Raw genomic sequence first — 111,313 nt, 5'->3', positions numbered from 1 at the left:
CGGGCGCGGTGCTTCAACCCGCGCTCGTCACGACGTCGCCTGCTGTCGCTCCATTCCGCCCCGGTCGTCGGAGCTGAGCCGGGGAGAAACAGCTCTCCCCAACCCTCGGCGGGGATGTGCAGCGCCGATGCCGGGAGGTGCGCGGCCTCACCGGGTCGCAGGGCGGCGTAGTACATCAGCCCGAAGAATGCGACGAGTCGCTTGCCCGACTCGCCCTGGCGGCTCACTGCGGCGAGCAGCCGGCCGGCTTGTTCCGGATTGACGACCACGCGACGGTCGACCTCCTCAACAGCACGGCCATGGTGTAGTAGATCTCGCTACCGATGAAGGCGTCGACCCTGCCCGCTTTGAGGGCCGAGTAGTCCGCGCCATCACTCACCAGTGCCGAAAAGAATGGTGCAAAAGACCTCGCAGACCTGTCGGACTACCATATTCCGATCGCGGGCTCCGGCATCAACGCGGAGACCGGGTGGTATAAGAGGAACAGGGACACTGCGGTGCGCTTCCTCAAGGCGACGATCGAGTCGTACGCCCTCATGAGGAAGAATCCGGACGTCGTCTACGGCGCGTTGGCCAAGTGGTACGGCGTCACTGATCCTCAGCAGCAGCAGGACATGTATCGCCAAGTCGCCCGGTTCCCGGAGAAGCCCTACCCCGGTGTCGATGGCATCAAGCTGGTCATGCAGCTGTTCCCCGGCCGGGGGCTGCAGCGCCATACCGCAGAGGACTTCTACGACAGCAGCGTGGTCAGCGAGCTCGACCGAAGCGGCTTCATAGACAAGGCGAACGCGACCTAGTGTCCTGCGTCAGAAGATGGGTTGATCGGTGCTCTGGTCCTTGCCTGGCTTCTGATCTTGTGGAGGTAGTCGGCGAGGGAGGTGAGGATCTCGTCGGCTGTCTCGATCCAGGCGAAGGGTCGTGGGTTGGTGTTCCAGGTCTTGGCGGGCCATGACGGCGGTGAGAACGACGACAGGCTGGCAAGTGAGCAGGGCCAGGGCGTCGATGGACGCGGTAGACGGTGGGCTGGGAGTTCATCGGCCGGGGCGGCACGTCGACACCTGCCGACACGACACCCCTCGGGGTCTGACGGATGGAGATAGGCCAGTACAACTGAGTCCGCCCGAACCGGCGCTACACGAGCGTGATCATGCTCGACGCGCCTCTCGGTGCGGGCGTGGTGGCGTGGAGCGCAGGGGCCCGCGCGACTGGGAGTGGTAAGCCGAGCTGCTCACGCGTGGCCGGGGCCGTCGTCGTACACCCGCCACTCGGTCACTCGACCTCCATCGACGCGGGCGGTCCAGATTGCGGGTCCGTCGAAGCCGGGATGCTCCGAGCAGACGGACCTTCCGGTGATGGCTGCGACGCCACCTCAGCCCCGTCGTCATCCTCCGTCGTCGCTTTGCGGCGGCCATGGTCGGCACCAGCCCGCCCAGTCGACCACGTCGTATCCCTCGGCCCCGCCGCTATCCAGGCCGGACCGTTCAGATCAGGGGTTCATGAGCAACATCCACTTCAGGTTTCGCGACGCACAACCGCTTGTCGCAAAACGGTCAAAATGCGCAAATGCGGATATATGCGGGTGGAGTCTCGACTCGGGTGTGATGTCCGATCGCGGCTGCCAGGAAATTGCACTAATGACCAAGGCGGGAGGGCTTACGACCATGGAGGTCCAGCGAGATACTCGCCGTCCCCTCGAGAGGTGAAGGAGGCCGTTATGCACCTCGGAGTGGTACACGAAATCCGCGACCCCGCAGGGTGGGACAGCGTGATGAGTGGAGACCTCAACCTTCCGCCCGGTTATGTGCTCCTCGCGAGCGTCACGCAAGAGGACGCCAGCCGGGGGATGTGTATCTGGGAGGCGCCTAGTCTTGACGATCTCCAGCGCCTGCTGGACGGGGCGTTTGGTGAGGCAGTCGTGAACGACTGCTTCGTCGCGGACTCAGCCCGGTCGGTCAACCTGCCGGCACCGCAGACGGCGGCTGCAAAGACCTGAGCGTCCAGAGGAAGGCATTTAGTCACGCGGCAGTCCCGCAGAGTCCCGGGTGGGACGTTGGGCTGGCCAGGACGACACGGCAGGCATGGACGCCCATGAGCGCCCGCGTCCGTCGGGTGTGGCGGCCCGGGGACGCCCCGCCAGGGCACTCTGCCGTCGATCGCGCCCGCCGGTTGACCCGCGACTACGAGCGGGACCGCGTCAGACACTCCGTGGCGCACCTCGGGCGTGCCGGGCCGGCGGCGTCTCACTCTCTGCGCCGCCGATCACTGTCCTCCCGTCATTTGCACCCCGTCCCACGGCCTTACAGAGCCTCTGGGGCACTGACGCACGGCGTCGGCCGGCCGTGCCCGGGGGTTGTGGCAAATGCGTGGTCAGGTCGAGTTCTCTTGTGGTGCAGCCCGAGCGCCAGGGCGGCGCGGTGCCGGGCGGCCTCTTCCTGGCCGGCGATGCACTTGGCGTAGACCCGCAGCAGGCCGGCCACGCTGTGGCCGGCCCGGAAGCTCGCGATCGCCATCTCTGTGACGGTGACCGAGGCGGCCGATCCGTACCGCAACTATTCGACCGACATCCGTCGGATCTCGCTAAAGAACTCGTTCCGGAAGCTCCGTCCGCAGGTATGGCTCTATGAACTCGATCTGGTCGATCGGTTGCCCGGAGGTGAATCAGGATCAACTGACAGGAACTGTCGCTTGATGACAGAGGCTATGGACCAGCGTGGCAGTCAAGTGGTCATAGTTTGATCATGAGCCAGCCGTGCACCCCGCCACAGGAGTGCGGTCAGCTCCGGTGGGGACGGGACGATGCGGACCTCCTCGGTACCGCGGTGCTTGAGCTGACGGGGGCTCGCGCTGGGTGCCCGATTGGCTCCATGAGCGACCGGCGGACGGTGCCAGAGGTGGTCAGGTACAGCTCGCCCCAACCCTTCGCCGTCAGCGACGGGGCCTCCTTGCGTAGGTCCGGAGCGCGAGGGCATCGAGAGCAGGTCAAAGGACCGCAGTCTCAGCGAGGTCGGCTGATGGCCGCGTGTTGGCTGAGATCCGCCGCTCTGCACGGACCAACTCGTCCGGTGGCGGGCCCGCCGAACGGGTACGCGCGTTGAACGACCACGTGTAAAGCATGGATCGAAGCGTCGCGCCTGCCGGCCGGCATTGCGGGCCCGTCGGCCCGCGCCTATACCTCCGGCCGGCGCGGCCGGCGGGCCTCAGCCGGCCGATCCTTCCTCGGCGAAGGTGCTCACCGATCCCACCAGAGTGTTCTGGAAGGTGTCACCGCCTCCGTGTCCGGCGTCGTTGATGACGTGCAGTTCGCTCGTTCTCCACCGCTCGTGCAGCCGCCAGGCTGTCTCCAGTGGGCCGCTCACGTCGTACCGGCCGTGGATCAGTACCCCAGGTATCCCGTCCAACGACGCTGTCTCCCGGACGAGCTGGTCGTCGGGTAGGAACGCTGCGTTGCGCCAGTAGTGCGTCACCAGGCGAGCGAACAGGAAGCGAAAGTCGGGGTCCTCGTAACGCGGGTTGGGTCGGTGACCTGGCGTAAGGGAGACGTGCGCGTCCTCCCACAGGCACCACTCGCGGGCCGCGTGCTCGCGAACCAAGGGGTCCGGATCGGTCAGCAGCGTGGCGTAGGCATCCACCAGGCGCTGATCCCGAAGCTGGGCGGGGACCGCGGCGGCGAACCGGCCCCACTCCCTGGGGAAGATGCGCCCGACGTCCTCGGTGATCCACTGGACCTCTCGGGTTGAGGTGGTGGTCACCCCGGCGAGTACCAAGCCGCTCACGCGCTCGGGGTGGGCCTGGGCGTAAGCAAGACCGAGCGTCGTGCCCCAGGAGACACCCAGGACGACCCAGGCCTCGATCTTGTGCAGCTCCCGGAGCTTCTCGATGTCCTCGAGTAGGTGGTGCGTGGTGTTCACGCGGAGGTCGGTACGGGGATCAGCGGCGGAGGGTCGGCTTCTACCGCACCCCCGCTGGTCGAACAGGACGACCCGGAACCGCTCGGGGTCGAAGTAGCGTCGTGCGCCGGGCCGGCTTCCGCCCCCCGGGCCTCCGTGGAGGTACAGCGCGGGCTTCCCGTGGGGGTTGCCGCAGCACTCCCAGTACACGGATTGGCCGTCGCCCACGTCGAGCATCCCCGAGGCGTACGGCTCGATCGACGGGAACAAGGACATGGCTGCTCCAAGGTCGTCGGGAGCTGCAGAAAGCGCCGGAAACAGTAGGCGCCGATCCGCCAAAGAGATCATCCGGGCTCCTCCCGGACCCGGCGCCACTTCGGAGATCAGGAGAGTGCGGCGGCGGGGTGGCGATCTCCTCACGACGCGCCGAGACGGCAGCCAGGCCGAGGGTGGGGAAGCGCAGGCTGAACGACGCGTGCGCGACGGTGGGCTCCGATGACAGCGTCGACACGATCACTGTCCATTTTTCTGACCCTCGATCACGATGCATCAAGCTGAGCTGCAGGCTCACGTCACGTACATGTTCGTGTGGTAGTCGTACCACTTGTCGTGCTGCGCTCCGTCCACGTTCGCCCGGAACCCGGTCGGCCTCGGCCCGCGCAGGCGCCGTCGTAGCGAGGTAGCGGGCCGACGAGGCCGACGTTGGCAATTTTATGCCGAATTGTCTCAGCCTGGATCCGCGGTCGAGATTGTGAGGTTCTTGTCGACGAGAGAATCTTGTTGATCGGCGGCGATTTGAGCTGGAGGCAGGGTGAGCTAGCCGGTCTGTTCGGCTTTCCAGGTTCGTCGGGTTGGGGGTGGGCAGAACGACTGGGCGATCAACATCGCATGGGTACGCGGTGATCGTGTTGAGCGCTGTCAGGAACGCGGTCTCCTCGCGGCCGGTAGATGAAGGGACTGAAAGCATGCGCAAATCCCGTTTGCGCCGAGCCCGGCTTGGTGTCTGGTTGTGGCTGGCCGTGGTGCTCGTCTGCTCAGCGTGCGCCGCGATCGGGCCGGGCCCCACGCCCGGAGTCGCGCAGAATCTGACGCCACTCAGCGTCTCGCTCGGCGACGTCTCCCTGAACAAGGTCGCCTTCCTGGTAGCCGCCGACAACGGCATCTACCAGAAATACGGGCTGGACGTGCACGAGTTCATCACGGCGGGCGCAGCCGACCGCATCCGGCGCAGCGGCATCACCGTGCCCGACGAATTCGTCAGCAGGAGCGGCGGGGACGACGCCCAGATCTCGGTCGGCGGTGGTAGTCCGTTGATCTACTCGATGACGACGGACGCTCGCGTAGGACAGAGCGTCATTCTCGCCACCACCGACAGCGAGGCGGGCTTCCACGTCGTCAGCAACACGGCCGTGGCGTCCATCGACGACCTCAAGGGTAAACGCCTCGGCTTCACCGCCCCTGGTTCGGTGAGCAACCTGATCGCGCTTGCACTGTTGCGGCAGAAGGGCTGGATCCCGGGCCGCGATATCTCACTGGTGAGTGGGGGTGCGGACTACTCGGCCCTCAAAGCGGGAAAGGTCGACGCATTCATCGCAAGCGAGATCTACTACACCATGGCCGTCAAGAACGGTGCAAAAGACCTCGCAGACCTGTCGGACTATCACATTCCGATCGCGGGCTCCGGCATCAACGCGGAGACCGGGTGGTTCAAGGGCAACAGGGATACTGCGGTGCGCTTCCTCAAGGCGACGATCGAGTCGTACGCCCTCATGAGGAAGAATCCGGACGTCGTCTACGGCGCGTTGGCAAAGTGGTACGGCGTCACCGATCCTCAGCAGCAGCAGGACATGTATCGCCAAGTCGCCCGGTTCCCGGAGAAGCCATACCCCGGCGTCGATGGCATCAAGCTGGTCATGCAGCTGTTCCCCGGCCGGGAGCTGCAGCGCCATACCGCACAGGACTTCTACGACAGCAGCGTGGTCAGCGAGCTCGACCGAAGCGGCTTCATAGACAAGGCGAACGCGGCCTAGTGTCCTGGGTCGAAAGTTCGAGGGTTGATCGGTGCTCTGGTCCTTGCCTGGCTTCTGAATCTCCCCGTACTCACCGCAACGAGAGCTAGCCGATGCCGAGGAGGAACAGCAGCCCCGCAGCAATGAGACCGACCTCGACGAGGGCGACGAACACCCGGTCGCTGATGCGTCCGACCAGCTTCTTCCCGGTCCAAGCGCCCAGGAGCGTGGCGGGTGTGAGGGTCAGCCCGAGCAGGAGCACACGAGGATTGAGCAGGTCGGTCGCGCCGTAGGCCGCCGTCTTGGTCAAGTGCATCGCCAGCGCGCACGCTGCTTCGGTGCCGATGTAGGTGGAGCGTCGCAGACCCTTGGCCAGGAAGAAGGGCGCGGTGAGCGGTCCGACCGAGCCGAGGAGGGCGGATCCGAGCCCAGATGCTGCACCGACGGCTACGAACGCCGCATCACCCGGAGGGCGGGGCTGTGGCTTCACTCGCCGCCACACGACCACAGCGATCAAGAAGACCCCCAGGGCGCGTTGCAGCGGAGCGAGGGGCGCCGAGGAGAGCAACAGAGCGCCAACAATGGCGAAGGGGATCGCGCCGATGCAGAACCGGCCGATCAGACGCCATTGCAGGTCGGCACGGTTGAACACCACGCGGCTGGCGTTGCTGCTGATCTGAGCCAGGGTCAGCACCGGGACAGCGACGCGCAGCCCGAACAGGGCCGTGAACACCGGCAGCAGCAGCACCCCGCCGCCGAAACCCGCCACCGCCGACAGCAACGCAAGGACGTAGGCCGCGCCCGAGGCGACGAGCAGCGTCACGACCAGGCTCGTAGTCACTGCCTGGATTATGCATAGGGCCGTTGGTTCCCTAGCGCACTACATGACTGCGAGCATCCCGGGACCGCGCACCGACGAACCGCGACACGAACGGAGTCCGCCCGCGCCCGGTACCGCTTCGGAGATCGGGGGAGTGCGGCGGGGTGGTGATCTCCTCACGGCGCGCCGAGACGGCAGGGACGAGCCCCCGCCGCGCGGAGATCCCCACCAGGACCCGGCGTGCGAGGGCAAGAACGAACTGCGTGGACCATGCACGGACCGCGTCATCCTGGCCGGCCCCGCCGACTCGCTCCCTCCACCTTCGGCCCGATCGCGGCCGCCGACGCCGGCCATCCGGCCCACGGCCGGCGGAGGAACCGCGCTGCCAGCGCCGCCCGCGGGATCACGCAGATGGCCAGACTCGGCGAATAATGATCAACGATGTCTGCTGCTGACCCGGTCGCCACTGAGCGCACCACGCCTCGCCTGCGTCTACGCCCGATCACCGCCGCCCTGGTCGATGATCTCTGGGAACTCCATCAGGATCCCGGGATCGCGGCCTGGTACGGCGGCGCCCGGTCCGTCGAGCACACCGCCGCTGCCGCTGCCGCCATGCAGCGATCCTGGATATCTGGCGGCCTGGGGAAATGGCTCGCCTACGACGGGGTCACGGGGGAGTTGATCGGTCGCGGCGGACCGTCCCGAACCGAGGTCCTGGACCGCGAGGACGTCGAGATCGGTTGGGCGGTACGCCAGAGGTTCTGGCGACGCGGCTACGCGACCGAGATCGGCCGGGCGAGCCTCGATTTCATCGACCAGACGACCGACGCAGACACCGTCATCGCATTCACCGAGGTCCACAACCGCGGATCGCGTGCAGTCATGGAACGCCTCGGGATGGTCTACGACCGAGAGATCCGCCGGCCAGGGTTGGTCGAGGGCGTCGAGGGCGTCCGGGACGACGCGAGATTCGCCGTGTACTCCAGCAAACGAGCGTCGCGCCGGCTCAACCAAGCCGAGTGATGATTGCGGGCTCCGCCCGTGCCCGGCGACGCTTCGGAGATCACCACCGCTCCCAGCGCTGGTTCGTGGGGAGTCGAGATCGGCGAGCAGGGCGCGGAGGACGACGTCGGAAAGTTGGCTTTGGGACGCGGATGGACTCGGTCTTGGTATCGCCATGAGATCGGCGGCGCTGTAGGAACTCACCATTCAGGGGACGCTGAGAGCTAGCTTTCTGTTTCGCTCACGACCTCCGTGGAATCGCCGAGCAGCGTGGTGCCTTGACCGCCGCCGCCGTGTTCCTTCCGGATCGCAACGAACTTGATCACCAGGCTCTCTCCGACAACCTTATAGCGGAAGTAGCCGCGCATCTGGGTCCCTGCGCCGCGATCCTCCGCGTCGAGATAGACCTTGATGAAGTTCTGCGAGTCGCCCTGCTGCCAGTGCGCCCTGACCGAGAGGCCGGCCAGCTGTGGCTTGAAGTCCGGCCCGAGCGTCACGCGGCCGGCCAGCATCTCTCCGATCACCCGCTCGACCACGTGGCCGTACTCCCCCCATCCCGCGGCGTCCGAACCGATGGTGCCGTACTGGATTACGACGGGTCGCTGGCCCTCATCGTTGGTTACAGCGGGCTCTGTCGAGCTCTCGCCCGCTTCGGGTTGAGAAGAGGACGCCTTCTCGATCGCACGGTATATGTTGTCGATTTCGTGCTCGAGCTTTTTAAGCTTGTCCACCGTGAGGTCTGCTCCCGGTTTCAGTAGCGGCTCGATCTCCTCGGAGAGCTTGTCGACGCGTGCCCGCAGCTTGACGCCCTTCTTCTCGTCGACCTCGTCCGACAGCTTGCGAAACTTGGTGCGCAGCTCGACGCGCTCGTACGGCGAGATCACCGGCTGTTCCTTGGCGGTAACCACCGGCGCCGTGGTTGGTGGCGGGGCCTCCTCGGCGAGGGCCTTCGGCGCGGCGACCGGCGGCGGGGTCGGCTCGGCGACGGGCTGAGCCTCCACCGCGACCGGCGCCTGTCGCTGTGCATTGCGCGTGAGCCACGCGAACCACGCGAACAACCACACGAGCCAGCCGTGGAGATAGCCGCCGGTACCGCCACCACCACCCTGCTGCTGCGGCGTCTCCTGCTGCTGTGGCTGTGGCTTGCGAGCAACCACGACAGTCGCCGCCTGGTTGCCGACCGTCCGTTGCAGCGTTGGCATGCCTTGTGGCGTGAGCGGAGCGTGCGCGCGAACAGTCAGCGGGGTGGCGTTCACCGCCCGAGCCGGCGCCTCCCGCACGTCGTGGACGGTGGAGCGCTGCACCGCGGGCTGCTGGGGTGGTGCGGTCTGTTGGTGGCCGCATCCGGCGCTATGTTGGTGCTGCTCCTGGGTCCAGGGGTGGCCGGCCTGGCGGAGCATCTGGACGACTGCGGCGTTGCCCGCGCTGGCCTGCAGGCCGAGCAGGCCACGAAGCTGTGTGGATGAGGCGGATTCGGGCTTGCGGGCTGGAGTACGGCCGCCGTCGGCCCCGGTGTGTCTGGCCTTCTCGTGAGCGTGCACGGGGGTCTCTCTTCTCCCGCGAGATCATCAATCCCCTGGATACTCGGTGGGGACTGCCGATGCCAGGTGCTGGCGGGCAGCATGAACTGACCGGGCGGGCAGCATCTGACGGCGAATGACCGCGCACGGGACAACTTCCCCTCCCACGTAAGCCGCGGTACTCCCACTGCGGCCGTGTGCCATTGGATCGGCCGAGGAGCTCTAAGAGTTCGAGGCGCGCTGGTCACGGCCTTCTAATCCGCAAGACCGGTTGCCTGCCATTCCGGTCCTGGCCGGCGACGCACTTGGCACCGGCCCAGAGCTGCGGACGGCGAGGAGATCACCACCTCGAGCCCGCCGGGGCGGGGTGGACGCGAGCGCAAAGTTGACTCTCGACCTCCACAAGGCTTGATCCTTGAATGGATCGACACCCGTCAGATGGGGGCGCAGATGAACGACGATGTGATGGCTCGCCTGACCGCTGCTGTTGAGCGTGGGCGCGCGGGTGACAGGGCAGAGGCCCGGGCTGCACTTGAGGCGCTCTGGACCGAGATCGGGGAGGACGACGGCGATGCCTTCCACCGGTGCGTGATCGCGCACTTCACGGCGGATCTCCAGGAAGACGACCATAGCGAGCTGATGTGGGACGAACGAGCGTTGGCTGCCGTTGCCGCGGTCACCGACGAACGCGCGCAGAAGTTCGACGAGTCGCTGCAGGTCCGTAGCTTTATGCCGTCGCTCTACCTGAGTCTTGCCGACGACCACCGGCGCCTCGGCGACGCGGAGCAGGCCGCCGATTTCCTTGCTCGGGCCCGGTCTGTAAGTGACGCACTCGGTGATGATCAGTACGGGGCGATGGTCACGAACATCATGGAGAACATCGCGGCTGCGCTCGCCGCGGGGTCGACAGAACGCCTTTCCTAGTCATCGGCAGCGGATGTCGGTGAGTGCCTAGCCGGGTCCGTCGGATTCAGCGAAAGAGTTGTTCGAACGCCGCGTCCACACTGGGGCCGAGCAGGGCGGGATCGCCGGCTGCGATCAGTCGGCCCGCGGTGTAGCAGGCGAGCGCGATCTGCGGGGCGAGTGCCGACGTCGAGGCCGAGGCGCCCTGTTCGCGCAGGATCTCGGTGATCGCGGAGGTGAACAGTCGCTGTTTGCGCGCCGACCGGTCCTCGAGCTCGGGGTTTTCCGCGATGAGTTGCTCTCGCCGCAGGTAGTGTCCGGGATTCCGGGTCGCGGAAGCGCAGATCGCCGCCACGGTGTCGCGCAGCATTGCGATCGCTTCCGTCAGCGTCGGCGGGCCGGTGTGTTCGTGGGCGCGATGCCGTGTGGTGACGTCGTCGAGCCAGTCCTGCTCGCCGGCGAAGACGACTTCCTGCTTGTCGCCGAAGTACCGGAAGAACGTCGTGCGACCGACCTCGGCCCGCTCTGCGATGTCGGCGACGGTCACGTTCGCGTAGCCGCGTTCAGCGAACAGGTCGAAGGCCGCCTCGATGATCTCCTCGCGGGCTCGCTGTTGCTTGCGCTCTCGCAGTGACACCGCAGCAGTCTAGCCTTCGCGACCGACGTTCCATATGGTACTGAGTACCAGTAGGTATCAAGTATCGGAGCGTTGTCATGCGTGCTGTGCAGATCAGGGAGCTGGGCGGGCCGGAGGTCGTGATCGTGCGCGAACTCCCGGAGCCGGAGCCGGGGCCCGGGCAGGTGCTCATCGACGTGGCGCGGTGCGGGGTGAACTTCGCCGACACGCTGATGCGCGAGAACGGTTACCTTGCGGCCGCCACGTTGCCGCTGGTGCCGGGACTCGAGGTGGTCGGCTGTACCGCTGAGGGTCTGCGGCTCGCTGCGCTCATCGACAACGGTGGGTACGCCGAGAAGGCTGTCATCTCCGGCGATCACGCTTTCGCGGTGCCGGACGGGGTCGACGACACCGAGGCGGTCGCGCTCCTGGCGCAGGGGTTGACCGCATGGTGGTTGGTGAACCACACGGCGTGCGTGCGGCCCGGGGACAGCGTCGTCGTGCATGCGGCGGCGGGCGGAGTCGGCTCGCTGGCCGTCCAGCTGGCGAAGATGCGTGGCGCCGGGCGGGTCATTGCCACCGCCAGTACGCCGGCCAAACGCGCATTGGCGATGGAGCTCGGCGCGGACGTTGCCGTCGACACCGCCGAGGAGGATCTCACTACGGCGTTGTGTGCCGCGAACGGCGGCGCGCAGGTCGACGTGGTCCTGGAGATGACCGGCGGCCGGGTCACCGACCAGAGCCTCGCCGCGCTCGCGCCGTTCGGCCGGCTCGCGTTCTACGGCATGGCCAGCCGGGTCGAGCCGGCGATGATCTCGCCGCGTGCGCTGCAGGGCCGCTCGGCGTCCGTGAGCGGCTTCTGGCTGATGCACGCATTCGACCGGCCCGATGTGCTCGGCAAAGCCTACTCGGAGCTGGCCGCACAGGTCGCCGCCGGTGAGTTGCGGGTGGTGCATGGCGGTGATCACCCGATGTCGGAGGTCCAGCGCGTGCACGCCGAGCTACGGGGGCGCCGGACGACAGGCAAGCTCGTCATCGACCCCAGCCGGTAGCGCACGACCAGTTCTCGACGCGCAGCTGCCGTGCACGGGGCCCGTTTCGGAGCGAAAACGGCATAAGCGTTGATTGCGTGTGATCCAGTTAGCAGGCCACATTAGGCAAGGTAAGGCTAACTTCACCGCATGGTTGTCGTTTCAACGTTCGCGGTCGCAGCGCCTGCGCCCGCCGCCCCGCCGGTCTGGCGGGTGCTGCCGGAGTTCCTCTACTTCGCCGCACTGAGTGGGGCCACCGGCGGCGCCGGGACGTACGCACTCACCGTCGGTCCTGCGCTGCGGCACGGTCCGGCTGCCGCGCCGACGATCACCCGGAAGGCGGCGGCCGGGCTCGGTGCGCTGGGCTTGGTGCTCGTCGTGGCGCTGTGGCTGCAGCTCGCGGCGACCGTCGCAGGCAGCGCGAAGGGGATGCCGTTCGGGCCGGCGCTCTCGCCCGCGGCGATCGCGACGTACGTCGGCAAGCCCGCCGCCGACGGCGAGTGGCTGGCATCGGGTGTGCTGACGGCCGTGCAGTTCGCGATCTACCTGGCGGCGGCGCTCGTGCTCGCCGCGCTGCTCGTTCCGGCCACCCGGGCGCGGGTGCGGGGACTCGCCGGCAGCGCCGCCGTCCTCGCCGTCGTCGGCACGGCGGTCGGCGCGGTCCCGACGAGCGGAAGCGGCGTCGCGAAGGTGCTCGGTGGCGTCTTCACCCAGCTGCACGTGCTGGGCGGGACGACCTGGCTCGGCGGGCTCGGGATGCTGGCCGGGCTTGCCGTGGCCGCCCGGCACGCCCCCGGCGCCGGGGACGTCTGGGCCGTGGTCTGGGCATGGTTCAGCACGCTGGCGATGGCCGCCGTCGGGCTGGTGCTCGTATCCGGGCTCTGGTTGCTGTGGATGCACGTCGGCACCCCGGCCGAGCTGCTCACCACCACCTACGGCCGGTTCCTGCTGATCAAGCTGGTGCTGGTGCTCGCGATGCTGATCGCAGGCGCGCTCAACCAGCTCTCGCTGCTGCCCCGCATCGCGCGGGTGCGCCGGATCGATCCCGACGGCACATCGCTGCTCCGCCTCACACTGCGGCACTTCCCACGGGTCGTCGCCCTGGAGGTGCTGCTCGGGCTCGCGGTCCTCGTCATCGTGCCGTTCCTCAGCGGCTCGGCCCGTAAGCAGGCCGGCGAGACGGGCAGCCCCGAGGTGGACGTCAGCGTGCTGCTGATCGGGGTGCTCTTCGCCGCGATGCTCGTCGTGTCGTTCGTCGCGGCAGCTCGGCTGGGCGACCGGCTCGGGCGGCGGGTTCCGGCGGAGTCCGCGATCTGACGGTGCAGTTCGGCTAGGAGTCGGCTGGTGCGTTCCCTGCTGGTGTTGTGGATCTGCTCGGCTTGGCGGGACGGTGTCGGCTGACAAGGGCGTCGATCGCCCGTGGTGTTCATCTTCGAGACGTCAGGAATGACGCTCCCCGGAGCTCCTGCCCTTGTTGAGGTGGGACTGCGCGTTGCGCACGGTGGGCAGCTCCCCGCCGACCGTGTGGTAGCGCCGACCGGCCACCAGCAGCTCCTCGGCCGGGAACTTGGTGATCACCTCACACCCGTCGGCGGTGACCACCAGTTCCTCCTCGATCCGGGCCGCACCCAGCCCGTCAGCGGAGGGCCAGTAGGTCTCCAACGCGAAGACCATGCCCTCTTCGAGCACCTCCGGGTGTTGGGCCGGCTTGTCCATCGCGAGCAGCCGTGGCACGAAGGCCCTCAGACCGTTGACGACACCGGCCACGTTCACCGCGAACACGCGGTCCCATTCCTCGGCGGGCACCTCCCATGGCGCACCGAGCGACGGGCCGACGATGCCTGCGTTGAGGCAGATCAGCCGGGCCTGCGGCGCGCGGTCCGCGAGGGCCTGCATTGCCACAGGATCGGCGACATCGCTGGTAACGGCGGTCGCACCGAGCCGCGTCGCGGCCGCAGCGACTCCGGCCGCGTCGACATCGACCAGGACAAGCTCGGCCCCCTTGGCATGCAACGCCTCCGCCAAAGCCAGCCCGATGCCGCCAGCGGCTCCAGTGACTACCGCTTCGAGAGGACCATCTCCCAACCTCTTCATCCCGCGGGTGCTCTCAAGATCGCCAGCAGAAGTCATCGGCGAGACACTAGAGACCTCGGCTCGAGGCCTGCACGCCGAACCGTGGGATTCGACGGCGGACGGGCGTTGCGGGCATGCTGGTCGCAGCGCGCGACTGGCGGGACGAGGATGGAGCACCATCGGGAAGCCTGATCGCGGGAGCCGACCGCCTGGGCTCTCGCCGAGGCGGTTCCATGTCGATCGCACAGACCTCCACCGCTCGCCTGCTCCCAGGAGCACCTGTCGCGGAGGCAGTCCTGAACGACGTCCGGTCCCGGGCGCAGGCGCTCCGCGACCGTGGGGTGACGCCCTCGCTCGCGACCATCCTCGTCGGTGACGACGATGCGAGCGCCGGCTACATCAGGATCAAGCAGCGCCAGGCGGCCGAGCTGGGGTTCGAGTCCCCGCATGCCCATCTTCCAGCCGATGCGACTCAGCAGCAGCTTCACGACGTGATCCGCGCCTTCAACGGCGATCCTGCGGTGCACGGGCTGCTCATCCAGTACCCGATCCCGGGGCACCTCGACTACGGCGAGGCGCTGATGCTGGTCGACCCGGACAAGGACGTCGACGGCATGCACCCCATGAACCTCGGTCGTCTGGCCGCAGGCGTTCCCGCGCCCGTTCCGTGCACCCCGGCAGGGATCGAAGCCCTGCTCGACCACTACGAGATCCCCGTCCAGGGTCGTCACGTCGTCGTCCTCGGCCGTGGTGCCACCCTGGGACGACCGTTGTCGATCCTGCTCTCGCAGAAGCGCAGCACCGCTGACGCCGCGGTCACCGTCGTGCACACCGGAGTTCCGAACTGGGCCGATTACACGCGAAACGCCGACGTCCTCATCGCCGCAGCCGGGGTGCCCGGCATCGTCCGCCCCGAGCACGTCCGCCCGGGCAGCGTGGTGATCGGCGGCGGGGTGCGCTACCAGGGGCGGCGCCTGCTGCCCGACGTCGAGGAGTCCTGCGACCAGGTCGCAGGCGCCATCACCCCACGAGTCGGCGGAGTGGGGCCCACAACCGTGGCGATGCTGTTCAGGAACGCTGTTGCCGCCGCGGAGCGGGCAGCGGCACCGCTGGGGAGATCAGGAACGCACCGAGCGCGATGAGCCGGGGAGCCCGCCGGTGACGGTGCGACCTGTGACAACTGTGGCCAGTACGCGGGTGTCAGGCAGGTCGTCGAGGGCGCAGGTGACCGGATCACGGTCCAGGAGGACCAGGTCGGCGTGGCTCCCCGGTCGCAGGTCGCCGACCCCGCGCCAGCCGAGCACCTCAGCTGCCCGGCGGCCCCACATCGCGTAGGTCTCCCGCCTGCTCACCACCTGCGCGGGGCCGTCGTTGTGTGACGGCCCCGCGCCGATCCGGTGCGTGGTCGCGAGCGCGATGCATTCGAATGGGTTCTTAGGGCCCCAATAGCTGCTCCCCGCTACGGTGAGGCCGGAGTCGATCATTCGACGGAACGCGTTTAGATGGCCCATGACCTGCTCGCCCATGCGTTGCTGGATTCGCGCTCCCTTGCCGTTGGTGAATCCGATGCTGACCGTTATCTGCAGGCCGTGCTCGGCATAGCGCGTCGCCTGGCGTTCGTCGAGGAAATAGGCATGCTGGAGAATCCAGCGCTCGCTCCGTCGATGCTGCCTTCGGCCCCGGTGGTAGTCGGTCTGGTCCGACAGCCGCCACCCCGTGATCGGGTGGTGAAGCGAGAAGACGAGCGCGCCGCCCGGGACGAGACACCGATCCAGCTCCGACAGAAGCGGGCGCCAGTCGGCGATGTAGTGCAGGACGAGCGAGGCGATCACGAGATCGACCGATGCGGTCGGAACCATATCGAGCGGTTCTTCCAGGTCGGCTACCACAGCTCGGCCGCGTTGCCCGATCCGCCGCTGTGCCGACTCCACCAGCCGTGGCTCACGGTCCACGGCCGTCACATCGGCTCCACGGTCGATGAGCATCTCGGTCAGTACGCCCGCCGCACAGCCCAGTTCCAGAACCCGCAGGCCCGCCAGCTCTCCGGCCAGCCGCAGGATCGCCGGGCGCTCGTAGTAGGCGTTCGGGCCGCTGTGGGTGGAGTGCTCGGCGTAGATCTCCGCGTGGTCGCTGAAGAGCGAGTTGCTCGACACCGCACGCACGCTACGACACCGCGGGGGCTGCGCATCTGGCGCTGGAACCGCCCGTCGTGCTCATCGCGAGTCGTCGGCGAGCAGGCCCATGACGAGCTCGTCGTGCCACTCGCCTTCCCAATACAGGGCGTCGCGTAGTCGGCCCTCCAGCACGAACCCGCACTTCTCGTACACCCGCCGCGCGCGGGGGTTGAAGTCGTACACACTCAGGCTCAGCCTGTGCAGGCCCGTGCCCAGGGCGTAGTCCACAACGAGGCGCGTGATCTCGGTGCCGTAGCCCTGGTTCAGGTGTGGGCCGCCGAGGAGGATCCGGTAGTTGGCCGAGGCGTTGTGGGCGTCCAACTGGTTGATCACGGCCTCGCCGAGGAACACGCCGTCGGTGATGCGGATGGCAGCCCAGTCGGCCCGGTCGTGGTGATCTCGTCGGGTGGCGAGCCACTGCGCGATGCGGTCCGGGTCGTGACGCTCGTGGCTGCCGGTGAGCCGCTGCACCTCGCGGTCGTCCACTGTGGCGAGATAGTCGATCAGGACGGCGGGTGTCAGCGGCTCGAGTCGGACGCGCTCGCCGGTGAGTGTCGGCTGGTTGTGGAAGACGTCCGCGTCGATCATCGGATCAGGATGGCCGATCGATGAGCGGCACCGTCGTTCTCAGGGGTGCGCCGAACCAGCTGGAGAGTGCTTCTCGCAGCGCGGACGCAGCGGTGTCGGCGGATTCGTCGACGGTTGCGGCCCAGGCGATGTGGCCGTCGGGGCGGATCAGTAGGGCGTCGGCTGGGCGGTGATCGGTTTCGGCGGTGTGGATGTCGATGCGATGTTGCCAATCTCGGGCGGTCTCGCGGAGGTCCAGGCGGTCGGCGAGGTCGAGGAGGATGGGCCGTGCGGTGTGCAGGAGTGCGGCGGCGCTGGTTGTGCCCTGGTCGGTGTGCAGGGTGAAGTCGGGTGCGAAGGTGCCGATCAAGGCGTGTCGGTCGGCACCGGGCATCGGGTAGCGGATGTCGGCGCCGGCGACAAGGGATCCCAGGCGGCGCAACGGCTGCTCGTCGACGAGCAGTTCCCGGAAGACCTCCCGGAGTGCTTCGGCGGCTGGGTCCTGCCCGCGCCTCAGCGCCACCTGAGCTTGAGTGTGCAGCAGCGTACGTGCGCCGGCGAGGTGGCGTTCGTCGTGATACGTGTCCAGCAGGCCGGCCGGCGCCCAGCCGTGGATGGCGGCGGCCACCTTCCAGGCAAGGTTGACCGCGTCGAGCATGCCGGCGTTGAGCGCCACGCCCGTGGCGGGGAACAGATGGGCCGCATCGCCGGCCAGCAGGATCCGCCCGTCTCGGTATCGCTCGGCGTGGCGAGCCGTGAAGGTGAAGCGCGAGAGCCGACGCGGTTCTCCCAACGGCAGATCCGCGCCGAGCACGCGGCGAATGCTGCCCTGGAGCTCGGTCAGGGTCATCGGCTCGTCGTCGTCGTACTCGATGGACTCGTCTTCGGTGGTGAAGAGCATCAGAACCTCGGGAGTGAGCGACCCGAACGCGAACACTCCGCGGTCTGTCCGTGTGAAACCGGCACGGATCCTGCCCATGCCGGGGACGTCGAGGTCGCCGTTGTCGAGCCTGGTCACCGAATCGGGCATCGTGACCTGGGCGAGCCGGTTGACCTCTGGATATGTGGTGCCCGGGAACGGGATGCCGACCATGTCGCGGATCCGGCTGCGCCCACCGTCGCAGCCCACCAGGTATCGAGCGCTCACCTGGTACGACCCGTCCGGGCCGTGTACGTCCGCGGTCACCGTGGCGTCGTCCTGGGTCAGCCCGACCACCTCGTGTCCGCGGCGTATGTCGGCGCCGAGTTCGTGGGCGCGTTCGTCGAGCACGCGCTCGAGTCGCGGTTGTGGGATCTGCAGCGCGTGAAGCGGAGGATCCGCCAGGTGTGTCAAGTCCAGATCCACACCGCCGAAAGGGAATCCGGGGGCCGGGTCGGGATCGGTGCTGGCAGCTCTGAATCGTTCTAAGAGACCTCGACAGCGCAGTAGTTCCAGGATCTGCCCACTGAGACCGTTGGCCTTCGAGGCTTCTCCGGGCTGCGGGCGCCGCTCCAGCACCAGTGGCCGCACTCCGGCCAAGCGCAGTTCACCGGCCAGCATCAGGCCGGTGGGGCCGGCGCCCACGATGATCACGTCGGCGTCCACGCGCGACCCGGTCGTCGACAACGACACTCGCACTTCACTACTCCCATTTCCGCAGGTCCTGGCTTCGGCGGAGGATCTTGCTGCACGACCCGGGTCTTGCCACAAGCCCCCCGGTGCGCTATAGGTTGAATACGGGAGGGGAGTAGGCGCTCTGTTCTCGTGCCGTCCGCTGTGGACGGACCACCTCTTCGGGAAGCTTCGGCGCGTGCCCTCTGGGGGGCGAAATCCCAGCTCTCGGAACGATCATGGACAGGCCGCCGGACCCAGGGACCGAGCACGATGATCACCGCTCTTCAGGGCCCGAAGGGCCCGTTACGGTGGCGACCGTGGCAGAGACGCAGCGTCAACCCGTCCCGCGTAACGACGCGGGTGAGCTCGATACGGCAGTCGCCTTCCTGACGTTCGTACGCCAGTGCGTCATGAAGAAGACCGATGATTTGAGTGATGAGCAGCTTCGCCGTGTGCTGGTGCCCTCAGGCACCTCGCTCCTCGGACTTGTCCACCATCTGACGGTCGCGGAAAGATATTGGTTCGGCCACTATCTCATCGGGTCGTTCAACGACGAGGAGTGGGACTTCGGCATGACGATCCCGGCCGGACGAACCACCAGTCAGATCATGGACGACTATGTCGCGGCAATCGCTGAGAGCGATAAGGCCATCGAGGCTGTGGGTGATCCGAGCGCGCTCGCTGTCGGGTCTTTCGACGGCGAGAGTCGCACGCTGAGGTGGGTGCTCGCTCACATGACCGGAGAGACGGCGCGCCATGCGGGGCACGCAGACATTCTCAGAGAGCAGATCGACGGAACTACCGGTCGCTAGACGCTGGCTTCTACGTCTCGTCGTGTTCGACGAAATGCCGAGGGCTTCGCCATCGGCGACCGCCAGGGAAGCGACGCCCTCGACAGCAGAGGCGACCGGCTGAGCCGGGACGGGCCGGCGAACGGCGGCCTCCGCCGTCGGAGTCGAGCCGACGTTCAGGCGAACCTACTTCGTGCCGCTCAGGAGCTTGGCGAGCATTTCTTGCAGGCTGCCCGTGTCCGGCAGCTCGCCCTGCGGTGTGACCTTGTCGACGACCTTCGGGAGGGCTTCGGCCATCCCCTCCTTGGCCTCGTCGTGGAATACGCCGGCCTTCTGCGCCAGCTCGTCGACCTTGTCGCTACCGAGGGCCTGCTCCACCTCGTCGCCGCTGATCGCTTCGTTCTTGCCGGTGCCCACCCACGAGTCGGCCTTTTCCCCGAGGCCTGCGTTCATGAATTGATCGAGCAGGCCCGCGAGGCCGCCCTGTTTCGCGGCACCTTCCTGGAACATCTGCAGCGCAGACTTGATGAGGGCGCCGCCCTTGCCGCCGAGCAAGCCGCTCAGCATGCCACTCAGTCCTTCGGTCATGATTCCTCCTTAGGTCGAGGGGCGCCCATCATCGGCGTCTGAGCGCCAATTGACCGTAGCTACCCAAGCGTAAGGTCACCAGGACAAACTGCTGAGATGTGCTCGGCTATTCGGGTTGGTGACACTCGGCTTACGGCTGAGTGAGGTGACGGTGGTCGCGTGTTGTAGCTCGATCCGAAAGACCGAGCCCGCATTCCTCGTTGCAAAGGAAGATCCGTTTTGTGGGCACAGTCCGTCAGCTGCCGCACTAGGCAGCACGCTCGACCTCGACATCCGCGGGCAACCGGGTTCGGCTCTGGCTTCGCGTCATGCCCGAGAGGACGATCGCGATCGTCGACGTCACGCAGAACGCGATCAGCGTGGCCTGCACGGAAAGGCTGGGCAGCAGCGATACGGCGGCATTGCCGGCGAAATGCAGTGCCACCGCGGCGGCGACACCACCAGCCAGCCGCTCGGAGACGAACCACGCCGTGTAGCTCAGCGGCACGAGCGTGAGGAAGAACAACAGCGCCTGCCAACTGAACAGCCCGAGCCGGGCCTGCGAGGTGCCACCCAGCAGAAACAGCGGGACGTGCCACAGCGCCCACGCGCTACCCAGCAACCCCGCGGTGGCGATCGGAGAGAGCGTCCGGCGCAGGCGCGGCTGGGCGTAGCCGCGCCAACCGAACTCCTCCGCCAGCGGCCCGGCGACCAGGAACAACGCCACGAAACCGAGTGGTCCGCCCATCGACTCCACGAGCCGCTGGGCCGCGGCGGGATCGTGGGAGCCCTCGATGAGCGCCGCGACGACGAACGGCGCGGCGCCGAGCACCAGCGCCGGCAGCAGCCACCGGTGCACCGTCCGCAACGGGTTGGTGCGGGGTGCGCCGCGGCGCCGGAGCGCCCACAGGATGCCTGCCACGAGCGACGGGCCGAACGTCCCGACGACGAAAAGCACGCGGGTCGAACCCTGCGTCGTGTCACCCCCGAGCAGCAGCGCGACGGCCCATGGGATCCAGGAGACGGCGAAGGTGCCCCCGAAGAACAGCAGCAGATCTGATCGGCGGTTTCTCACGGACCGCGACGCTAGGGACGGCGGTGGGCGCGGGCGCTGGAGCGGACCCCCGATCATGGAGTGGGGCGCGCCCCACCCACGAACGAGCCTGCGTCAGCGCCTCCGGAGGGTGGACGTCTCTCGCGCTCGATCGGGTTCGCCTACGGCACCGCGGCGAGCCGCGCCGCCAGCCCGTCAAGATGCCGGGCGAGACCGTGCTCGAACAGCCCGTCGAGGTCGTCGACGACCCCGGGAGCCATGGTGGCGAGGTGCGGGAACCGCCCGGAGCCGAGTTGCTCCTGCACCTCGTGGTCGATGGCGAGCCACCATTGCAGGTTGGTCATCCCGCTCTCGCGTTCGGCCTCCGCCTCGGCGCTCATCGTGAGCGCGGTGCCCCGAACGAACGCGGGCAGCGTGATGGCCTCCCGGGCCATTTCCTCGGGTGAGAGCCCGAGCCCGTCGAGGGCACCCAGGACCCACTCCGAGTGCGCCATCGCCTCCGGGAGGAGCAGCGGGCGGGTCATCGACATCACACCGGCCAGCCAGTGGTGGGTCCGGTAGAGATCCCATTGCAGCCGGCACACCAACTCGAGCGCGGCTCGCCAGTGCCCCGGCCCGGACGCGGGCAGCGGGCGGGCGGCCATCAGCTCCCGCACCATCCCGTGCACCAGTTCGTCCTTGCTCGCGAAATACCGGTAGAGCGTCATCGGCCCGACTCCCAGCTCCGCGGAGAGGTGGCGCATGGACAGCGCCTCGATGCCCTCGGCGTCGGCTATCGCGATCGCCGCGGCGACGATCCGGTTCCGGGTGAGGGCCGGCGGGCGTCCGCCGGGGCGGTGCGGTGTCCGGGTCTGCTCGCTTGCCCGCACCACCGTGCCCATGCCCGGCCGGGCCTCCACGAGCCCCTCTTGCTGCAGCACGCCGAGCGCCTTGGCGGCGGTCACCATCGCCACACCCCACTCCTGCACGATCGCCCGTGTGGAGGGCACCCGATCGCCCGGCCGCAGCTCCCCGGCGCGGATGCGCTCCCGGATCGCGGTGGCGATGCGCTGGTAGGGCGGTTCGGCAGCGGGAGGCACGACCTCAGCGTACTAGTACGCATCCGGCGGTAGGACCGATGTGCCCGATGGGCGAAGGTGGGGAATTCCCCCGTAACGCACGAATTTTCTTGCCTGCTCGGCTCATGATCCCTAGCTTGGGGGCATGACAGTCGTACATCGTTCCGAAACTGATCGGGCGGTCGAGATCCTCACGGAGGCCTTCGCGGACGACCCGGTGGGGCGCTGGCTCGTGCCTGGTGACGGAGCAGGGATCTTCTATCCGCTGGCAGCGGAGTCGGCGGCCGCGGGTGAGCTGGCGTTCGCCGGGAACGACGCCGTGGCGGTCTGGCTCCCGGTATCGGCCGAAGAGCACGTGGTCGAGGAGTTCGACCAGCCCGAGGCCGTCCCGGAAAGGGTGCGGATCTTCGTCGAGCTGATCGCGGCCCGCCATCCGTCCGACCGGGCGCACCTCTACCTGCCGTTCCTCGGCGTGCGTCCAGAGCGGCAAGGCCGCGGCCTCGGCGGGCGGCTGCTGGCCGACCGGCTTGCCCGTGCCGACGCCGACGGCCTGCCCGCGTACCTGGAGGCCAGCTCGCCGCGCAACGCGCCGCTCTACGAACGTCACGGGTTCCGCCCCACCGGCGACCCGATCCACCTCCCCGACGGCCCATCGGTCCTGCCGATGTGGCGTGAACCCAACCCCTCACGAGGAGAACTCCGATGACGACAACCACCGGTTCCGTCCGCAGCGAGATCGTGGCCGGGAGCACCGCCGACTTCATGCTCGTGCGCCACGTCATCGCCAGTGGTTCGCAGGCCGAGATCGGGCGGGTGCTGGCCGAGGAAGCCCGCTCGACCTACGGCTGGACGCCTGTGCCCACAAGCGACCGGGTGCTGGCCAGGGCGCGCAGGCGGTGGTTCGAGCGGAACTGGCCGCAGCAACACGCACGGCTGCAGGGCGTGGCGGAGGCGGTGGGTGTCGACTACGAGGCCGACGCGTTCCACCTCGACGGGCTCACCGGCGTGCCGGACGGCTCGGCCTGCTCGGCGGCCTACTGTCCGCCCGGCTCCACCGCCGAGGGCCACGCGCTGCTCGGGCGCAACTACGACTTCTTCACCACCAGCCAGGCTGCGCTCTTCGCGATGCTTGCCGGCCGGCAGGTGGAGGACTCGGGGCCGCCGATGGCCGCCCGGCCGTACGTGCTCGCGAGTGTGCCGGACGACGGTCCGGCCACCACCCTGATCACGATGAACGAGCTGGACGGGTGCATGGAGGGCGTCAACGAGCACGGCCTGGCCGTCGCCCTGCTCATCGCCGACAGCGAGAACGTGAGCGCGCCGATCGACGCCTGGCCGCAGGTCGGTTTGGCCAGCGCTCAGCTACCGCGGTTCCTGCTCGACACGTGTGCCTCCGTCGAGGACGCCAAGGCCGCGCTGCTCGACGCCAAGCAGTACGACCTCGGCACCCCGCTGCACTACCTGGTCGGTGACGCGAGCGGCGCGGCGTTCGTCTGGGAGCGCGGACCGGGCGGCGACGAGCACATCACCGAGTCGGACGGGGCGCTCTGCGTGACGAACCATCTGCTGCACCGCAACCCGGACGTGGCCGCGCTGCCGGAGGACAACGCGGAGTCGATGCTCTCCTACCAGCGCTACCGCGCCCTGCACGGGAGCACCGGCGGCGCGATGTCGGCCGCGCGGCTGCGGGAGTCGCTCGACGAGATCCGCTTCGACGCGGCCACCGCCGAGTCGTACCCGGTGCGCACGCTCTGGCGCACCGTGTTCGATCTGCAGGAACGCTCGATGTCCACGCACTTCTTCCTGGGCGAGGACGAGACGGGCCTGCGCTACAGCGAGGAAATGGTGTTCACGGCCGTCCACTGAGGCCGGACGGGCAGCGTAAGCGCTTCGACAAGGTCCACGAGACCGAGTAGCTTGCGCGAGGTGATCACCGGGACGGCCTCGAGCCACGCACGGATCGGCGACCCGGTGGAGGGCTGATCGCACCGCGGGTGCCGACAGGGCGCCCGTCAGGTTCGACGCGGGGACCCCCGGGCGTGCGCGAACACCGCACACCCACCCCCACGTACGAACGCGAGGACAGCCGAATGAGCGTCACCTTCAACCACACCATCATTGCCGCCAAGGACCGGAACGAGTCCGCTCGGTTCTTCCGCGAGCTGTTGGAACTCTCGGAAGCCCCGTCCTGGGGGCCGTTCACCAACGTCCAGCTCGACGGCGGGGTGCTGCTGCAGTTCGCGGAGCCGCCCGTCGAGATTCAGATGCAGCATTACGCGTTCCTGCTCGACGACGACCTCTTCGACCGGGCGTACCGGCGGCTGCATGAGGGCGGAGTCGAGCATTGGGCCGATCCGCAGATGACCCGCCCTGGCGAGACCAACACGGAGCACGGCGGCAGGGGCGTGTATTTCAAGGATCCCGCTGGTCACGCCATCGAGCTGATCACCCGGCCGTACCTCTAGCCGCCATCCCAGATACGGCCCCTGAACTGTGGAAACGCAGGACAGGGGTCGTATCGCCGTTGGCCGGCTCGCAGCGGCTGTCGACGGGGTTCGCGTTGCTCGATGATGACCGTCATGCCGCGTCTCGTCGGTCCCGCCATCCCACCCGGTCGCCTCGCGCGACTGGCTCAACCGGTTCTCGACCTCACGGACATGGCCTTGCGGCCCTGGCAATCGTCAGACGTGTCTGCTGTGGCGGCTGCCTACTCGGACCCTGACATCCGGTACTGGCACGCCCGGTCGATGACGGAGGCCGAGGCTCGAGTATGGATCGACTCGTGGCCTGTCCGCTGGGCGCAGGAGAGTGGGGCGGGGTGGGCGATTGCCGACGAGGCAGGGTTGCTCGGTCAAATCAGCCTGCGGAGGTTGTATCTGTCGGACGGAATTGCGGAAGTTTCTTATTGGGTGGTGCCAGCAGCGCGTGGCCGCCGAGTCGCCACGAGAGCCTTGTCGGCGCTCACTTCCTGGGCTTTTCACCGCCTCGGTCTACATCGGTTGGAAGTCAATCACTCCACGATGAATTCGGCCTCGTGCCGCGTGGCAGAAAGCGCCGGCTACGCGATGGAGGGAACGAAACGAGGTGAGGCACTGCACCCCGACGGATGGCACGACATGCACCTGCACGCCCGCCTGAGCAGCGATCCGCCTCACGAGGGCAGGTCGTCCAACTGAGTGGACGGCGCGGCTCGATCTCGGGGAGCGTCCAACCTCATGGACGACGTGAAGATCCGGAAGTTGCGCGGGATGGCGGGGTTGGCGACGCCGATGGCGTTGCGGGTCGCCGTCACATTGCGCCTGGCTGACCGCCTGAGCAGCGACGGTGCCACCGCCGCGGACCTCGCTGCGCAGACCGGGACCAACCGGACAGCCATGGCCCGGCTGCTGGACCACCTCGTGACGGTGGGCGTCCTCGATCTCACGGACGATCGCTACCGGACCACGGCACTCGGCGACGAACTGCGGGAAGACGCCGACAACGGGCTGCTCGACGAACTCGACATCACCTCCGCCATCGGACGCGCAGAACTGGCGTTCGTTGAACTCCGGCACACCGTCGAGACCGGGCGGGCCGGCTACCCGCAGCGCTACGGCAAGGACTTCTGGGCCGACGCCGCGACGACCCCCGCCCTGCAGCGGTCCTTCGACGCCAAGATGACCCGCCGATTCCGGGAGCATGCCCCGGCGATCGCCCGCCGATTCGACTGGAGCCGCTTCGGCACCATCGTCGACGTCGGCGGCGGACAGGGCACCGTGCTCAGCGCCATCCTCCGTGCACACCCGGCCGTTCACGGCCGGCTGGTCGACCTCGCTCCCACCGCAGCGCAGGCCACGCGGGAGTTCAGCGCCGCTGGGCTCGATGGTCGTGCTCAGGCGATCGCCGGCAACTTCTTCGAGCCCCTTCCCGAGGGCGCCGACGCCTACATTCTCTCGGACATCCTCCACGACTGGGACGACGAGCACGCTCACCAGATCTTGGCTCGTTGCACCCACGCCGCAGGATCCGACGGGGTCATCCTGGTCATCGAGCCCGTCCGCGGGCACGGCGCTGATACAGCCATCGATCTGTCGATGCTCGTCTTCTTCGGCGGCCGTGAACGGAGCATCGACGAACTCTGCGAGCTGGCCGCCGGTCATGACCTGGGGCTCGTGTCGACGTCGCCGGTCGCAGACGGACGCACCCTGCTCGAGTTCGCTGCCACGACATGACGGACAGCCAGGAGTCGAAGCCGCCGGCTGGAGCCGCTGACGTGTCGAGCGAACCGAAGGAGATCGTCCGTCGGGGATACGACGCCGTCTCCGAGCGCTACCGGGCGGATGACGACGAGCCGGCCGCGTACACGGCCTGGCTCGCCGACCTCCGTGCCTGGTTGCCGCCCGTCGCGTCCGTCCTCGATCTCGGGTGCGGCTGCGGCGTGCCCATCTCGCGGACGCTCGCCGAACTCGGGCACGACGTCGTCGGGGTCGACATCAGCGCGGTCCAGGTCGGACGCGCCCGACGGCTCGTCCCCGCCGCACGGTTCATCCGGGCCGATGCAGCGAGCCTCTCCTTCATCCCGGGCTCCTTCGAGGCGATCGTCTGTCTGTACATGCTGATCCACCTGCCACACGGTGAGCAGGAAGCGCTGATCAGGAATCTCGGCTCATGGCTGAGGCCCGGCGGTGTCCTTCTCGCGACCGTCGGCGCCACAGCCTGGACCGGCGAGGAGGAGGACTGGCTCGGGGGAGGCGAGCGCATGTGGTGGAGCCATCCAGGGGTGGAGACCTACCACCACTGGCTGACCTCGGCGGGACTGATCATCGAGCGTGACGAGTTCGTTCCCGAAGGGAGCGGCGGCCACCAGCTGCTGATCGCTCGCAGAGAGTGACGCGGCCCCGCGTCAGGTGCTCGGGCTCTCATCGACGGTGCCGGCCTGGACCCAGTTCTGGAGGGTGCGGGTCGCAGCGCCGGAGTCGATTGATCGAGCTGCGAGGCCGAGAGCTTCCGGGAGGGCGTCAAGGATCGCGGCGGGCGACAGAGGACGGTTCGCCACGTCGTGGGCGACGATCGCGGCGGCGGCGTTGATCAGCACCGCATTCCGGACCGGTCCGCGCTTCCCGTTGAGGACGTCGCGGACGACCGAGGCGTTGTGGACCCGGTCGCCTCCACGAAGCGCGCCGACGGGAGCGGGGGGAATGCCCAGCGCTCTCGGGTCGATGTGTAGCTGCTCCACTCGCGAGCCGCCGGCGATCCACATCGTCGACGTGGTTGTCGTCGTGAGCTCGTCGAGGCCGTCGTCGCCACGCACGACCAGCGCGGTGACGCCGCGGTCGGCGAACACCTGCGCCAGCAGCGGGGCTTTCGCGAGATCGGCGCAGCCGACCAGAGACGCGGGTGGGCGAGCTGGGTTGATCAACGGCCCGAGGAGGTTGAACACCGTGGGGACACCGATCTGACGGCGCGGCACGGCCGTGTGGCGAAGCCCGGGCTGAAAGACCGGGGCGAAGCAGAAGCCGATCCCGCAGGCCGCGACCGTCCTGGCCACTCCGTCCGCCCGCAGATCGATCCGAACCCCCAGCTCGTCGAGGACGTCGGCGGCACCGCATGCGGACGAGGAACCGCGTGCCCCGTGCTTGATCACGCGTCGTCCGGTGCCGGCGACCACCAGCGCCGCCATCGTCGAGATGTTCACGGTGTCGGCTCCGTCGCCACCGGTGCCCACGATGTCCACCGCCGCTCCCGGAAGCGGTACCGGGGAAGCGTTGCGCATCAGCGAGGCCACCAGCCCGGCGATCTCGTCGGCCGTCTCTCCCTTGGCCCGCAGCAGCACCGCGAAGGCGGCGATCTGGGCCGGTGTAGCCGTGTCGGAGACGATCTCGTCCATCACCTGTTCCGTGAGCGGCGCCGGTAGATCCTCGCCGCGGAGCAGGGCAGCGAGCACCGTCGGCCACAAGCCCGTGACCCGGGCGGGACGAGGAATCTGCGGTGCGGGCGGTGCGGTGCGGGACATCGGGGTGGTCCTTCCGGATCTTCTGGATACCGGCCGCCTCGCGTGGAGCGCCGGGACCCGCGATCAGGAAGGCGGGATGTCGTTCTGCTCGGCCGCTCGTGCGGGCGGCCGAGAACGGTGCAGGCTCACGGTCGCCAGGAAGGCGACCACCACCAGAGCTGCACGGACGACATCACCCGCACATCAGAGCACCCTCACCGCCGGCACGGCAACGGCTTAGATCGTGAGGCCCGGGTTCACCGCGGGCTCGGTCACGGCCGATCCAACTACGTCCGGCCTCCCGCGGGACAGCCGAACGTCCACAGGCTGATCGTCTCGCGAGACCTGATCGCCGCGAGCGGATCACGTCGGCGAATGGTGCTCCGAGTGGCGCTCGCCGCGGCACACCGGCCGCGGATGACCAACCCGGCCGCGGTGGCGGTGCTGCGGAGCAGGTCCGGATCTCGCAGCCCGAGCAGCTCCGGAAGGTCGGAAAGCAGGAGCCAGCCTTCTCCGTGCGGCGTGAGGTGGTCAGGCAACTGCCGAAGGAACCCGGTCAGCATCGCATTTCCCCGGTCGAACACCCCGGCATCGAGGGCCGAGGTCGCAGTGCCCGGCATCCAGGGTGGGTTGCACACGACCAGGTCAGCGCGACCGGCCGGAAACAGGTCGTGGCGGATGACCGTTGCCCGCTCGGCGTATCCCAGCCGATCGAGATTGTCACGGGCGCACGTCACCGCGCGGTCCTCGATATCCGTCGCGACCACCCGGGGGATTCCCCGACTCAGCAGAATCGCGGCGAGCACGCCGGTGCCGGTTCCGACGTCGAACGCCGTCCGCGCTGGTGGGAGTGGGATGCGAGCGACAAGATCCAGATAGTCCGTGCGCGTCGGAGCGAAGACCCCGTAATGCGGATGAATGCGGGCGTCGAGAGCAGGGATCACGATGCCTGTGCGGCGCCATTCGTGCGCCCCGAGGACGCCTGCCAGTCCCTGCAGCGACACCACCGCCTCCGACGCCAGGTCGCCGTAGACCTGCTGACATGCCCGGTCGATCGACGGGGCCCGCCGCAGATCGAGCACAAAGCCGGGGTTCAGCTGAACGAGCACCGCTCCCAGCAGCCGGGACCGCTTCGCCCGGTCCTGGCGTTGACGGTGGAACTCTTCGGCCGGGGCCAGCTCGCGTCTTTGCGGGAAGCGATCGATACGGCGTCGCATCGCGGCGAGCAACTGACGGGCGTTGTGGTAATCGCCTCGCCACAGAAGGCCAATTCCGTCCGCCGCCATCCGACAGGCCTTGTCGGCGCTGAGATCGTCGCCGACGACGATCACGCGGCGTGGCGGCCGATGGCCGTCGGCAGTGAGCCAGCGGGCACGCACATTCGTGCCGTGCTCTCGCCAGCTCAGGATCTGATCGCGTGACGACGTATCGAGCATGGGAGGACTCCCGGGAGTCCAAGCGGACCAGCATCGTATCGGGCGGTTCCTGAATTGACGGCGCATCGCCGATCAGAAGACCCGGAAGGGGAATCCCCGTCAACGGAGATTGCGAACGCCGATCTCCCTCACGACACCAGTGCGCGCGCGGCCCACCAGGCCAGCGTCGCCATGCCCAGCCCGGCGACGACGCTGCCTGCCACGTAGGCGACGGCGACCGCCCGGGCGCGGCTCTCCAGCAGGGCGAACGCTTCGTAGCTGAAGGTGCTGTAGGTGGTCAGCGCACCGCAGAAGCCGACCGCGGCTGCTGTCTCGACCGCTGGTGGGAGCGCGCTGCTGGCTCCGACCAGTCCGCCCAGTACGAATGAGCCGATCATGTTGACGGCGAAGGTGCCCCATGGGAACCGTGTCCGGTGCCGGGCCTGCACCGTGCGGTCGATGATGTAGCGCATGGGCGCGCCGACCGCCGCGCCGAGTGCCACCCACAGCACCTCCATCGCTGTCACCTCCCGCTTGTGGGGCGTCGAACGCCGGTGAGGCGGGCGGCCAGGCGGGTGGTGCCTGCGCCGAGTGCGCAGGCGAGCACGGCGAGGATCGGGGTGAGGACGAGGTAGGCCGCGGCCAGGCCGGGTCGGGCGCCGTCGGCCAGTGAGATGGCGTCGACGGTGTAGGTGGAGAAGGTGGTGTAGCCGCCCAGGATCCCGACGCCGAGGAACGGGCGAGCGAGGCGATGCGGCTCGACGAACTCGGTGATGACGACCATGAGCACGCCGATCAGCAGGCAGCCGGAGAGGTTGATCAGCAGGGTCGCCCACGGCCATCCGCTGGGTGCGTGCGGCCACGCCAGCCCGATTCCGTAGCGCGCCTCGGCACCGATCACCCCGCCGACGGCGATCGCACCCAACACGTCCAGCGGATGCCCGGCCAGCTCGCGTCGCTGCGCCGGGACGCCCATATCGACGTCCGGGTCGATGCCGCTCGCAGGCTCAGGGTCGTGGGGAACGTCGGCGCTCATCGCACCTCAATCCCGTAGCCGGCGAGCCATGTACTGGTCGTGGGAGGTGACCCGGAACGCCGCCGCCAGAACGAGGATCAGCGGCGGGAACACGGCGAGCAGCAACGTCGCACCCCTCAGCAGGCTGGTGTCGTCGAGCGCGAGGCCGGAGGCCATGATTGTGATCGACACCGCGAAGTAGGTCCAGGCGATCCGGTCGAGCACCGTGGCGGGCGCAGCAGGTGCCCCGCGGTGCAGTCGCCGGGCCAGCGATGGGTCCTCCTGGGCGAGTTTCCGCGCGATCGCGCGCAGCGCGCGCCGTTCCCGCCGGTTCATCGACGTCGCCGATCATGAGGACTCCACCCGCGCGGATGGAGTTGACGACAGCCGCAACTCATAGCGGCAGTAGAAACGGATAGGGCTGACATCACCACCTCCTACCCACAGAACAGCCCTGTCGGTAGGAGCCATCAGCCCAGCCGGGCGGTTGTAGGCGAGCCCCATCACCTGTGTGCGATCCCAGACTACCCGTTGGCTCGACAGCGCGTAGAGAGCGGCGAGGAGCGGGCCGTCCGTCCCTGTCCGGAATGCGTTCGCCGTTCAGCCGGCAAGCATCTCCCGCGAGACGTCCCAGAGGCGGCCGGCGACGTCGAGGTCGAGTGCGTAGGACGAGACACCGACGGTGTCAGGGTTCTCGGCGGCTCGCGACGGGTCGTAGGGAAGGGCCTCGTTGCAGTCCTCGAAGTACCGTCCCCCGACGCCCTCCACGAGAGGGGAGGCGGCCAGGAGCACGGAGGTGGCCGCGCCCTGTTCGACCGTCCGCCACGGGTAGGTGTCGAGGGTCTCCCGGACCTCGGGGGTTACGTCGGGGCCGTCCACGTGGCGCTGGAGGTTGGTGTGGATGCCTCCGGGGTGCAGCGCGTTCGCGGTGATCCCGTCGCCTGCCCATCGCATCGTCGCCTCGACGGCGAAGAGCACGTCGGCGACCTTCGACTGGCTGTACGCCCCCCAGGGGTCGTAGGCGCGGCGTTCGAAGTTGATGTCGTCGAAGTCGATCGAGCCGTGGACGTGCCCGTTCGAGCTGACCGAGACGACGCGGGCCGCACCCGCGGCGGCAAGAGCGAAGTGCAGCCCGAGGGTCAGGCCGAAGTGCCCGAGGTAGTTCGTGGCGAACTGGTACTCCCATCCCTCGGGCGTCCGCCGCAGCTCCGGCACGGCCATCAGTCCGGCGTTGTTCACCAGGATGTGCAGCGGGCCCTGCCATTCAGCTGCGAACGCGGCCACCGAGGAGGGGCGGGCGAGGTCGAGAGGGGCCACTGCGACGCCGGCGTTGCCGGTACCGGCGACGATCTCGGCGGCTACGCTTTCGCCTGCTTCGATGTTGCGTACGGCGAGAGTCACCTCGGCCCCGGCCGCGGCCAGCACACGGGCGGTCTCTCTGCCGACCCCGGACGCGCCGCCCGTGACCACGGCCCGCTTGCCGGTGAGGTCGACCCCGCGGAGGACGTCCTGTGCGGTGGTTTCGCGGCCGAACGGGGTGGTGATCCGGGTCGTAACAGTCATGATTGTCCTGTTCTGAAGCGCGGCGACGGCCGGCGCGCTAACCTGAAAGTGGAGGACGCTCCGGTCTTCGACTTAACCGGATCATCCTCCGATTGGCAACGAGTGTGTGCGGCCTCACCCCGGCAGGCTGCAGGAGGAGGAGCACGTGGACGACACCGCCGGACGGCCCCTTCGCGCGGACGCCCGACGCAATCGCGACCTGCTGCTCGCGTCCGCGGTGCGCGCGTTCTCCGAGAAGGGCCTCGACGCGTCGCTGGACGCGATCGCCAAGGACGCCGGAGTGGGGATCGGCACGCTCTACCGCCATTTCCCCACGCGGGAAGCGCTCATCGAAGCCGCCTACCGCAACGAGCTGGCTGCCGTCTGCGACGCGGCGTCCGACCTGCTGGAATCGCTCCCGCCGGTGGAGGCCACTCGCGCCTGGATGGACCGCTTCATCGACTACATGACGGCGAAGATCGGCATGGCCGATGCGCTCCGCGCGGTGATCGCCTCGGGCGCCAACCCCTATGCCCATAGCCGCGAGCGTCTGAACGCGGTGATCGAGCAGTTGCTGTCCGCCGCAGCCGCCACCGGTGAGATCCGATCCTACGTGAAGCCGGACGACGTGCTGATCAGCGTCGGGGGCGTTGCCCTCGCCGCCGGTGATCCCGCTCGGCGTGAGCAGGCCGGGCGTCTGCTCGACCTGCTCATGGACGGTTTGCGCTACGGAGCGCCGGCGGCCCGAGCCGTACAGCCGGACCAGACCGCCGGCGCCGCGCGCTGAACATCCCTCGGGGTCCTCGCCATCAGAGTCCGTGGCGGCGAGCCCCGAGAACGCGTTCACTCACCGCGGCCTCCATGAGCGCGGAGAACGGCGCCGCCGTCGTTGCTCGCACACCGCGGTCGTCGACCCCCTCGTGAGCGTGGCCCGACATGGCGAGGCGGACGTCGTCGGCGACGAGGTCGGCGTTGATCGCAACGGCTGCGATGTAGCCGGCCGCGGCGGCGTTGATCACTCCCGCCTGCAGGTCGGTGACGTTGCCGGCCACCCACACCCCGTCCTTTGTCGTGGCACCGGTGCGGTCGGCCGGCACCACGGTGCCCAGGACGTGGTCGCCCAGCTTCTGCTCCACGGTCTGCAGACCGAGGGCGGTGAGCAGTTCGGCGCGGGCGACGAAGCGTGGGGCGACGACGACGGCCTGACAGGGAACGACCCGGCCGGTGTGCAGGCGCAGGCCAGTGATCCGGTCGTCGGCGACCTCCACCGCGGTGACCTCGCCGTCCACCACGCCTATGCCGCGGGCGGCGAGCCTGGTCCACTGCTCGCTGTCGAGATCGGGCGCGGTGTGCAGGAATAGCGTCACGTCCGGGCTCCACTGCCGGAGCAGCTCAGCCTGGTGTGGCCCTGCCAGACCTGTCGCCAGCACGCCGATCGCCTGGTCGCGAACCTCCCAGCCGTGGCAGTAGGGGCAGTGCAGTACGTCGCGCCCCCAGCGCTGCGCGAGCCCCGGAACGTCGGGCAGTTCGTCGACGAGGCCGGTGGTCACCAGCAGCCGTCGTGATGTCACCTGCGTGCCGTTGTCGAGAGTGAGCTCGAAGCCCGCGCCATCGGACGGCCGGTGGGCGGCGATCACGCGACCCTGGAGGACCGTCCCGCCGTACCCGGCCACCTCCGCCCGCCCGGCGGCGGTCAGGTCGGCGGGCGGTGTGCCCTCGCGGCCGAGATAGTTGTGCACGCCCTCGGCCGGGGCGTTGCGTGGCGTGCCCTCGTCGACCACCAGTACCGAGCGCCGGGCCCGTGCCAGGGTCAGCGCGCCGTTGAGTCCCGCGGCGCCGCCCCCGACCACCACGACGTCATAGTTCGTGTCCACCTGCGATCCCTTTCCTACGTCCGGGCGGCCGACAGTGACCACCTCGCCGGAACTCTGTGGCGGGGATGCGGTTTCGACAAGTTCCTTTGCGGTCATGGCAAACTGGCCGGGTGAGCGAGGACACCGCTGGGTTGGACCACGTCCTGCACGCCGTCGGACCGCGGCTGCGGACCTTGCGTCAGCAGCGCGGGGCCACGCTGACCGAGCTGTCGGAGTCCACCGGCATCTCGATCAGCACGCTGTCACGGCTGGAGTCCGGGCAGCGCCGTCCGACACTGGAGTTGTTGCTGCCCCTGGCCAGGGCCCATCAGGTGTCGCTGGACGAGCTCGTGGACGCGCCGCCCACCGGAGACCCCCGTGTGCAGCTGCGCTCGTTCCAGCGGTGGGGCTCCACCTTCATCCCGCTCAGCAGGCGCCCGGGCGGCCTGCAGGCGTTCAAGCAGGTCATGCCGCCGAGCTGGCCCGACTGCGAGCCCGACCCGCGGGTCCACGAGGGCTACGAGTGGCTCTACGTCCTGTCCGGGCGGTTACGCCTGATCCTCGGCGAGCACGACGTGATCCTCACGCCGGGCGAGGTCGCCGAGTTCGATACCCACATCCCGCACTGGTTCGGCAACCCCGGTCCGGAGCCGGTGGAGCTGCTCAGCCTCTTCGGCCCGCAGGGGGAACGTCTTCACATCCGGGCGCGACCGACCGGCCGGTGAGACGTGGCGTCAGGCCGTGGCCGAGGCGACCTCGTCGCGCAGAATCGATGCCACGTCTGCGGGTCGGGACAGGAACGGTGAATGCGAGGTCGGCAGCCGCAGCACCCGTCCGGACCGCTGCGCCATCGCCTCCTGGGCGGGCAGCGGGATGGCGACGTCGTTCTCGCACAGCACGTAGGTGCTCGGGATCGTCTGCCACGCCGCGCGCGTGAGGGGTTGGGTGATCGCCGGCCAGGACTGGTGGCCCAGCCGTGCAACAGCCGCCTGTGTCGCTGCCTCGTCGACGTCACCGAAGAACACCTCCTCGGGACGCAGCGCGTCGAAGTAGCCCTCGGCCTCGTGCACGTCCCACCAGTCGACGTGCTTGCCGCCGGCGGCACTGAGGAGCGAGTCGCCGACGTCGAGTTGGAACGAGGCCAGGTAGACCAGGCGGGAGACCTGCGAGAGACCGGCGAGGCCCTCGGTCGTCGGGACGCCGCCGTAGGAGTGCGCCACGACCAGGACCGGACCCTCGATCGCCGTGACCGCCTCCCGGATCGCCGCCGCGTCGGTGTACATGTCGCCGAGCGTGGCGGGGTCGTGGCCTGACGACGGAAGTGCCACCGTCCTCGTCGTCAGATCGGGCAGCTCACGGATCACCGCGTCCCAGGCCCAGGGCCCGTGGAAGGCTCCGTGGACGAAGACGATCGTGGGTTGGGGCATCCGCGGAGCATATGTAGGCGCCGGGAATTCGGCCGTGACGCTCCTCACCGCGCTCGTAGGGTGGGTTCGTGTCCATCTCCCGACAAGCCTGTCTCGATCTCCTCGCGCGGTTCCGGCCGCGGAATCCGGCTGAGGCCGCCGACGTGGCCAGGACTCGTGAGCTGCTGGAGACGGCGGAGGATCCCTGGCTGCGGTCGATCCCCCTGCACGTCACCGCGTCGGCCATGATCGTGCACCCGAAGAGCCGCCGGGTCCTGTTGCGCTGGCACCAGCGGCAGCGCGCATGGTTGCAGGTCGGCGGCCACGGGGATCCGGGGGAGATCGATCCGGTGCAGGTCGCTCTGCGCGAGGGCGGCGAGGAGACGGGCCTCCACGACCTGGTTCCGTGGCCGGACGCGAGCCTCGTGCAGGTGGCGATCGTTCCGGTCAACGCCAAGGGCGACGAACCGGCGCACGAGCATGCCGACCTGCGCTTCGTGCTGGCCACCGCGGAACCCGGTGCGGTTCGCCCGGAGAAGCCGAACGCCCCGCTGCGCTGGCTCACCGTGGCGCAGGCACACGAGGCCACCGAGCCGAACGTCCGGGAGATGCTTGCGCGCGTCCAGGGGCTGCTCGCCGGCTGACCCGGGGCCGGACGGGCGACCCGGGGCGGCGCCGCACCGCGAAACGTTCACGCACTGTGGCCGGAATCCGGAATTGATCTTCCCTCTAACGGGTATTTATGAACGCTCGGGTGAAACCCAAGTAATCGTTGCTCTACGGCGTTTCTTCATGCCGTCGGGTTCGTTGTAACTCGCTGAGGAGCCAACTCAGTTTCCCGGCATGTCCGAGCCTTTCGGGTGGAGTCCGGGCGTTCACCGAATGGGAGAAACTCGTGGCATCGGCACACAGGTCGGCTCGTACGAAGGCCTTGCGGCCCTGGCTCGGGGCGGCGCTCGCAGCGGGGGCCGCCACCGCCATGGTGGTGATGGTGGGAGCGGCGACAGCTTCTACGTCGACGGTCACCGCGTCCCCGGCGGCGGTCGCGCAGCAGGCCGCGCCCGCGCCACCTGGTGGGGACGCTCCGCCCGCCGCGCCCGCGCCGCTCGGCCCGCTGGGTGCCCTCGTGCCGCAGCTCCCGGTGCCCGAGCTCCCGCTGCCGCAGGTCAACCTGGGCCCCGTGGCTCCGATCGTCGGTCTGCCGATCTCCTACGTGGACGACGAGGCGAAGGCTGACGACAAGGGCAGCGTCAAGGTCCACAACGCGGCCCTCACGAACGACGACGAGGACAAGAACTCCGAGGACAACAGGGATTACGACAAGTCGTTCGGCGACAACGAGGCCAACAAGGACGCCGACAACGAGGAATTCAGCAAGGACTACAAGAAGGACTACAACAAGGACGACGGCGGCGACCCCAACGACAACGGCGGGAACGACGACAACAACCCTGGCCCGGCCCCGCAGGTGTTGAGCACCCCGGTCGGCGGTGTCGCGGCCGGTGACGGGACCACGTCGCCCGCCGGTTATGTGATCGGTGCCCTCGCGCTGGCCGGAATGGGTGGAGCGGCCGCCGTGACCGCGCGCCGCTCGTCCCGCCGGCGCATGGGACGTCACGAGGCCTGATGCGCCACCGTCTCGTACGCCGTCGCCCCCGTCGGATCCTGGTCAGGGTCCTGACGGGGGTGGCAACGGTCTGCGCCGTGTTCAGCCTCGGTCTGGTCGCGTGCGGGCTGGAGCCGGAGCTGAATCAACCGCCGTTGAGTCTTCCTGCGCCCGGGGCCCCCGCTCCTGCCGGAGGGTCCACGGTTGCGCCCCTGGCGCGCTCCGAGCCGGTGCGGATCGAGATCCCCATCCTCGGTGTGAAGTCGGATCTGATGGATCTCGGTCTGAACCGCGACGGGACGATGGAGACGCCACCGGAGGCCTATCCCGCCGGCTGGTACACGGGAGCGCCGACGCCCGGCGAGCTCGGTCCGGCGATCATCGCGGGGCACGTCAACTGGGCCGGTGATGCCGGCGTGTTCGCGAAGCTGCACGAGCTCGAGCCCGGTGACCAGGTCGCCGTTGTACGGCGTGACGGTGCGACGGTGCTGTTCCGCGTGGACCGGGTGGACAGGTATCCGAAGGACCAGTTCCCGTCCGAAGCGGTGTACGGGAACATCCCCTACTCCGGCCTGCGGCTGATCACGTGCGGCGGCGACTTCGACCGCGCCGCGCACAGCTATCTCGACAACATCGTCGTCTACGCCAGCATGGTCGGCTCCGCGAAGGTCTAGCCGCCCTCGTCGCGATCCGATTATCTGAAGTCGTGGCTTGACATCGTGACCCGGTGACCCCAATCTGAAGCCCTTCCTTCAGATTGGGGTCACCGTGCCCGACCTGCCCTCCCGTGCCGTGGTGAGCAACGCGGCCCTTGCGGCCCTCGCTGTTCCGGCCCGGTTCGCGTTGCTCAACCACCTGCTGGCGGCGGGGCCCCGCACCGCCAGCCAGTGCGCAGAGGTCATCGGCGAGACGCCGTCGAACTGTTCCTGGCACCTGCGCGCACTCGCGAAGGTCGGGCTCGTCGAGCCGGCGCCGGAGAAGGGCGCGGACGGACGTACGCGCCCCTGGCGAGCCACCGCGGTCGGCTTCGACTTCTCGGGCGAGCCGGGGCCGGCGGGAGCGATCGCCAGGAACGCGCTGGCGGTCATGTCCGCGGAGTACGGCGACGATCTCTACCGCCGTTATCTCGCGCGTCAGGAGCTACTGCCCGAGGAGTGGACCGAGGTCTCCGGCACCAGCAGCTACTCGCTCGAGCTCACGCCCGAAGAGTTGCGGGCTCTCGCTGCGGCCCTCGACCAGCTGATCCGGCCCTACGTGCGGTCGATCCGCGACGATGCCCCTGCGGGGAGCGCTGTCGTCCACGTCTCGCTGCGCGCATTCCTCAACCCCGACGCCCAGGAGCCGCAGCCGTGAGCGCGGTCGCCGTGCTGCGCTCGCCGGGTGTTGCCAGGCTCGGTGGTGCCGGTCTGCTGTCCGAGGCAGGCGACTGGATGCTCTTCATCGCCCTGCCGGTGTTCGTCCTGCAGCTCAGTGGCTCACCGCTGATCACGGCCGGCGTGTTCGCCCTCGAACTCCTGCCCACCGTGCTGGTCGGTCCACTCGCGGGAGTGCTCATCGACCGCGTCGATCCCTGGCGACTGATGTCCGGCGTGGCCGTGCTGCAGGCTCTTCTTCTGCTGCCGCTGCTCCTGGTCGACTCGGCCGCCGACCTGTGGTTGGTCTACGTCGTCGTGGTTGCCGAGTCGGTGCTCGGGACGATCATCGAGCCGTGCCGCACGGCGACCGCCGCCTCGCTCGTGCCCGCCGGAGACCTCATGGCCGTCAACCAGCTGATGGCCGTTCTCTCCAGCGCCGCACGGCTCGTCGGTGGGCCGGTCGGTGGGCTCGTGCTCGCGCTGGGTGGCATCGACCTGGTGCTTCTCGCCGACGCGGCGACCTTCATCGCCGCCGCCGCATTGTTCGTGCCCGGCCGCCGGGGCCTCGGCCGCCCTGCAGCGTCTGCTCGGGTGCGGCTCTTCCGCGACTGGGCGGACGGCATCGCGGTCGTGGCGAGGGTGCCCACCTTGCGACGGGCGATGGGCGTCACCGCTTGCATGGCGCTCGCACAGGGCGCGTTCGTCGTGCTGTTCGTGCTCTTCGTGTTCCGGGACCTGCACGGCACGGAGACCGATGTCGGAGTGCTTCGCGGGGTGCAGGCCGTCGGTGCGATCGCGGGTGGTGCGCTACTCGGGCTCGTGAGCAGGAGGTCGGGCGTTCCCCGCCTCGTCGCGATCTCCCTGGCAGCGTTCGGTCTCGTCTCACTCCTGACGTGGAACGCGCCTGCGGTGACCACAGCCCTCGGCGTCTATGTCGGCCTCTTCATCGCAGCCGGGATACCCGGCCTGGCGGCGATGACCGGCCTGATCGCACTCCTTCAGGCGCACTCCCCGGAAGAAGCCAGGGGCCGGGTGATGAGCACCTTCTTCGCCGTCTTCGGCGGGGTGCAGGCCCTCGGGATGCTCCTTGCAGGACTTGCAGGCACCGGAATCGGCCTGACCGTCGCCCTGCAGGTTCAGGCTGCGCTGTACCTGCTGGCGGCCGCGCTGGCCACGCGTCTCGGCGCCGGCGCGCCACAGGTCACCGGCGACGGCGGGAGTCCGGCGCGCCCACGATCCACAGCAGCGTCGACCGGCTGAGCGCACAGGCGACGATCACCGCCTGCAGCGCGACGAGGCCCGCGCCGGTCACGACGTCGACGAGCAGGCCGGACATCGGTGGCTTCAGCACCAGCAGGACGACCAGGCCGACCGCGACGACGACGGCCGCGACCGACAGGAGCACCCGGCCGATCGGCACCCTCCGGGTCATCTCCACGGCGCCCCAGAGCAGCACCAGCCCGCTGAGCAGGGCGATCGCCGACGGAGCCAGGACGTCTGCACCGCCTTGCAACATGGCCGCGGCGGCGAACCCGATCAGCAGCAACCCCTCGCCCGCACCCAGTGCGGCTGCCGTGAGCGGAACGACACGTCCGGGCCGCTTCCGGAGCGAACGATCGCTCATGCCTGTCCCTGTCGTCGGCGCCGCCACACCAGGGTGGTCGACGAGGCGCCTGCAATCGCTACGCGGCTCGCGATGATCACGGGCAGGGGTAGCTTAGGCGCGCCGAGCGGTGATCACGGACTGCACGCGCTCACGCCCGGAGCGCCCCGCGGTCAACCGGTCGAGATCGCGGCCGCACGACCGGCCTGGCGGCCCGAGAACAGGCACCCGCCGAGGAACGTTCCCTCCAGCGACCGGTAGCCGTGCACCCCGCCGCCGCCGAACCCGGCGACCTCGCCCGCGGCGTACAGACCGGGGACGGGCTCGCCGCCGGTGCCCAGCACCCGGCCTGCCAGATCCGTCTGCACCCCGCCCAGCGTCTTACGGGTGAGGATCGAGAGGCGCACGGCGATCAGCGGACCGTTCGCTGGATCGAGGATCTTGTGCGGCGTCGCGATCCGGGACAGCCGGTCGCCGCGGTAGCGGCGGGCGGCATGGATGGCGGCGAGTTGCATGTCCTTCGTGAAGGGGTTGTCGATCTCCCGGTCTCGGGCGACGATCTGCCGTTGCAGGTCGGCGAGGTCGATCAGCGGCCCACCGGTGTCGAGGTCAGCGGATTCGGCCTCTCCAGGGTCGCGGATCGCTCCGAGCTTGTTCATCCCCGCAACGAGCTCGGCGAGCGTGTCGGCGACGACGAAGTCGACACCCTTGTTCTTGAACGCCTCGACCGGCGCCGGGGCCCCCGGCCGGATCCGGCCCAGCGTCGCCCTGATGTCCTTCGCGGTCAGGTCGGGGTTCTGCTCCGAGCCCGAGAGGGCGAACTCCTTCTCGATGATCTTCTGGGTGAGCACCAGCCAGGAGTGGTCGTAACCGGTGTCGGTGATCGCCTTGAGCGTGCCGAGGGTGTCGAAGCTGGGGAAGTTCGGGGCGGGGAAGCGCCGGCCCCGCGCGTCGAACCAGAGCGACGAGGGCCCCGCGAGGATGCGGATCCCGTGGCGCGCCCAGATCGGGTCCCAGTTGTGGACGCCTTCCGTGTAGTGCCACATCCGGTCGCGGTTCACGAGCCGGGCGCCCGCGCGCTCGCTGATCGCGAGCATCCGGCCGTCGACGTGCTCGGGCACGCCGGAGATCATGTGTCGCGGCGCCGGGCCCAGCCGGGACGGCCAGTAGGCGCGCACGAGGTCGTGGTCGGCGCCGATCCCGCCCGAGGTCACGATCACGGCCTGTGCGTGCAGCTCGAACTCGCCGACCTCGGTGCGTGAGCTCGCCGTTCCCCGTGCGGCGGCGCTCGGTTCGAGGACGGCGCCGCGCACTCCGTCGACCACGCCGTCGGTGACGGTCAGGCCGTCCACCCGGTGCCGGAAGCGCAGCTCGACGAGCCCCTTCGCCACCGCCTCGCGCACCCGGCGTTCGAACGGGGCCACCACGCCTGGTCCGGTGCCCCAGGTGATGTGGAAGCGCGGCACGGAGTTGCCGTGCCCGTCGGCCAGGTATCCGCCCCGCTCCGCCCAGCCGACGATGGGGAACCAGCGCACCCCCTGCGCGTGCAGCCAGGACCGCTTCTCCCCGGCCGCGAAGTCCACGTAGGCGGTGGCCCACTGGCGGGCCCAGAAGTCCTCGCCCGCAGGGTCGTCGACGCCGCGGTCGAAACCCGCTGTGCCGAGCCAGTCCTGCATGGCGAGGTCGAAGGAGTCGTTGATGCCCATCCGGCGCTGCTCGGGGGAGTCGACGAGGAACAGGCCACCGAACGACCAGAACGCCTGCCCGCCGAGCCCCGTGTCGGGTTCCTGGTCGAGCAGCACCACCCGCTTACCCGCATCGGCCAGTTCGGCTGTGGCGACGAGACCCGTGAGGCCCGCTCCGACCACGATGACATCAGCGACATCCGCGTCCACGCGGCAACACTCCTGGCGCAGGCGGATCGGGTCAAGATTGCCGCAACGAACGCCCGCTCAGGATCTCTGGGCGGGTATCCGTATCCGGGCCAGGGCCGCGGCGACCGTTGCGTACCCGGCCGCGGCCGCCCCCGCCACCCGCGGCGCGTCGATCGTGAGCCCGTGGACGTCGAGGTCGTGCTCCGGGGTCAGCGTCAGCAGGTGCGCGTCGCCGCGCGAGGGATGGGTGACGTCGTCGAGGACGGCGAGGGCCGGGCCGTGGCGCAGGCTCTCCTGGGTGATCAGCCCGAGGCCAGGCGCGAGCCGGTCCAGCGTGCGGGCCCACCGGCCCGATCCCGTACCGGGGTCGGGCCGGCGCAGCTCGGTGCCGGTGCGGTTGAGCAGCACGAGCACATGGGTGGCGCCGTCCCGTAGCGCGCGGAGCACGGGCACAGGCTCCGCGACCGAGCCGTCCATCCACCGGCGCCCGTGGAATTCGACGGGCGGCCCGGCGAGCAGAGGAATCGCCGCCGTCGCCCGCAGCGCCACCTTCCACTCCTGTGCTGTCGCGGGATTGAGCGTGTACGGCCGCAGTTCGTCGGCTGCGGTGGCCACCACCCGCAGCGGTACGGGGGAGGCGGCGAGCCGCTCCCAGTCCATCGGTTTGGAGTGCACGAGGACGTGGTCGATCAGGTGGTTCAGCGACACCACCGGACGGCGGGTGCCGAGCCGGCGGGGGTCGATGAACGCGCGGCAGGCCAGGTCCTCGAAGAAGATGTGTCCCGCACCGTGGCCGCAACCCAGCAGCAGCGAGGCACCGATGTAGGCGCCGGCCGAGCTGCCGTAGATGACGTCGAAGCAGTCCCCGAGCCCCGCGTCCTCGAGCGCGTGAGCCATACCGCCGGCGTAGGCGGCCCGCATGCCGCCGCCACTGATGACGAGCGCGACCCTGTTCCCGTCAGCCCGGCTGCCCCTGGCAGCGCGGCGCTGAAGCACGCGGAGTACCTCGCCGTCCCCGCGGGGCGAGGGCGGGGCGCCGAGGATCGGTATCGGGTGTGTGGTCACTCTTCGAGCATTCACCGTTACCGTCCGTACGCAGATACTTACGAGCGGGTACCGCACGAGAGTGGGACGTCGTTCCCACGGCAGGGTGACAACCGTTGACCGCTCCGGCGTCCCGGGTCAGAGAAAGAAGCCTCGGCACGGAGAGATCACGCGCATGTAGTGTCGGCCACGTGGCGCAGCTCAAGGTGGACACGGAGCCGGGCGAGGTCGGAATCGACGGGACGCGCCTGGAGCGTGTCGACTCGCACTTTCGGCGTTATGTCGATGACGGACGACTCGCGGGCTGGACGATCGCCTTCGCGCGGCGTGGCCGGGTGGTGCATCTGAGTCATTACGGTCTGGCCGACATCGAGGCGCAGCGGCCCGTCGCCGACGACACGATGTGGCGCATCTACTCGATGACCAAACCCATCACGTCCGTCGCGGCGCTGATGTTGGTGGAGCGGGGCGCGCTCGAGCTGACCGATCCCGTCTCGCGCTACATCCCGGCCTTCGCCGATGCGCGCGTCTACGTGAGCGGCTCGGCTGCCAAGCCCGGCACGGTGGCGGCCACCGAGCCGGTTCGGGTCTGGCACCTGCTCACCCACACCGCCGGGCTGACCTACGGCTGGCACCACGCGCACGCCGTCGACGAGATGTACCGGGCGAAGGGCTTCGAGTTCGGAGCCCCGCGCGGGATGGACCTCGCCGGTGCGTGCGAGGTGTGGGCAGGGCTGCCGCTGCTGTTCCAGCCCGGCACGGAGTGGAACTACTCGGTGGCCACCGACGTGCTCGGCCGTGTGGTCGAGGTGGCCTCGGGGCAGTCGCTGGACGCGTTCTTCGCCGAGGAGATCTTCGCTCCGCTCGGAATGCAGGACACGGCATTCTCGGTCGCCTCGGATGACATCGACCGGCTCGCCGCCCTGTACGTGCCGAACCCCGAGGGTGGGCTGACACGCAACTCCGCGATGGGCGACAACGCAACGCGGACGCCGACGTTCCTCTCCGGGGGAGGCGGGCTCGTCTCCACCGCCGCCGACTACCACCGCTTCACCCAGATGTTGGCGCGCGGCGGCGAGCTCGACGGCAACCGGTTGCTCGGCCCGCACACCGTGGCGTACATGACGCGCAACCACCTGCCCGGCGGCGCCGACCTCGACCAGGTGGGACGGCCGATGTTCTCGGAGTCGCCCTACCGAGGCGTCGGCTTCGGCCTCGGTTTCTCCGTGGTCGTCGACGCGGCGCAGGGCAAGGCGATCACGCACGATGGCGAGTACGCGTGGGGCGGCCTGGCGAGCACGGCCTTCTGGGTCGACCCCGCCGCCGAGGTCACGGCGTTGTTCTTCACCCAGCTCATGCCTTCGAGCACCTACCCGATCCGCCCTCAGCTCCGCACGCTGATCAACCAGGCCCTTCTGGACTGATTGCCCATGTCGAATGCGCTAGCACTCACGATCCGCGTGATCGTGATCGCGGTCAGCTTGTGGGTGGCCACCCTGATCGTGCCGGGGATCGACAACACCGCCGGCACCAGCAGCAACCGGGCCGGCACCCTGATTGTCGTCGCCCTGATCTTCGGGATCATCAACGCGGTGCTGAAGCCCCTGATCAAGGTGGTCGGCTGCCCGTTCTACGTGCTGACCCTCGGGCTGATCGGGCTCGTGGTCAACGCGTTGCTCTTCATGCTGGTCGGCTACATCGCCGAGGGGCTCGGGGTGCCGTTCCGCGTCGAGGGGTTCGGCCCCGCATTCGTCGGTGCCATCGTGGTGGCGGTGGTCGGGTTCGTCCTGCACTTCCTCATTCCCGACCGCCTCGATCACCGGTAGAGCGCTACACCGGCCAGGTCTCGCGGCGGTAGCCGGCGTCCCAGAACATCCACTCGTAGCGCGACGTCGTGTGGAAATGCCGGCGCATCAGGTTGCGCTCGCCCTCGGACATCCTCTCCCCGATGCGGTCGGTGAGCGCGAGCACCGAGTCGACGACGGCCTGGAAGTCGTCGCTGCCGTACATCGCTATCCAGCGGGCGTACAGGGGGTCGGGCGAGCTGCGCGCCAGCAGTTCCTCTCCGACACGCGCGTAGATCCAGTAGCAGGGCAGGACCGCGCCCACCGCTTCGGCGAACGACCCGCCGAGGGCCGACGCCATCATGTAGCTCACGTACGCCTGCGTCGTGGGGGCGATCGGCTCGAGCGCCGCCTCCTCCGCAGTGCTGCCCATCTCGCCCATGAGGGACGCGTGAAGGTCCCGCTCGGCGGCGATCGCGGCGGCGGCGTGCGAGGCGAACATCACGGTGCCGTCCTCGTCGGGCGCCTTGGCCGCGCACACCGCGAGGGCCTTCGCGTAGCCACGCAGGTAGTGCGCGTCCTGCACGATGTAGTGCCGGAACGACTCCCGGGGAAGGGTGCCGTCCGTCAGCCCGGCGATGAACGGGTGAGCGAGGATCGCGGCGTAGATGTCCTCGATGTCGGACCAGAGCACGTCGCGAGTGCGCTCGGCGGAACGGGTCGGGGTCATGCGGATCACGCTACGGGCGTAGACGAGTGGTGCGGAACAACTCGTTTCGACGCCGCGCCACGGGGGAGTCCTCCACCTCAGGCTTCGACGCCCGGATGTGGCACATGCCACGGGACGCCGAGTCACCTACCGGACACCCGAGGTTCGTCGCGACGTGAGATGTCAGTCACTCTTCAGTTTCGATCGACCGGGCGGGTTTCACCATGGATGCCTTACCGGGTGGCGACTCAGCGCTGAGAGCGCGCGCCGGACCGCAATTACCCCGGAGGAGAGCACAAGCATGGTCCCCGTTCCGATGGATCACCACGACAAGATGCGGCTGCGGGCTGCCGCATTCCGTGCCACCCGGCTCTACCCCGGCCCGGTCGGCGAGCTGCTCTCGCGCGAGCTGCTCACGTGGGAGGAGTTCGGGTACCGGCTAGGTGGTGGCCAGCTCGTGATGCGCCTGGTCGACCATGTGCTCCAGTCCCCGATCACCCAGACCGAGGCGGCCTGAGCAAGGTCAGGGCCCGCTCCGGTCGTACGTGGCCGTGACGGTCGCGTTCGCCCCGGCCGGGACTCCGTCGACCAGCGAGCCGGCGGCGGCCGCCACCACGAGCAACGCAGTGAGCATCACGAGCGTGCCCACGCGACCGATCACGTCCAGGGCACACGCCAGTGGCGTGAGCTTCCGGCGGTGCCTGCCGCCCGGCTCGCCCGGGCGGGGGCGCGGCCGAACGGTGGCGCCGCCGTCGTCGGAGGATGCAGCGGGCATGCGACCACCGGCTTCGTGAGCAGGGACGGGTGACGACCGCCGTGCCGCTGTTGCGGTGGCGGTCGGGTGTCCGGTCCGGTGCGCGCATGCCGGGTGTCCGTACGAACGGGACATCGCTGCTGGCAGGCCGTCCGTTAACGCCGGGTCACCCGTCAGTGGCACTGCGCTGCAACCCACACCGGGTTGCAGCAGTGACGATCTGCTGCAACCACAGTGGGTGAGAGTGGCTCTGCTGCACTCGCGAGTGCCTCAGCGGAGCCGGTCGCGCAGCTCCCGCTTGAGCACCTTGCCTGCCGCCGACACCGGGATCTCGTCCACGAGGTGCACCTCGCGGAGCCGCTTGTACGGCAGCACCTGCTCGTTGACCGCCGCCATCAGCGCTGCCGCGTCGTCGGCACCGAGCCCGGGCGCAACCACGAACGCGACCGGCAGCTCACCGACCAGCGGGTCGGGTCGCCCGACCACCGCGGCGCCCACCACGCCGTTCTGCATGAAGAGGAGCTCCTCCAGCTCCCGCGGGTACACGTTGTAGCCCTTGTAGAGCAGCATGTCCTTCTTGCGGTCGACGATCGACAGGTAGCCGTCCTCGTCGAGGACACCGACGTCGCCGGTGCGCAGCCAGCCGTCCACCAGCGCGGCAGCGTTCTCCTCCGGCCTGTCCTTGTAGCCGATCATCACCTGCGGGCCGCGGATGCACACCTCACCCGCCTCGCCCGTGGGAAGCGGTGCGACGTCGTCGCCCGCGGGGTCGACGATGCGGATCTCGGTGTCGGCCACCGGCGTGCCGACGGTGCCGACCTTGCGCACGCCGGACCGCCAGCCGGGCCCGATCGTGGCGCCCATCGTCACCTCGGTGAGCCCGTAGCCCTCGCAGATCACGACGTCGTCGCCGAACCGGCGTTGCAACGCCTGGATCATCTCGACCGGGAGCGGCGCGGCTCCGGAGGAGATGCCGCGGACGGAGGACAGGTCGCGCGTGGCGAATTCCGGATGGCGCAGCAGGGCGCCGAAAAGCGGCGGAGCGCCGCCCATGCCCGTGACGCGGAACCGCTCGGCGTCGGCGAGGTAGGCGCCCGGGTCGAACCGCTCGTGCAGCACGGTGGTGCTGCCGCTCAGCAGCGGGACGTTGAGACCGCCGATCGTGCCCATGGCGTGGAACCAGGGCGTGAGGTTGATACCGGTGCCGGTGCCCAGGCGCACCGGGTACTCCTCGGCGGGCGCTTGCTGGTCGAGCACGAGGCCGCCGAGCTCGTCCACGGCGGGTAGCGAGCCGCTGCCGCGGCAGGCGTACTGCAGCGAGTTGACCACCACGTTGCGGTGCGGCAGCTGCACGCCCTTCGACCGGCCCGTGGTGCCGCCCGTGTAGGCGATGTGGGCCAGATCGTGGTGGATGTCGATCGTTACGCCGGGATCGGTGGGGGGCGCGTCGGCGTGGAAGGCCTCGAAGTCCTGCGCACCGGCGACGGCGTCGAGCGCCACGCGGTGGGTGGGGTCGATCGCCTGTTCGCGATCGGTGACGAGGACGAGGCGCACCGCGGTGTTCGCCTGTACCGCGGCCAGCGCCGGAGCGGCAGGCGCCCACGTCACCGCTGCCACCGCGCCGCAGTCGGCCAGCTGGGCCGCGAGGTCCGCCGGCGGGAGCAGCGGGTTGGTGGGCGAGAACGTGGCCCCGGCCAGCAGGATGCCGTAGTAGGCGATCGGGTACTGCGGGCAGTTCGGGAGATGGATGGCGACCACGTCGCCCCGGCCCACCCCGGCCGCGCGCAGCGCGTTGGCGAAGGCGCAGGCCCGCTCGTGGAGCTGGGCGAACGACAGCTCGCGGCCGACGAAATGCACGGCGGTGCGATCACCGAAGCGCCGCGCGGAGCCGGCGAGCACCGCCCCGACCGGCACCTCCGGGTAGTCCAGCGTGGCGGGGGTGGGGTCGAGAGTGGCTTCCGTCATCGGGCGCCACCGGGCGTGAACGCGACCGGCAGCCGCTTGATGCCGTTGATGAACATCGACTGCAGGCGGTCGGGTGGCGCGGTGGCGTGGATGTCGGGAACCCGGGTGAGCAGCTCGCGGAACATCACCGACATCTCCCGGCGTGCCAGGTGGGCACCCAGGCAGAAGTGCGGGCCGGGGCCGCCGAACCCGACGTGCGGGTTGGGCGAGCGGCGGACGTCGAACACGTCAGGGTCGGCGAAGTGCGCGGGGTCGCGGTTGGCCGCCCAGTAGAAGAGCACCACCTTGTCACCCTCGCTCATCGCCTGGCCGCCGAGAACCGTGTCGGAGGCCACGGTGCGGCGCATGAAGATCACCGGAGACGCCCACCGCACGATCTCCTCCACCGCCGTGGGGGTGACACCGTCGATGTCGGCGAGCCAGGCGGCGCGCTGGTCGGGATTCTCCGTGAGCAGGTGCAGGCCCCAGCTGATGGCGTTGCGGGTGGTCTCGTTTCCGGCGACGACCAGCAGGATGAAGAAGGACGCGAGCTCGTCGGGCGTGAGTCGCTCGCCGTCGATCTCGGCGTTGACCAGCGCGGACGTGACGTCGTCGGTGGGCTTCTCGGTGCGCAGCCTGCCCAGGTCACGCATCAGTTCGGCCAGCTCTCCGCCGGCCGTCAGGATCGCGGTGACGATGTTGTCGGCGTCGGGGACGTAATCGGGGTCGCCGGCACCCAGGATGATGTTCGACCGGTGGTAGACGAACTCGTACTGGCTCTCCGGCACCCCCATCATGTCGCAGACGATCTTCAGGGGCAGCCGAGCGGAGATCGCCGTGACGGCGTCGCACTCGCCGGCGTCGATCACGTCGTCGACGATGGTGCGCGCCGTGCGCTGCACATCGTCGGTGAGCGCGCCGAGCCGCTTGGGGGTGAACCCGCGGGAGACGATCCGCCGCAGTCGGGCGTGGCGGGGGTCGTCCATCCCGATCATCGACCCGAAGAACTCGATGAACTCGGGCGGGAAGTCGGCGATCGACGTGGACCCCTTACCCGAGGTGAACAGGGCCGGGGTACGGCTGGCCGTCAGGAGGTCGTCGAGCCGCGTGACGGCCCAGAATCCTGCTCCGCGGGGAAGGTAGGCCTGCTGTGGCTCCTGGTAGAACGCGATCGGCTCCTGCTCACGGAGCGCGGCGAAGGCCGCGGCCCGCTCCGCGACCGGCAATGTCCAGAAGCCCGAGATGTCGGACAGGTCGGGACGGCCGGTCCAGGTGCTGCCCTCGGCGGCAGTGCTCGTGGGTGCCAACGCTGAGCCTCCTCACGGATGGGTGAGCGCGATCACCCACACCCTAGAGATCATCAAGATCGGCTCAAGGGTCCACCCGCGCCATCTCGCGGTCTGCGGGTGCCAGCAGGCCACGCGCGTACGCGACGCTGACCGCCTCCGTGCGACTGCTCGCTCCGAGCTTGGCCATCACGCGGGACAGGTGGACGCTCACCGTCTTCTCACTGATGAAGAGCTCGGCACCGGCCTGCCGGTTGGTGCGCCCGGCCGCGACCAGCCCGAGTACGGCCCGCTCCCGCGGCGTGAGGGGATCGGGCCCGACGGACACGGGACGGGCGTCGGGGGCGTCCAGCCGGACCCCGGCGCGGGCGGCGAGTTCGCGGACGGCCATGGCCAGCGGCCTGGCGGCGAGCCGTTCGGCGGCAGCCAGCGCGGCGCGCAGGTCGGGCGCCACCTCGCCGTGCGGTGCCCCCGTGGCGAGGGTGGCCTCCGCCCGGCGCAGCAGCGCGTATGCCTGCCGGTAGCCGTGGACCTCGTCGGCGGAGGGCTCGCCGTGCGGCGTGCACGTCTCGTAGGCGAAGGCGCTGACGAGGCTGCTCCACGCCGAAGGGTCGGGTGGCCCGATGACCCTGGTGAACTCGGCCCGCGCCCGCCACAGCCACGCCCTGCCTTCGGGGCCGAGGGTGCCGGCCCGCGGCAGACCGGAGGCCGCCGCGTGCTCGGCGGTGGCGAGCAGCGCGCGTGCGGCCGCGGCCACTTCATCGGCGGGGATCTGACCGGAGGCGGCGATCTCGGCCTGCGCGGCCACTCCGAGCGCGGCCAGCATGATGCCGCCGAGGTGCGGGGCGAGCTCGGCGGACGGACCGCTCTCGAGCCCGGCGAGCGCCTCCGTGACGAGCTCGGCCGCCTCTGCGGGCCGACCCTGCCAGAGCGCGGCTTCCGCCCCGGTCTGGCCGACGAGCATGATCACCTGCTCGTCGACCGGAGAGGAGTCGCGCAGCTCCGCCAGCCTTCTGCCGGCGGACTCGAAGCGCCCCCGGGCCACGGCGGTGAGCAGCCCCGCAGCAGCGAGCCTGCTCGCGACCGTGGCCGACACCGACTCGCCGGCGAGCTCCGCTGCGGCCTCCGCCGCATCCCAGTCGCCGCGCTGGAACCGGGCGATGACGTGGGCCACCCGCAGCTCCAACCCGTAGCCGCCCCACGTGGTGCCGGTGGCGGCGGCACGCTCCTCGCCCGCGGCGAACTCGTCGCCGGCTTCGGCGAGCCGCCCCTCGTCGAGCAACGAGATGCCCAGGGCGTAGTACGCGCGCAGCTCCACCCCGAGGTTGGCGGAACGCCGGGCGAGCGGTATCGCCTCGCCGAGCAGCCGGCGGGCCCGCTCCGGGTCGCCGCCGTACTCCGCGCACACCGCGAGCGTGACGAGCGCGTCGGCGGTGGCACCGGCGGCCATGACGTCATCAGAGGGTCTCCCGCGGGCGACCTCAAGGGCCGCTTCCGCCTGCTCGCGGGCCTCCGCGAGGTGGTCGAGCCTGCCCAGCACCCTTGCCAGCACAGCGTGTGCCCAGGCCAGCGTGCTGGACGGCGGCAGGTCGGCCACGAGATCGAGGGCGTGCCTCGCCACCTCGAGCGCCTCGTGTTCCCGGCCACTCAGATCGAGCAGGCGCCAGGCGTAACGCCGGGCGATCGCCGAGGTGAGCTTCGGATCGCCGCGCTGTTCGGCGAGTTCGAGCGCCCGCCGCCCGAGCGCGATGCCCCGGTCCGGGTCGCCGGTGGCGCTGGCGGCCCCCGCGGCCCAGCGGGTGACCGTGCCCTCGTCGATCCCGGCCACCGTCTCGGCGTCGGGCACGACGGGCCAGAGCTCCATCGCGCGCTCCGCGTGGAGCAGCACCTCGGCCGGTGCCTCGCGGTCGTTGGCCTCGTTGGCCGCCTGTACGGACGCGGCGAGCGCGAGCGGAAGATCGTGGCCCGCCATCGCGTGGTGGGCGAGCTCGGCGGCATGGCCGGGCGCGGCGGCCCGCTGGGGAGCGTCGGCCTCCGCGAGCAGCGCGGCGTAGGCGGCGTGGAGCCGGCTGCGCTCGCCGGGCAGCAGCTCGTGGTAGATCGCCTCGCGCAGCAGGGCGTGGCGGAAGACGTAGGCGTCGTCGGTGGTGATCCCGTCGGATTCGCCGCCGGCCACCAGCACGTGGTGGGCCACGGCCTCGCGCAGGGCCTGCTCCAGCTCGTCGACGGCGAGTCCGGACACCGCGGATAGGCGGCCGTGGTCGACCCGCCGCCCGGCGACGGACGCGATGCGCAGCACACGCTGGGTGGTGGGGGCGAGGCCTTCGACACGTGCCAGCAGCACCTCGGCGAGCCCGTGGGGCAGCCCGTCGGAACACGCGGTGACGAGCTCCTCGGCGAAGAACGCGTTGCCCTCGCAACGGCGGGCGACCCGGTGCAGCATCGGCTCGGACAGGCTCCCGTCGGCGAGTAGCCGCACCAGCTCGAGCGCCTCCTCCGCGCCGAGCGGCGCGACGTCCACCCGCTCGACCGCCGGCAGGCGCACGAGCTCCGACAGAACCGGGCGCAGCGGGTGGCGCCGGTGGAGATCATCCGTGCGGTAGGTGGCCAAAACGACCAGCCGTTGGCCGGTGAGCCGCGACAGCAGGAAGACCAGCAGATCGCGGCTGGAGCGGTCGGCCCAGTGGAGGTCCTCCACCACCAGCAGGGCCGGGGTGGTGGCGGTGAGGCCGTCGAGCGCGGAGAGAACGGCGTCGAACACCCGCAGCTGGCCCAGATCGCGGTCCTCGCCGTTCTGCGTGCCGCGCGGGTAGCCGCCGGGCAGCAGGTGGCGCATGGCCGGATGGTCGGTGACCAGCTCGGGACGGGCTGTGGCGAGCGAGCCGACGATCTCGGTGAACGGCAGGTAGGGCAACGCCGACTCGGCGGTGTCGATGCAACGGCCGAGCAGCACCGTGAACCCGGCTGCCGCGGCGCGCTCGACCGTCTCCGCCACCAGCCGCGACTTGCCCACTCCGGCGTCCCCCGACAACAGCACGCCAGTGGGCCGGCCGGTGGCGGCACGGTCGAGCGCGGCGGCGAGTGCCGAGATCTCGGGCCTTCGCCCCACCAGCCCGATCCCGACCCCCAGCCGCGCCACGCCGGTCATCGTGACATGGAGTACCGACGGTTTGCGCCTTCATTGCCGTGTGCACGATTCGGCTCAGCGCGATCATCGGCCGCCGCCTCCGGCTCGGGCGGGCGCGGTGGGTCGACCGGAGGTGTCCCAGCCGCCGCGGCCCGCCGCCGGGCGGCCTTGGCCAGCTTGGCGAGCCGGAAGTGCTCGGCGTCGGCGAGCAGAGTGCGGCGGTGGTGGTCGGCGTCGGCGAGGCTGTGGGACAGGTTGATGAGCATGCATCGAGCATCGAGCTGAGGCCGCTACCCGGACATCGGACGATCACGTCGTCGTAGGCCCCTACTGGTGAGGAGCCGCGGGGTAAGGCGGTCGGAGCCCTTACCCGGGTGGGAGCAGGCCGCGCTGGTAGGCCCGCACCAGGCGGCGCGGCACCAGCATCCGGCGCCCCGCCACGGTGATCGGCACCAGGTCGGGGGGCTGCACCTTCCATTGCGCGCGGCGGCTGCGCGTGTTCGACCGTGATGTACGGCGCTTGGGCACGGCCATCAGGACTCCTCCTTCTCCCCGTGTGTGGACGAGACGATCAGTTCGGTAGGGGCCGGGCAGGCGGGTGCGCCCGCTGCGGTGTCCCACCAGGCGAACGGGTCGGGGAGCGCGCGCCACCGCTCCTCACCCGCAGCCAGTTCGGCGTCGGTGAGGAGTGCCGCGTTCAGCGCGGCCGCGATCTCCTCGTGGTCGGCGTCGTACGTGATCGCCACCACGTCCTGGGCGCGGTCACCGAACCGCGGATCCCAGGCCAGTGCAGCGAGGGCGGTGCGCTCCGGCGGCTCCTGCTCCCACGCGGTCGCGTCGGCCCCGGCCAGCCACTCGCCGCCGTAACCCAGTTGGAGCCCGCCACCCGCCGACTCCAGCCACAGCACCGCCTCCGGGCGGGTCGCGAGCCAGATGCGGCCCCGCGTGCGGACGACCCCGTCGAGCAGCACGTCCATCGCCTTGTGGAGCCGCTGCGGGTGGAACGGCCTGCGCGCGCTGAAGAGCAGCAGCTGCACCCCGCAGTCGCGGGCGAGCGGCGGGTGCCCGCGCAGCAGCGGCGCGTGGACGTCGTCGGGACGACCGCGGCGCGCCGGCCGGTCCGCGCCGGCCAGGAACACCCGCTCGTCGAGGTCGGCCAGCCGCAGCCGCGCAGCTGCGGGAACGAGCCGGGTCAGCACGGCCTCGGTCCGGGCCAGCGTCCACGCGTCGGCGGTGCCGGTGTGCACGATCAGGTCGGAGAACTCGGCCTGCCCGACCGCCACCTGCGCGACGGTCCGCTCGTCGTCGGGGATACCGCTCATCCCGCGCTCGGCGAGCCCGTCGTCGCCCGTGGCGTCGGCGAGCCAGTTGCCGGTGTCGATGCACGTGACGACGCCCAGAAGATCGGCGTCGGCGATCGTGGCCCTGTCGGTCACGTGCAGCAGCGACCAGCAGACGTGTTCGGGTTCGAGTGCCGGATCGAGGTGCAGCACGACCCGGCGGGCCGGTCCGGCGAGAACGCGCAACAGATCCTCGCGCACGGTGCACGACAGACACCCGTGGACGAGCTCGAGCTCGCTGGTCTCGTCGGTGTCGCCGGCGCGCAGCCGCCGGTGGACGAGTCCCGAGCCGACGTCGCGCAGGTCGTGATGCAGGACGGCGACGGTGGGGTCGAGCGCGCGGATCCGGGCGATCACGGCGTCGACCCCTGATGTGTGCAGTCCGGCGAGCACCAGGAGCTCTGGTCGTGTCACGGGCTTCCTCCTCCGGTCGGTGGGCATGTTCGGCGGTGCGCTAGTGTTACCCTAGATGAAAATGAATGTCGTTTACTGGAAGGGGTGGGCATGGCCCGCAACGAGCTCCGGCCGATCGTGAAGATGCGGTCGACCGCAGGCACCGGCACCACGTACGTCACGCGCAAGAACAGGCGGAACGACCCGGACAGGCTGGTGCTGCGCAAGTACGACCCGGCCGTGCAGCGGCACGTCGAGTTCCGCGAGGAGCGCTGAGGTGGCCGTCCGGCCACAGCGCGCGCCCAGGCGCAAGGCGAACCCGCTGCACGCGCGGAAGGTGGCGGAGGTCGACTGGAAGGACACGGCGCTGCTGCGCACGTTCATCTCCGACCGCGGCAAGATCCGTGCCCGGCGGGTGACCGGTCTGACGCCGCAGCAGCAGCGGCAGGTCGCCGTCGCGATCCGCAACGCGCGTGAGATGGCGCTCCTGCCGTACCCGAACTCCGGGCGCGGGTGACGGCCGTGTCGCGACGATGCCAGCTGACCGGTCGCGAGCCCGGGTTCGGCAACGCGATCTCGCACTCCCACCGGCGCACCCCGCGCCGGTGGGATCCGAACATCCAGAGCAAGCGCTACTGGTTCGCCGCCGAGAACCGCTTCGTTCGGCTGAAGCTCTCGACCGACGCCATCAGGACGGTCGATCGGATCGGGGTCGAGGCAGCGGTGGTCAGGATCAGGGCGCGGGGGGAGAAGGTCTGATGGCGACCAAGGCCAAGATCGCTCGCAACGAGCGTCGCAAGGTGATCGTCGCCCGGCACGCTGCGCGCCGCGCCGAGCTCAAGGCGATCATCGTCAGGCCGGGCATCCCGGACGCCGAGCGTGCGGCGGCCCAGCGGGAGCTCGACCGGCAGCCGCGCGACGCGAGCGCCACGCGGGTGCGCAACCGTGACTCCGTGGACGGGCGGCCGCGGGGCTTCCTGCGCAAGTTCGGGGTGTCCCGGGTACGGCTGCGCGGGCTCGCGCACGACGGCAGCCTGCCGGGGGTTCGCAAGTCCAGCTGGTGATGGGAACCCCTTTCCGGGGTCGCGGAGGCGGTGTGTAGCATTGTCCGCGGCCGTTCGGGAGTGACCAACCGCGCGGTGTGCCGCCCCTTTAGCTCAGTCGGCAGAGCGTCTCCATGGTAAGGAGAAGGTCTACGGTTCGATTCCGTAAAGGGGCTCGGCGAGCTGGTGTGACCAGCTTCGCGAAGCGGTGTAGCTCAGTCGGTAGAGCAAGCGGCTCATAATCGCTGTGTCGCCGGTTCAAGTCCGGCCACCGCTACAGACCGACAAGAGGAACGCAGGAGGCACCCGCGATGGCCAAGGCCACCGACGTACGGCCGAAGATCACGCTGGCGTGCGAGCAGTGCAAGCACCGTAACTACATCACCAAGAAGAACCGGCGGAACGACCCCGACCGGCTCAGCATCAAGAAGTTCTGCCCGAACTGCGGCGTCCACCGCGAGCACCGCGAGACGCGCTGAGCGTGCCGGACGAGTCTTTCGTCGGGCGGGCGCTGGCCCCAGGGCCTCCGTACCGCGTCGGCCGGGAGAAGATCAGGGAGTTCGCCCTCGCCATCGGCGAGGGCGCTTCTGTGTGCCACGACCTCCAGGCCGCGCAGGCAGCGGGATATCCCGATCTGGTCGCCCCGCCGACGTTCCCCGTCACCTTCACGATGCCCGCGATCGAGGCGTTCCTGCGTGACCCCGCCTTCGGCTGGGACTACTCGCGCATGGTGCACGGCGACCAGTCGATCGCGCTGCACCGTCCGATCCACGGCGGCGACGACCTCGTCACCACCATCCACGTCGAGGACCTCACCACGCGCGGCGGTAGCCACATGCTGAAGTTGCGATGCGAGGTCGCCGATCTCGACGGCGCCGCGGTGGCCACCACCCACGCGCTTCTCGTCACGCAGGTGGCCGCATCGTGAGCGACTTGAGCGATGTCTCCGTCGGCGACGAGCTACCGCCGCTGTCGGTGCGGGTCACCCGCGCCGACCTCGTGCGCTACGCCGGAGCGTCCGGCGACTTCAACCCGATCCACTGGAGCGACCGCGTAGCCGGCAGCGTCGGGCTGCCCGGCGTGATCGCCCACGGGATGCTGACCATGGCGCTGGCCGCCCGGGTGGTCACCGAGTGGGTGGGCGATCCGGGCGCAGTCTTCAGCTACGGGGTGCGCTTCACCCGGCCCGTGGTCGTGCCCGACGACGACGAGGGCGCTCTCGTCGAGCTGTCCGGCTCCGTCTCCGAGGTCACCACGGGCGACGACGGCTGCCGTGTCGCCCGCGTCGCCGTCACGGCCCGCTTCGAGGGCCGCACCGTGCTGAGCCGGGCCGTCGCCGAGGTACGTCTTCCACAGAAGTGATCCGCCCCACAGTCGTGAGGTAACTCCCGAATCCTGGGGAACCGGCTCGCCGCGGCGTACCTGTGGAATCGATGAATCCGATGAACGACGGCGGGACCGAGCGCGTCCATCCCCTCCCGCCCGCAGACGCCGGCCGCGCCACCCACTCGTTCGACCTCGGCGCGCACGAGCAGCGCAGGCTCGCCGCGGTGCTCGCGGCCTCACCGGACCTCGACGTCCTGGCCGTGCTGGACTCGGAGGCGCAGGCCCACCGCATGCTCTACAGCGGCCTGGACGCGGAGCAGCAGGCGACCTACCGGCTGCTGGTCGAGGCCGGGGTGCTCGCCGCCGGACTCGACGACAGCGGGGCGCTCGATGCGTGACGCCCAGGCAGACATCGGCCGCCGCGTCTGGACGACGTGCCCGCGCTGCGCAGACCAGGACGGGTGTCCGACCTGCGCGGCAGGCGGCTCCTGCGAGGTGCACTGGCGCTTCCTGCTCGCCGCGGAGGGCAGGCGCCTGTTCGTGCAGTGCCCCGGCTGCCGGCACCGGTGGTGGCACGACACCGGCTTCGGCGCCGGCGACCGCCCGCTCGACCTCGATGCATTGCCGGACTTCCCGGCGCCGGGCCGCGCGGTCGTCTGAGCGCCCGCGCGGCCCGCGCGTCGAACTACTTCGCCTCGGAGAGCAGCGCGCCCATCCGCTCCACGCCGGTGCGCAGGTCGTCGTCGCCGAGGGCGTAGGACAGCCGGAAGAAGCCCGGGGTGCCGAAGGCCTCGCCCGGAACGACCGCCACCTCGGCGTGCTCCAGCACAGCCGCCGCGAGATCGACGCTCGTCTGCGGACGTGCGCCGCGCAGCTCCTTGCCGAGGATCTCCTGCACCGACGCGTAGGCGTAGAAGGCGCCACGCGGCGTCGGGCACTCCACGCCCGGGATCGCCCGCAGCAGCTCCACGATCGTGCGGCGGCGCCGGTCGAAGGCCGACCGCATCTCCGCCACGGCGTCGAGCGGACCCGAGACGGCCTCCAGCGCGGCCCGCTGTGCCACGTTGCAGACATTGGACGACAGGTGCGACTGCAGGTTCGTGGCGGCCTTCACGACGTCGGCGGGCCCGGCGAGCCAGCCGACCCGCCAGCCCGTCATCGCGTAGGTCTTGGCGACGCCGTTGAGCACCACGCAGGTGTCGGCCAGCTCGGGCACGACCACCGGCATGGAGAGCGCCTCGGCGCCGTCGTAGACGAGGTGCTCGTAGATCTCGTCGGTGACCACCCAGATGCCGTGCTCGACGGCCCAGCGGCCGACGGCCTCGGTGAGCTCACGGGACGCGACGGCACCCGTCGGGTTCGAGGGGGAGCACCACAGCAGCACCTTCGTGCGCGCCGTACGCGCGGCCTCGAGCTGATCGACGGAGGGCAGGAAGTCGGCCTCCGGTCCGCAGACCACGGTGACCGGCACTCCGCTCGCGAGCGTGATGGCCTCGGGGTAGGTGGTCCAGTAGGGCGCGGGGAGGAGCACCTCGTCGCCCGGGTCGAGCAGTGTGGCGAAGGCCTCGTACACGGCCTGCTTGCCGCCGTTCGTGACGAGCACCTGGGCGGGGGCGATCTCGTAGCCCGAGTCGCGCAGCGTCTTGGCGGCGATCGCCTCGCGCAGCTCCGGCAGACCGGACGCAGGGGTGTAGCGGTGGTTGCGCGGGTCGGCGCATGCGGCCTGTGCCGCGGCGACGACAGCCGGCGGAGTGGGGAAGTCGGGTTCGCCCGCGCCGAAGCCGATGACGGGGCGCCCGGCCGCCTTGAGGGCCTTGGCCTTCGCGTCGACCGCCAGCGTGGCGGACTCGGCGATGCCTCCGATCCGCGCGGAGATCCGGGCAGGGGCGGTGGTCGTAGTGGCCATGGTTCGATAATTCCGCACGGTCAGAACGATCGCCACGGTGGCCCGGGGTGTGCGGTTTCAGCCGTGCCGGATGGGTGCCGTACACTCGTTCTGCTGGGTGCGTCGTCACGCGATGCACCCCTCCGCATACGGGCCGCAGGTCCAATTGCGGAGCTGGTCTAGGGGTGTAGCTCAACTGGCAGAGCAGCGGTCTCCAAAACCGCAGGTTGCAGGTTCAAGTCCTGTCGCCCCTGCCACTGTAGGAATGCTGGATCGGGTACGGGACGGGACAGCGACGGGAACTGAGGGTGGTCCGGCAAGCCGGGCCGCGCGAGCTGGAGGATGCGGGCGTGGCTGAGGAGCGCGAGGCGAGCGGCAGCGGGCAGGAGCGCCCGAGCACCGCCGCCGACCGTCGTGGTCGGCGTTCCGGCCCGGCGCCCACGGGCGACAAGGGCCGCGCCACCGCAGTCCGCGACGGCCGCCCCGCCAAGATCTCGTTGCCCAAGCGGCTGGTCCGGTTCCTTCGCGAGGTGGTCGCCGAGCTGCGGAAGGTCATTTGGCCCACCCGCAAGCAGCTGGTCACCTACACGATCGTCGTACTCGTTTTCGTGTCGTTCATGGTCGCACTGGTGTGGCTGCTGGACTTGTTGTTCGCACAGGGCGTCATGCTCCTGTTCGGCACGTGACACGACCGGCACAGGCACAACAGGGACAAGGAAGCGAGACGCCGTGACCGAGCTGGCGAGGTCACCAATCACCGCGGCAGCGCCGGTCCGCTCGGCGTCGAGCGCTAGCGAGGAGCAGAAGTGACCTCCCATGACGGTGGCCGCTGGCCCACCGACGTCGAGTCGGAGGCCGACCAGGTCGAGACCGCAACCGATGTCGACGCCGCCGACGACGACGTGACCGACGCCGAGAAGCCCACCGCGGCCGATGACGCCACCACCTCGCTCGACGCCGATGCCGACGACTCCGACGATGACTCCGACACGGTCGACGCCGAGGCGGCCGACGGTGACGATGCCGACGATGCCGACGATGCCGCCGAGGGCGACGCGGACACCAACGGCGAGGCGGCCGAGGCCGACCCCATCGAGGAGATGCGCGCCGCGCTGCGGCGTGCGCCCGGTGACTGGTACGTCGTGCACTCCTACGCCGGCTACGAGAACAAGGTGAAGACCAACCTCGAGACGCGGGTGCAGACCCTCGACGTCGAGGACTACATCTTCCAGGTCGAGGTGCCCACCGAAGAGGTCACCGAGATCAAGAACGGGCAGCGCAAGCAGGTACAGCGCAAGGTCCTGCCCGGCTACATCCTCGTGCGCATGGAGCTCAACGACCAGTCGTGGGGCGCCGTGCGGAACACCCCGGGTGTCACCGGGTTCGTCGGGGCCACCTCGCGGCCGTCCCCGCTCACGCACGACGAGGTCATCAAGTTCCTGCTGCCGAAGGTCGAGCCGAAGCAGGCTGCTTCCGCGGGCGGCAAGAGCGACGTCGCCGCCGGTGCCGGCAAGTCGGCCGTTGAGGTCGACTTCGAGGTCGGCGAGTCCGTCACGGTCATGGACGGCCCGTTCGCCACGCTGCCCGCCACGATCAACGAGGTCAACGTCGACGCCCAGAAGCTCAAGGTCCTCGTGTCCATCTTCGGTCGCGAGACCCCCGTCGAGCTGGCCTTCAGCCAGGTCTCGAAGATCTGACCACGCCGCGGTCGGCAGGTCCGCGGCGCGCACAACGACAACAGGGAAAACGAGATGCCCCCCAAGAAGCGGAAGCTCTCCGCGATCATCAAGCTCCAGATCAAGGCAGGCGCCGCCACGCCGGCGCCGCCGGTCGGTCCGGCACTGGGCCAGCACGGCGTCAACATCATGGAGTTCTGCAAGGCGTACAACGCGGCCACGGAGTCGCAGCGGGGCGACATCGTCCCCGTTGAGATCTCGGTGTTCGAGGATCGCTCGTTCACCTTCGAGCTGAAGACCCCGCCCGCCGCTCGGCTGCTGCTCAAGGCCGCCGGTGTGGAGAAGGGCAGCGGCGAGCCGCACGTCAAGAAGGTCGCCTCGGTCACCATGGACCAGGTGCGCCAGATCGCGCAGACGAAGATGCAGGACCTCAACGCCAAGGATATCGACCAGGCGGCGAAGATCATCGCCGGCACCGCGCGGTCGATGGGCATCACGGTCCAGAGCTGAAGCGTTCCACAAGCGTAAGCGTGGGAGAGCCGAGCGCGGCTCGTACCACGACCTGACCCGCGGCCGGTCCCGGCCGCAGAACGAGGACAGAGCAATGGCACAGCGCAGCAAGATCTACCGCCAGGCCGCCGAGAAGATCGACGCCGAGCGGCTCTACAGCCCGCTCGAGGCCGCCGGCCTGGCGAAGGAGACGGCCAGCACGAAGATGGACGCCACGGTCGAGGTCGCGATGCGTCTCGGCGTCGACCCCCGCAAGGCCGACCAGATGGTCCGCGGCACCGTGAACCTGCCTCACGGCACCGGCAAGACGGCGCGCGTCATCGTGTTCGCCACCGGCGACAAGGCCGCCGAGGCCGAGGCCGCGGGCGCCGACGCGGTGGGCGCCGAGGACCTGATCGAGCGGATCCAGGGCGGCTGGCTGGACTTCGACTCGGCGATCGCCACGCCCGACCAGATGGCCAAGGTCGGCCGCATCGCCCGCATCCTGGGCCCGCGTGGCCTGATGCCGAACCCGAAGACCGGCACCGTCACCCCGGACGTCACGAAGGCCATCCAGGACATCAAGGGTGGCAAGATCAACTTCCGGGTCGACAAGCAGGCCAACCTGCACCTCGTGATCGGCAAGGCCTCGTTCGACGCCGAGAAGCTGGTGGAGAACTACGGCGCCGCGCTCGACGAGATCCTGCGGGCCAAGCCCTCGGCTGCCAAGGGCCGGTACATCAAGAAGGTCACGGTCTCGACGACCACTGGCCCCGGCATCCCGGTGGACCCCAACCGCACGCGCAACCTGCTGGTGGACGAGACCCCCACCGCCTGACCGCACCTGCCCGACGCACCCCGTCGCCCACTGGGCGGCGGGGTGTCGTCGTCTGGGCGTCGCACTTGATGATCGGCAGTTGGGGCCGGATAGCCGTGCTATCTGCGGCTGGCGGTCCTGATCACCCGAGGGGTCGTTCATGATCGCCGGTCGGGCCCGGCAGCTGTGCTATCTGCTGTTGGGGGTCCCCAAGCGATGATCATGGGGTGGCGGGGTGCCCAGCAACGGTTGCTCGGCGGTGCGGGCCCGCCTCGGGGTCCATGATCAACGCTTCGGGCCCTACGACCGTGCTATCCGCAGCTGGGCGTCCCCAGGTAATGATCACTGTGCGGTGGGCCGTGCTGGGCAGATTATGAGCGGCGGCTCGGACTGGGCGGCCATGCCGGCGGGAACTGTGTGTGCTCCGAGCGATGGGTACTCGACGCGTGCGGTGGCGGCCGGTCCATGATCAGCAGTTCGGGCCGCGTGACCGTGCTATCCGCGGCTCGTCGTTCCCGAGTAGCGATCATCCGGTGGTAGCCGACGGCGGGCCGGTCCATGATCAGCGGTTCGGGCCCGACAACCGTGCCATCCGCTGTTGGGGGTCCCCAACCGATGATCACTGGCGGCGGGACATCGGCCGCTGATCATGATCAACGGTTGGGGCCCTACGACCGTGCTATCCGCAGCTGGCCGTCCCCAAGTAATGATCACTGCGCATTGGGCCGGGTGGGCAGACGATGAGCGGCAGCTCGGACCGGGCGGCCATGTCAGAGGCAACTGTGCGCTCCGAGCGATGGGTAGTAGCGGCGTGTTGTGGCGGCCGGTCCATGATCAGCAGTTCGGGCCGCGTGACCGTGTTATGTGCGGCTGGTGGTCCCCAAGTAGCGATCATCCGGGGCGGCCGTCGGCGGGCCGGTCCGTGATCAGCGGTTCGGGCCCGACGACCGTGCTATCCGCAGTTGGGCGTCCCCAAATGATGATCACTGCGCGGTGGGCTGGGGCCGGGCAGATTATGACCGGCGGCTCGGACCGGGCGGCCATGCCGGCGGCAACTGCTCGCTCCGAGCAATGGGTACTCGCGGCGTGCGGTGGCGGCCGGTCCATGATCAGCGGTTCGGGCCGCGCGACCGCGTTATTTGCGGCTGGTAGGCCCTAAGTGACGATCATCCGGTGGCGGGCCCGGCGGCGCGCGCATGATCAGCGTTTCGGACCCGACATCCGTGCCATCCGCGGCCCGGCGTCCCCAAGTGATGATCACTGGGCGGGCGGCGCGACCGTGCTATCCGCGGTCGGCGGTCCCCAAGTGATGATCATCCGGCGGCGCATGCCGACGGGTCCTTCATGATCAGCGGTTCGGGCCCCACCGACCGTGCCATCTGCAGCGGTCGACCGTGATCAGCAGTCGGGCCCGACATCCGTCATCCCAGCCAGCTGGCCCCAGGCGCCGGCGGCCCTCCCGTCGGCACCTACGACCAATCGGCCAGGACCTGGTCGACGTCCTCCGGCTCCCGAGCCGGGCCCGGCAGCTGTGTGGCGGTGCGGGAGAACCGGGGGGCCGGTGCGGCCTGGGGTACGCCTTCGTTCTCGACGACCGTGTGACGGGCGGCGACGTGCGGGTGCGTGGCCACCTCGCCGAAGGCGAGCACCGGGGTGACGCACGCGTCCGTGTCGGCGAACAGCGCGGCCCACTCGTCGCGGGTGCGCGTCGCGAAGGTCTCGGTGAACCGGGCCCGAAGCTCCGGCCAGCTGTCCCGGTCGTACTGCTGGGGGAGCCCTGCGCCGGCGAGCCCGAGCCCGGCCACGAGCGCCGCGTAGAACTGCGGTTCGAGGGCGCCCACCGCGACATGCCCACCGTCGGAGCAGGTGTAGGTGTCGTAGAAGGGGGCGTGGCCGTCGAGCAGGTTGGCGCCGCGCTCGTCGACCCATGCCTTCTGTGCGAGGAAGCCCCAGACCATCTGGACGAGTAGCGACGCGCCGTCGACCATCGCGGCGTCGACCACCTGTCCCTGCCCGGATCGCTCCGCGTCCCACAGCGCCGCGAGGACGCCGACGACCAGCAGCATCGACCCGCCGCCGAAGTCGCCCACGAGGTTCAGCGGCGGCACTGGCCGCTCCCCGGGCCGGCCGATGGCGTGCAGCGCTCCGGTCAGCGAGATGTAGTTGATGTCGTGGCCCGCTCGTGCTGAGAACGGGCCGTCCTGGCCCCAGCCGGTCATCCGCCCGTAGACCAGCCGCGGGTTGCGGGCGTGGCACTGCTCCGGGCCGACGCCCAGCCGCTCGGTGACGCCCGGCCGGTAGCCCTCCAGCAGCACGTCCGCGTGCTCGACGAGGCGCAGTACCGTCTCCCGGCCCGCCTGGTCCTTCAGGTCGGCCACCACGCGGCGGCGACCGCGCTGCGTCGGGTCGGGCACATCGGGGGAACCGAGCTTCAGGCCGCCGGACGGCCGGTCGATGCGCACCACGTCGGCCCCGAGGTCGGCGAGGATCATCGCGGCGTGCGGCCCCGGCCCGATCCCGGCCAGCTCCACGACCTTGAGCCCAGCCAGCGGCCCGGTACGTGCCTCGGCCCCGTGCGCCATCCGGCCCTCCATTCGTTCGCTGTGGCCACGTTCGCGCTCACCTTACGGTCGATGTTGACCGTTTCGTAGCTGTGATCACGCCACCGCGACGGGGTCGTCGTCCGCCGCGGGCCCGACGTGATCGAGCCCGCGCCAGGCCGCGACGAGCAGTTCCAAAGCGGTGTCCATCCGGTCCCGCCGCAGCGTGTAGGGCATCCGCAGTTGACGTTCGAACGCGCCGTCCAGGCCGAACCGTGGTCCCGCGGCGAGCAGTACGTCGTAGCGCCTGGCGGCCACCGTCAGCCGGCTGGAGACGGGCTCGTCGAGATCGACCCAGAGGCTCAACCCGCCACCGGGCCGCGACGGACGCCACCGGGGGAAGGCCTCGGTGAGGCGCCCGAGCAAGTGGTCACGCGCGGCGGTGAGCTCGGCCCGCCGGGACGCGCTGATCACGTCGACGTCGGCCATCAGGCGCGCGGCGACCAACTGCTCGAGCACCGGACTGCCCAGGTCGACGGATGCCCGCAGAGCGGCGAGCCGGCGCACCATCGCGGCCGAGCTCCGGATCCAGCCGACCCGAAGGCCGCCCCAGAAGACCTTGCTCGCCGACCCGATCGTGAGCACGAGGGGTGAGTCGGCGGCGCCGTAGGCCGCGACGGGGCGCATCGACGGTCCGTCCAGGCTCAGTTCGGCCAGTGTCTCGTCGACGATGAGCGGGGTACTGGTGCGGCGGGCGAGGTCGACGAGCCGCTCGCGGCCGGCGTCGTCGAGCAGGGCGCCGGTGGGGTTCTGGAAGTCGGGGATGAGGTAGGCCAGGCGGGGAGCGACATCGCGGATCACGCCCGTGAGCAGGTCGAGGTCCCAGCTGCCGGTGCCGTCCGCGTGCGGGCCCATGGGTACCGGCACGGCACGGGCACCGCGCGCGGCGACGGCGTCGAGGGCGTTGGGGTACGTCGGGTGTTCCACGAGCACGCGGTCACCCGGACCGGCCAGCGCGGTGAGCGCGAGCAAGATCGCGTTCTGAGCACCGCTCGTGACCAGTACTTGTTCGGGGCTCGTCGGCACACCGCGCGCAGTGAAGCGGTCGGCCACGGCGGCGCGCAGCGCGTGCAGCCCGAGCAGCTCGTAGCCGTGCCCGCCCAGGTGGGCGTCGAAATCGTGGACGGCCGCAGCGGCGGCGGCGCGCAGGTGCGGCGACGGCGCGGGCAGGGCGGCGTGTGCGAGGTCGAACAGTGACCGGTCGCCATGGGGGGAGAACGGCGACGCGCGCACGGCACCGGGGGTATCGGCCGGGAGCTGTGTCCAGCTGCCGGCGCCCCGCCTGCTGCGTAGCACGCCGGCGTCGCGCAGCACGTCGTAGCAGGTGGCAACGGTGGTGCGGCTCACCGCGAGGGCCGTGGCCAGCTCGCGCTCGGCCGGGACGCGCGTCTGGAGCGGGAGCCGACCGTCGAGGACGAGGAGCCGGATCCGGTCGGCGAGGGCGCCGGCGAGGCGCCTGCCGTCGGGCGGGCGCCAGTCGCCCAGCAGCCGCGCGAAGCTGCGCGCTCCGATCCGGCGTTCGACGTCGTCCCGGTCCACGCAAGCCACCTCCGTCGAATTGGCCATTTATAGGCAGGCCAATCTTAGACAGGCTTCAGCCATGGACATGCCGGTCTGGATACTGCCCGTCGTCCTCGTCGCGATCGCGGTCGCCGCCCCGCGCTACGGCGTGGACAGCAGGTTGCCCGCCCCGGGCGAGCTCGCTGCTCCCCGGTCACGCCACCTGGTGCGCGACGACGTCGTGGCTCTGCTCCGTGCTGCGCGTCAGGCCGTCCGCGCGCACCGGCCACGCGCGTAGACCTGCGTCCGTCGAGGGGCGATCACGCGTCGAGCAGATCGGCGCGACCGGCTTCCTGGAGATGGGCGCGGTAGGGGCCGAACATGCCCTTCGCCAACGGGAGCACCTTGAGCAGCTTCGCGACCGGCCCCTTGGCCCGCACTTCGCCCTTCGCCAGGGCCACGGGGAGGATCACCTTGCCGAGCCAGAACCGGTTGCCCGTGTCGGCCGTCATGAAGAGCTCGACGTTCGGCTCCGGCCCCGTGCCCGCTCCCTCGTGGATCTCGGAATTCGGCATGTCCACCGTGATCACCGCCCGCGGGTCGGAGTACGTGACCCGAAGGACCACCCCCGACGGACGCAGCTTCTCCACCAACTCCTGGTCCGCCATTCCCCGGCGGAAGATCCCGCCGAGGAACTCGTAGACCTCGGCCTCGTCGCGGAACGCCGTCACGTCGCAGCCCCTCTCGATCGTCGTTCGATCGGCGCAGTCTCGCGGACGGCGTGGCGGAGCACGACCCGGCTTTCGGGCCACGTTCGGCCCGGACGGGCCAGAGCCGAGGGCTCAGGTGCAGACGGAGACGAGAGCCCGGTCGAACGCCTGGACGTGGAGCGCGTCGAAGTGGTTCGCGCGGCTGACGCTGCGTTCCGTGGACTCCAGGTGGGCTTTGCAGCCGGAGTTGCTGCGGGCGGCCTTCGTCGCTGCCAGATCGCGGATGAGGTCGTTGGTGATCGTGTCGAGCTGGGTGCGCAGCTTGGTCAGGTCCGCTTTGGTCTTGGGGATCTCGTTCGGGAGCGCGGTCCACCGGGAGTAGAGGCCGTACTGAACGACCTTGTTGGCCTGGATCTGGTCGCTGAATATCTTTCGGGTGGCGTTCGGATCCAGCCCCTGCTTGGTCGCCATCGCTGCGGCGGAATCGAGTTCGGTCTTCTCCCGCGCCGGGTCGTCCACCGGGGACGGCGTGCCGTACTTCGCGGTGGAGACCGAGTCGGCCGTCTTCAGCCGCTGCGCGAGCAGGTTGACCAGCGGCTCCAGCGAGTTGCTACGTCCGGTGGTGTGCTGGGCGGACGAGACGGCCGGCGCCGACGTGGCGGCGTTCGCCGTGCCGGCGGCCACGAGGGCCAGCGAAAAAGGCGCAACAGCAGCTAACACGATGAAATTCCGTACATGCTTTCTCACCTGTCAATCATCGGCGAGTGGACGATGTGCGGCAAGTCTGTAGAACGCGGCGCGAAACGCGGTGAACAGGTTTCCGCAATTTGGTGTTGTTCGCGTCGGATGTGACGAATCTTCAACGGCGGATGCGGTCGTTGCCGTCCAGCAGGCCGTAGCGGCCGGCAAGGGCCGCCGCTTCGATCCGGTTCGCCGCGCCGAGCTTGTGCAGCAGGGCGGCGATCATCCGCTTGGCCGTGCGCTCGCTCACGAGCATCGGCTTGGCGATCTCTGCGGTCTCCAGGCCGCGGGCCAGCAACTCCCACAGCTGCAGGTCCCGGCGGTCCAGACGTTCGAGGAGCCCGTCGCCCGCCCGGTCGCCCGCCGCGAGCAGAGCGTCGAGCAGGTCGGCGGGCAGCACACGTACCCCGGCGGCGATCGTCAGCAGCGGTGCGACGAGCACTTCGGGATCGGCCGACTTGCCGAGGAAACCGGTGGCCCCTGCCCGCAGAGCGGCTGCCGCGAGCCCCATGTCCTCGGTGCCCGACAGCGCGAGCACCTTGGTCGCGGGGTAGGCCGCCGTCAGACGGCGGATGGTCGTCACGCCGCCGAGCGGGGGCAGCGCGAGGTCGACGATCGCGATGTCGGCCGCTTCCCGGCCCACCAGGGCCACCGCCTCCTCACCGGCAGTGGTTGATCCGGCCACGACGAACGCATCGCCGGCGCGCGACTCCAGCAGCAGTGCCAACCCCTGCGAGAACAGGGCGTGGTCGTCGACGATGACCACGACGTACCGGCCGTCGCGCACGGCGCCGGATCCTAGTGCCGAGGAAACGAGGTCGTCTTACCCGTCTCCGGCGCCCAGGCGGCGCCTCGCGGCGTTGTCGTCGGCGCCGATACAACAGCGGTATCGGCGCCTCCTCCGCCTTGCGATTGCCCGGGTGCGGGTGTCCCGCAGGGACACAGCGCCTGGACACCGGATCCGGGCAAGGAACCTCGTTTCCGCGACACTAGTGCCCGCAAACCGGACCGGGCGCCGATGCTCGGATCAGCCCGGTCCAGCGCCTCGTACGGCTGCCTCGATGTGGGAGATGCTGGCGCCGTGCACATGGACGGCGCCGTCCGCGCCCTGTCGTCGGTCGAGGAGCGCATCACCGTCCTCATCCGCCTGCTGGTCGTCTGTTCGGTCGGGCTGGCGATCGTCCTCGGCCCGCAGCTCGCCCGCGGGCATGCGGTGACGCTCGGGGTATTCGTGCTGGCGGCGCTGGGCTACGCGACCGCGCTCGCGGTGGCCGAATGGCGCGGACGGCGGCTGTTGCCGGCGTGGCTGACGACGTCGGTTGACGCGGTGCTGACGTTGATCGCCTGCGCGCTGACCGGCGGGGCCACCAGCATCATGGTCGCGATTCTGCCGCTGGTCGTCATCGCCGCGTCGTTGCGTGGCGGGGCGGTGATCGGCAGGTTCGCGGCGCTGGGGGTCGGCGTTGCGTTCACGGTGTGCGCGGTTCTCGGGTCGGACGCGGGCGTTCCCCTCATCGACCGGCTGCTCGCCGGGGCGTGGTGGACGGGCTATCTGGTCGCCGCAGCGGTGCTGGTGGGCGTGTTGCTGCGCATGCTGGAGCGCCAGTTCGCGGTGGCCGCGGTGTCGCGCGCCAGGGCGCTCGCCGAGCACGAGGCCTTCCTGGAGGAGCGTGATCTGCGGGCCCGGTTGCTCGCCGCCCAGGAGGCGCGGATGGACGGCGTGCGGGTCGTCCTGCACGAGTTCCGTACGCCGGTCGCGTCGCTCACCGCGCTGTCGGCCGACCTCGCCGCCGACCGGCTCACCGGGGACGCCAGGCAAACGGCGACCCGGCTGCTGGCCGAGCACGCCGTGCACCTGCGCGACATGCTCGACGGGCTCGCCGACGTCGCCGTGCGGGAGGGCTCGCCGCTCGGGAGGGTGCGGGAGCGGCCGGTCCGGCTGGTCGAGCTCGCCGACGCCGTGCTGGACGCGGCGGGAGTGGAACCGGCGCGGCGGTCGGCACGGGTGTCGCCGCCGGACGCGGTGGTCCGGTGCGACCCGCAGAGGCTGCGCCGGGTGCTCACCAACCTGGTGGAGAACGCCGCCCGGCACAGCGGTGAGGCGGTCGTCGAGCTGGAGCTGAGGCATGCGGACGGCCGGCTGGTGGCCGAGGTGCGCGACCGCGGTCCGGGCCTCCCACCCGGCCAGGAGGGCATGGTGACGGCGAAGGGCGTCGCCCTCGGGGACCGGCGGGGCACGGCGGGCATCGGGCTGTGGATCGTCGAGGCATTGGTGGCGGCGATGGACGGCGAGCTGCACCTCCTGCCGCGGGACGGCGGTGGCCTGGTGGCCCACCTGGAGCTCCCTCTCCCCGTGACGTGACGACTGGCACCCATGGGCCATTACAGGAACCCGCGGCCCCCTGCTTTCGGTCGTGATCCACGACATGCTGACCCCCATGAAGACCACGGCGGCGGTGATCCGGGAGCTCGGCGGAAAGTGGGAGGTCGAGGAGGTCGAGCTCGATCCACCGGGCCCCGGTGAGGTGCTGGTGGAGCTGGTCGCGAGCGGGCTGTGCCACTCCGACGAGCACCTGGTCACCGGCGATCTGCCCATCGCCTTTCCGATGATCGGGGGGCACGAGGGAGCCGGGCGCGTCCTGCAGGTCGGCCCGGGGGTCACGGAGGTGGAGACCGGCGACCCGATCGTGATGACGTTCCTGCCGTCGTGCGGCCGGTGCAGCTACTGCGTGCGCGGCTACACCTCCCTGTGCAACGACGGCGCAGGCTCGATGCTCGGCCCACAGCTCGACGGCACCTACCGCTTCCACGGCGAAGGCGGCGAGGACATCGGGCAGATGTGCCTGCTGGGCACGTTCGCACGGCACACCGTGGTGCCGGTCAAGTCCGTCGTGAAGATCGACGAGGGCATCCCGCTGGAGCTGGCGGCGCTCGTCGGCTGTGGGGTCACCACGGGCGTCGGCTCGGCGATCCGCACGGCCGACCTGCGGGTCGGCGACACCGCCGTCGTCATCGGCGTCGGCGGGATCGGCGCCAACGCGGTGCAGGGCGCGAAGCTGGCGGGCTGCCGGTACGTGATGGCCGTCGACCCCGTGGAGTTCAAGCGCGAGAAGGCGCTGGAGCTGGGGGCCACTCACGTGGCCGCCGACATGGACGAGGCGTGGGCGACGGTTTCCGAACTCACTCGTGGTCAGCTCGCCGACGCCGCGATCCTGACCACCGACGTGGCCGAGGGCAGCTACCTGCAGCCGGCGCTGCAGCTCGTCGGCAAGCGGGGCCGGGTGGTCGTCACGGCGCTCGGCCACCCCGACGAGGACACGGCGAAGCTCTCGCTGCTGGAGCTCACGCTCTACGAGAAGCAGATCCGGGGCGCGCTGTACGGCAGCTCCAGCGCCCAGCACGACGTGCCGCGGCTGCTCGAGCTGCACCGGCTCGGCCAGCTGAAGCTCGAGGAGCTCGTGACCAGGACCTACCCGCTGGAAGAGATCAACACGGGTTACCAGGACATGCGCGAGGGCCGCAACATCCGCGGCGTCATCCGGTACTGAGCAGACCACCGCAGCAAAGGAGCGAGACGGTGACCGAGAAGCGATCGATCGAGCACGGCAGGCGCACCGGGTTCGCGACCCTGCAGCGCGGGGGGCTGAACTTCGACTCCCTGCCGATGCGCCTGTTCAGCAAGGGCAACGCCCGGCACTGGAACCCCGCCGACATCGACTTCACGCAGGACGCGCGTGACGTCGCCGAGATGACCGAGCACGAGCGCTGGTGGACCTGCTCGCTCGCCACGCAGTTCATGGCGGGCGAGGAGTCGGTCACCCAGGACCTGCAGCCGTTCGTGGCGGCGATGGCAGCCGAGGGCCGTATCGCCGACGAGATGTACCTGACGCAGTTCGTGTTCGAGGAGGCCCGGCACACCGAGGCGTTCCGCCGGTGGTTCGACGCCGTCGGGCTAACCGAGGACCTGCACTCCTACATCGAGACGAACCCGCACTACATGGAGATCTTCACCCGGCAGCTGCCGGACAGCCTGTACGCGCTCGCGGCCGACCCGTCGCCGCACAACCAGATCCGCGCCTCGGTCACCTACAACCACATCGTCGAGGGCACGCTCGCGCTCACCGGCTACTTCACGTGGGCGAAGGTGTGCTCGAGCCGCGGGATCCTGCCCGGCATGCAGCAGGTCATCAAGCTCATCGGTGACGACGAGCGCCGCCACATGGCGTGGGGGACGTTCACCTGCCGCCGCCACGTCGCCGCCGACGACAGCCTCTGGGACGTCGTCGACGAGCGGATGCAGGAGCTGCTGGTGCCGGCGATGGGCGTGGTCACGCACACCTTCGAGGAGTTCGAGGGCGAGGAACCGCCGTTCTCCGTCGACCTGAACGAGCTCGCGGAGTACGCGATGGACAAGGTCGGGCGCAGGCTCGGCGCCATCGAGTCGGCACGGGGTGCGGACGTGCGCGCCATCGACGTCGACGCCTCCCCCGAGCAACTCGAGGAGCGGTTCCACGCCGAGGATCTGGCGGTGCTCCCCGTCCCCGCGGCGTGACACACCGCGAGCGGACTAGTGCGGTTGGGGGTGACTGAGCGTCCATCTGGGGTAACCTCGCGGCGTTCTATGACCGGCGAGTAACCGAGATCACCAGGCCTCGTTGACCCTTTCGTGGGCAGCCGGCCGGTCCGCGCACATCGGCCGGCCCGCTCCCGACGAGAAGGTTCAGGAGGCACCGGTGGCTGGCGTCGAGGTCAAGGTGGAAGGGCTCTCGAAGTCCTTCGGCCGCGCCAACATCTGGTCCGACGTGTCGCTGACGCTGCCACCCGGCGAGGTGTCGGTGCTGCTCGGGCCGTCCGGCACCGGCAAGTCGGTGTTCCTCAAGACCCTCATCGGGCTGCTGAAGCCGGAGCAGGGATCGATCGTCATCCACGGCACCGACCTCGTGCGCTGCTCCGAGTCGCGTCTCTACGAGCTGCGCAAGCTGTTCGGCGTGCTGTTCCAGGACGGCGCGCTGTTCGGCTCGATGAACCTCTACGACAACATCGCGTTCCCGCTCCGCGAGCACACGAAGAAGTCGGAGTCGGAGATCCGCGACATCGTCGCGGAGAAGATGGCGATGGTCGGCCTCACCGGCGACGAGCGGAAGCTGCCCGGCGAGATCTCCGGGGGGATGCGCAAGCGCGCGGGGTTGGCGCGAGCGCTGGTGCTCGACCCGGAGATCATCCTGTTCGACGAGCCGGACTCCGGTCTCGACCCCGTGCGAACGGCCTACCTGAACCAGCTGATCATCGACCTGAACGCGCAGACGGACGCGACGTTCCTGATCGTCACGCACGACATCAACACGGCGCAGACGGTGCCGGACAACATCGGGATGCTCTACCGCAAGCACCTGGCGATGTTCGGGCCGCGCGAGGTGCTGCTGACGTCCGAGGAGCCGGTGGTCGCCCAGTTCCTGAACGGGCGCAGGCAGGGCCCGATCGGCATGTCGGAGGAGAAGGACACCGCGCAGGCCGCCCGGGAGATGCAGGAAGCTGGGGAGCTCGCTGGGCTGCCGCCCATGAAGCCGCAGCTGCAGCCGAGCCCGGGTGTGGGGGAGCGCAAGGCCGTCGGCCGCCGCCGTCAGCGTGTGCAACAGATGCTGCACACACTGCCTGCCGCGGCTCAGCAGGCGATCCGGGAGAACTACGCCCACGACCCGCTGCCGGACCCCCGGCCCGTCGCACCTCCCCTGCAGACACCGCCGCCGAGAACGGGCTGGCGGTGGCGCTCGCGGGGCCCGGTGCCGGGCTACCCGCCCCGAGCGCCCGGGTACGGCCCGGAGGCCGACGGCTTCGACACCTTCGACCCCGGCTATGTCGGCGACCCGGACCGTGACCCGCGGCCGGGGGCCGACGGTCCACCACCCCCTCCGCCCGGTCACGGCCGGCACCGGTCCTGAGGCGGCGAACATGACGGCACCTGCCCCGATCACCCGCGCCCTCACCCCCGTCGGACGACTGTTCGGACTCGGGATCGACGTCGTCCGCAACACCTTCCGACCACCGTTCCAGCTGCGCGAGTACATCGAGCAGACCTGGTTCGTCACCAAGGTCTCCGCGCTCCCGACGGCCCTGTTCACCATCCCGTTCGGCGCCACGATCGCGCTGCTCCTGGCCGACCTCACCCGCCAGTTCGGCGCACAGAGCCAGACCGGCGCGGGCAGCGTGCTCGCGATCGTCCAGCAGGCCGCGCCGATCGTCACCGCCCTGCTGATCTCCGGCGCAGGCGGCAGCGCGGTGTGCGCCGACCTCGGAGCCCGGACGATCCGCGAGGAGATCGCCGCGATGGAGGTGCTGGGCATCTCGCCCATCCAGCGCCTCGTCGTTCCCCGGGTGCTCGCGATGGCCACCACAGCGGTGGTGCTCAACGGGCTCGCCACGGTGGTGGGCGTCGCCGGCGGCTACTTCTTCAACGTCGTGGTGCAGGGCGGCACCCCCGGCGCCTACATCGCGAGCTTCTCGGCGATCGCGCAGGTCTCCGACATCGTGGTGAGCGAGATCAAGGCGGCCCTGTTCGGCTTCACCGCCGGCATCGTCGCCTCCTACCGCGGCCTCAACCCGCCACCGGGACCCAAGGGCGTGGGCGACGCGGTGAACCAGTCCGTCGTCATCTCATTCGTGCTGGTGTTCCTGATCAACCTGGTGCTGACGTCGCTGTACCTCGAGCTCGTGCCGCCGAAGGGGTCGTGACGTGGCGCTGCTGAACGGCCGGGCGCGCCGGGTGGTGGACGCGCCGCTGCAGGTGCTGGAGGAGCTGGGTGAGCAGCTCTCGCTCTACGCCCGCGCGATCGTGTGGATCCCGCGCACGCTGCGCCGCTACCGCTCGGAGATCGCCCGGCTGCTGGCCGAGGTGAGCTTCGGCTCCGGCGCGCTGATCGTCATCCTCGGCACTGCCGGCGTGATGCTGTCGCTGTCGCTCTTCGTCGGCAGCCTCGTGGGTCTGCAGGGCTTCCGGGCGCTGGACTCGCTCGGGGTCGAGGCGCTCACCGGCTTCATCACCGCGTACTTCAACACCCGCGACATCGCGCCTCTCGTGGCGTCGGCGGCGCTCACCGCCACCCTGGGCGCCGGCTTCACCGCACAGCTGGGCGCGATGCGGATCTCCGAGGAGGTCGACGCGCTGGAGGTGATGGCGGTGCCCAGCGTGCCGTTCCTCATCACCACCCGTGTGATCGCGGGCGTGATCGCGATCATCCCGATGTACACGATCGGACTCCTGGCGAGCTTTGCCGCGTCACGGCTCAACGTCACGCTGATCAACGGCCTGCCCGGCGGCACGTACGACCACTACTTCGATCTGTTCCTGCCGGTCAGCGACGTGCTGTACTCGTATCTCAAAGTGATCATCTTCGCGGTCGTGATCATCCTGATCCACTGCCACTACGGCTACAGCGCCAAGGGCGGCCCGGCGGGCGTCGGCATCGCGGTCGGGCGGTCGGTGCGCCTGTCGATCGTCAGCACGGCGATCCTCGACTTCTTCCTCACGCTGGTCATCTACGGCACCTCGACGTCCGTGAGCGTGGCCGGATGACGGCGGCGCAGCTCATCGGCGGAGGCCTGTCGTGAAGCGCAGGCTGCAGGGGCTCGCGTTCGTCGTGGTGCTGCTCGCGATGGCAGGGCTCGCCGTGGGCGCCTACGCCGGGTTCTTCTCCGACGCCGTGCCGGTGACGTTGAAGGTCGATCGGGTCGGCACCCAGCTCGCGCCTCGCGCGGACGTGAAGGTCCGGGGTCTGAACGTCGGCACCGTCAGGTCGGTGAGCACCGACGGGACCGGCGCCACGGTGGAACTCGCGCTCGACCGCGACAAGATCGCGCTGATCCCGCGGAGCGTCTCGGCGCGGCTGATCCCCAAGACCCTGTTCGGGGAGAAGTACGTGTCGCTGGTGCCACCCAGCGGGCCGCCGGGGCCGTCGCTCGCGGCGGGTGACGTGATCCCGGAGGACCGGAGCGCGGCCGCCCGCGAGGTGGAACGGGTGCTCGACGGGCTGCTCCCGCTCCTCCAAGCCGTCGAACCTCAGGACCTCGCCACCACGCTCGGTGCCCTGTCGCAAGCGCTGTCCGGCCGCGGCGAGGACCTCGGCAAGACGCTGGTGCAGCTGCAGCAGCTGACGGGCGGGCTGCGCCCCGCGGTGCCCGACCTGCAGGAGGACATCACGCAGCTGGCCGACTTCGCCGCCAACGCGAACGACGCCGCCCCTGACCTGCTCGACGCCCTGGAGGACTTCAGCGTCACCAGCAGGACGGTCGTGGAGCAACGCCAGCAGCTGAACGACCTGCTCACCGGGGTCACCGAGGCGTCGGACGACCTGAAGGCGTTCCTCGTGGAGAACCGCGGCAACATCATCGGGCTGGCGTCGTCGAGCCGCCCCACCCTGGAGAGCCTGGCGCGCTACGCGCCGGAGTTCCCGTGCCTGTTCGGCCAGCTCGCAGGCCTCGTGCCGCGCATCGACAAGGCGTTCGGCGTGGGCACCGACCGGCCGGGGCTGCGCATCACGCTGGAGATCGTCGCGAACAAGGGCAAGTACGTGCCCGACCAGGACGAGCCGCGCTACCTCGACGACCGCGGCCCGCGCTGCTACCCGATCCGGGACCTCGGCCCCGAACAACTGCCGGACGGCCCGTTCAAGGACGGCTCGAAACCGTCGCCACCGCCCGTCGGCACGCCGATGGGCGACCCCGAGGACGTCGGGGCGGAGGACTTCGGCACGGCTCCGGCCTCGTACCCCGGCCCGGCCGGCTACACCGGCATGGGGCTGCCCAACTCACCGGGCGAGCAGCAGATCGTCGCCGAGCTCACCGCGGCCCGCGACGGCACGTCGCCGTCCGCGGTGCCGAACTGGAGCTCGATGCTGGTCGGTCCGCTCTACCGGGGCACCGAGGTGGCGTTGACGTGAGCAGGATCCCGTACGGGCCGCTGATCAAGTTCACCGCGCTGACGGTCGTGGTCGCGCTGGCCACCACCGTGCTGGCGCTGACCATCGCGAACGCGTCGCCGGGGGAGCACACGGCCTACACCGCGCGCTTCACGGATGCATCGGGGCTGCTGCCCGGCGACGACGTCCGGATCGCGGGGGTCGTCGTCGGCACCGTCGACGACATCCGGATCGTCGACAAGCGGGTCGCCGAGGTTGCCTTCAGCGTCTCCCGGGACCAGCGGCTCCCGGCATCGGTGACGGGCGCGATCCTCTACAAGAACCTCATCGGCCAGCGGTTCCTGTCGCTCGCACTGGGTGCCGGGCCCACCGGCGACACCCTTCCGCCAGGGGGCACGATCCCGGTGGAGCGCACCCGCCCGCCGCTGAACCTCACCACGCTGTTCAACGGGTTCAAGCCGCTGTTCGCCGCGCTCGACCCGCAGCAGGTCAACCAGCTGTCCTTCGAGATCATCCAGGTCCTGCAGGGGCAGGGCGGCACCGTGCAGAGCCTGCTCGCGAGCACATCGTCACTGACCAACACGCTCGCCGACCGCGACGAGGTGATCGGGCAGGTCATCGACAACCTCAACGCGGTGCTCGACACCGTCAACGCGCGGGATCAGCAGCTGTCGGACCTCATCAGCTCCCTGCAGGCACTGGTGTCCGGCCTCGCCGAGGACCGCAAGCCGATCGGCGACGCGATCGTCTCCATCGGCAAGCTCACCACGGTCACGGCCGGTTTCGTCGAGGAGGGGCGGCCCGCGCTGCGCCAGGACATCGCCTCGCTCGGTGACCTCGCCGGCAACCTGAACGACCAGGCGCCCAAGCTGGAGCAGACCCTGCTGAACCTGCCGGGGAAGCTGGAGACGGTCTCCCGGGCGGGCAGCTACGGCAGCTGGTTCCAGTTCTATCTGTGCGGCCTCACCGGCTCCGTCGGGCTCGAGCCCTACCTCCCGACGGCCGAGATCCCGGCATTCACCAGCGCCTCCCCGCGGTGCGGACCCGACCCCGACGGTGTGGAGGGCGAGAAGCCGAATCCGCTCGGCGGCATCCCTCCCGTCGCCCCGGACGGTCCCGGGCTGCCCGCGCTGCCACCTGCTCTGTCGTTGCCGGGGGACCACTGATGCCCGGACAGCGCAACCCCGTCCGCACCGCTGTGATCGGCCTGCTGACGATCGTGCTCATCGTCGTGCTGGCCTTCAACGGCCCGGCGATCTTCGGCGGCGGCACCACTTACCGCGCCGAGTTCGGCGAGGCCGCCGGGCTCACCTCCGGCGACCTCGTCACCATCGCGGGCGTCGAGGCCGGGCGGGTCGGCTCCGTCGAGCTGGCCGGTGACCGGGTTCTCGTCACTTTCACGGTTTCCGACGCCTGGGTCGGCGACCGGACCTCCGCCTCGATCGAGATCAAGACGCTGCTTGGCTCGAAGTACCTGGCGCTCGACCCACAGGGCGACAACGCCCTCGAACCCGGAGCCGTGATCCCGCTGGCCCGCACCGCGTCCCCGTTCGACGTGGTGGAGGCGTTCGACGGGCTCTCCGGCACGATCGACCAGCTCGACACCAAGCAGCTTGCGCAGAGCCTGACCACGCTGGCCGACACGTTCCGCGACACCGCCCCCGAGGTCCGCGGCGCCCTCGACGGGCTCTCCCGCCTCTCCACCACCATCGCGAGCCGGGACGAGGAGATCCACAAGCTGCTCGAAGGTACCCACAAGCTCTCCGGTGTGCTGGCCGATCGGAACGACGAGTTCGAGAAGCTCCTCTCCGACGGCAACCTCCTGCTCTCCGAGCTCCAGAAGCGCAAGGAGGCGATCAGCGCACTGCTCGACGGCACGCGCGAGCTGTCGAAGCAGTTGCAGGGCCTGGTCGCAGACAACCGCGACCAGCTGCGGCCCACGCTGGAGAAGCTCGACAAGGTCGCCGCGCTGCTGCAGCGCAACCGGGATGCCCTCGACAACGGGCTGCGGCTCGAGGCGGTGTTCGTGCGGCTGTTCACCAACGCCGTCGGCAACGGCCGCTGGTTCGACAGCTACCTCTGCGGACTGGTGCCCCCGACCGTCGGCCCGATCAACCCGGGGGGGTGCTGAGGATGGGGCTCACCCTCACCGACCGCCGCCAGCTTCAGTTCACCGCGCTGGCGGCCGTGGTGGCCGTGCTGGTCGCCGGCGGGCTCTATCTCGTGCTCCAGCCGCCCGGGCGGCTGGTCACGGCGTACTTCACGTCGGCGACGGCCCTGTTCGAGGACAACTCCGTGCGGGTGCTCGGCGTGCCGGTCGGCACGATCACCAAGGTCGAACCGCAGGGCACGCAGGTGCGTGTGGAGATGCGGATCACCGACGCCGAGCTCAAGCTCCCGGCCGACGTGCGCGCCGTCGTCGTCTCACCCAGCCTCGTCACCGGTCGCTACGTCCAGCTCACCCCCACCTTCTCGGGCGGCCCGGAGCTGACCGACGGGGCCGTCATCCCGGTCGAGCGCACCGCCACCCCGCTCGGGGTGGACGAGCTCACGCGCACGGCCACCGAGCTCTCGAAGGCACTCGGACCGGACGGGGTGAACGCGAAGGGGGCGCTCTCCGACGCGCTCGACGTCGGGGCGGAGAACCTGGACGGCAACGGCCGGAAGCTCAACGACACGATCCACAACCTGGGCGAGCTGTCAGGGACGCTGGCGAACTCGCGCGAGGATCTCTTCGGCACCGTCACGGAGCTGCAGAAGTTCACGTCCATGCTCGCCGACAACGACGACCAGGTGCGGGAGTTCAACGGCAGGCTCGCGGACGTCTCGGGCTTCCTCGCCGACGAGCGGGGTGACCTCGGCAGCGCTGTCTCGGAGCTGTCGATCGCCCTCGGTGAAGTGGCCGACTTCGTGCGGGACAACCGGGGCGAGATCAAGTCCAACGTCGACAAGCTCACCGACGTCACCGCGGTGTTGGTCAAGCAGCAGAAGGCGCTGGCCGAGATCCTCGACATCGCCCCCGTAGGCCTGTCCAACCTCGCCAACACCTACAACGGCTCCTCGGGCACCCTCGACACCCGCGCCGACATCAACGAGCTGTCGCTGCCCCCGATCGTGCTGATCTGCCAGGCGCTCAAGCGCGGCACGCCCGCCGACCTGCCGCCCACCCTCTCCGACACCTGCTCCCAGCTCGAACCCGTGCTGTCCGGTGCCGTGCCGCTGCCGAGCCCCGCGCAGGTGATCAACTCCCTGCAGTCCGGTCAGCTGCCGCCCGTGCCCGGGTTGGCGCTACCGACGGACCCACCGCCGGCGCACGCGGGCGGTGACAAGTGATGGGCCGGGCGTCGCTCCGACTCGGCGCGCTCGTCACCGTGGTCGCGCTGCTCACCAGCGGGTGCGGCGTGCTCTCCGGCGGGCTGCGCGGCGTCGACCTGCCGGGTGGCGCGGCCCTGGGCCCCGACCCCTACCGGCTCACGATCGAGTTCTCCGACGTCGTCGACCTCGTTCCCCAGTCGCTGGTGAAGGTCGACGACGTCTCCGTCGGCACCGTCACCGACATCAGCGTCAGCCCCACCTGGACGGCGCTGGTGAGCGTGCTCGTCAACCGCGACGTCGCGCTGCCCGCCGATGCGCAGGCCCGGATCCGCACCACGAGCTTGCTGGGCGAGAAGTTCGTCGAGCTCTCCCGCCCACAGGAAGCGCCTGGAGCGGCGTCGCCACCGCCGATCGCCGACGGCGCCACCATCCCGCTCGCCCGCACCAGCCGGGCGGCGGAGGTGGAGGAGGTGCTCGGGGCGCTGTCGCTCCTGCTCAACGGCGGGGGCATCGCACAGATCCGGACGATCTCCAGCGAGCTCAACAAGGCGCTCACCGGCAACGAGCCCGAGATCCGCGCACTGCTCGACGACCTGGACCATCTCGTCGGCGCGCTCGACGACCGCAAGACCGAGATCACGCGCGCGCTCGACGAGATCAACCGGCTGTCCTCCACGCTGAACGACCGCCGCGACCAGATCAAGACCGCGCTCGACGACCTCGCGCCCGGGCTCAAGGAGCTGGAGGCCCAGCGCGCGCAACTCGTCGACATGCTGCAGGCACTCGACAGGCTCTCCGGCGTCGCCACCGACGTGATCAACCGCAGCCGGGACGACGTGCTCGCCGACCTGAAACTGCTGCAGCCGATCCTGGGCAAGCTCGCCGAATCCGGCCCCGACCTGGTCAACTCGCTCGAGCTCCTGCCCACCTTCCCGTTCACCGACGGCTCGGTCGACGGCTTCGCAGGCGACTACGCCAACCTCTATGCGCGCGCCGATCTCGACCTCGGCCACATCCTGCAGAACCTCGCACGTTCCAATCAGCCCTTCCCCGGCCCGGACGGCCCGATCCCCGGGCTGCCGCCCACGGCCGAGCTGCTCGGCCCCCTGCTGGGCCCCACCGCCCCGTCGCTCCCGAAGGTCCCGCTCCTCGGCGACGACGGCCTGCTCCCGTTGCCAGGGCTCCCCGGCCCGCAGCCGCGTGACTCCGACCCTGACTCCGACGCCCCGGAGACGCCGAGCTCCACACCCGAGCCGAACGAGGGTGGCGGGATCCTCGGCGGCCTGCTGGGAGGCGGCCGGTGATCACCAAGGCGGTACGACTACAGCTGATCGCGTTCCTCCTCGTGACCGCTCTCGGGGTGGGCTACGCGGGCTTCCGGTACGCCGGATTCGGCGACCTCTTCGGCGCCACGACGTATCCCGTGCGACTACAGCTGGCCCAGTCCGGCGGCATCTTCACCGGCGCCGACGTGACCTACCGCGGGGTCGGCGTCGGCCGTGTCGGTCCGCTCACGCTGATCCCCGACGGCGTAGAGGTGCGGCTCGACATCAACCGCGACGCCCCACCGATCCCCGCGGACCTGGACGCCGCGGTGCACAACCTCTCCGCGATCGGGGAGCAGTACGTCGACCTGCAGCCCACCAGCGACGGTGGCCCGGTACTCGACGGCGGATCGGTGATCCCGATGTCGCGGACCAGCACCCCGGTGCCGATCGAGGACCTCGTCGTCAGCCTGGACGACTTCGTCCGTTCGGTGCCGCTGGATTCCCTGCGCACCGTCGTCGACCAGCTGGGCGATGCCTTCGAGGGCACCGCGCAGCCCCTGCAGAAGATCCTGGACACCACCAACGCGTTCACCGCCGACGCCGTCGACGCGCTGCCGCAGACACTGGCGCTGATCCACGACGGGCGCACGGTGCTCACCACCCAGAACGACGTGTCCGGGGATTTCAAGAGCTTCAGCCACGACCTGTCGCTGCTCGCCGACCAGCTCGCGACGTCCGACCCCGACCTGCGCAGGCTGCTCGTCACCGGCCCGGACGTGTCCGACGAGGTGGTCGGCCTGCTCCGGGAGAGCGGTCCGGGGCTCTCCCAGCTCCTCGCCGACCTGCTCACGGTGTCGCGGGTCGCCGAGCCACGCCAGGACGGGCTGCGGCAGCTGCTCGTCACCTATCCCGGGCTGGCCTCGAACGGCTACACCGCGGTGCCTGACGACGGCACGGCCCACCTCGGCCTCGCCGTGAATCTCTTCGACCCGTTCCCGTGCACGCAGGGCTACGAGGACACACCGCACCGGGCAGGGAGCGAGGTCGGGCCGGTCGAGCTCAACGAGGACGCCTACTGCGCGGAGCCTCCCGGGAGCCCGATCAGCGTCCGGGGTGCCCAGAACGTCCCGCACGCAGCCACCCCGACGCCGCCCGCGAACGCCCCGGTCGGACCGCCCGGGCCACTGCCCGCCGGATCGGCGCCCGTGGATTCGGCTCCCCCGCTGAGCTCCCTGGCCCAGATCCTGCTCAGCTGATCCGTCCCCCGACGGCTGGAGGTTCCATGACCGTTCTCGACGACCCGCCCGCGGCTCCGTCAGCGCCTGCCCGGCCACGGCAGGCCACCACCCTCGTGCGGGTGCTCGCCGTACTGGTGGCGGTGGCGGCGGTGGTCGCGGCCTTCTTCGGCGTGCGGTGGGCCCTCGCGCTCGGCGACGACGGCCTCGAGCTGGCCGCCCAGCGCGATGCCGTGCTCCTCGACGCGCAGCAGGCCGCCATCAACCTCAACAGCCTCGACTTCACCCACGTCGACGCCGGACTCGACCTGTGGGAACAGACCTCGACCGGACCGTTGCTCGACGAGTTCCGCGCCAACCGCGCCGAGTACTCCAAGGTCGTCACCGACTCCAAGCGCGTCACGACGGCCACCGTCGCCGACGCCGCGGTGGCCGAGCTCGACGTCCGTGCCGGCACCGCCCGCGTGCTCATCGGGGTGGACGTCAAGGTCGTTCCCCAGGGGCAGGACCCCGTGGTCACCCGCCAGCGCCTGCAGCTGGAGATGACCCGCACCGATGCCGGCTGGAAGGCGAGCAGGCTCGCCCCGGTCCGCTCCCCGGCAAGCTGAGAGCAGGAGACGCTCACCATGCCCCCACGTCCCCGCACACCGCGTTCCCGGGTGAGCACGATCCGCCGCCCCCGGGTGGCCGGAACCGCACCCGCTGCGCAGCGCACCACCACCGCTGATCGCTCCGCCTCGGACGACGTGCGCACCCGGCCCATCCCGCTCGGCTCCGTACCGGTCGCCGAGCCCTCGGCCCCGGGCCCGTCGGGCCTGAGCGCGTCGGGCCACCCGCCGAAAGACCCGACAGCCGAAGAACCAGCGCCCGAGCAGCCGGCGCCCGAGACATCGGCGTCCGAAGAGCCGACGACCGAGGAACGCGCGGTGACGCCGGCGGAGGAGCCGGCAGCCGATCTCGCGTCGGACAGCGGGAGCAAGCGCTCCCTGCGGGTGCCTCTCCTCGCCGCCGCGCTCGTGGTGCTCACCGGTCTCGCGGTGCTCTTCGGCAGCGAAGACGCGCACCTGCGCGACACCCCGTCCGCGGCCAACTCCGCCCTGGTCGACGTCGGAACCACGGCCGAGGTGTCGGGCCAGCTCACCGACGCGCTGCAGACCATCTACTCCTATGACTTCGCCCGACTCGACGAGAACGAGCGAGCCGCCCGCGCCGTGATCACGCCGGAGTTCGCCGACCAGTTCAACCGGTTGTTCGGCCAGGTCCGCGACCTCGCGCCGCAGCAACAGGCCGTGGTATCGGCCACGGTCACGCTCTCCGCGGTCAAGGAGATCACCGGCGACCGAGCAATGCTCGTGGCGTTCATGGACCAGCAGGCCACCCGGGCCGCCGCCGACGACGGCCAGCCCACCCAGCTTGCGGCGGCCGGCCGCCTGACAGTCACGGGGCAGAAGATCGACGGCCGCTGGAAGATCGCCGGCGTCGAGAGCAAATGAGGAGCCTGCTACTCGATCGGATTCACCCGGCGGCCTCGTGACATACCGGTGTCGGCACGAATGTCACGTCGCGTATCCTGGTCAGTGGTTCCACCGAAGACCGCAGGTCTACGTCGTCGGCGAGTGATCGCCGGTGGCGTACGAAGGTTCCGCGACAGCGGGCGGCCCGCGCAGGAGGACGAGGTCATCGCGAGGTGCGCTGGTGCGCGCCGTCTGCCACGCCCCGTGCGCTCCTGCGCCGGGGCGTTCGTCTTCTCCGGCTCCGTCGACGGTGGGTCAGTCACGTGCACGACCACCCGACAACCGAGAGGAGGCAAGGGATGGCCCGACCTGACAAGGTCGCGGCGGTCGACGAGATCGCCGAGAAGTTCCGGGGCTCGTCCGCCTCGGTGGTCACCGAGTACCGCGGCCTCACCATGTCCCAGCTGACGACGCTGCGCCGCTCGCTGGGCGACAGCGCCAGCTACCGCATCGCCAAGAACACCCTGGTGAAGCGGGCGGCCGAGAACGCAGGCCTGGATGGTCTCGAGGAGCTGCTCGTCGGCCCCACGGCGATCACCTTCATCACCGGCGAGCCCGTCGACGCTGCCAAGGCGCTGCGCGACTTCGCCAAGGCGAACCAGGCCCTCGTGATCAAGGGCGGCTTCATGGACGGTCGCACGCTGACCGTCGCCGAGGTCAACCAGCTCGCCGACCTGGAGTCGCGCGAGGTCCTGCTGTCGAAGCTGGCCGGCGCGATGAAGGGCACGATGGCCAAGGCTGCCGGCCTGTTCGCCGCCCCGGCGTCCCAGATGGCTCGCCTGGCGCAGGCCCTGGCCGACAAGCGCGCGGAGGAGGGCGGTGCGGCTCCGGCAGGTGCCGATGCCGACGCCACCGACGCCACCGAGGCCCCGGCGTCCGCCGACGCCTCCGAGGCTCCGGCTTCCGCCGAGAGCTGACCACCACCCCCCTGCGTAGTTACACCCCAAGAGAGGAAGCGCCACCATGGCGAAGCTGTCCACCGACGAGCTGCTCGAGGCCTTCAAGGACCTCACCCTGATCGAGCTTTCGGAGTTCGTGAAGAAGTTCGAGGAGACCTTCGACGTCACCGCGGCCGCCCCGGTTGCCGTCGCGGCCGCCGCAGGCCCCGCCGCCGCGGCTGAGGCCCCCGAGGAGAAGGACGAGTTCAACGTCGTCCTCGAGGCCGCCGGTGACAAGAAGATCCAGGTCATCAAGGTCGTCCGCGAGCTCGTCTCCGGCCTGGGCCTCAAGGAGGCCAAGGACCTCGTCGAGTCGGCCCCCAAGCCGATCCTCGAGGCCATTCCGAAGGAGGCGGCCGACGCCGCCAAGGCCAAGCTCGAGGACGCCGGCGCCAAGGTCAGCCTGAGCTGATCACCGCACACCGGTAGCACCACGCCGAGGGGCGGCACCCGATCCGGGTGCCGCCCCTCGCGCGTGAGCAGCCCTCTTCAACGCCCGGGGCTGTCAGCTCGCCGTGCGGCAGCCAGGATGGCGAGCACCTCGGCGTCGGGGGTCTGGCCGAAGTCCCGGTACCAACAGCTCACGGCCACCAGCACGGCCGGCGCTATGAGAGCCACGACGTCGTCGGCGGCACCTTCCGCCCGTAGGCGGTCCGCGGTGCCCGCCCGCCCCACCGGCACGGCCAGCACCACGGAGCGGGGGCTGTCGTCGCGCAGCCGGCGTAGCGCAGCGCGGGCGGTGACCCCGGTGGCGAGCCCATCGTCGACGAGCACCACGTCCCGGTCCGCGACAGGCACCACAGCAGCCACCTCCCTGTACCGCCGCAACTGCCGGGCCGCTTCCTCCTTCTCCCGTGCAACGGCCTCGGCCAGATCCGCGGCGGCCACGCGCGCACGGCGGAGCGAGGCAGGGTCCCAGTTGACGGGGCCGTCGGCGGTCACCGCGCCGAGCCCCCACTCCGGCTGAGCGGGTGCGCCGATCTTGCGTGCGACCGCCACGTCGAGCGGAGCGTGGAGAGCTGTGGCCACGCCGGCCGCAACCGGCACCCCGCCGCGCGCGAGGCCGAGCACGACGGGGTCGCACCATTTCCGTACGCGCAGGTCCGCGCCGAGCCGGGTGCCCGCCTCGGCGCGGTCGGCGAACACGGCTCGCCGCACGCGCATCCTCATGCGCTCCGGGTACCCGCCCGCAACGCTCCCGCGACGTCTCCGCGCCGCGGGAGCGTGCGTGTTTCTCAGGCCTGCTCGCGCGTGCGCAGCTCGCGGCGCAGGAGCTTGCCCGTCACCGTTTTCGGGATCTCGTCCAGGAACTCGACCTGCCGGGGGTACTTGTAGGCCGCCATCCGCTCCTTGGCGAACGCGATGAGCTCCTCCGCCGTCACCGACCGGCCCGGCCGCAGGCTGACGAACGCCTTGACCGTCTCGCCCCGGTATTCGTCCGGGACGCCCACCACCGCGGCCTCCCGCACCGCCTCGTGCTCGTAGAGCACGTCCTCGACCTCGCGCGGCCATACCTTGTAGCCGCCCGCGTTGATCTGGTCCTTCTTACGGTCGACGATGTAGAACCAGCCACGGTCGTCCATATAACCGACGTCGCCGGTGTGCAGGGCGCCCTTCGGGATGGCGGACGCGGTCTCGTCGGGCTTGTTCCAGTAGCCCGCGACGACCTGCGGCCCGGTCGTGACGATCTCGCCGATCTCTCCGGGCGGGAGGTCCTCGCCGTCGTCGCCGACGATGCGCACCACTGTGTTGTATATGGGGACGCCGACCGACAGCGCACCCGACGCCTTGTCCACCGGGGCCTCGACGCCTTCCGGCACGCCGTGCGACGGCGACGTGGTCTCCGTGAGCCCGTAGATGTTGTGGATGTACTGCCCGAAGGCCGCCGAGAACGCCGTGACGGTCGACGGCGGGATGGGTGCCCCGCCCGACCAGATCTTCGTCAGCGACGCCAGCGCGTCGCGTTCCGCGTTGGGGGCGTTCATCAGGGCGATGAACACCGTGATCGACCCGACCGTGAACGTCGGACGCTCGTCGCGGATGGTCTCGATCGCCATCGAGGGCTCGAAGCGGCAGAACAGCACCAGCGGTGCCCCGAGCAGCAGCGAGAGCGTGACATGGGCGATCAGACCGGTGATGTGGAAGAGCGGTGCGACGCCCAGCACGACGTCGTCCTGCCCGAGGCCGCACCACTGCCGGTAGGCCTGGCTGTTGAACACCACGTTCCCGTGGGTGTTCATCGCACCCTTCGGCGGGCCCGTGGTGCCGGAGGTATAGGTCAGGAACGCGGTGTCGTCGGGGGAGAAGGACACTGACGGCGGCCGCTGCCCGCGGAACCGGTCGATCAGCCCCGCCATGTCGACGGTGCCGGGCAGCTCGATCCGCTCGATCCCGCCGAGGATCCGGGAATCGTCGCGAGCCTGGTACTCCAGCTCCGACGTGGTGATCACCGTGGCCACTTCGGTGCGGTCCACCACCGCGGCCGCGACGTCGCGGTACAGGCCCTCCAGGCACACCAGCACCTTCGAGCCCGAGTCGCGCAGCAGCAGGTCCAGCTCGCGCGCCCGGTTCATCGGGTTGACGGAGACGGCGATGCCGCCTGCCTTCCAGGTGCCCACCATCGCGATGACGAACTGCGGCACGTTCTGCAGGTACAGCGCCACCCGGTCGCCAGCGGAGAACCCGGAGTCGAGCAGGCCCACCGCGAACGCGTCGGAGAGCTCGTCGAGCTCGCGCAGCGTGATCCGGCCGTCGAAGTAGCGGATGATGTCGCCGTCGGGATTGCGCCCCACCGCCGCCCGGAACATCGCCAGTGCGTCGGTGAACTCGGGTTCGATGTCGTGCGGCTGCCCGTCGGCGTAGAGCGGGAGCCACGGCCTCTCGTCGTAAGTGCCCATGTCAGCGGATCGCCACCGGGTTCACCGGGGCGCCGGTGCCGTTGACGATCTTCAGTGGCGCTGCCACGTAGAGGAAGCTCCAGCGGCCGTCGGCGGCGCAGGCATCGGCCAGGTCGTCGAGCCAGGCGATCTCGGTGAGCGCGACGCCGAGGTTGCGCATCAGCGCGCAGTGCAGCGGGAGCGCGATGCCCGAGCCCGGCTCGTAGGTCACCTCGTTCGCGATGGTGTCGGTGACGAGGTTGGGGATCTCGCGGTCCTTGAACCAGTCCACAAGTTCACGCGAGTAGGTGAGCCCCGGCTCGTTGAAGCCGTCGTAGAACTGCTCCTTGTCGTTGAGCTCGTACCAGTACTTCATGAAGCCGGTACGGACGCAGAGCACGTCGTGCGGCTCGATGGTGACGCCCTGGGCCTTGGCCGCGGCCTCCAGGTCGTCGTGGTCGAACGTCTCGCCCTTGTCCAGCCAGTCCTTGCCGCGGTGGCGCGCCATGTCCACCAGCACCCCGCGCCCCACCACGCCCTTCTCCGCGATCGGCAGCACGGAGGCCTTGTCCATCGCGCCCACGGTGGATCGGGCGTCGTAGCCGTTCCAGAGCTTGCCGTCGTACCAGACGTGCCCCAGCGCGTCGTACTGCGTGGAGCCCTGCAGGAAGATCTGAGCCGTGTCGTCGGCGTAGTGCAGGCCGCCGGGGAACTGTGGGGCGCCGTCGCCGTCCCACGTGCTCTCGTCCATGACGTTCTGCCGCTTGATGCTCTCCCGCCCCGGCCACAGTGGGTCGCCCGGGCTCTCGGCGCGGCCCATGTGGATCTGCAGGGTGAAGACCTCGCCCGTGCGCACCTGCTGAACGCCGCGGAGCGCCTCGCCCGCGTCGAGGTAGTTGAGGGACCCCAGCTCGTCGGCCGGGCCCCACCGGCCCCAGTTCGACGGGGCATCGGCACCCAGCAGATCAGCCATCGAGGGGGTGTCGGACATCGTTGTCTCCTCACCGGGGGGTGACCCCCGTCGGCCGGCGACGCCGGCCCTTGCCGTCGTCCAGGACGCGATCCTGATCGCGAGTCGAGCCTCTGGCGGGCGCAGCGGTGTGTCAAGGACCACCCGACCGGGTGGAGGGGCCCACGACCGGGTGCGGGCGGCAGGCGTGCGAGACTTGGCCGACGGACGGTCGGTTCAGCGGCCTCCGATACACCCCGCGGCCACCAGGCGCGATGTCTTCGCCGGTCATCCCGCGAAAAGGACCATTTACCGCCGCGTAGAGTCTTGACGCCGTGCGCCGGTCAGGTCACTCTTAGGTCTCGATGGTTGTCTCGGTGACCTGTCTCGACAGCCGCTGCGTTTGCAGCTAGACTGCCTCTTTGCGCTGCCCTCGTCCAGCCTCGCGTGCGCTCAGATGGAGTTCCCCCCACCGGGAGTCCGCCCCAGTGCTCGCGCGCGTCTGGTCGGGGGCTGCGCATGACAACAGACGGCGTGCCCCGGATCCCGCATCCGCGAGCCCGATCGGCCCGGACCTCCCGCCCGGGTCGGACGAGCAGACGGTAGCGCGCGGGAGCCGGTGCCCGCCAGACGAGAGCGCAGTTCTCGGAAGGACGCATCTTGGCTTCGTCCCGCGCCACCAGCCCCCTCGCGACCCACGTGCCGGCTGCCGTCTCGGCCAACCCGAGCTTCCCCGGGGCTCCCACCCGGGTCACCTTCGCGAAGATCCGCGAGCCCCTCGAGGTGCCCGATCTCCTCGATCTGCAGATTCAGTCGTTCGAGTGGCTGGTCGGCAACGAGGCCTGGTTCCAGCGACGGATCGATGCCGGCGACGAGAATCCGATGGGTGGCCTGGAGGAGATCCTCACGGAGATCTCTCCGATCGAGGATTTCTCCGGCTCGATGTCGCTGTCCTTCTCCGACCCCCGCTTCGACGAGGTCAAGGCCTCCGTCGAGGAGTGCCGGGACAAGGACATGACCTACGGTGCCCCGCTGTTCGTCACCGCGGAGTTCACCAACAACACCACCGGCGAGATCAAGAGCCAGACGGTGTTCATGGGTGACTTCCCGGTGATGACGGACAAGGGCACGTTCATCATCAACGGCACCGAGCGTGTCGTCGTCTCCCAGCTCGTCCGGTCGCCCGGCGTCTACTTCGATCACAGCATCGACAAGACGACGGAGAAGGACGTCTACTCGGTCAAGATCATCCCGAGCCGGGGTGCATGGCTCGAGTTCGACGTCGACAAGCGCGACACCGTCGGTGTCCGCATCGACCGCAAGCGCCGCCAGCCGGTCACCGTGCTGCTCAAGGCGCTGGGCTGGACCGCCGAGCAGATCCAGGCTCGCTTCGGGTTCTCCGAGACGATCATGGCCACGCTCGAGAAGGACCACACCGCCGGGCAGGACGAGGCGCTGCTCGACATCTACCGCAAGCTGCGCCCGGGCGAGCCGCCCACCCGCGAGAGCGCGCAGACCCTTCTGGAGAACCTGTTCTTCAAGGACAAGCGCTACGACCTCGCCAAGGTCGGCCGCTACAAGGCCAACAAGAAGCTCGGTCTCACCATCGAGACGTCGGTCGGCACGCTGACCGAGGAGGACATCGCCACCACCATCGAGTACCTCGTCCGGCTCCACGCCGGTGAGACCACGATGACGGTCGGCGCCGATGCCGAAGGCAACGGCGGCATCGAGGTACCCGTCGAGACCGACGACATCGACCACTTCGGCAACCGGCGCCTGCGCACGGTCGGCGAGCTGATCCAGAACCAGGTCCGTGTCGGCCTGTCCCGGATGGAGCGCGTCGTCCGCGAGCGGATGACCACCCAGGACGTCGAGGCGATCACGCCGCAGACCCTGATCAACATCCGCCCGGTCGTGGCGGCGATCAAGGAGTTCTTCGGTACGTCGCAGCTGTCGCAGTTCATGGACCAGCACAACCCGCTGGCCGGCCTCACACACAAGCGCCGTCTGTCGGCGCTGGGCCCCGGCGGTCTGTCCCGTGAGCGCGCGGGCTTCGAGGTCCGCGACGTGCACCCCAGCCACTACGGCCGGATGTGCCCGATCGAGACCCCTGAGGGTCCGAACATCGGCCTGATCGGGTCGCTGTCCACGTTTGCGCAGGTCAACCCGTTCGGGTTCATCCAGACCCCGTACCGCAAGGTCGACAACGGCCGGGTCACCACGCAGATCGACTACCTCACCGCCGACGAGGAGGACCGCTTCGTCATCGCGCAGGCCAACGCGCCTCTCGACGACGACGGCAACTTCCAGGAGGAGCGCGTCCTCGTTCGCCGCAAGGGCGGCGAGGTCGACTTCATCTCCCCGACCGGCGTCGACTACATCGACGTGTCGCCTCGGCAGATGGTGTCGGTCGCCACGGCGCTGATCCCGTTCCTCGAGCACGACGACGCCAACCGCGCGCTCATGGGTGCCAACATGCAGCGTCAGGCGGTGCCGCTGCTGCGCAGCGAGTCGCCGCTGGTGGGCACGGGTATGGAGCTTCGCGCCGCGGTCGACGCCGGTGACGTTCTGGTCGCCGACAAGGCCGGTGTGGTCGAGGAGCTCTGCGCCGACTACATCACGGTCATGGCCGACGACGGCACGCGCACCACGTACCGGCTGAACAAGTTCCGCCGGTCCAACCAGGGCACGTGCAACAACCAGAAGCCGATCATCGACGAGGGCGACCGCGTCGAGGCCGGTCAGGTCATCGCCGACGGGCCGTGCACCGAGAACGGTGAGATGGCCCTGGGCAAGAACCTGCTCGTGGCGATCATGCCGTGGGAGGGCCACAACTACGAGGACGCGATCATCCTCTCGCAGCGCCTGGTGCAGGACGACGTGCTCACGTCGATCCACATCGAGGAGCACGAGATCGATGCCCGCGACACCAAGCTGGGCGCCGAGGAGATCACCCGGGACATCCCGAACGTCTCCGAGGAGGTGCTCGCCGACCTCGACGAGCGCGGAATCATCCGCATCGGCGCCGAGGTGCAGCCGGGCGACATCCTGGTCGGAAAGGTCACGCCGAAGGGCGAGACCGAGCTGACCCCGGAGGAGCGCCTGCTGCGTGCGATCTTCGGTGAGAAGGCGCGCGAGGTGCGCGACACCTCGCTGAAGGTGCCGCACGGCGAGAACGGCAAGGTCATCGGCATCCGGGTCTTCTCCCGCGACGACGAGGACGAGCTGGCTCCCGGCGTCAACGAGCTGGTGCGCGTCTACGTGGCCCAGAAGCGCAAGATCCAGGACGGCGACAAGCTCGCCGGCCGCCACGGCAACAAGGGCGTCATCGGCAAGATCCTTCCCGCCGAGGACATGCCGTTCATGGAGGACGGCACCCCGGTCGACATCATCCTGAACACCCACGGTGTGCCTCGACGGATGAACATCGGCCAGGTGCTGGAGACCCACCTCGGGTGGATCGCCAAGTCCGGATGGGAGATCGAGGGCAAGCCCGACTGGGCGTCGAAGATGCCCGAGGACCTCTACACCGTGCCCGCCGGCACGAAGACGGCCACGCCGGTCTTCGACGGCGCCAAGGAGAACGAGATCACCGGTCTCCTCGGCTCCACGCTGCCCAACCGTGACGGCGAGCGGATGGTCAAGTCCGACGGAAAGGCCCAGCTGTTCGACGGGCGTTCCGGGGAGCCGTACCCGTTCCCGGTGGCCGTCGGCTACATGTACATCCTGAAGCTGGCCCACCTCGTCGACGACAAGATCCACGCCCGGTCCACCGGTCCGTACTCGATGATCACGCAGCAGCCCCTGGGCGGTAAGGCCCAGTTCGGTGGCCAGCGGTTCGGCGAGATGGAGTGCTGGGCGATGCAGGCCTACGGCGCGGCCTACACGCTGCAGGAACTGCTCACGATCAAGTCCGACGACGTCGTCGGCCGAGTGAAGGTGTACGAGGCCATCGTCAAGGGCGAGAACATCCCCGAGCCGGGAATCCCGGAGTCGTTCAAGGTGCTGCTGAAGGAGCTCCAGTCGCTCTGCCTGAACGTCGAGGTGCTCTCGAGCGACGGCGCGGCGATCGAGATGCGCGACACCGACGACGAGGACCTGGAGCGGGCCGCGGCGAACCTGGGCATCAACCTGTCCAGCCGTCCCGGTTCCGACTCGATGACCGTCGACGACGTCGTCAACTGATCCCGCCCAGAGCCGAATAACGAACGAAGGACACGAATTTGCTCGACGTCAACTTCTTCGACGAGTTGCGCATCGGCCTGGCCACTGCTGAGGACATCCGCCAGTGGTCCCACGGCGAGGTGAAGAAGCCCGAGACCATCAACTACCGCACCCTCAAGCCGGAGAAGGACGGGCTCTTCTGCGAGAAGATCTTCGGCCCCACCCGTGACTGGGAGTGCTACTGCGGTAAGTACAAGCGCGTCCGCTTCAAGGGCATCATCTGCGAGCGCTGCGGCGTGGAGGTCACGCGCGCCAAGGTGCGTCGTGAGCGGATGGGCCACATCGAGCTGGCCGCCCCGGTCACGCACATCTGGTACTTCAAGGGTGTGCCGAGCCGCCTTGGCTACCTGCTCGACCTGGCGCCCAAGGACCTCGAGAAGATCATCTACTTCGCGGCCTACGTCATCACCTCGGTGAACAAGGAGCTGCGCCACACCGACATGTCCACGCTCGAGAACGAGATGAGCGTGGAGCGCAAGCGGGTGGAGCAGCGCCGTGACGCCGACCTGGAGGCGCGGGCCCAGAAGCTCGAGGCCGACCTGGCCGAGCTGGAGGCGGAGGGCGCCAAGAGCGACGTCCGCCGCAAGGTCAAGGAGGGTGGCGAGCGCGAGATGCGCCAGCTCCGCGACCGTGCCCAGCGCGAGCTGGACCGGCTCGAGGAGATCTGGACCACCTTCTCGAAGCTCGATGTGCAGCAGCTGATCGCGGACGAGGGGCTCTACCGCGAGCTCTACGACCGCTACGGCGACTACTTCACCGGGGCGATGGGCGCCGAGGCGATCCAGACCCTGCTGCAGAACTTCGACATCCCGGCCGAGGCCGAGAACCTGCGGGAGACCATCCGCAGCGGCAAGGGGCAGAAGAAGCTCCGCGCCCTCAAGCGTCTCAAGGTCGTCGCGGCGTTCCAGACCACGGGCAACAGCCCGATGGGCATGGTGCTCGACTGCGTCCCGGTCATCCCGCCGGACCTGCGCCCGATGGTGCAGCTCGACGGTGGCCGCTTCGCCACGTCCGACCTGAACGACCTGTACCGCCGGGTCATCAACCGCAACAACCGCCTCAAGCGACTGATCGACCTCGGCGCGCCCGAGATCATCGTCAACAACGAGAAGCGGATGCTGCAGGAGGCCGTCGACGCGCTGTTCGACAACGGCCGTCGCGGCCGTCCGGTCACCGGACCGGGCAACCGCCCGCTCAAGTCGCTGTCCGACCTGCTCAAGGGCAAGCAGGGCCGGTTCCGCCAGAACCTGCTCGGCAAGCGCGTCGACTACTCCGGCCGTTCGGTCATCGTGGTCGGCCCGCAGCTGAAGCTGCACCAGTGCGGCCTGCCCAAGCAGATGGCGCTGGAGCTGTTCAAGCCGTTCGTCATGAAGCGGCTGGTCGACCTCAACCACGCGCAGAACATCAAGTCCGCGAAGCGCATGGTCGAGCGTGGCCGCTCGCAGGTGTGGGACGTGCTGGAAGAGGTCATCTCCGAGCACCCGGTGCTGCTGAACCGTGCACCGACCCTGCACCGCCTCGGTATCCAGGCCTTCGAGCCGCAGCTGGTGGAGGGCAAGGCCATCCAGCTGCACCCGCTGGTCTGCGAGGCGTTCAACGCCGACTTCGACGGTGACCAGATGGCGGTGCACCTGCCGCTGTCGGCCGAGGCGCAGTCCGAGGCCCGGGTTCTGATGCTGTCCAGCAACAACATCCTGTCGCCCGCCTCCGGGCGGCCGCTGGCGATGCCGCGTCTGGACATGGTCACGGGCCTGTTCCACCTCAGCCGGCTGCGCGACGGCGCCACGGGCTCCGGTCAGGTGTACTCCTCGCCGGCCGAGGCGATCATGGCCTACGACCGCAAGGCACTCCACCTGCAGGCGCCGATCAAGATCCGGCTCACCGAGGCGGTCCCGCCTGCGGACGTCGCCGCGAAGCTGGGTGCCGATGGCTGGCAGCCGGGCTCACAGTGGCTCGCCGAGACCACGCTGGGCCGCGTGCTGTTCAACGAGCTCCTGCCGAGCGACTACCCGTTCGTCAACGAGCAGCTGCCGAAGAAGCGCCAGGCCGCGATCATCAACGACCTGGCCGAGCGCTACTCGATGACCGAGGTCGCGCAGGTGCTCGACCGCCTCAAGGATGCCGGCTTCTACTGGGCCACACGGTCCGGTGTCACCATGGCCGTCTCCGACGTCGTCGTGCCGCCGAACAAGCAGCAGATCCTCGACGGCTACGAGGTCAAGGCCGACCAGGTCAACAAGCGCTACCAGCGGGGCGCACTGTCCCACCAGGAGCGCAACGACGAGATGGTCAAGATCTGGAGCCAGGCCTCCGAAGAGGTGGCCAGGGCGATGGAGGAGAACTTCCCCGAGGACAACCCGATCCCGACGATCGTGAAGTCGGGCGCGGCGGGCAACATGACCCAGGTCCGGCAGCTCGCCGGTATGCGTGGTCTGGTGGCCAACCCGAAGGGTGAGTACATCCCCCGTCCGATCAAGGCCAACTTCCGTGAGGGCCTGTCGGTGCTGGAGTACTTCATCTCCACGCACGGCACCCGCAAGGGTCTGGCGGACACCGCGCTGCGCACGGCCGACTCGGGCTACCTGACCCGTCGTCTGGTGGACGTGTCGCAGGACGTCATCGTCCGCGAGGTCGACTGCGGCACCGAGCGCAGCATCACGATGCCCGTCACGGAGGAGACCAGCGACGGTCGCCTCATCCCGCACCGCTACCTGCGCACCTCGGTGTACGCCCGCTCGTCCGCCGAGGACGTCACGGGTCCCGACGGCGAGTTCGTCGTCCGGCGCGGCGACGACCTGGGCGACCCCGCCCTCGACGCGCTGGTTGCGGCCGGTGTCCGGCAGATCAAGGTGCGCAGCGCCCTGACCTGCACGTCGGCCACCGGCATCTGCGGCATGTGCTACGGCCGCTCGATGGCCACCGGCAAGCTGGTGGACGTCGGCGAGGCGGTCGGCATCGTCGCGGCGCAGTCGATCGGTGAGCCCGGCACGCAGCTGACGATGCGTACCTTCCACACCGGTGGTGTGGCGGGAGACGACATCACGACCGGTCTGCCCCGTGTGCAGGAGCTCTTCGAGGCTCGCGTCCCGAAGGGCAAGGCGCCGATCGCCGACGTCGACGGCCGCATTGCGATCGAGGACGGCGAGCGCTTCTGGAAGATCACCCTCACCCCGGACGACGGTGGCGAGGAGATCGTCTACGAGAAGCTGTCGAAGCGGCAGTGGCTGGCCATGACCACGGTCGACGGCCAGGAGCGTCCGCTCGCCGACGGCGACCACGTGCACGTGGGCCAGCTGCTCCTCGAGGGCACGGCCGACCCGCACGAGGTGCTGCGTGTCATGGGCCCGCGCGAGGTGCAGCTGCACCTGGTGCGTGAGGTGCAGAAGGTGTACCGCACGCAGAGCGTGGACATCCACGACAAGCACATCGAGGTCATCGTCCGCCAGATGCTGCGGCGGGTCACGATCATCGACTCCGGCGCTACGGAGTTCCTGCCCGGTGCACTTGCCGAGCGGGCCGACTTCGAGACGCAGAACCGCCAGGTGGTGGCCGAGGGCGGCGAGCCGGCCTCCGGTCGCCCGGTCCTCATGGGGATCACGAAGGCCTCGCTGGCAACGGAGTCGTGGCTGTCCGCGGCCTCGTTCCAGGAGACCACCCGGATCCTCACCGATGCCGCGATCAACGGAAAGCGCGACAAGCTCGTCGGGCTGAAGGAGAACGTGATCATCGGCAAGCTGATCCCGGCCGGCACCGGCATCAACCGGTACCGCAACATCCAGGTCCAGCCCACGGAGGAGGCCCGCGCGGCCGCCTACGCGCTGCCGAGCTACGACGACGGCTACTACAGCCCCGACGTGTTCGGCACGGGCACCGGTGCCGCGGTGCCGCTGGACGACTACGACTTCGGACGCGACTACCGCTAACCGGTAGGCGCATCGGGCCCTCCGCGACGGCGGAGGGCCCGATGCCGAAGGCAGGTCCCGAACGGGGCCGGATACCGCTCTCCCGTGGCGGTGTCCGGCCCCGTTGGTGTTTCCGGGCCCGGACGAACGGCCCCTTCGCCCGCTAGGTCTGGATGAACGTGCCGCTGGTCCGGTCCGCTCAGACCCGGGCTGGGGCTCGGCTTGCGCCGGGCCCTTGGGTTCCTGGACGAGCGGCGCAGTCGTCCAATAGGTCTGGGCGAGCGTGCCGCTCGTTCGGCCGGTTGGGGTGCGGGCCGGGGTTCGTGGTGGCGCGGGTTCGTGGGTTGCGTACGAGTGGCGCGGTGGTCTCTTAGGTTCGGACGAGCGTGCCGCTCGTCCGGCCGGTTTCGGCGCTGGTCCAGGTGCTGGGGTGGTGCGGGGTGCGGGGGTACGGGTGGGGCCGTCGTGCGATAGGTCTGGATGAGTGTGCCGCTCGTTCGGTCCGCTCAGGTCCGGAGCGGGTTTCCGTATGTGCGGGGTGGGCTTCGTTGGGTCTGGGCGGGTGTGCCGCTGGGCCGGCCAGGGCGCAAGGCCCGGGGGTACGTGGCAATGCGCGTTCACGCGATGTGTACGAGTGGCGCGGTGGTCCACTAGGCCTGGACGGGCGTGCCGCTCGTCCGGTCGGTTTGGGGTGCGCGGTCGGGGTTCGTGGTGGCGCGGGTTCGTGGGTTGCGTACGAGTGGCGCGGTGGTCTCTTAAGTTCGGGCGAGCGTGCCGCTCGTCCGGTCCGCTCAGGCCCGGAGCCTGAGCTCGTGGTGGTGCGGGTTGCCTACGAGCGGCGCGGTGGACCGTCAGGTCTGGACGGGCGTGCCGGTCGTCCAGGCGCTGTCTAGGGCCTTTGTACGAGTGGCCTTGTCGTCCGATAGGGATGGGCGAGCGGGTCGCCCGAGCCCCGGAGCCGGGATCGCAATGAGTGGCGGTCTTGGGCGGCAGGCCGCGTTGTGATACGTGCGACGCAGTTCGTCGACTGCATCCCGGCTGCGATGGACCAGCTTCGACGGTTGGGTGTGCAGCACGACCACATTCGCGGCGGTCATCGCGGCGTGCCGGTCGAGGGTGCGCTCGTAGTCGGCCGGGCTCAGGTGCCATTCCGTGGAATCGATCTCCCAGGCCATGCCGACGTCGTCGAACCAGGCGTCCGGCATTGCGATGAACCGCCCGGTGTGGTCGTAGAGGGCCGGGTTCCACAGGGGTGCAGGCAGCCCGCTCCGCAGCACGAGAGCCCGCGCCTCCGCCTCGGCTGCCGACCGCACCCCGTCGCCGATCTCCGCGAGGACCGTTCGGGGCAGGGCGCTTCCCCGGCCGCTCCCCAGGTCCAGCTCGGCTCCGAGGTCAGCCGGGGTGCAGCGCCCGCGCTGGACGACCTCGGCGAGGGTGCCGCGCACCTGGTCGCGGTCGCCGATCCGGCGAACGGCGTCGAGGGCGGCCCGTGGGATCGGTGCGAGAGGCCACCGACCGGGAACGGCGGACGGGAGCCGCTCGGTGCGCTCGACGAGGACGAGACCCGAACCCGATCGGCGCCGCTCGGTGGGCACGAGCACGTGCACGGGACCCGACGGCTGCGGCATCCGTTCCATCCCGTGCAGCTCGAGCGCATCGAGCCCTGTGAGCACGGCTCTGTGACCGGCGTGCAGGAGCGCCGCGCGCCGCCGGTCGGCACGGGTGGGCGGGCCGTTGTCGAGCTTGACCACCCCGGGGACCATCCGCCGCCACGGTCCGCCGGCACGGCAGCGGTGCGCGATCGTGCTGCGAGCGAGGCCGAGGCGGACCAGGTCGTCGACGCGCACCACCGTGGCGCCGCAGAGGGTGGCGAACTCGTCGGTCCGTAGAAGGTTCGATCGTCGAGGCACAAGGGCGATGTTGAGGCGGGGAGCCCAGGGACGGGGAGGCGAGACGCAACCTGTGGATCGACGGCACCCCTTGTGGATAACTCAGCGCGTCCGAGCCGCCCACCCGCCTGATCGGCGCGCACGAATGTGCCGCTCGTTCAGCGGCGGGAGGTGCGCGGGGGCGCGAGCTGGGGCGCAGGGCCGGAGCGCCGGGACGGGCGGCACGTTCCGTGCGACAGGTCTGGGCGGACGTGCCGTTCGAACAGCAAAGAGGCTGCACCGTGGGCCCAGGCAGAGGCACCGGCTGGGGCGTCGCAACGAGCGGCCCGCTCGTCCGGTAGGTCTGGACGGGAGTGCCGCTCGTTCAGAAGTGGGTGCTGCACCGGGGTGCTGGGCTGGGACAGGTCGAAGGGCTCGCCCATCCGCAGGTCTGAGCGGTACCGGCATGGGAACCGGGCGTAAGGGCTGGGCCGGGGCCCGCGGGATGGGTGGCCCGCCCATCCGATAGGTCCGGACGGCCGTGCCGTTCGATCGGGCTGGGAGCTGCATCGGGAACCCGTGTGCGGGCGCGTCGCTGGGCTCGCCGGGGACGAGTGTGCCGCTCATCCGATAGGTCTGGACGAGGGTGCCGTTCGTTCAGCCGCGGTCGCTCCCTCCGCAGGTGCCAGGTTCTTGGCGGCGCTCAGGAGTTGCAACGGGGTGCTGGGCCGATGAGCGGGCCGCTCGCCCGATAGGTCTGGACGGGAGTGCCGTTCGTCCAGTGCCTGCGTTGCATCCGGGGCCAGGCTGGGTGCCCGGACGGGCGGGTCGTTCGGGCCGTAGATCCGGACGGGCGGGCCGTTCGAGCGGCGGCGGGCTGCGGGCGGCGGGGCGGGAATGCGCGGGTCGCTCGGCGTGTTGTTCTATGCGGTACGGGGGGCGTCATGCTCGTCGTCGCGGTTGCGGCGAGCGGGGGTTTCCGAGCGGCGAGCGGGCGTGCCCTCTTGCGGCTTACGAGGTGTTCAGGCACCCTGCTCGTACCGGCAGGGCGCCGCTGAGGACCCGTTTTGACCCCCTTCCTGGGGGGCGGGTACTCTGTTGTCTTGCGCTCGACCACGGTCGGGCCGATCTGCGTGCCCTGTGGTCGCCGATCCCGCACACTCGTGTGAGAGCGGCCCGCTGGGTCCGCGGGCCCCCCGGCCCTCGTGAGGTCCCCGATCTCATCGCTTGGTGCCCGGGCAGCAGTACGTCCGATCTTGGGACACGCCCGACCTCGGGGGTGGGCGACCGGCGCAGCCCGGTCTCTTCCCACCGAGCCGCACCAGCACGTACCACCAGCACAGATAGAGCACATCGACGGGAAGAAGCAGACGGTTCATGCCCACGATCCAGCAGCTGGTCCGCAAGGGCCGTCAGGACAAGGTCGGGAAGACCAAGACCGCAGCGCTCAAGGGAAGCCCCCAGCGCCGCGGGGTGTGCACGCGCGTGTACACCACGACGCCCAAGAAGCCGAACTCCGCGCTGCGCAAGGTCGCGCGCGTGCGGCTCAGCAGCGAGATCGAGGTCACGGCCTACATCCCGGGTGAGGGCCACAACCTCCAGGAGCACTCGATCGTGCTGGTGCGTGGGGGCCGGGTGAAGGATCTGCCCGGCGTTCGCTACAAGATCATCCGTGGTTCGCTCGACACCCAGGGTGTCCGCAACCGCAAGCAGTCCCGCAGCCGCTACGGCGCGAAGAAGGAGAAGAGCTGATGCCCCGCAAGGGTCCCGCTCCGAAGCGGCCGCTGGTCTCCGACCCGGTCTACAACTCCCCGCTTGTCACCCAGCTGGTGAACAAGGTGCTCCAGGACGGCAAGCGCTCGCTCGCCGAGCGCATCGTCTACGCCGCGCTGGAGGGCACCCGGGAGAAGACCGGCACCGACCCGGTCGTCACGCTCAAGCGCGCGCTGGACAACGTGAAGCCGGCTCTCGAGGTGCGCAGCCGCCGCGTCGGTGGCGCCACCTACCAGGTGCCGATCGAGGTCCGGGCCGTCCGGCAGACCACGCTCGGCCTGCGCTGGCTGGTGTCCTACGCGGGGCAGCGCCGTGAGAAGACAATGGTCGACCGGCTGATGAACGAGCTGCTCGACGCGAGCAACGGACTGGGCGCCAGCGTGAAGCGGCGCGAGGACATGCACAAGATGGCGGAGTCGAACCGAGCCTTCGCCCACTACCGCTGGTGACGGGCCGATCGTCCGCGCCAACCTGCTGAGGGAAGCGAGCTAAAAGTGGCACGGGACGTGCTGACGGACCTGGGCAAGGTCCGCAACATCGGCATCATGGCGCACATCGACGCCGGCAAGACCACCACCACCGAGCGGATCCTGTTCTACACCGGGGTCAACTACAAGATCGGTGAGGTCCACGACGGCGCGGCCACGATGGACTGGATGGAGGAGGAGCAGAAGCGCGGCATCACGATCACGTCCGCCGCCACCACCTGCTTCTGGAAAGACCACCAGATCAACCTCATCGACACCCCCGGACACGTCGACTTCACCGTCGAGGTGGAGCGCAACCTGCGGGTGCTCGACGGCGCCGTCGCGGTGTTCGACGGCAAGGAGGGCGTGGAGCCGCAGTCCGAGCAGGTCTGGCGGCAGGCCACGAAGTACGACGTTCCCCGCATCTGCTTCGTCAACAAGATGGACAAGCTGGGCGCGGACTTCTACTTCACCGTCAGCACGATCCAGGACCGGCTGAACGCCAAGCCGCTGCCGATCCAGCTGCCCATCGGTTCCGAGAACGACTTCATCGGCGTCGTCGACCTGGTCGAGATGCGCGCGCTCACGTGGCGCGGCGAGGTCCAGAAGGGCGAGGACTACGCAGTCGAGGAGATCCCCGCGGATCTCGCCGACCGCGCCGCCGAGTACCGGGAGAAGCTGGTCGAGGCCGTCGCCGAGACCGACGACGCGCTCATGGAGCTCTACCTCGGTGGCGAGGAGCTCTCCGTCGAGCAGGTCAAGCAGGGCATCCGCAGGATCGTGAACAACCGGAGCGCCTACCCGGTGCTCTGCGGTTCGGCGTTCAAGAACAAGGGCGTGCAGCCCCTGCTCGACGCCGTGATCGACTACCTGCCGTCGCCGCTGGACCTGCCGCCGGTCGAGGGCACGCTGACGGACGGGGAGACCCCGGCCTTCCGCAAGCCCACCAAGGAAGAGCCGTTCTCCGCGCTGGCCTTCAAGATCGCCGCGCACCCGTTCTTCGGCAAGCTGACCTACGTCCGGGTGTACTCGGGCCGGGTCGCCGCGGGCTCCCAGGTCATCAACTCGACCAAGGACCGCAAGGAGCGCATCGGGAAGATCTTCCAGATGCACGCCAACAAGGAGAACCCCGTCGATGAGGCCATGGTCGGCCACATCTACGCGGTGATCGGCCTGAAGGACACCACCACCGGCGACACGCTGAGTGACCCGCAGTCGCCGATCGTGCTGGAGTCGATGACCTTCCCGGACCCGGTGATCCAGGTCGCGGTGGAGCCGAAGACCAAGGCCGACCAGGAGAAGCTGTCCACGGCGATCCAGAAGCTCGCCGAGGAGGACCCGACGTTCCAGGTCTCCCTGGACGAGGACTCCGGCCAGACGATCCTCGCCGGCATGGGTGAGCTGCACCTCGAGGTGCTGGTCAACCGCATGAAGAGCGACTTCAAGGTCGAGGCCAACATCGGCAAGCCGCAGGTTGCCTACCGCGAGACGATCCGTCGCGCGGTCGACAAGTACGAGTACACGCACAAGAAGCAGACCGGTGGTTCGGGCCAGTTCGCTCGGGTCATCGTCAAGCTGGAGCCGCTCAGCACGGCGGACGGTGCGCTGTACGAGTTCGAGAACAAGGTCACCGGTGGCCGTATCCCGCGGGAGTACATCCCGTCGGTGGACGCCGGCGCCCAGGATGCCATGCAGTACGGCGTGCTCGCGGGCTACCCGCTGGTCGGGATCAAGCTCACGCTGCTCGACGGTCAGTACCACGAGGTCGACTCGTCCGAGATGGCCTTCAAGGTCGCCGGTTCGATGGTCCTGAAGGAGGCTGCGCGCAAGGCCGACCCGGCCCTGCTCGAGCCGATGATGGCCGTCGAGGTCACGACGCCCGAGGACTACATGGGCGACGTGATCGGCGACCTCAACTCCCGCCGTGGCCAGATCCAGGCCATGGAGGAGCGGGCTGGTGCCCGCGTCGTCAAGGCGCTGGTGCCGCTCTCCGAGATGTTCGGTTACGTCGGTGACCTCCGGTCGCGGACTCAGGGCCGGGCGAACTACACGATGGTCTTCGACTCCTACGCGGAGGTCCCGACCAACGTGGCCAAGGAGATCATCGCCAAGGCCACGGGCGAGTAAGAGGCACGTGCCGCGGACGGGTACCGTCCGCGGCTCGTACCGGCACCACTACACAGACGACCTGCCGTCAGCACGGCGGACACGTACACCAGTCCAGGAGGATCCCCCAGTGGCGAAGGCGAAGTTCGAGCGGACCAAGCCGCACGTCAACATCGGCACCATCGGTCACATCGACCACGGCAAGACCACGCTGACGGCGGCAATCACCAAGGTTTTGCACGACAAGTACCCGAACCTCAACGAGGCTTCGGCGTTCGACCAGATCGACAAGGCTCCCGAGGAGCGTCAGCGCGGTATCACCATCTCGATCGCGCACGTCGAGTACCAGACGGAGAAGCGCCACTACGCGCACGTCGACTGCCCCGGGCACGCCGACTACATCAAGAACATGATCACCGGTGCGGCGCAGATGGACGGCGCCATCCTGGTGGTCGCCGCCACCGACGGCCCCATGCCGCAGACGCGTGAGCACGTGCTGCTCGCCCGTCAGGTCGGGGTGCCCTACATCGTCGTGGCGCTGAACAAGGCCGACATGGTCGACGACGAGGAGATCCTCGAGCTCGTCGAGCTGGAGGTCCGCGAGCTGCTGTCGTCGCAGGAGTACCCGGGCGACGACCTCCCGATCGTGCGTGTCTCGGCGCTCAAGGCGCTCGAGGGCGACGCCGAGTGGGGCGCCAAGCTGCTCGAGCTCATGGACGCGGTCGACGAGTCGATCCCGGAGCCGGAGCGCGACACCGAGAAGCCGTTCCTCATGCCCGTCGAGGACGTCTTCACGATCACCGGTCGCGGCACCGTGGTCACCGGCCGTATCGAGCGCGGCATCGTGAAGGTGAACGAGGAGGTCGAGATCGTCGGCATCCGCGAGAAGTCGACCAAGACCACCGTCACCGGTGTCGAGATGTTCCGCAAGATCCTCGACGAGGGTCGCGCGGGTGAGAACGTGGGTCTGCTCCTCCGCGGTATCAAGCGCGAGGACGTCGAGCGCGGCCAGGTCGTCGTCAAGCCGAACTCGATCACCCCGCACACGGAGTTCGAGGCGCAGGTCTACATCCTGTCCAAGGACGAGGGCGGCCGTCACACGCCGTTCTTCAACAACTACCGCCCGCAGTTCTACTTCCGCACCACGGACGTGACGGGCGTCGTGACCCTGCCCAGCGGCACCGAGATGGTCATGCCGGGCGACAACACCTCGATCAGCGTCTCGCTGATCCAGCCGATCGCCATGGAGGAGGGCCTGCAGCTCGCCATCCGCGAGGGCGGCCGCACCGTTGGCGCCGGTCAGGTCACGAAGATCAACAAGTAGGTAGTACCCCCCGGTCGAGGGCGCCACGCTGACGTGTGGCATCCTTGACGGGTTGTGCGTAGGGCCTGGTGCGCGCAGATGTAGAAGTCCGCGCGCACCAGGTCCGGACGCCGACCCTCGAGCACAGCGACCCCCCAGGGGGACGCGGGTGATCCGGGAACTGGTCTGCGAGTAGGGCGCGACACGCCCGACCTCGTGGACCGGAGCCATGCGGAGTGAGACCAACCGATGGAGGGCAGGGCTCCTCCACGTGTGCGCCACCCGGAGCACGCGTACATGAGCGGCAGGAAGAAGAGGACGACCGACGACCATGGCGGGACAAAAGATCCGCATCAGGCTGAAGGCCTATGACCACGAGGCCATCGACGCCTCCGCGCGCAAGATCGTGGAGACCGTCACGCGCACGGGTGCGCGGGTCGTCGGGCCGGTGCCGCTGCCGACGGAGAAGAACATCTACTGCGTCATCCGTTCGCCGCACAAGTACAAGGACTCGCGCGAGCACTTCGAGATGCGCACCCACAAGCGGCTGATCGACATCCTCGACCCGACGCCCAAGACGGTTGACGCGCTCATGCGCATCGACCTGCCGGCGAGCGTCGACGTCAACATCCAGTAGGGCTGACCGAGAAGATGACCGAGAGGCAGATCACCGGGATCCTGGGCACCAAGCTCGGGATGACCCAGGTCTTCGACGAGAACAACCGGGTGGTCCCGGTCACCGTGGTCCAGGCGGGCCCGAACGTGGTGACGCAGGTCCGGACCTCCGAGAACGACGGCTACACCGCCGTCCAGCTCGCCTACGGGGCGATCGACCCGCGCAAGGTGAACAAGCCGCGCACCGGCCACTTCAGCAAGGCGGGCGCCACGCCGCGCCGGCACCTGGTCGAGCTGCGCACCTCCGACGCGGGCGAGTACACGGTCGGCCAGGAGATCACGGCTTCGGTGTTCGACGCCGGCGCCGTGGTCGATGTCGTGGGCACCAGCAAGGGCAAGGGCACCGCGGGTGTCATGAAGCGCCACGGCTTCAAGGGCCTCGGCGCCAGCCACGGCACCCAGCGCAAGCACCGCTCGCCGGGCTCCATCGGCGGGTGTGCCACCCCGGGCCGGGTCTTCAAGGGTGTGCGGATGGCCGGTCGCATGGGCAACGCGCGCATCACCACGCAGAACCTCACCGTGCACCGTGTCGACTCCGACAACGGCCTGCTGCTGATCAAGGGCGCGGTTCCCGGCCCTCGTGGCGGCCTCGTCGTGGTCAAGTCGGCCGCGAAGGGTGGTGCGAAGTAATGACCAGCGTCGAGATCCGCACGCCCGACGGCACGGCCGACGGAACCGTCGAGCTCCCCGCGCACGTCTTCGACGTCAGCGCGAACGTGCCGCTGATGCACCAGGTCGTGGTCGGCCAGCTCGCGGCCGCGCGGCAGGGCACCCACGACACGAAGACCCGTGGCGAGGTCAGTGGCGGCGGCAAGAAGCCGTACCGCCAGAAGGGCACCGGTCGTGCCCGCCAGGGCTCCACGCGGTCGCCGCAGTTCGCCGGCGGTGGTATCTCGCACGGCCCCACGCCGCGCGACTACACGCAGAAGACCCCGAAGAAGATGAAGGCCGCCGCTCTGCGCGGCGCCCTCTCCGACCGGGCCAGGGCCGGCCTGGTGCACGTCGTCACCTCGCTGGTCACGGGCGACACCCCCTCCACGAAGGCGGCGCGCACCGCGCTCACCACCGTGGCGGGCGGCGCCGACACCCGTGCGCTGGTGGTCGTCGGTCGCGACGACGAGGTGACGTGGCTGAGCCTGCGCAACCTCCCCACGGCGCATGTGATCGCGCCCGACCAGCTGAACACCTACGACGTGCTCGTCAACGACGTCGTGGTGTTCACGCAGGAGGCGCTCGACGCCTTCCTCGCCGGTCCGATCGCGGTGCCCACCAGGGCATCCGGGCGGGTCGCCGCGAGCACCGGGCAGGGCAGTGACGAGGCCCCCTTCGGGCCGCAGAGCCACGCTCCGCTGGCCGACGGCTCGCAGCCGGAGGGTTTCCCGGTCAAGGGGGACGCCGAGGCGAAGCTCTACCACGTGCCGGGCAGCTCGTTCTACGCCCGCACGCAGGCTGAGGTCTGGTTCGCCTCCGCGGAGGCGGCCGAGGCAGCGGGGTTCCGGCAGCCGTCGTCGCAGCGCAAGGAGACCGCGGCGGACAGCGAAGAGGAGGCTGACCAGTGATCCCCGACCCGCGCGACATCCTGCTCGCGCCGGTGGTCTCGGAGAAGAGCTACGGGCTGCTCGACGAGCGCCAGTACACCTTCATCGTCCGACCGGACGCGAACAAGACGCAGATCAAGATCGCCGTGGAGAAGGTGTTCGGGGTCAAGGTGCTCAGCGTCAACACGCTGAACCGCCCGGGCAAGCGCAAGCGCTCCCGCACCGGATACGGCAAGCGCAAGGACACGAAGCGCGCGATCGTGACGCTCTCCGAGGAGAGCCGTGCGATCGACGTCTTCGGTGGCCGGGCGAGCTGAGGGGCTGACCGATGGGCATCCGCAAGTACAAGCCGACGACCCCCGGCCGCCGTGGGTCCAGCGTCTCCGACTTCGCTGAGATCACGCGGTCGGAGCCGGAGAAGTCGCTGGTCCGTCCGCTGCACAGCAAGGGCGGCCGCAACGTGCACGGGCGGGTCACCACCCGGCACCAGGGTGGCGGGCACAAGCGCGCGTACCGGGTGATCGACTTCCGGCGCAACGACAAGGACGGTGTGCCGGCCACGGTCGCGCACATCGAGTACGACCCGAACCGCACCAGCCGGATCGCGCTGCTGCATTACGCCGACGGCGAGAAGCGCTACATCATCGCGCCGGCGCGGCTGAAGCAGGGCGACAAGGTGGAGGCCGGTCCTCGGGCCGACATCAAGGTCGGCAACAACCTGCCGCTGCGCAACATCCCCACCGGCACCGTGGTGCACGCGATCGAGCTCCGCCCCGGCGGCGGCGCGAAGATCGCCCGCTCGGCCGGTTCGGGTGTGCAGCTCGTCGCGAAGGACGGCCCCTACGCGCAGCTGCGCATGCCGTCCGGCGAGATCCGCAACGTCGACGTGCGCTGCCGCGCCACCGTCGGCGAGGTGGGCAACGCCGAGCACTCCAACATCAACTGGGGCAAGGCAGGCCGCATGCGGTGGAAGGGCAAGCGCCCCACCGTCCGCGGTGTCGCCATGAACCCGGTCGACCACCCGCACGGTGGTGGTGAGGGTAAGACCTCGGGTGGTCGCCACCCGGTCAACCCGGCGGGTAAGCCCGAGGGCCGCACCCGTCACCGCAAGGCCAGTGATGCACTGATCGTCCGTCGCCGTCGCACCGGCAAGAAGCGCTGAGCAGGGAGGTAACCAATGCCGCGCAGCCTGAAGAAGGGCCCGTTCGTGGACGACCACCTGCTCAAGAAGGTGGACGCGCTCAACGAGTCGGGCAAGAAGACCGTCATCCGGACCTGGTCCCGGCGGTCCACGATCATCCCCGACATGATCGGCCACACGATTGCGGTGCACGACGGCCGCAAGCACGTGCCGGTTTTCGTGTCGGACTCGATGGTCGGCCACAAGCTCGGGGAGTTCGCGCCCACGCGCACCTTCCGAGGCCACATCAAGGACGACCGCAAGGCGCGCAGGCGCTGAGCGGCTCGAGTAGCGACTAGGGAAGGGTGAAAGGAAATCATGGCTGACAGCCAGAGCCCTGCCACCGCGCTCGAGCCGGTTCGGGCGCGCGCGGTAGCGCGGTACGTGCACATGTCGCCGACCAAGGTGCGGCGCGTCGTCGCGCTGATCAAGGACCGGTCGGTGCAGGAGGCTCTCGACATCCTGCGGTTCTCGCCGCAGGCCGCCGCCGAGCCGCTGTTCAAGGTCGTCGCGAGCGCAGCGGCCAACGCTGAGAACAACCTCGACCTGGACCGCGACACCCTCGTGGTGGCCGCGGCCTACGCCGACGAGGGCCCGACGCTCAAGCGCATCCGGCCGCGTGCCCAGGGGCGTGCGTACCGCATCCGCAAGCGCACGAGCCACATCACCGTCGAGGTCGAGTCGCAGCCGGCGAAGGCCGGTCGTGGCGCACGCGGTGCGAGAGGGAGGACCCGCTGATGGGTCAGAAGATCAACCCGCACGGGTTCCGGCTCGGCATCACGACCGACTGGAAGTCGCGCTGGTACGCCGACAAGCAGTACGCCGAGTACGTCAAGGAAGACGTCGAGATCCGCCGCATGCTCTCCAAGGGCATGGAGCGGGCCGGCATCTCCAAGGTGGAGATCGAGCGCACGCGTGACCGCGTGCGGGTCGACATCCACACCGCACGTCCCGGCATCGTCATCGGCCGCCGCGGCGCCGAGGCCGACCGCATCCGCGGGCAGCTCGAGAAGCTGACCAAGAAGCAGGTCCAGCTCAACATCCTCGAGGTCAAGAACTCGGAGTCGGACGCCCAGCTCGTCGCCCAGGGTGTGGCCGAGCAGCTCTCCAACCGTGTGGCCTTCCGCCGCGCGATGCGTAAGGCCATCCAGTCGGCCATGCGCTCGCCGCAGGTCAAGGGCATCCGGGTGCAGTGCTCCGGTCGTCTCGGCGGCGCGGAGATGTCGCGCTCGGAGTTCTACCGCGAGGGTCGGGTCCCGCTGCACACGCTGCGCGCCGACATCGAGTACGGCCTGTTCGAGGCCCGCACCACGTTCGGTCGCATCGGCGTCAAGGTGTGGATCTACAAGGGTGACGTCGTGGGTGGTCGCCGTGAAGGTGCGCCCGCTGCCGCTCCGAACGCCGAGCGTGCTCCGCGGCGCGAGCGTCCGCAGCGTCGCCGTTCGGGCGCGTCGGGCACCACCGGCACGAGCACCGAGGCCGGGCGGGCCGCCGCCGAGCGTGCCGACGCCCCGGGCAACCAGGCCGGCGTCGCCACCATCGAGGCCGACCAGACCGCTCCGCAGACCGGTGGGGAGAGCTGACCCATGCTGATCCCACGCAAGGTGAAGCACCGCAAGCAGCACCGGCCGCACCGCACCGGCGCCGCTTCCGGCGGCACCAACGTGACGTTCGGTGACCTCGGTATCCAGGCTCTCGAGCCGGCCTACGTCACCAACCGGCAGATCGAGTCCGCTCGTATCGCCATCAACCGGCACATCCGCCGTGGCGGCAAGGTCTGGATCAACATCTTCCCGGACCGCCCGCTCACCAAGAAGCCCGCAGAGACCCGCATGGGTTCCGGTAAGGGCTCGCCGGAGAAGTGGGTCGCGAACGTGAAGCCCGGCCGGGTGCTGTTCGAGATGAGCTACCCCAACGAGCAGACCGCTCGCGAGGCCCTGCGTCGCGCGATCCACAAGCTGCCGATGAAGTGCCGGATCGTGACCCGTGAGGGTGGTGACATCTGATGGCCGCTACGACCACCGCCGCCGAGCTGCGTGAGCTCACCGACGAGGAGCTCGTGCTGCGCGTGCGGGAGGCCAAGGAGGAGCTGTTCAACCTCCGCTTCCAGATGGCCACCGGGCAGCTGGACAACAACCGGCGGCTGCGTACCGTCCGGCACGACATCGCGCGGATCTACACGATCATGCGTGAGCGCGAGCTGGGCCTGTCTGCCGCCCCGAGCGAGGATGGCGAGGGCGCGGCATGAGCGAGTCAGCCAAGACGCCGCCGAAGACGGTGGCACGTGCGGAGCGGAAGGTCCGTGAGGGCCTGGTCGTGTCCGACAAGATGGACAAGACGATCGTGGTTTCCCTCGAGGACCGCGTGAAGCACCCGATGTACGGCAAGGTCATCCGCCGGACGAGCAAGGTCAAGGCGCACGACGAGGCCAACACGGCCGGCGTCGGCGACCGCGTCCGGCTGATGGAGACCCGCCCGCTGTCGGCCACCAAGCGCTGGCGGCTGGTGGAGATCCTGGAGAAGGCGAAGTGATCCAGCAGGAGTCGCGGCTGCGCGTCGCCGACAACACCGGTGCCAAGGAGATCCTTTGCATCCGGGTGCTGGGCGGTTCGGCGCGACGCTACGCAGGAATCGGCGACACGATCGTCGCCACGGTGAAGGACGCCATCCCGGGCGCCGGGGTGAAGCGCGGTGACGTCGTCAAGGCTGTCATCGTGCGCACCGTCAAGGAGCGGCGCCGGCCGGACGGGTCCTACATCCGGTTCGACGAGAACGCCGCCGTGCTCATCAAGCCCGACGGCGAGCCGCGGGGGACCCGCATCTTCGGCCCGGTCGGTCGCGAGCTTCGCGACAAGCGGTTCATGAAGATCATCTCCCTCGCCCCGGAGGTGCTCTGACATGAAGATCAAGAAGGGCGACACCGTTCAGGTGATCGCCGGCAAGGACAAGGGAGCCAAGGGCAAGGTCATCCAGGCCTATCCCGAGCGCGACCGCGTCCTGGTCGAAGGCGTGAACCGGATCAAGAAGCACACCCGGATCAGCCAGAACCAGCGTGGTGCGCAGTCCGGCGGAATCGTCACGCAGGAGGCGGCCATTCACGTCTCCAACGTGATGCTGGTCGACGGTGACGGCAAGCCCACCCGGGTGGGCAAGAAGACCACCGACGACGGCAAGCGCGTCCGGATCTCCCGGCGTTCCGGGAAGGAGATCTGATGACCACCGCAGAACGCGTGGCTCCGCGGCTCAAGCAGCGCTACAAGGAGCAGATCGCGGGCGAGCTGCGCGAGGAGTTCTCCTTCGCCAACGTCATGCAGATCCCCGGCGTGGTGAAGGTCGTCGTCAACATGGGTGTCGGCGACGCCGCCCGTGACGCGAAGCTGATCGACGGCGCGGTCCGCGACCTGGCCACCATCACCGGCCAGAAGCCGCAGGTCCGCCGGGCCACCAAGTCGATCGCGCAGTTCAAGCTGCGCGAGGGCATGCCCATCGGGGCGAAGGTGACCCTCCGGGGCGACCGCATGTGGGAGTTCCTGGACCGCCTGCTGACAATCGCGCTGCCCCGTATCCGCGACTTCCGCGGCCTGTCGCCGAACCAGTTCGACGGCCGGGGCAACTACACGTTCGGTCTCAACGAGCAGTCGATGTTCCACGAGATCGACCCCGACTCGATCGACCGGCCGCGCGGCATGGACATCACGGTCGTCACGACAGCCACGACCGACGAGGAAGGCCGGGCGCTGCTGCGCAAGCTCGGTTTCCCCTTCAGGGAGGCGTGAGATGGCCAAGAAGGCGCTCATCATCAAGGCGGCGGCCACGCCGAAGTTCAAGGTTCGCGGCTACACCCGCTGCCAGAAGTGCGGCCGGCCGCGTGCCGTGCTGCGCAAGTTCGGCCTGTGCCGGATCTGCGTGCGCGAGATGGCGCACGCCGGCGAGCTGCCGGGCGTCAGCAAGTCCTCCTGGTAATTCCATTCGCCGAAGGCCCCATCGGGGAACCACGGCGGGAAAGTGACGACGTCACATGACGATGACCGATCCGATCGCAGACATGCTCACTCGTCTGCGCAACGCCAACTCGGCGTACCACGACCGCGTGGTCATGCCGCATTCCAAGCTCAAGGTGTCGATCGCGGAGATCCTCCAGAAGGAGGGTTACATCGCGTCGCACACAGTCGAGGACGCCGAGGTCGGCAAGTCCCTGGTCATCGAGCTGAAGTACGGGCGCAACCGCGAGCGCAGCATCGCGGGCCTGCGGCGGGTCTCCAAGCCCGGCCTGCGGGTCTACGCCAAGTCCACGAACCTGCCCCGGGTCCTCGGCGGCCTCGGCGTCGCGATCATCTCGACGTCGAGTGGCCTGCAGACCGACCAGCAGGCGAAGAAGAACGGCGTGGGCGGGGAAGTCCTCGCCTACGTCTGGTGAGGGGGTAACACCATGTCCCGTATCGGGAAGCTGCCCGTCACCGTGCCTTCCGGGGTGGACGTGACCATCGACGGCCGCACGGTGATCGTCAAGGGGCCCAAGGGCACCCTGTCGCACACCGTGATCGAGCCGATCACCGTCGAGCGCGATGAGACCGGCACCGTCGTTCTCAAGCGCCCCGACGACGAGCGCCGTAACAAGGCCATGCACGGCTTGTCCCGCACGCTCGTCAACAACCTCGTCGTCGGCGTCACCAACGGCTACGAGAAGAAGCTGGAGATCCACGGAGTCGGCTACCGCGTGGCGCTCAAGGGCTCCTCGCTGGAGTTCGCGCTCGGGTTCAGCCACCCCGTCGTGATCGAGGCCCCGGAGGGCA

General features: G+C 69.6%; 120 protein-coding genes, 3 tRNA genes and 2 riboswitches (2 of these 125 only partly in view). Of the genes, 82 read left to right on the top strand and 41 right to left on the bottom strand.

Annotated elements, in window-relative coordinates; genetic code table 11:
• Positions 1 to 269: the start of a tyrosine-type recombinase/integrase gene (locus tag ABD743_RS17675; protein WP_344723168.1), read on the bottom strand. The gene continues 412 nt to the left of window position 1, outside the view; the window shows 269 of its 681 coding nt (coding positions 1-269); its start codon is at positions 267 to 269; the stop codon falls past the left edge of the window.
• Between the two features lie 228 nt (positions 270 to 497).
• Between ABD743_RS17675 and ABD743_RS17670 the strand changes: the two genes are divergently transcribed.
• Both ABD743_RS17670 and ABD743_RS17665 read left to right on the top strand, forming a co-directional pair.
• A complete protein-coding gene (locus ABD743_RS17670) occupies positions 498 to 797 on the top strand; it encodes a substrate-binding domain-containing protein (protein WP_344723167.1) in 300 nt (99 codons plus the stop codon).
• 902 nt (positions 798 to 1,699) lie between these two features.
• The gene (locus tag ABD743_RS17665) at positions 1,700 to 1,993 is read left to right on the top strand and encodes a hypothetical protein (protein ID WP_344723166.1); all 294 of its coding nucleotides are present in this window, start codon (positions 1,700 to 1,702) and stop codon (positions 1,991 to 1,993) included.
• A gap of 1,204 nt (positions 1,994 to 3,197) precedes the next feature.
• On the opposite strand, the gene pip is transcribed toward ABD743_RS17665, so the two are convergent.
• Positions 3,198 to 4,163 carry a prolyl aminopeptidase gene (gene pip, locus ABD743_RS17660; protein ID WP_344723165.1) on the bottom strand — a complete coding sequence of 322 codons (966 nt, stop codon included), beginning with the start codon at positions 4,161 to 4,163 and terminating at the stop codon, positions 3,198 to 3,200.
• 689 nt (positions 4,164 to 4,852) lie between these two features.
• Here pip and ABD743_RS17655 point away from each other — a divergent pair.
• Positions 4,853 to 5,917 (top strand): ABC transporter substrate-binding protein, encoded by a 1,065-nt coding sequence (locus ABD743_RS17655; protein ID WP_344723164.1) that lies wholly within the window; start codon positions 4,853 to 4,855, stop codon positions 5,915 to 5,917.
• A gap of 85 nt (positions 5,918 to 6,002) precedes the next feature.
• On the opposite strand, the gene ABD743_RS17650 is transcribed toward ABD743_RS17655, so the two are convergent.
• Entirely contained in the window at positions 6,003 to 6,737 is a 735-nt protein-coding gene (locus ABD743_RS17650; RefSeq protein WP_344723163.1) for a sulfite exporter TauE/SafE family protein, read from the bottom strand.
• 420 nt (positions 6,738 to 7,157) lie between these two features.
• On the opposite strand from ABD743_RS17650, the gene ABD743_RS17645 reads away from it, so the two are divergent.
• Positions 7,158 to 7,739, top strand: a complete 582-nt coding sequence (locus ABD743_RS17645; protein WP_344723162.1) for a GNAT family N-acetyltransferase — start codon at positions 7,158 to 7,160, stop codon at positions 7,737 to 7,739.
• Positions 7,740 to 7,942: 203 nt separating this feature from the next.
• On the opposite strand, the gene ABD743_RS17640 is transcribed toward ABD743_RS17645, so the two are convergent.
• Positions 7,943 to 9,259: a hypothetical protein gene (locus tag ABD743_RS17640; RefSeq protein WP_344723161.1), complete on the bottom strand. Its 1,317-nt coding sequence runs from the start codon at positions 9,257 to 9,259 to the stop codon at positions 7,943 to 7,945.
• A gap of 429 nt (positions 9,260 to 9,688) precedes the next feature.
• On the opposite strand from ABD743_RS17640, the gene ABD743_RS17635 reads away from it, so the two are divergent.
• Positions 9,689 to 10,162: a hypothetical protein gene (locus ABD743_RS17635; RefSeq protein ID WP_344723160.1), complete on the top strand. Its 474-nt coding sequence runs from the start codon at positions 9,689 to 9,691 to the stop codon at positions 10,160 to 10,162.
• Positions 10,163 to 10,208: 46 nt separating this feature from the next.
• On the opposite strand, the gene ABD743_RS17630 is transcribed toward ABD743_RS17635, so the two are convergent.
• The gene (locus ABD743_RS17630; protein WP_344723159.1) at positions 10,209 to 10,778 is read right to left on the bottom strand and encodes a TetR/AcrR family transcriptional regulator; all 570 of its coding nucleotides are present in this window, start codon (positions 10,776 to 10,778) and stop codon (positions 10,209 to 10,211) included.
• 77 nt (positions 10,779 to 10,855) lie between these two features.
• Between ABD743_RS17630 and ABD743_RS17625 the strand changes: the two genes are divergently transcribed.
• Positions 10,856 to 11,809 (top strand): quinone oxidoreductase family protein, encoded by a 954-nt coding sequence (locus ABD743_RS17625; RefSeq protein WP_344723158.1) that lies wholly within the window; start codon positions 10,856 to 10,858, stop codon positions 11,807 to 11,809.
• Positions 11,810 to 11,938: 129 nt separating this feature from the next.
• Positions 11,939 to 13,105 (top strand): CopD family protein, encoded by a 1,167-nt coding sequence (locus ABD743_RS17620; protein ID WP_344723157.1) that lies wholly within the window; start codon positions 11,939 to 11,941, stop codon positions 13,103 to 13,105.
• 123 nt (positions 13,106 to 13,228) lie between these two features.
• Here the strand turns inward: ABD743_RS17620 and ABD743_RS17615 are convergent, their stop codons facing one another.
• Positions 13,229 to 13,882, bottom strand: coding sequence for an SDR family NAD(P)-dependent oxidoreductase (locus tag ABD743_RS17615; RefSeq protein ID WP_344723233.1), 654 nt, complete (start codon positions 13,880 to 13,882; stop codon positions 13,229 to 13,231).
• 119 nt (positions 13,883 to 14,001) lie between these two features.
• A riboswitch (ZMP/ZTP riboswitch) is annotated at positions 14,002 to 14,083 on the top strand.
• Positions 14,084 to 14,094: 11 nt separating this feature from the next.
• Between ABD743_RS17615 and ABD743_RS17610 the strand changes: the two genes are divergently transcribed.
• Positions 14,095 to 15,003 (top strand): bifunctional 5,10-methylenetetrahydrofolate dehydrogenase/5,10-methenyltetrahydrofolate cyclohydrolase, encoded by a 909-nt coding sequence (locus ABD743_RS17610; protein WP_344723156.1) that lies wholly within the window; start codon positions 14,095 to 14,097, stop codon positions 15,001 to 15,003.
• Here ABD743_RS17610 and ABD743_RS17605 read toward each other — a convergent pair.
• Genes ABD743_RS17605 through ABD743_RS17595 form a run of 3 tightly spaced genes read right to left on the bottom strand, consistent with a single transcriptional unit; the run spans position 14,980 to position 18,214 of the window.
• Positions 14,980 to 16,014, bottom strand: a complete 1,035-nt coding sequence (locus ABD743_RS17605) for an amidohydrolase family protein (protein ID WP_344723155.1) — start codon at positions 16,012 to 16,014, stop codon at positions 14,980 to 14,982. The two genes, ABD743_RS17610 and ABD743_RS17605, sit on opposite strands and share 24 nt — an antisense overlap.
• A 60-nt stretch (positions 16,015 to 16,074) precedes the next feature.
• Positions 16,075 to 16,623 (bottom strand): GNAT family N-acetyltransferase, encoded by a 549-nt coding sequence (locus tag ABD743_RS17600; RefSeq protein ID WP_344723154.1) that lies wholly within the window; start codon positions 16,621 to 16,623, stop codon positions 16,075 to 16,077.
• 4 nt (positions 16,624 to 16,627) lie between these two features.
• Positions 16,628 to 18,214: an FAD-dependent oxidoreductase gene (locus ABD743_RS17595; RefSeq protein WP_344723153.1), complete on the bottom strand. Its 1,587-nt coding sequence runs from the start codon at positions 18,212 to 18,214 to the stop codon at positions 16,628 to 16,630.
• A gap of 299 nt (positions 18,215 to 18,513) precedes the next feature.
• Between ABD743_RS17595 and ABD743_RS17590 the strand changes: the two genes are divergently transcribed.
• On the top strand, positions 18,514 to 19,008 hold the full coding sequence (locus ABD743_RS17590; RefSeq protein ID WP_344723152.1) for a DinB family protein: 495 nt from the start codon (positions 18,514 to 18,516) through the stop codon (positions 19,006 to 19,008).
• A gap of 165 nt (positions 19,009 to 19,173) precedes the next feature.
• Here the strand turns inward: ABD743_RS17590 and ABD743_RS17585 are convergent, their stop codons facing one another.
• The 3 genes from ABD743_RS17585 to ABD743_RS17575 all read right to left on the bottom strand — a co-directional run bounded on the left by ABD743_RS17585 (position 19,174) and on the right by ABD743_RS17575 (position 21,687).
• Positions 19,174 to 19,575, bottom strand: coding sequence for a YidB family protein (locus tag ABD743_RS17585; RefSeq protein ID WP_344723151.1), 402 nt, complete (start codon positions 19,573 to 19,575; stop codon positions 19,174 to 19,176).
• A 247-nt stretch (positions 19,576 to 19,822) separates the two neighbouring features.
• Entirely contained in the window at positions 19,823 to 20,629 is an 807-nt protein-coding gene (locus tag ABD743_RS17580) for a CPBP family intramembrane glutamic endopeptidase (protein WP_344723150.1), read from the bottom strand.
• 140 nt (positions 20,630 to 20,769) lie between these two features.
• Positions 20,770 to 21,687 (bottom strand): TetR/AcrR family transcriptional regulator C-terminal domain-containing protein, encoded by a 918-nt coding sequence (locus ABD743_RS17575; protein ID WP_344723149.1) that lies wholly within the window; start codon positions 21,685 to 21,687, stop codon positions 20,770 to 20,772.
• A gap of 124 nt (positions 21,688 to 21,811) precedes the next feature.
• Here ABD743_RS17575 and ABD743_RS17570 point away from each other — a divergent pair, with 124 nt between their 5' ends.
• The 6 genes from ABD743_RS17570 to ABD743_RS17545 all read left to right on the top strand — a co-directional run bounded on the left by ABD743_RS17570 (position 21,812) and on the right by ABD743_RS17545 (position 26,536).
• Positions 21,812 to 22,372, top strand: a complete 561-nt coding sequence (locus tag ABD743_RS17570; RefSeq protein ID WP_344723148.1) for a GNAT family N-acetyltransferase — start codon at positions 21,812 to 21,814, stop codon at positions 22,370 to 22,372.
• Positions 22,369 to 23,532 (top strand): C45 family autoproteolytic acyltransferase/hydrolase, encoded by a 1,164-nt coding sequence (locus ABD743_RS17565; RefSeq protein ID WP_344723147.1) that lies wholly within the window; start codon positions 22,369 to 22,371, stop codon positions 23,530 to 23,532. Before ABD743_RS17570 ends, ABD743_RS17565 begins: the two co-directional genes overlap by 4 nt.
• 224 nt (positions 23,533 to 23,756) lie before the next feature.
• The gene (locus ABD743_RS17560; protein WP_344723146.1) at positions 23,757 to 24,131 is read left to right on the top strand and encodes a VOC family protein; all 375 of its coding nucleotides are present in this window, start codon (positions 23,757 to 23,759) and stop codon (positions 24,129 to 24,131) included.
• Between the two features lie 102 nt (positions 24,132 to 24,233).
• A complete protein-coding gene (locus tag ABD743_RS17555; protein WP_344723145.1) occupies positions 24,234 to 24,842 on the top strand; it encodes a GNAT family N-acetyltransferase in 609 nt (202 codons plus the stop codon).
• Positions 24,843 to 24,881: 39 nt separating this feature from the next.
• Positions 24,882 to 25,877 (top strand): methyltransferase, encoded by a 996-nt coding sequence (locus ABD743_RS17550; RefSeq protein WP_344723144.1) that lies wholly within the window; start codon positions 24,882 to 24,884, stop codon positions 25,875 to 25,877.
• Between the two features lie 41 nt (positions 25,878 to 25,918).
• Positions 25,919 to 26,536 carry a class I SAM-dependent methyltransferase gene (locus tag ABD743_RS17545; RefSeq protein WP_344723143.1) on the top strand — a complete coding sequence of 206 codons (618 nt, stop codon included), beginning with the start codon at positions 25,919 to 25,921 and terminating at the stop codon, positions 26,534 to 26,536.
• A gap of 12 nt (positions 26,537 to 26,548) precedes the next feature.
• On the opposite strand, the gene trpD is transcribed toward ABD743_RS17545, so the two are convergent.
• Both trpD and ABD743_RS17535 read right to left on the bottom strand, forming a co-directional pair.
• On the bottom strand, positions 26,549 to 27,658 hold the full coding sequence (gene trpD, locus ABD743_RS17540; protein WP_344723142.1) for an anthranilate phosphoribosyltransferase: 1,110 nt from the start codon (positions 27,656 to 27,658) through the stop codon (positions 26,549 to 26,551).
• Between the two features lie 266 nt (positions 27,659 to 27,924).
• Positions 27,925 to 28,746, bottom strand: a complete 822-nt coding sequence (locus ABD743_RS17535) for a methyltransferase (RefSeq protein ID WP_344723141.1) — start codon at positions 28,744 to 28,746, stop codon at positions 27,925 to 27,927.
• A 39-nt stretch (positions 28,747 to 28,785) separates the two neighbouring features.
• On the opposite strand from ABD743_RS17535, the gene ABD743_RS17530 reads away from it, so the two are divergent.
• A complete protein-coding gene (locus tag ABD743_RS17530; protein WP_344723139.1) occupies positions 28,786 to 29,058 on the top strand; it encodes a hypothetical protein in 273 nt (90 codons plus the stop codon).
• A gap of 143 nt (positions 29,059 to 29,201) precedes the next feature.
• On the opposite strand, the gene crcB is transcribed toward ABD743_RS17530, so the two are convergent.
• The 4 genes from crcB to ABD743_RS17510 form a co-directional block, all read right to left on the bottom strand.
• Positions 29,202 to 29,570 (bottom strand): fluoride efflux transporter CrcB, encoded by a 369-nt coding sequence (gene crcB / locus ABD743_RS17525; protein ID WP_344723138.1) that lies wholly within the window; start codon positions 29,568 to 29,570, stop codon positions 29,202 to 29,204.
• A 5-nt stretch (positions 29,571 to 29,575) separates the two neighbouring features.
• Positions 29,576 to 30,088, bottom strand: a complete 513-nt coding sequence (locus tag ABD743_RS17520; RefSeq protein ID WP_344723137.1) for a fluoride efflux transporter FluC — start codon at positions 30,086 to 30,088, stop codon at positions 29,576 to 29,578.
• A gap of 6 nt (positions 30,089 to 30,094) precedes the next feature.
• On the bottom strand, positions 30,095 to 30,403 hold the full coding sequence (locus ABD743_RS17515; RefSeq protein WP_344723136.1) for a DUF3040 domain-containing protein: 309 nt from the start codon (positions 30,401 to 30,403) through the stop codon (positions 30,095 to 30,097).
• A gap of 118 nt (positions 30,404 to 30,521) precedes the next feature.
• Positions 30,522 to 30,584: riboswitch (Fluoride riboswitch) on the bottom strand.
• A gap of 83 nt (positions 30,585 to 30,667) precedes the next feature.
• Positions 30,668 to 31,630 carry an SDR family NAD(P)-dependent oxidoreductase gene (locus ABD743_RS17510; RefSeq protein ID WP_344723135.1) on the bottom strand — a complete coding sequence of 321 codons (963 nt, stop codon included), beginning with the start codon at positions 31,628 to 31,630 and terminating at the stop codon, positions 30,668 to 30,670.
• 145 nt (positions 31,631 to 31,775) lie between these two features.
• On the opposite strand from ABD743_RS17510, the gene ABD743_RS17505 reads away from it, so the two are divergent.
• On the top strand, positions 31,776 to 32,396 hold the full coding sequence (locus ABD743_RS17505; protein ID WP_344723134.1) for a TetR/AcrR family transcriptional regulator: 621 nt from the start codon (positions 31,776 to 31,778) through the stop codon (positions 32,394 to 32,396).
• A 22-nt stretch (positions 32,397 to 32,418) separates the two neighbouring features.
• Here the strand turns inward: ABD743_RS17505 and ABD743_RS17500 are convergent, their stop codons facing one another.
• Positions 32,419 to 33,483, bottom strand: a complete 1,065-nt coding sequence (locus ABD743_RS17500; protein WP_344723133.1) for an NAD(P)/FAD-dependent oxidoreductase — start codon at positions 33,481 to 33,483, stop codon at positions 32,419 to 32,421.
• A gap of 131 nt (positions 33,484 to 33,614) precedes the next feature.
• Here ABD743_RS17500 and ABD743_RS17495 point away from each other — a divergent pair, with 131 nt between their 5' ends.
• On the top strand, positions 33,615 to 34,187 hold the full coding sequence (locus ABD743_RS17495) for a helix-turn-helix domain-containing protein (RefSeq protein WP_379658902.1): 573 nt from the start codon (positions 33,615 to 33,617) through the stop codon (positions 34,185 to 34,187).
• Positions 34,188 to 34,196: 9 nt separating this feature from the next.
• Here the strand turns inward: ABD743_RS17495 and ABD743_RS17490 are convergent, their stop codons facing one another.
• Positions 34,197 to 34,889, bottom strand: coding sequence for an alpha/beta hydrolase (locus tag ABD743_RS17490; RefSeq protein ID WP_344723131.1), 693 nt, complete (start codon positions 34,887 to 34,889; stop codon positions 34,197 to 34,199).
• 68 nt (positions 34,890 to 34,957) lie between these two features.
• Between ABD743_RS17490 and ABD743_RS17485 the strand changes: the two genes are divergently transcribed.
• The 5 genes from ABD743_RS17485 to ABD743_RS17465 all read left to right on the top strand — a co-directional run bounded on the left by ABD743_RS17485 (position 34,958) and on the right by ABD743_RS17465 (position 39,089).
• Positions 34,958 to 35,512, top strand: coding sequence for an NUDIX hydrolase (locus ABD743_RS17485; RefSeq protein ID WP_344723130.1), 555 nt, complete (start codon positions 34,958 to 34,960; stop codon positions 35,510 to 35,512).
• 251 nt (positions 35,513 to 35,763) lie between these two features.
• Positions 35,764 to 36,495 carry a hypothetical protein gene (locus ABD743_RS17480; protein ID WP_344723129.1) on the top strand — a complete coding sequence of 244 codons (732 nt, stop codon included), beginning with the start codon at positions 35,764 to 35,766 and terminating at the stop codon, positions 36,493 to 36,495.
• A gap of 59 nt (positions 36,496 to 36,554) precedes the next feature.
• Complete coding sequence (locus tag ABD743_RS17475) at positions 36,555 to 37,148, top strand: class F sortase (protein ID WP_344723128.1); 594 nt, start codon at positions 36,555 to 36,557, stop codon at positions 37,146 to 37,148.
• 94 nt (positions 37,149 to 37,242) lie between these two features.
• Positions 37,243 to 37,827: a helix-turn-helix domain-containing protein gene (locus tag ABD743_RS17470; RefSeq protein ID WP_344723127.1), complete on the top strand. Its 585-nt coding sequence runs from the start codon at positions 37,243 to 37,245 to the stop codon at positions 37,825 to 37,827.
• Positions 37,824 to 39,089, top strand: coding sequence for an MFS transporter (locus tag ABD743_RS17465; RefSeq protein WP_344723126.1), 1,266 nt, complete (start codon positions 37,824 to 37,826; stop codon positions 39,087 to 39,089). Before ABD743_RS17470 ends, ABD743_RS17465 begins: the two co-directional genes overlap by 4 nt.
• On the opposite strand, the gene ABD743_RS17460 is transcribed toward ABD743_RS17465, so the two are convergent.
• The 3 genes from ABD743_RS17460 to ABD743_RS17450 form a co-directional block, all read right to left on the bottom strand.
• A complete protein-coding gene (locus ABD743_RS17460; RefSeq protein WP_344723125.1) occupies positions 39,031 to 39,453 on the bottom strand; it encodes a hypothetical protein in 423 nt (140 codons plus the stop codon). The genes ABD743_RS17465 and ABD743_RS17460 overlap by 59 nt on opposite strands.
• Positions 39,454 to 39,605: 152 nt before the next feature.
• Positions 39,606 to 41,327, bottom strand: a complete 1,722-nt coding sequence (locus ABD743_RS17455; RefSeq protein ID WP_344723124.1) for an FAD-binding dehydrogenase — start codon at positions 41,325 to 41,327, stop codon at positions 39,606 to 39,608.
• Positions 41,328 to 41,384: 57 nt separating this feature from the next.
• Complete coding sequence (locus tag ABD743_RS17450; RefSeq protein WP_344723123.1) at positions 41,385 to 42,371, bottom strand: patatin-like phospholipase family protein; 987 nt, start codon at positions 42,369 to 42,371, stop codon at positions 41,385 to 41,387.
• A gap of 170 nt (positions 42,372 to 42,541) precedes the next feature.
• Here ABD743_RS17450 and ABD743_RS17445 point away from each other — a divergent pair, with 170 nt between their 5' ends.
• Entirely contained in the window at positions 42,542 to 43,774 is a 1,233-nt protein-coding gene (locus tag ABD743_RS17445; protein ID WP_344723122.1) for a serine hydrolase domain-containing protein, read from the top strand.
• 6 nt (positions 43,775 to 43,780) lie between these two features.
• Positions 43,781 to 44,176, top strand: coding sequence for a phage holin family protein (locus tag ABD743_RS17440; RefSeq protein WP_344723121.1), 396 nt, complete (start codon positions 43,781 to 43,783; stop codon positions 44,174 to 44,176).
• Between the two features lie 4 nt (positions 44,177 to 44,180).
• On the opposite strand, the gene tenA is transcribed toward ABD743_RS17440, so the two are convergent.
• Positions 44,181 to 44,864 (bottom strand): thiaminase II, encoded by a 684-nt coding sequence (gene tenA / locus ABD743_RS17435; RefSeq protein ID WP_344723120.1) that lies wholly within the window; start codon positions 44,862 to 44,864, stop codon positions 44,181 to 44,183.
• Between the two features lie 280 nt (positions 44,865 to 45,144).
• Here tenA and ABD743_RS17430 point away from each other — a divergent pair, with 280 nt between their 5' ends.
• Positions 45,145 to 45,360 carry a hypothetical protein gene (locus tag ABD743_RS17430; protein WP_344723119.1) on the top strand — a complete coding sequence of 72 codons (216 nt, stop codon included), beginning with the start codon at positions 45,145 to 45,147 and terminating at the stop codon, positions 45,358 to 45,360.
• 6 nt (positions 45,361 to 45,366) lie between these two features.
• On the opposite strand, the gene ABD743_RS17425 is transcribed toward ABD743_RS17430, so the two are convergent.
• From ABD743_RS17425 to mrf, 7 genes are all read right to left on the bottom strand, one after another.
• Positions 45,367 to 45,618 (bottom strand): hypothetical protein, encoded by a 252-nt coding sequence (locus ABD743_RS17425; protein WP_344723118.1) that lies wholly within the window; start codon positions 45,616 to 45,618, stop codon positions 45,367 to 45,369.
• A gap of 249 nt (positions 45,619 to 45,867) precedes the next feature.
• Positions 45,868 to 47,562: a class I adenylate-forming enzyme family protein gene (locus ABD743_RS17420; protein ID WP_344723117.1), complete on the bottom strand. Its 1,695-nt coding sequence runs from the start codon at positions 47,560 to 47,562 to the stop codon at positions 45,868 to 45,870.
• Positions 47,559 to 48,848: a cytochrome P450 gene (locus tag ABD743_RS17415; RefSeq protein WP_344723116.1), complete on the bottom strand. Its 1,290-nt coding sequence runs from the start codon at positions 48,846 to 48,848 to the stop codon at positions 47,559 to 47,561. The genes ABD743_RS17420 and ABD743_RS17415 overlap by 4 nt, the downstream gene beginning before the upstream one ends.
• A 64-nt stretch (positions 48,849 to 48,912) precedes the next feature.
• Positions 48,913 to 51,975 carry a helix-turn-helix transcriptional regulator gene (locus ABD743_RS17410; protein ID WP_344723115.1) on the bottom strand — a complete coding sequence of 1,021 codons (3,063 nt, stop codon included), beginning with the start codon at positions 51,973 to 51,975 and terminating at the stop codon, positions 48,913 to 48,915.
• Positions 51,972 to 52,220 (bottom strand): hypothetical protein, encoded by a 249-nt coding sequence (locus tag ABD743_RS17405; RefSeq protein WP_344723114.1) that lies wholly within the window; start codon positions 52,218 to 52,220, stop codon positions 51,972 to 51,974. The genes ABD743_RS17410 and ABD743_RS17405 overlap by 4 nt, the downstream gene beginning before the upstream one ends.
• Before the next feature lie 100 nt (positions 52,221 to 52,320).
• Positions 52,321 to 52,488: a 50S ribosomal protein L32 gene (rpmF, locus tag ABD743_RS17400; RefSeq protein WP_344723113.1), complete on the bottom strand. Its 168-nt coding sequence runs from the start codon at positions 52,486 to 52,488 to the stop codon at positions 52,321 to 52,323.
• A complete protein-coding gene (gene mrf, locus ABD743_RS17395; protein ID WP_344723112.1) occupies positions 52,488 to 53,708 on the bottom strand; it encodes a ribosome hibernation factor-recruiting GTPase MRF in 1,221 nt (406 codons plus the stop codon). Before mrf ends, rpmF begins: the two co-directional genes overlap by 1 nt.
• A 90-nt stretch (positions 53,709 to 53,798) precedes the next feature.
• On the opposite strand from mrf, the gene rpmG (ABD743_RS17390) reads away from it, so the two are divergent.
• The 11 genes from rpmG (ABD743_RS17390) (at position 53,799) to ABD743_RS17340 (ending at position 56,716) form a co-directional block, all read left to right on the top strand.
• Positions 53,799 to 53,963, top strand: coding sequence for a 50S ribosomal protein L33 (rpmG, locus tag ABD743_RS17390; RefSeq protein ID WP_344723111.1), 165 nt, complete (start codon positions 53,799 to 53,801; stop codon positions 53,961 to 53,963).
• Between the two features lies 1 nt (position 53,964).
• A complete protein-coding gene (rpsR, locus tag ABD743_RS17385; protein ID WP_344723110.1) occupies positions 53,965 to 54,204 on the top strand; it encodes a 30S ribosomal protein S18 in 240 nt (79 codons plus the stop codon).
• A 5-nt stretch (positions 54,205 to 54,209) separates the two neighbouring features.
• The gene (gene rpmB / locus ABD743_RS17380; RefSeq protein WP_344723109.1) at positions 54,210 to 54,446 is read left to right on the top strand and encodes a 50S ribosomal protein L28; all 237 of its coding nucleotides are present in this window, start codon (positions 54,210 to 54,212) and stop codon (positions 54,444 to 54,446) included.
• Complete coding sequence (rpsN, locus tag ABD743_RS17375) at positions 54,446 to 54,751, top strand: 30S ribosomal protein S14 (protein WP_344723108.1); 306 nt, start codon at positions 54,446 to 54,448, stop codon at positions 54,749 to 54,751. Before rpmB ends, rpsN begins: the two co-directional genes overlap by 1 nt.
• 82 nt (positions 54,752 to 54,833) lie before the next feature.
• Positions 54,834 to 54,906: transfer RNA gene (locus tag ABD743_RS17370), tRNA-Thr, on the top strand.
• Positions 54,907 to 54,934: 28 nt separating this feature from the next.
• Positions 54,935 to 55,007: transfer RNA gene (locus ABD743_RS17365), tRNA-Met, on the top strand.
• Positions 55,008 to 55,041: 34 nt separating this feature from the next.
• A complete protein-coding gene (rpmG, locus tag ABD743_RS17360; RefSeq protein ID WP_241037302.1) occupies positions 55,042 to 55,209 on the top strand; it encodes a 50S ribosomal protein L33 in 168 nt (55 codons plus the stop codon).
• Between the two features lie 2 nt (positions 55,210 to 55,211).
• Positions 55,212 to 55,658 (top strand): FAS1-like dehydratase domain-containing protein, encoded by a 447-nt coding sequence (locus ABD743_RS17355; protein ID WP_344723107.1) that lies wholly within the window; start codon positions 55,212 to 55,214, stop codon positions 55,656 to 55,658.
• Entirely contained in the window at positions 55,655 to 56,092 is a 438-nt protein-coding gene (locus ABD743_RS17350) for a MaoC/PaaZ C-terminal domain-containing protein (RefSeq protein WP_379658887.1), read from the top strand. Before ABD743_RS17355 ends, ABD743_RS17350 begins: the two co-directional genes overlap by 4 nt.
• 80 nt (positions 56,093 to 56,172) lie before the next feature.
• Complete coding sequence (locus tag ABD743_RS17345) at positions 56,173 to 56,454, top strand: DUF6400 family protein (protein ID WP_344723106.1); 282 nt, start codon at positions 56,173 to 56,175, stop codon at positions 56,452 to 56,454.
• Complete coding sequence (locus ABD743_RS17340) at positions 56,447 to 56,716, top strand: hypothetical protein (RefSeq protein ID WP_344723105.1); 270 nt, start codon at positions 56,447 to 56,449, stop codon at positions 56,714 to 56,716. Before ABD743_RS17345 ends, ABD743_RS17340 begins: the two co-directional genes overlap by 8 nt.
• Positions 56,717 to 56,741: 25 nt before the next feature.
• Here the strand turns inward: ABD743_RS17340 and ABD743_RS17335 are convergent, their stop codons facing one another.
• On the bottom strand, positions 56,742 to 57,962 hold the full coding sequence (locus ABD743_RS17335) for a pyridoxal phosphate-dependent aminotransferase (protein ID WP_344723104.1): 1,221 nt from the start codon (positions 57,960 to 57,962) through the stop codon (positions 56,742 to 56,744).
• Positions 57,963 to 58,122: 160 nt separating this feature from the next.
• Here ABD743_RS17335 and ABD743_RS17330 point away from each other — a divergent pair.
• The 5 genes from ABD743_RS17330 (at position 58,123) to rplA (ending at position 60,944) form a co-directional block, all read left to right on the top strand.
• Positions 58,123 to 58,198: transfer RNA gene (locus ABD743_RS17330), tRNA-Trp, on the top strand.
• Between the two features lie 93 nt (positions 58,199 to 58,291).
• Positions 58,292 to 58,627 (top strand): preprotein translocase subunit SecE, encoded by a 336-nt coding sequence (secE, locus tag ABD743_RS17325; protein WP_344723103.1) that lies wholly within the window; start codon positions 58,292 to 58,294, stop codon positions 58,625 to 58,627.
• A 120-nt stretch (positions 58,628 to 58,747) separates the two neighbouring features.
• On the top strand, positions 58,748 to 59,638 hold the full coding sequence (nusG, locus tag ABD743_RS17320; protein ID WP_379658886.1) for a transcription termination/antitermination protein NusG: 891 nt from the start codon (positions 58,748 to 58,750) through the stop codon (positions 59,636 to 59,638).
• A gap of 54 nt (positions 59,639 to 59,692) precedes the next feature.
• On the top strand, positions 59,693 to 60,127 hold the full coding sequence (rplK, locus tag ABD743_RS17315; RefSeq protein WP_344723102.1) for a 50S ribosomal protein L11: 435 nt from the start codon (positions 59,693 to 59,695) through the stop codon (positions 60,125 to 60,127).
• A gap of 94 nt (positions 60,128 to 60,221) precedes the next feature.
• Entirely contained in the window at positions 60,222 to 60,944 is a 723-nt protein-coding gene (gene rplA, locus ABD743_RS17310; protein ID WP_344723101.1) for a 50S ribosomal protein L1, read from the top strand.
• A gap of 1,448 nt (positions 60,945 to 62,392) precedes the next feature.
• Here the strand turns inward: rplA and ABD743_RS17305 are convergent.
• Positions 62,393 to 63,505: a CaiB/BaiF CoA transferase family protein gene (locus tag ABD743_RS17305; protein ID WP_344723100.1), complete on the bottom strand. Its 1,113-nt coding sequence runs from the start codon at positions 63,503 to 63,505 to the stop codon at positions 62,393 to 62,395.
• Between the two features lie 75 nt (positions 63,506 to 63,580).
• Positions 63,581 to 65,062 (bottom strand): MocR-like transcription factor YczR, encoded by a 1,482-nt coding sequence (yczR, locus tag ABD743_RS17300; RefSeq protein ID WP_344723099.1) that lies wholly within the window; start codon positions 65,060 to 65,062, stop codon positions 63,581 to 63,583.
• 61 nt (positions 65,063 to 65,123) lie between these two features.
• Between yczR and ABD743_RS17295 the strand changes: the two genes are divergently transcribed.
• Positions 65,124 to 65,321, top strand: a complete 198-nt coding sequence (locus ABD743_RS17295) for a hypothetical protein (protein ID WP_344723098.1) — start codon at positions 65,124 to 65,126, stop codon at positions 65,319 to 65,321.
• A gap of 22 nt (positions 65,322 to 65,343) precedes the next feature.
• Here ABD743_RS17295 and ABD743_RS17290 read toward each other — a convergent pair whose 3' ends face one another.
• From ABD743_RS17290 to ABD743_RS17280, 3 genes are all read right to left on the bottom strand, one after another.
• On the bottom strand, positions 65,344 to 65,754 hold the full coding sequence (locus ABD743_RS17290) for a sterol carrier protein (RefSeq protein WP_344723097.1): 411 nt from the start codon (positions 65,752 to 65,754) through the stop codon (positions 65,344 to 65,346).
• Positions 65,755 to 65,865: 111 nt separating this feature from the next.
• Positions 65,866 to 66,480 (bottom strand): chorismate mutase, encoded by a 615-nt coding sequence (locus ABD743_RS17285; protein ID WP_344723096.1) that lies wholly within the window; start codon positions 66,478 to 66,480, stop codon positions 65,866 to 65,868.
• Positions 66,481 to 66,592: 112 nt separating this feature from the next.
• Positions 66,593 to 67,261, bottom strand: a complete 669-nt coding sequence (locus ABD743_RS17280) for a response regulator (protein ID WP_344723095.1) — start codon at positions 67,259 to 67,261, stop codon at positions 66,593 to 66,595.
• A 300-nt stretch (positions 67,262 to 67,561) separates the two neighbouring features.
• Between ABD743_RS17280 and ABD743_RS17275 the strand changes: the two genes are divergently transcribed.
• The 16 genes from ABD743_RS17275 (at position 67,562) to rplL (ending at position 84,068) form a co-directional block, all read left to right on the top strand.
• Entirely contained in the window at positions 67,562 to 68,836 is a 1,275-nt protein-coding gene (locus tag ABD743_RS17275) for a sensor histidine kinase (RefSeq protein WP_344723230.1), read from the top strand.
• A gap of 76 nt (positions 68,837 to 68,912) precedes the next feature.
• On the top strand, positions 68,913 to 70,022 hold the full coding sequence (locus ABD743_RS17270; protein ID WP_344723094.1) for an NDMA-dependent alcohol dehydrogenase: 1,110 nt from the start codon (positions 68,913 to 68,915) through the stop codon (positions 70,020 to 70,022).
• A 29-nt stretch (positions 70,023 to 70,051) separates the two neighbouring features.
• Positions 70,052 to 71,026 carry a R2-like ligand-binding oxidase gene (locus tag ABD743_RS17265; protein WP_344723093.1) on the top strand — a complete coding sequence of 325 codons (975 nt, stop codon included), beginning with the start codon at positions 70,052 to 70,054 and terminating at the stop codon, positions 71,024 to 71,026.
• Positions 71,027 to 71,207: 181 nt separating this feature from the next.
• The gene (locus ABD743_RS17260) at positions 71,208 to 72,413 is read left to right on the top strand and encodes an ABC transporter ATP-binding protein (RefSeq protein WP_344723092.1); all 1,206 of its coding nucleotides are present in this window, start codon (positions 71,208 to 71,210) and stop codon (positions 72,411 to 72,413) included.
• A gap of 10 nt (positions 72,414 to 72,423) precedes the next feature.
• A complete protein-coding gene (locus tag ABD743_RS17255; protein WP_344723091.1) occupies positions 72,424 to 73,203 on the top strand; it encodes an MlaE family ABC transporter permease in 780 nt (259 codons plus the stop codon).
• A gap of 1 nt (position 73,204) precedes the next feature.
• Positions 73,205 to 74,044, top strand: a complete 840-nt coding sequence (locus ABD743_RS17250; protein WP_344723090.1) for an MlaE family ABC transporter permease — start codon at positions 73,205 to 73,207, stop codon at positions 74,042 to 74,044.
• A gap of 31 nt (positions 74,045 to 74,075) precedes the next feature.
• Positions 74,076 to 75,407, top strand: a complete 1,332-nt coding sequence (locus ABD743_RS17245) for an MCE family protein (protein ID WP_344723089.1) — start codon at positions 74,076 to 74,078, stop codon at positions 75,405 to 75,407.
• On the top strand, positions 75,404 to 76,552 hold the full coding sequence (locus ABD743_RS17240) for an MCE family protein (RefSeq protein ID WP_344723088.1): 1,149 nt from the start codon (positions 75,404 to 75,406) through the stop codon (positions 76,550 to 76,552). Before ABD743_RS17245 ends, ABD743_RS17240 begins: the two co-directional genes overlap by 4 nt.
• Positions 76,552 to 77,517 carry an MCE family protein gene (locus ABD743_RS17235; protein WP_344723087.1) on the top strand — a complete coding sequence of 322 codons (966 nt, stop codon included), beginning with the start codon at positions 76,552 to 76,554 and terminating at the stop codon, positions 77,515 to 77,517. The genes ABD743_RS17240 and ABD743_RS17235 overlap by 1 nt, the downstream gene beginning before the upstream one ends.
• Positions 77,518 to 77,519: 2 nt before the next feature.
• Entirely contained in the window at positions 77,520 to 78,719 is a 1,200-nt protein-coding gene (locus ABD743_RS17230) for an MCE family protein (protein WP_344723086.1), read from the top strand.
• Positions 78,719 to 80,005 (top strand): MCE family protein, encoded by a 1,287-nt coding sequence (locus ABD743_RS17225; protein ID WP_344723085.1) that lies wholly within the window; start codon positions 78,719 to 78,721, stop codon positions 80,003 to 80,005. Before ABD743_RS17230 ends, ABD743_RS17225 begins: the two co-directional genes overlap by 1 nt.
• Positions 80,002 to 81,225, top strand: coding sequence for an MCE family protein (locus ABD743_RS17220; protein ID WP_344723084.1), 1,224 nt, complete (start codon positions 80,002 to 80,004; stop codon positions 81,223 to 81,225). The genes ABD743_RS17225 and ABD743_RS17220 overlap by 4 nt, the downstream gene beginning before the upstream one ends.
• A 26-nt stretch (positions 81,226 to 81,251) precedes the next feature.
• The gene (locus ABD743_RS17215) at positions 81,252 to 81,812 is read left to right on the top strand and encodes a hypothetical protein (protein WP_344723083.1); all 561 of its coding nucleotides are present in this window, start codon (positions 81,252 to 81,254) and stop codon (positions 81,810 to 81,812) included.
• Positions 81,813 to 81,830: 18 nt separating this feature from the next.
• Positions 81,831 to 82,697, top strand: coding sequence for a hypothetical protein (locus tag ABD743_RS17210; protein WP_344723082.1), 867 nt, complete (start codon positions 81,831 to 81,833; stop codon positions 82,695 to 82,697).
• 320 nt (positions 82,698 to 83,017) lie between these two features.
• A complete protein-coding gene (gene rplJ / locus ABD743_RS17205) occupies positions 83,018 to 83,635 on the top strand; it encodes a 50S ribosomal protein L10 (RefSeq protein ID WP_344723081.1) in 618 nt (205 codons plus the stop codon).
• 46 nt (positions 83,636 to 83,681) lie between these two features.
• A complete protein-coding gene (gene rplL / locus ABD743_RS17200; RefSeq protein WP_344723080.1) occupies positions 83,682 to 84,068 on the top strand; it encodes a 50S ribosomal protein L7/L12 in 387 nt (128 codons plus the stop codon).
• Positions 84,069 to 84,145: 77 nt separating this feature from the next.
• Here rplL and ABD743_RS17195 read toward each other — a convergent pair whose 3' ends face one another.
• From ABD743_RS17195 to ABD743_RS17185, 3 genes are all read right to left on the bottom strand, one after another.
• Entirely contained in the window at positions 84,146 to 84,820 is a 675-nt protein-coding gene (locus ABD743_RS17195) for a phosphoribosyltransferase (protein ID WP_379658901.1), read from the bottom strand.
• A 71-nt stretch (positions 84,821 to 84,891) separates the two neighbouring features.
• Positions 84,892 to 86,553: a long-chain-fatty-acid--CoA ligase gene (locus ABD743_RS17190; RefSeq protein WP_344723078.1), complete on the bottom strand. Its 1,662-nt coding sequence runs from the start codon at positions 86,551 to 86,553 to the stop codon at positions 84,892 to 84,894.
• 1 nt (position 86,554) lies between these two features.
• Positions 86,555 to 87,523, bottom strand: a complete 969-nt coding sequence (locus ABD743_RS17185; RefSeq protein WP_344723077.1) for a cyclase family protein — start codon at positions 87,521 to 87,523, stop codon at positions 86,555 to 86,557.
• Positions 87,524 to 88,141: 618 nt separating this feature from the next.
• Between ABD743_RS17185 and rpoB the strand changes: the two genes are divergently transcribed.
• Together rpoB and ABD743_RS17175 are read left to right on the top strand one after the other, a co-directional pair.
• On the top strand, positions 88,142 to 91,669 hold the full coding sequence (rpoB, locus tag ABD743_RS17180) for a DNA-directed RNA polymerase subunit beta (protein WP_379658885.1): 3,528 nt from the start codon (positions 88,142 to 88,144) through the stop codon (positions 91,667 to 91,669).
• Positions 91,670 to 91,707: 38 nt separating this feature from the next.
• Complete coding sequence (locus tag ABD743_RS17175; RefSeq protein WP_344723076.1) at positions 91,708 to 95,631, top strand: DNA-directed RNA polymerase subunit beta'; 3,924 nt, start codon at positions 91,708 to 91,710, stop codon at positions 95,629 to 95,631.
• 830 nt (positions 95,632 to 96,461) lie between these two features.
• Here ABD743_RS17175 and ABD743_RS17170 read toward each other — a convergent pair.
• Positions 96,462 to 97,520: a hypothetical protein gene (locus ABD743_RS17170; protein ID WP_344723075.1), complete on the bottom strand. Its 1,059-nt coding sequence runs from the start codon at positions 97,518 to 97,520 to the stop codon at positions 96,462 to 96,464.
• A gap of 1,335 nt (positions 97,521 to 98,855) precedes the next feature.
• On the opposite strand from ABD743_RS17170, the gene rpsL reads away from it, so the two are divergent.
• The 21 genes from rpsL to rplF form a co-directional block, all read left to right on the top strand.
• Positions 98,856 to 99,230: a 30S ribosomal protein S12 gene (rpsL, locus tag ABD743_RS17165; protein ID WP_094926672.1), complete on the top strand. Its 375-nt coding sequence runs from the start codon at positions 98,856 to 98,858 to the stop codon at positions 99,228 to 99,230.
• Positions 99,230 to 99,700 (top strand): 30S ribosomal protein S7, encoded by a 471-nt coding sequence (gene rpsG / locus ABD743_RS17160; RefSeq protein ID WP_241037433.1) that lies wholly within the window; start codon positions 99,230 to 99,232, stop codon positions 99,698 to 99,700. Before rpsL ends, rpsG begins: the two co-directional genes overlap by 1 nt.
• A 45-nt stretch (positions 99,701 to 99,745) precedes the next feature.
• A complete protein-coding gene (fusA, locus tag ABD743_RS17155) occupies positions 99,746 to 101,845 on the top strand; it encodes an elongation factor G (protein WP_344723074.1) in 2,100 nt (699 codons plus the stop codon).
• Between the two features lie 109 nt (positions 101,846 to 101,954).
• Positions 101,955 to 103,148, top strand: a complete 1,194-nt coding sequence (tuf, locus tag ABD743_RS17150) for an elongation factor Tu (RefSeq protein ID WP_241037437.1) — start codon at positions 101,955 to 101,957, stop codon at positions 103,146 to 103,148.
• Between the two features lie 310 nt (positions 103,149 to 103,458).
• A complete protein-coding gene (rpsJ, locus tag ABD743_RS17145; protein WP_040804197.1) occupies positions 103,459 to 103,764 on the top strand; it encodes a 30S ribosomal protein S10 in 306 nt (101 codons plus the stop codon).
• 14 nt (positions 103,765 to 103,778) lie between these two features.
• On the top strand, positions 103,779 to 104,432 hold the full coding sequence (gene rplC / locus ABD743_RS17140; RefSeq protein WP_241037439.1) for a 50S ribosomal protein L3: 654 nt from the start codon (positions 103,779 to 103,781) through the stop codon (positions 104,430 to 104,432).
• The gene (rplD, locus tag ABD743_RS17135; RefSeq protein WP_465270054.1) at positions 104,432 to 105,361 is read left to right on the top strand and encodes a 50S ribosomal protein L4, sunset domain variant; all 930 of its coding nucleotides are present in this window, start codon (positions 104,432 to 104,434) and stop codon (positions 105,359 to 105,361) included. Before rplC ends, rplD begins: the two co-directional genes overlap by 1 nt.
• Entirely contained in the window at positions 105,358 to 105,657 is a 300-nt protein-coding gene (gene rplW / locus ABD743_RS17130) for a 50S ribosomal protein L23 (protein ID WP_241037441.1), read from the top strand. Before rplD ends, rplW begins: the two co-directional genes overlap by 4 nt.
• 11 nt (positions 105,658 to 105,668) lie before the next feature.
• On the top strand, positions 105,669 to 106,502 hold the full coding sequence (gene rplB / locus ABD743_RS17125) for a 50S ribosomal protein L2 (RefSeq protein ID WP_344723073.1): 834 nt from the start codon (positions 105,669 to 105,671) through the stop codon (positions 106,500 to 106,502).
• A 15-nt stretch (positions 106,503 to 106,517) separates the two neighbouring features.
• Positions 106,518 to 106,799: a 30S ribosomal protein S19 gene (gene rpsS / locus ABD743_RS17120; RefSeq protein WP_020622935.1), complete on the top strand. Its 282-nt coding sequence runs from the start codon at positions 106,518 to 106,520 to the stop codon at positions 106,797 to 106,799.
• A gap of 39 nt (positions 106,800 to 106,838) precedes the next feature.
• On the top strand, positions 106,839 to 107,258 hold the full coding sequence (rplV, locus tag ABD743_RS17115) for a 50S ribosomal protein L22 (RefSeq protein ID WP_344723072.1): 420 nt from the start codon (positions 106,839 to 106,841) through the stop codon (positions 107,256 to 107,258).
• Entirely contained in the window at positions 107,258 to 108,103 is an 846-nt protein-coding gene (gene rpsC / locus ABD743_RS17110) for a 30S ribosomal protein S3 (RefSeq protein WP_344723071.1), read from the top strand. Before rplV ends, rpsC begins: the two co-directional genes overlap by 1 nt.
• A 3-nt stretch (positions 108,104 to 108,106) precedes the next feature.
• Positions 108,107 to 108,526, top strand: coding sequence for a 50S ribosomal protein L16 (gene rplP, locus ABD743_RS17105; protein ID WP_241037447.1), 420 nt, complete (start codon positions 108,107 to 108,109; stop codon positions 108,524 to 108,526).
• Positions 108,526 to 108,768: a 50S ribosomal protein L29 gene (gene rpmC / locus ABD743_RS17100; RefSeq protein ID WP_241037448.1), complete on the top strand. Its 243-nt coding sequence runs from the start codon at positions 108,526 to 108,528 to the stop codon at positions 108,766 to 108,768. The genes rplP and rpmC overlap by 1 nt, the downstream gene beginning before the upstream one ends.
• Positions 108,765 to 109,052: a 30S ribosomal protein S17 gene (gene rpsQ, locus ABD743_RS17095; RefSeq protein ID WP_344723070.1), complete on the top strand. Its 288-nt coding sequence runs from the start codon at positions 108,765 to 108,767 to the stop codon at positions 109,050 to 109,052. Before rpmC ends, rpsQ begins: the two co-directional genes overlap by 4 nt.
• On the top strand, positions 109,049 to 109,417 hold the full coding sequence (rplN, locus tag ABD743_RS17090) for a 50S ribosomal protein L14 (RefSeq protein WP_241037450.1): 369 nt from the start codon (positions 109,049 to 109,051) through the stop codon (positions 109,415 to 109,417). Before rpsQ ends, rplN begins: the two co-directional genes overlap by 4 nt.
• 1 nt (position 109,418) lies before the next feature.
• Complete coding sequence (gene rplX, locus ABD743_RS17085) at positions 109,419 to 109,733, top strand: 50S ribosomal protein L24 (RefSeq protein ID WP_241037451.1); 315 nt, start codon at positions 109,419 to 109,421, stop codon at positions 109,731 to 109,733.
• Positions 109,733 to 110,296 carry a 50S ribosomal protein L5 gene (gene rplE / locus ABD743_RS17080; RefSeq protein ID WP_344723068.1) on the top strand — a complete coding sequence of 188 codons (564 nt, stop codon included), beginning with the start codon at positions 109,733 to 109,735 and terminating at the stop codon, positions 110,294 to 110,296. Before rplX ends, rplE begins: the two co-directional genes overlap by 1 nt.
• Position 110,297: 1 nt before the next feature.
• Positions 110,298 to 110,483: a type Z 30S ribosomal protein S14 gene (locus ABD743_RS17075; protein WP_344723067.1), complete on the top strand. Its 186-nt coding sequence runs from the start codon at positions 110,298 to 110,300 to the stop codon at positions 110,481 to 110,483.
• Positions 110,484 to 110,538: 55 nt separating this feature from the next.
• Positions 110,539 to 110,937, top strand: a complete 399-nt coding sequence (rpsH, locus tag ABD743_RS17070; protein WP_344723066.1) for a 30S ribosomal protein S8 — start codon at positions 110,539 to 110,541, stop codon at positions 110,935 to 110,937.
• Positions 110,938 to 110,949: 12 nt separating this feature from the next.
• Positions 110,950 to 111,313, top strand: partial view of a 50S ribosomal protein L6 gene (rplF, locus tag ABD743_RS17065; protein ID WP_344723065.1) — the 5' portion only. The gene runs 176 nt beyond the window's last position; 364 of the gene's 540 nt are visible here — the first part of the coding sequence; it begins with the start codon at positions 110,950 to 110,952; its stop codon lies off the right edge, out of view.

This window comes from Pseudonocardia yunnanensis, assembly GCF_039534065.1.
GTDB lineage: Bacteria > Actinomycetota > Actinomycetes > Mycobacteriales > Pseudonocardiaceae > Pseudonocardia > Pseudonocardia yunnanensis.
The sequence above is the reverse complement of the archived record's forward strand: the minus strand, read 5'-3'. Positions and strand labels throughout refer to the sequence as shown.

Coding starts and splice junctions, on each gene's coding strand:
- ABD743_RS17420 (WP_344723117.1), bottom strand. CDS start 47,562: ATGACGGAAGCCACTCTCGACCCCACCCCCGCCACGCTGGACTACCCG.
- rplA (WP_344723101.1), top strand. CDS start 60,222: ATGGCACAGCGCAGCAAGATCTACCGCCAGGCCGCCGAGAAGATCGAC.
- ABD743_RS17635 (WP_344723160.1), top strand. CDS start 9,689: ATGAACGACGATGTGATGGCTCGCCTGACCGCTGCTGTTGAGCGTGGG.
- ABD743_RS17610 (WP_344723156.1), top strand. CDS start 14,095: ATGTCGATCGCACAGACCTCCACCGCTCGCCTGCTCCCAGGAGCACCT.
- ABD743_RS17440 (WP_344723121.1), top strand. CDS start 43,781: ATGTCGAATGCGCTAGCACTCACGATCCGCGTGATCGTGATCGCGGTC.
- rplE (WP_344723068.1), top strand. CDS start 109,733: ATGACCACCGCAGAACGCGTGGCTCCGCGGCTCAAGCAGCGCTACAAG.
- ABD743_RS17225 (WP_344723085.1), top strand. CDS start 78,719: ATGGGCCGGGCGTCGCTCCGACTCGGCGCGCTCGTCACCGTGGTCGCG.
- ABD743_RS17405 (WP_344723114.1), bottom strand. CDS start 52,220: ATGCTCATCAACCTGTCCCACAGCCTCGCCGACGCCGACCACCACCGC.
- rpmG (WP_241037302.1), top strand. CDS start 55,042: ATGGCCAAGGCCACCGACGTACGGCCGAAGATCACGCTGGCGTGCGAG.
- ABD743_RS17305 (WP_344723100.1), bottom strand. CDS start 63,505: ATGGCGCACGGGGCCGAGGCACGTACCGGGCCGCTGGCTGGGCTCAAG.
- ABD743_RS17655 (WP_344723164.1), top strand. CDS start 4,853: ATGCGCAAATCCCGTTTGCGCCGAGCCCGGCTTGGTGTCTGGTTGTGG.
- rpsH (WP_344723066.1), top strand. CDS start 110,539: ATGACGATGACCGATCCGATCGCAGACATGCTCACTCGTCTGCGCAAC.
- rpsC (WP_344723071.1), top strand. CDS start 107,258: ATGGGTCAGAAGATCAACCCGCACGGGTTCCGGCTCGGCATCACGACC.
- rplD (WP_465270054.1), top strand. CDS start 104,432: ATGACCAGCGTCGAGATCCGCACGCCCGACGGCACGGCCGACGGAACC.
- ABD743_RS17550 (WP_344723144.1), top strand. CDS start 24,882: ATGGACGACGTGAAGATCCGGAAGTTGCGCGGGATGGCGGGGTTGGCG.
- ABD743_RS17555 (WP_344723145.1), top strand. CDS start 24,234: ATGATGACCGTCATGCCGCGTCTCGTCGGTCCCGCCATCCCACCCGGT.
- ABD743_RS17425 (WP_344723118.1), bottom strand. CDS start 45,618: ATGCCCGCTGCATCCTCCGACGACGGCGGCGCCACCGTTCGGCCGCGC.
- ABD743_RS17190 (WP_344723078.1), bottom strand. CDS start 86,553: ATGGGCACTTACGACGAGAGGCCGTGGCTCCCGCTCTACGCCGACGGG.
- ABD743_RS17075 (WP_344723067.1), top strand. CDS start 110,298: ATGGCCAAGAAGGCGCTCATCATCAAGGCGGCGGCCACGCCGAAGTTC.
- ABD743_RS17615 (WP_344723233.1), bottom strand. CDS start 13,882: ATGAAGAGGTTGGGAGATGGTCCTCTCGAAGCGGTAGTCACTGGAGCC.
- rpsL (WP_094926672.1), top strand. CDS start 98,856: ATGCCCACGATCCAGCAGCTGGTCCGCAAGGGCCGTCAGGACAAGGTC.
- ABD743_RS17560 (WP_344723146.1), top strand. CDS start 23,757: ATGAGCGTCACCTTCAACCACACCATCATTGCCGCCAAGGACCGGAAC.
- ABD743_RS17185 (WP_344723077.1), bottom strand. CDS start 87,523: ATGTCCGACACCCCCTCGATGGCTGATCTGCTGGGTGCCGATGCCCCG.
- ABD743_RS17585 (WP_344723151.1), bottom strand. CDS start 19,575: ATGACCGAAGGACTGAGTGGCATGCTGAGCGGCTTGCTCGGCGGCAAG.
- rplP (WP_241037447.1), top strand. CDS start 108,107: ATGCTGATCCCACGCAAGGTGAAGCACCGCAAGCAGCACCGGCCGCAC.
- rplJ (WP_344723081.1), top strand. CDS start 83,018: ATGGCCCGACCTGACAAGGTCGCGGCGGTCGACGAGATCGCCGAGAAG.
- ABD743_RS17215 (WP_344723083.1), top strand. CDS start 81,252: ATGACCGTTCTCGACGACCCGCCCGCGGCTCCGTCAGCGCCTGCCCGG.
- tenA (WP_344723120.1), bottom strand. CDS start 44,864: ATGACCCCGACCCGTTCCGCCGAGCGCACTCGCGACGTGCTCTGGTCC.
- rplK (WP_344723102.1), top strand. CDS start 59,693: ATGCCCCCCAAGAAGCGGAAGCTCTCCGCGATCATCAAGCTCCAGATC.
- ABD743_RS17410 (WP_344723115.1), bottom strand. CDS start 51,975: ATGACCGGCGTGGCGCGGCTGGGGGTCGGGATCGGGCTGGTGGGGCGA.
- ABD743_RS17210 (WP_344723082.1), top strand. CDS start 81,831: ATGCCCCCACGTCCCCGCACACCGCGTTCCCGGGTGAGCACGATCCGC.
- crcB (WP_344723138.1), bottom strand. CDS start 29,570: ATGGAGGTGCTGTGGGTGGCACTCGGCGCGGCGGTCGGCGCGCCCATG.
- ABD743_RS17340 (WP_344723105.1), top strand. CDS start 56,447: ATGCGTGACGCCCAGGCAGACATCGGCCGCCGCGTCTGGACGACGTGC.
- ABD743_RS17570 (WP_344723148.1), top strand. CDS start 21,812: ATGACAGTCGTACATCGTTCCGAAACTGATCGGGCGGTCGAGATCCTC.
- rplB (WP_344723073.1), top strand. CDS start 105,669: ATGGGCATCCGCAAGTACAAGCCGACGACCCCCGGCCGCCGTGGGTCC.
- ABD743_RS17510 (WP_344723135.1), bottom strand. CDS start 31,630: ATGACTGTTACGACCCGGATCACCACCCCGTTCGGCCGCGAAACCACC.
- rplV (WP_344723072.1), top strand. CDS start 106,839: ATGGCTGACAGCCAGAGCCCTGCCACCGCGCTCGAGCCGGTTCGGGCG.
- rpmF (WP_344723113.1), bottom strand. CDS start 52,488: ATGGCCGTGCCCAAGCGCCGTACATCACGGTCGAACACGCGCAGCCGC.
- ABD743_RS17255 (WP_344723091.1), top strand. CDS start 72,424: ATGACGGCACCTGCCCCGATCACCCGCGCCCTCACCCCCGTCGGACGA.
- ABD743_RS17335 (WP_344723104.1), bottom strand. CDS start 57,962: ATGGCCACTACGACCACCGCCCCTGCCCGGATCTCCGCGCGGATCGGA.
- ABD743_RS17645 (WP_344723162.1), top strand. CDS start 7,158: ATGTCTGCTGCTGACCCGGTCGCCACTGAGCGCACCACGCCTCGCCTG.
- ABD743_RS17520 (WP_344723137.1), bottom strand. CDS start 30,088: ATGAGCGCCGACGTTCCCCACGACCCTGAGCCTGCGAGCGGCATCGAC.
- rpsS (WP_020622935.1), top strand. CDS start 106,518: ATGCCGCGCAGCCTGAAGAAGGGCCCGTTCGTGGACGACCACCTGCTC.
- rplX (WP_241037451.1), top strand. CDS start 109,419: ATGAAGATCAAGAAGGGCGACACCGTTCAGGTGATCGCCGGCAAGGAC.
- ABD743_RS17515 (WP_344723136.1), bottom strand. CDS start 30,403: ATGAACCGGCGGGAACGGCGCGCGCTGCGCGCGATCGCGCGGAAACTC.
- ABD743_RS17600 (WP_344723154.1), bottom strand. CDS start 16,623: ATGATCGACGCGGACGTCTTCCACAACCAGCCGACACTCACCGGCGAG.
- ABD743_RS17345 (WP_344723106.1), top strand. CDS start 56,173: ATGAACGACGGCGGGACCGAGCGCGTCCATCCCCTCCCGCCCGCAGAC.
- ABD743_RS17235 (WP_344723087.1), top strand. CDS start 76,552: ATGCCCGGACAGCGCAACCCCGTCCGCACCGCTGTGATCGGCCTGCTG.
- rpsQ (WP_344723070.1), top strand. CDS start 108,765: ATGAGCGAGTCAGCCAAGACGCCGCCGAAGACGGTGGCACGTGCGGAG.
- ABD743_RS17270 (WP_344723094.1), top strand. CDS start 68,913: ATGAAGACCACGGCGGCGGTGATCCGGGAGCTCGGCGGAAAGTGGGAG.
- pip (WP_344723165.1), bottom strand. CDS start 4,163: ATGTCCTTGTTCCCGTCGATCGAGCCGTACGCCTCGGGGATGCTCGAC.
- rpmC (WP_241037448.1), top strand. CDS start 108,526: ATGGCCGCTACGACCACCGCCGCCGAGCTGCGTGAGCTCACCGACGAG.
- ABD743_RS17490 (WP_344723131.1), bottom strand. CDS start 34,889: ATGCCCCAACCCACGATCGTCTTCGTCCACGGAGCCTTCCACGGGCCC.
- rpmG (WP_344723111.1), top strand. CDS start 53,799: ATGGCCCGCAACGAGCTCCGGCCGATCGTGAAGATGCGGTCGACCGCA.
- ABD743_RS17195 (WP_379658901.1), bottom strand. CDS start 84,820: ATGCGCGTGCGGCGAGCCGTGTTCGCCGACCGCGCCGAGGCGGGCACC.
- trpD (WP_344723142.1), bottom strand. CDS start 27,658: ATGTCCCGCACCGCACCGCCCGCACCGCAGATTCCTCGTCCCGCCCGG.
- ABD743_RS17230 (WP_344723086.1), top strand. CDS start 77,520: ATGGGGCTCACCCTCACCGACCGCCGCCAGCTTCAGTTCACCGCGCTG.
- ABD743_RS17460 (WP_344723125.1), bottom strand. CDS start 39,453: ATGAGCGATCGTTCGCTCCGGAAGCGGCCCGGACGTGTCGTTCCGCTC.
- rpsN (WP_344723108.1), top strand. CDS start 54,446: ATGGCGACCAAGGCCAAGATCGCTCGCAACGAGCGTCGCAAGGTGATC.
- ABD743_RS17275 (WP_344723230.1), top strand. CDS start 67,562: ATGGACGGCGCCGTCCGCGCCCTGTCGTCGGTCGAGGAGCGCATCACC.
- rpsG (WP_241037433.1), top strand. CDS start 99,230: ATGCCCCGCAAGGGTCCCGCTCCGAAGCGGCCGCTGGTCTCCGACCCG.
- ABD743_RS17430 (WP_344723119.1), top strand. CDS start 45,145: ATGGTCCCCGTTCCGATGGATCACCACGACAAGATGCGGCTGCGGGCT.
- rplC (WP_241037439.1), top strand. CDS start 103,779: ATGACCGAGAGGCAGATCACCGGGATCCTGGGCACCAAGCTCGGGATG.
- ABD743_RS17625 (WP_344723158.1), top strand. CDS start 10,856: ATGCGTGCTGTGCAGATCAGGGAGCTGGGCGGGCCGGAGGTCGTGATC.
- ABD743_RS17565 (WP_344723147.1), top strand. CDS start 22,369: ATGACGACAACCACCGGTTCCGTCCGCAGCGAGATCGTGGCCGGGAGC.
- ABD743_RS17620 (WP_344723157.1), top strand. CDS start 11,939: ATGGTTGTCGTTTCAACGTTCGCGGTCGCAGCGCCTGCGCCCGCCGCC.
- rpsJ (WP_040804197.1), top strand. CDS start 103,459: ATGGCGGGACAAAAGATCCGCATCAGGCTGAAGGCCTATGACCACGAG.
- rplL (WP_344723080.1), top strand. CDS start 83,682: ATGGCGAAGCTGTCCACCGACGAGCTGCTCGAGGCCTTCAAGGACCTC.
- ABD743_RS17295 (WP_344723098.1), top strand. CDS start 65,124: ATGGACATGCCGGTCTGGATACTGCCCGTCGTCCTCGTCGCGATCGCG.